Consider the following 115,343-nt stretch of genomic DNA (forward strand, 5'->3'; position numbering starts at 1 on the left):
TCTGCAATAACCGGGTAATTTGACGGGTGGAAAGATTTAGGATTTCAGCAGCACGGACCTGGGTAATACGATGATCTCGAACGTCTTGCAGAACTGCAAGCCGTTGAATTTCTTTGTCAGACATAGTGATCAGCATCTATATTTATATCCAGTCCATGGTGATAAAAACCATCATAAACTAGACATTTTTATTGGTGAGAATATAGACACTTTAGATGGGTTCTAACAGAAGCATTTCGTATAATGTATATTATGTTAAATAAGGTAATATGCAAACTTAAACACGATACTGACCTATTGTCTGGCTTACGTAATTCTCTGATTCTTTAATTGGCACAAAAACTATTCTTATTTTCTCACATTGATCACTTGTTTAATGCTTTGATTCCAAAAAATTATCACATGACGTTTTTCTTAGGATTTACTAATGACCCTATTTTCCCAGAGTCATCTTGTTATCCGTCATATTAACGCCAAGCAATCCTCCCAGCATATTTGAAAAATTTGATAACATTTTAAAATATGCTTTGACACATATTTGGCATTTTGATCAATTCCTAAGAAACACAAAGAGCCCATGTATATAACCATGGTAAACCAATGATGCTTAGTCTAATTTTTACTGTAACATCGACTGAAAAGTAAATAAGAGTGATCTTTAGAATCACCAAAACGTCCAAGCAACTGCATGCTTTTTAAAGCAAATTAACGCAAGTCGATATCACAGCATGACTATGTAAAGTCGCAATCTGCTCGTAAGAAATTCCGTCTTGGGCTTGAAATTATAAAATTTTGGGCGCTGTGGAGAAGTTAAAGTCGCAACAGGTATTTTGTTTATAGATAATCACAATGCTGATCTTGCTATGCGGTGTAAGGATACTTTTGAACCGCTAAATTGAGCCATGAATCATCATAGTATCTCCTTATACTAAGGCCCTAGTGATTACTCGGACCTGCCCTGACCTTTAATACAACCGACATCCCTCCTTCCCATTTCAGTCCATTGCACTGCAATTCACTTAATAATTCAACTGCTTAGATGTTGTTTAAACTCGTATAGTGTTGTTGAAAAAGTTACATTTATTTTCTCTTTAAATTTACAAACGTGTATTGTGTTATGCATCTTCATGCTGATTTTTCAAAACCAATTATCATCACTCCGCAAGATTACCATTGGGTCAAATCTCCAGGCGGTCAAGTCAATCGTATGATGCTTGACCGAATTGGTGCAGAAAAAGCGCGCGCAACCAGTGTGGTTGAATTTTCGCCACAGACTCCATTCACTGAACATATGCACCCCCTTGGTGAAGAGGTTTTGGTCTTAACTGGAACATTTACTGAAAATGAGGATCAACACTATCTTGCAGGATGGTATATGCGTAATCCACATCAATCTAGCCATCGGGTATCGAGTGAAATGGGTTGCCAAATTTTTGTCAAACTCATACAAATGACAGAACATGAAGTGACTCCAACACGCATTAATACTCATGACCCAAAGCATTGACGTATTCAGCAAGGCCGAAAAATCTGCTCCTTATTTAAATCAAATATTGAACAGACTTTTTTGGAAAAATTAAAACCCAATCAATGCATGGCTAAAATTGCTGAACACGGCATTGAAATTTTTATACTTACAGGTGCGCTTAGTTCAGCACACCATGTATATCCGGGAACAACCTGGATGCGCTTCCCTTCAGATTATGATATTGATCTAAACGCTACCGAATTAGGTGCAACGCTGTATATCAAAAGCGGACATTTGCAACATGCATGCTAGAGACGTTTGGACAGCTGAATTAAATATGTGAAGAGCTTAAATCTGTTGCTTTAAGACATGATCTGCCTGAAAATTTTTATAGGTTAAACGTTCCTCTGTGTCATGGGGTAATGGCTTCACTTCTTGCATACTGTTGAGACAACGCTCGGTTAACTCAATGTACTGCGCCGTACCATGACGTTTCCAAGCAATTTCTTGATCGGTTAAGGCTCTCACCACCCGTGCAGGACTGCCCAATACCAGCATATTATTAGGAATCTCTGCTTTTGCCTTAACTGTACTGTTGGCACCTATAATCACATTTTCCCCAATCACAGCTTCATCGAGAATCACACTATTCATGCCAATGAGGGCATTCTTGCGTACCACACAGCCATGCAAAATAGCACCATGCCCCACATGACCATACTCTTCCACCAAGGTCACACTGTTTGGAAAGCCATGAATGGTACAAGAATCTTGTACATTGGCATTTTTTTGAATATGAATACGGCCAAAATCAGCACGTAAGGCAGCAAAAGGTCCAATATAAACCCCTGCCTCAATAATCACATCGCCAATCAACACGGCGTTTGGGTGTACAAAAGCCTGAGGATCGACCACTGGAATCACGCCATCAATGGCATAGCACGGCATTGTTATATCCTTATTGTTAATTTTAAATTAGACGCTAATTTAATAGCTCAAATCTGGCTGTTTTAAACCACCAAAACGTTTATAAAACTGTGGGTGTGCAGGCGGCATACTGCCTTCAGCCGTACGTGCAACATTTAAGAAAAACTCATCGCCTGCCATAAATACCGCCTGATACAAATTGGTACTTAAATTACGTGCAATTAACGACAGCCAGTCCGTCGGTAACAACTCAAATGGTAAATTTGGATCTTTGAGTAAAATACGACGGAACTGATGAATCAATAAGATACGAATTTGAAAGGCTTGGACAGCATCTATGTCTCCATCTTGCTCGACAAAATAGAAAAACTCACGAAAATCACTAATGAATTTTTCATAGCGTTGATGTAATTCTTGAATGGGCCAATTCACAACCACCATACGTTTAATGGTGGGATAAGATTCTTGCCAAAGTTCTAGGGTTTCGGCACGAAACACCACCACTTGATCGGTCATTTGATGACTGAGTAATAAATTTTGCAGCTTTTGTTGATCACAGCCCGGATACGCCATGACATTGGTCGCTATATTGGCAAAACCTAACCATTCAAGCTCTTTCTTTAAGACCAATTTATTTTCAAGTTCAACTGAGCTAAGGAGCACTAAGTCCCACTTTTTATCCCAATCTTTATGACTAAAACCATAAATTTTCTGATCAGCCATGATAAAACGCTGACGACTACTTTCCGTAATACGGTAATAACTGGTGCGCCCAATTTTCTCTGAACTGAGCCAGCCATTTTGTACCAAACGAAAGACCGCCGTACGCACTGAACGTTCATTCAAGCCAAATACGTCCATTAGCTGAATTAAGCTCGCAAGACTGATGACACCGCCACGGTGATAAATGCTATCACCAAAAATGGTCATGACCAATGAAGTCCCACTGAGCGCTTCACGTTGAATAAACTCATCAATAATTTGTTTTAATTTAGGATTCATTGCGTTTTCATTTACCTATTGAATTGCCTGACGACCTTTATCGTCAGGCATGTTCATTTAAGCGGATTGTCGAATATCAAAAACGCGCTGCGCTTTGCCTTCAGAGCGAGGTAAACTCCCTTCATTCAGCACTTCAACACTCACACTAATCCCCACCATGGTTTTAATCTGTGATTTTAATTGGTTTGCAAGCTGCGTCGCCAATTGAGGACTGCTATCTTGACGCATTTCAGTGCGAATATGCAATGTATCCAAGTGACCTTGCTTACAAATATGAATCTGATAATTGGCAATTAATTGTGGAATTTGCAAAATTTGCTCTTCAATTTGCGATGGGAACACATTCACACCACGAATAATCATCATGTCATCACTGCGACCTACAATTTTATCCATACGACGCATGGTACGTGATGTGCCTGGCAGTAAACGTGTCAAGTCACGGGTACGATAACGAATCACCGGCATGCCTTCTTTGGTAATTGTCGTGAATACCAATTCACCCAGCTCACCATCTTGCACCACTTCACCTGTTTCTGGATTAATAATTTCAGGATAGAAATGATCTTCCCAAATGGTTGGGCCATCTTTGGACTCTAAACATTCCATTGCCACCCCAGGACCCATGACCTCAGATAAGCCATAAATGTCTAAGGCATCAATACCTAAACGCGTTTCAATTTCTTTACGCATTTCATTGGTCCAAGGTTCAGCACCAAATACACCGGTTTTAATAGAACAGTCTTTGGCTGAACCAAACTTTTTCTCAAGGGCTTCAATGATATTCAAGCAATACGATGGTGTCACCATGAGTGCTGTTGGTTTAAAATCGTGAATTAACTGCGCTTGTTTGTCTGTTTGCCCGCCTGACATTGGAATGACAGTAGCACCCAAACGCTCTACGCCATAATGTGCACCTAAGCCACCGGTAAATAAACCATAACCATACGACACTTGAATGGTGTCTTTACTGCTTAGCCCTGCAGCACGCAGCGATCGTGCGACTACGTCCGACCAGATATTGATGTCATGTTCGGTATAGCCAACCACCGTCGGTTGACCTGTGGTTCCCGATGAAGCATGTACGCGCACAATTTGCTCTTGAGGCACCGCAAACATGCCAAATGGATAATTGTCACGTAAATCTTTTTTGGTGGTAAAAGGAAATTTTGCTAAGTCCTCAAGATGTTTAAAATCATCCGGATGTACACCTGCTTCATCAAACTTTTGCTTATACACCGTGCTGTTATGATAAGCATGATTGAGCGTCTTTTTTAAACGCTCAACTTGCAGTTGACGTAATTCATCTACAGATGCGGTTTCGATGTGTTCCATTGCATTTTTATTCATTGTCTTACTCCTTACGCAGTCATCGCGACAGCTTGTTTTATGTCAATCAATTACGTCCTGAATTGATATTTTCGAGTATTAAGGCAACACCTTGCCCAACGCCCACACACATGGTGCAAAGCGCATATTTCCCTTGTTGAATTTTGAGTTGATGCATTGCGGTAAGGACTAAACGTGTACCACTCATGCCAAGTGGATGGCCCAAAGCAATGGCACCACCATTTGGATTGATACGTGCATCATCATCCGCTAAACCCAGTTCACGAATCACAGCTAAAGCTTGTGCTGCAAAGGCTTCATTGAGTTCAATCACATCCATTTGCTCTAAAGTTAAGCCCGTTTGTGCTAAAACTTTACGCACTGCAGGTACAGGCCCAATACCCATATAACGCGCTTCTACACCAGCACTTGCAATCCCTAAAACTTTCACTTGGGGAGTTAAACCATGCTGCTCAGCAAAGGCATTATTACCTAAGAGTAAACATGCAGCACCATCATTGACACCTGATGCATTGCCTGCTGTGACCGAACCTCCTTCTTTACGAAATGGTGCTTTAAGTGCATTTAAAGCCTCTAGTGTGGTTTCTGCACGTGGATGTTCATCGAGAACAACATGCACTACACCTTTTTTGCTTTTAATCTCAACTGGTAGAATCTCACGCTCAAAGCGACCTTCAGCCTGTGCTTTTGCGACTTTTTGCTGACTGTTGTAGGCAAATTGGTCTTGATCGGCACGGCTGATATTGTATTTTTCTGCCACGTTCTCAGCGGTTTCTGGCATGCTGTCCACACCAAAATTGGCTTTAAATGCAGGATTGATAAAACGCCAACCAATCGTGGTATCAAAAATTTCAGGTGTACGGCTAAATGCACTCGTCGGTTTAGACTGAACAAATGGCGCACGAGACATGCTTTCCACACCACCTGCCAAGACAAACTGCGCTTCACCTGATTTAATAGCACGCGAAGCAAGACCAACTGCATCAAGACCTGAAGCACATAAACGGTTTACGGTAATAGCAGGTACACTGTCAGGTAAACCGGCAAGCAAGCTTGCCATCCGTGCCACGTTACGATTGTCTTCACCCGCTTGGTTGGCACAGCCGAGAATCACTTCATCGACCTCCGTCCAAGGCAAATTTGGATGTTGTTGCTTCAAATACTGAATCGGCAATGCAGCCAAATCATCGGTACGAATACTACTTAAACCACCGGCATAGCGCCCAATTGGGGTACGAATCCCATCAAAAATAAATACGTCTTGCATCATTTTATCCTTAACTGGCAGCGCGTAATGGCTGCTGCGTTGACACATGTCCTTGTGCCGCTTTTTTTAATAAATATAGATTAGGACGATAACGCTCTTCACCATAAATACGATACAGATTTTGCAAAGTCTGTAAAATAATGTTGTATCCTAATTCTTGTGCCCATTGGAATGGTCCTTTAGGATAATTCACAGCAAATTTCATGGCTGCATCAATGTCTTGTTCAGACGCAATTTGATGTAAAACGGCCTCGCATCCTTCATTGACCAACATGGCAATAGTGCGCAGTACATATAATCCTGGATGATCCTGTGACCAAATCGGAATAATATTTAGACCGATAAACAACTGTTCAATCGTTTTTTGATCTATCGCTGTACACGCTGGTGAAGCTGTAACTGCAATGGCTTTGGCTTGTGACCAATCGCCATGCCAATCCATCAGTACCACTTTTTGTGATGCATAATCAATTTCGGCAGATTGCCCCATTGATAAACGTAAAGACACATCACCGATGAGAATTTCAGCCGTAGGCGCCGCTTCAATACGCAGATGAATATGTGCAGATTGTTGCAATAGCTCGATCAAACCCTGTGAATGCGACCACTCACCTTTGACCACCACCTCAATTTTTTCAGGTGATTTACTGTAAATCACAGGGAGTTGATACATTTTTTTAGAATGTTCCGTTCGATAGTCATAAAAACCCTGTTGAGTTTTGCGACCGAAACAACCTGCATCAACTAATTCTTTTTGAATCAATGATGGACGGTAACGCGGTTCATCAAAAAAGGCATCATAGACACTCTGCGTGACAGAAAAATTAATATCTTGGCCAATTAAATCGGTCAGCTCACACGGCCCCATCGAAAAGCGTCCACATTCACGCATGATAAAATCAAGCTGCTCAGGTGTGGTGGCATTTTCCTGCAGGGCACGAAATCCTTCCGCATAATAAGGACGTGCAATACGATTGACGATAAACCCTGGGGTGGATTTGGCACGTACTGGCACTTTTTTCCATGCTGTCATCAAGCTGACTAAAGCATCAGAAATTGCTGGGTCTGTTTTTAAGCCTGCAATCACTTCCACTAACTTCATCACTGGTGCTGGGTTAAAGAAATGCAAACCAACCACGCGTTCTGGATGTGGAATATTGGCAGCAATCGCAGTAATCGAGATTGAAGATGTATTGGATGCAAAGATCGTCTCAGGCGAGCATATATCAGCAAGCTGTTGAAATAGCTTTTGTTTAACGTCTTTGTTTTCTACAATCGCTTCTACAATCAGTTGGCTGTCTGCTAATTCGTGTAAATCCGCTGCCACGTTTAAATTGGACAAGGTCAGTTGCAAGAGATCAGCCGCCATTTTTCCGGCATCTACACGTTTTTGTAATTGCTGTTTTAGTGCAGCAAAAGCACTTTCTACACGTTGTGGATCGACATCATACACATGGGTCGGATGGCCATGCATGGCCGCCAATTGTGCAATGCCGATGCCCATGGTACCGGCACCAATCACTGCCACAGGGGCATGCTGTAAGTGAAGTTCTGCCATGATTTAGCATCCTGTATATTGTGGTGTACGTTTTTGCATAAAGGCTTGTACGCCTTCACGATAGTCACTGCTACGCCCTGCTAAACGCTGTAAATCACGTTCTAAAATCAATTGCTCATCGAGGCTATTAGCTGCTGCAGCATGAATGGCTTTTTTAATCAATGACAAACCATAAGTGGGTTGTGTCGCTAAATGTTCTGCCAATTTGCTGGCTTCGGCTTTCAGTTTTTCGTCTTCAACCACTTGCCAAATCATGCCCAATTGTTGTGCTTGCTCAGCAGGAATCTTATCGCCAAGCATAGCCAAAGCCATTGCTTGTGCACGACCAACCAAACGTGGCAAAAACCATGTTCCACCCGAATCTGGAACTAAACCTAAACGACAAAAGGCTTGAATAAAGGATGCTGATTTTGCAGCCAGTACAATGTCACACGCCAAAGCAATGTTGGCACCTGCACCCGCTGCTACACCATTCACTGCACACAGCACTGGTTTCGGCATTTCAGTAATCAGTTTGATCAGTGGGTTATAATACATTTCAATCGAGCGGCCTAAATCAGGTGCATCGGCATTTGGATCAACCACGCGGTCACTTAAATCTTGTCCCGCACAAAAACCTCGACCTTCCGCAGAAATCACCACTGCACGAATCTCAGCATTTTTTGCCCATGCTTTGAGAACTCCTGAGACTTCTTTGTGCATAGTTTCATTAAAGCTATTAAGTTGCTTTGGACGGTTAAAGGTTAAATAACCGACTGCATTTTTTTCTTCGACAATAATTGTTTGGTAATCCATTACACACCTCTAAATGCGGGTTGTCTTTTTTCTAAGAAAGCTTGAATGCCTTCCTGACGATCTTGGGTTGCTGCCAACCACACAAAATGTTGACGCTCGAGTTTTAAACCCTGGCTTAGGGTCACTTCATGAATACTTTTTAGCGACTGTTTAATCACACGAATCGCTAAGGGTGCTTGCTTGGCAATTTTTTCTGCCAATTCAACGGCATATTGCACCGTTAAAGCTGTTGGGCAAATTTGACTGCTGATCCCGTGTTGCAATGCGGTCTGGGCGCTGATCATTTCACCTGTCATTGCCCAACGCATACACAGTTGCTGACCGACGAGACGTGCCAAACGCTGTGTTCCACCTGCCCCGGGCAACATGCCTAAACCAATTTCTGGTAAAGCAAATTGTGCATTTTCACCACTCAACACAATGTCACCATGCAATGCCAATTCAAAACCTGCACCTAAGGCATAACCGTTGACGGCCATAATTAAAGGCTTTGAAAACTCATCAATCCGCTTCCACAACTGTGGTCGTTGATCCTGTTGAATGCTGACCACATCAAGTTGGGCAAGCTCATTCAAATCCGCACCTGCAGCAAAGCATTGTGAATGACCTGTAATCACGACTGCACGCACTTCACGGTCTGTATCTAAGGTTGTTAGATAATCCGCGAGCTCTTGCAATGTGGCATTGTTTAAGGCATTGCGTTTTTCAGGACGATTCAGTTCAATGAGCACCACACCGGTTTTTGGAGAACTACTTTTTAGATATTGCATGTCCATACTTTCATTCCACACGGCGTTATTCATCAAAACTTAAGCGTACATTGGCAGTGGTTGGACGGGCTTGGCAGCTCAAGACATAACCTCTTGCAACTTCATCCTCTTCAAGACTGTAGTTGATGGCCATCTCGACTTCACCTTCAAGCACCTTACACTTACAGGTGGCACACACCCCACCTTTACAGGCATAAGGTAAATCTGCACCTGCACGTAATGCGGCATCGAGGATGCTGTCATCTTGTTTTGATACCTCAATGATCAACTCACGACCATCTAAAATAATGTTGACCTTTTCTTCACTACGTTGCGCAACTTGTTGTGCTGATGCTTTTGTAGTCGTACCTGTATTAAAACGTTCTGTATGAATCTTGCTGCGCTCAATCCCTAGCGTTGGCAAAATTTCCTCAACGGCCGTCATCATCTCTTCTGGACCACAGGCAAAGCAGTGATCAGTATCTGTACGAATCAAACCGGCTTTGGCCAACTGCTGGAGCTTTTCAGTATCAATACGACCGTTAAAGATCTCGCTGTCATTCAATTCACGTGAAAAAATATTCACCAATTGCAAACGCTGATGAAAGCGATCTTTAAGATCCATGATTTGTTCAGCAAACATGGTTTGTTTCCATGAACGATTGCCATAAACCAGTGTAAATGTGGCATCTTGCTGACGATTCAGCACTGATTTCACGATGGATAAAATTGGCGTAATTCCACTGCCTGCAGCAAAGCCTAAATAATGTTGTCCACCGACTTTTGCTGCTTTTTGGAAAAAAAAACCTTGAGGTGGCATCACCTCTAACACATCCCCTGCTTTGAGGTTTTCATTTGCCCATGTTGAAAATTGACCTTGATCAATTTTTTTAATGGCAATACTCATATCTTCTTGCACATCGCTACAAATCGAATAGCAACGACGAATTTCACCTTGCTCTGTGAGATGGCGAATAGTCAGGTGTTGACCTGGTTGATATTGAAACGCTGAGGTTTGTTCATCTTGCACAGCAAAAGAAATACAAATGGCATTTTCCGTTTGCGGCTGGATTGATTTAATGGTTAAGGGAATAAATTGACTCATTGTTAAAATCCTTCTTTTATTTTATTGCTGTGCTGTTCAGCGCACATCGATGTCCATTAGATTAAATACATTTAAAGTAATCAAAGGGTTCTAAGCAGTCTTGGCAGCGGTATAAGGCTTTACATGCAGTAGAACTAAACTCGCTTAACAGCTGTGTATGTGCACTGCCACAATGTGGGCAAGCCACGCCATCCGTCAGCGCCACATGCGTACCACACAGATGAGATGAACCTTGTGGTGGTGCAATACCATATGTACGTAGCTTTTCTTTACCTGATTCACTCATCCAATCCGTGGTCCATGCCTCAGATAAATCCACCACTACTTTGACAGGGTGAATGTCATGCGCCAACAACGCTGTTTTGATTTCGTCTTTGAGTAAATCAGTGGCAGGACAACCGCTATAAGTTGGGGTCAAACGCACCACAATCTCTTGGCTTGCATTGAGTTCTACACCACGAATCATGCCCAAATCCAAGACCGATAACACCGGAATTTCTGGGTCAGACACCTGTTGTAAAATCTCCCAACATTGCTGCTCAACGTGTTGAATTCGGTTCATGTCACTCACTCCCTGTGAACGCTGTGATTACCACACCATCTCTGGATAGCTGCGTTGTAAATATTGCAACTCGGCAAGGACATAACCTAAATGTTCAGTATGCAAACCTTGCTTGGCTCCGCTACGGTAGGCTCCCTCTTGTGGTAGTTGTAGCTCGAAACGCGTTAATTCCGATTGAATCAGTTCTAACCATTTCGCAGGTAATATTGTTAAGTCAGGAACAATGCCGGCTTCTACCAATTGTTTTTCATCGTTAGTCAGTGCAAATAGCTCTTCGGTGAAACGCCACAATTGATTTAAACCATGTTGCACCTTGTCATGTGCTTCTTGCGTACCCAGACTTAAGCGCTCCATCCAAGCTGTTGAAAAACGTTGGTGATATTTCACTTCTTTGAGAGACTTAATCGCAAAGGCAGACAGTTCGGCATTGTTGCTATTGCTTAACGCGGCAAATAACAAGGCATGATAATGATCCATTAACCATTGACGTACGATGGTCTGTGCAAAGTCGCCATTGGGTTGTTCACAGAGCAGTAAATTGCGATATTCACGCTCAGTTCGGAAGTACGCTAAACGATCTTCATCACGTCCTAAACCTTCAATACTCCCTGCCAGTGAAAGCGCAGTACGTGCCTGACCTAATAAGTCCAAGCCAATATTCGCAAGTGCGATATCAAGCTCAAGTTCAGGTGCATGCCCACACCACTCTGCTAAACGATGTGACAAAATCAGTTGGCTGTCACCAATGTGTAATAGAAATTCGGATAAAACTTTATTGGTCATGCTGTGATCCTCCAATTACATATGCTCAATGCCGTGTGGAATGTTGTAAAAGGTTGGATGACGGTAAACCTTATCCAAATGTGGTTCAAAAAACTCCGCTTTTTCATCTGGTTGTGAACAAGTAATTAACTCAGATTTGACCACCCAAATACTGATACCTTCGTTGCGACGGGTATACACGTCACGCGCATTTTGTAAGGCTATTTCATCATCCGGTGCGCGTAAGCTACCCACATGTCGATGGCTTAAACCTTGTTTGCTACGTACGAAGACTTCGTATAAAGACCAATTGTTTTTGTTATCCATGATTAAACTTCCTGTATGTCATTGATGACTTAAATGCTTATGCAATTTTGCGCGTATCATTGAATTGCTGTTGTTTTTTGGCATAGCTTGCTGCTGCATCACGAACCCATTTGCCGCCTTTCCATGCTTTACGACGTGCTTCAATACGTTCATGGTTGCATGGACCTTTACCTGCGATCACATTAAAGAATTCAGTCCAATTCACTTCACCAAACTCATAATGACCGGTCTCTTCATTCCACTTCAGGTCTGGATCTGGCACAGTTAAACCAAGCTGTAAAACTTGTGGCACGGTGTTATCCACGAATTTTTGACGTAAGGCATCATTACTAAACAGCTTAATTTTCCAATTCATGCTTTGTTCACTGTTCGGTGAATTGTCATCACTTGGACCAAACATCATGAGTGCAGGCCACCAAAAACGATTGACTGCATCTTGCGCCATTTGTTTTTGTTCAGGTGTGCCTTCTGCTAAACGCATCATGGCTTCAAAGCCTTGACGTTGATGGAAACTTTCTTCTTTACAAATACGCACCATGGCACGTGCATAAGGACCATACGAGGTACGGCATAAAGCAACCTGATTGACAATCGCCGCGCCATCGACCAACCAACCAATGGCTGCGACATCTGCCCAACTTAAGGTTGGATAATTAAAGATTGATGAATACTTCATGCGACCTGCAATCAGTTTATCCATCATATCGTCACGATCTGCGCCTAAGGTCTCAGCTGCGCTATAGAGATATAACGCGTGACCTGCTTCGTCTTGTACTTTGGCAAGTAATACCGCTTTACGTTTTAAGGTGGGCGCACGGGTAATCCAATTGCCTTCTGGCAACATACCAATCACTTCAGAATGTGCATGTTGTCCAATTTGGCGAATTAAAGTTTTACGATAAGCGTCTGGCATCCAATCCTTTGGCTCAATCGATACATTATTGACAATGTTGTCATCAAATCTTTGTTGTTGCGTGTTCATGTTGTCTCACTTATCCCAAGTGTCGTTAGATTTAAATTAATACGATACAAAAAATAATTCAATTGCTTTTTATTGGTATCATATAAATATTTTTAACATCTATTAATAAGATATTGTTTTTATTTAATTAATATTTTTTTCATACTAAAAAATAATTTTTTTAACAGGGAATTTGATTGACAATCTGTTTTTTTGAATGCAATTTATGAAACACATATTATAAATTTAATATTAACAACGTATCATAAATGGAGTTATATCGATGTTGGATCTTGAGCAAAATTCACAAGACAATACCATTTCAGTGGATGGTAAATATGAGCCATCGGAATCTTTACTGCGCTTAAGTTCATTGGTTCTTGGACAAGAACACGTTGCATCAGCAGACTTACGTACAGTATTTCACGCCATTTCAGGTCAAGCCATTTACCAAGTCAGTAGTCATGGCATTGACACTCAAGCCGTGGTGCAATATGCCAAAACGCATGGTTCAAGTGTTGCCAATTGGACCTTTCATCAACGTGCCAATGCATTAAAGCAAATTGCACAGTACTTATTGGAACGTAAAGAAGACTACTATGCGCTTGCCACAGCAACGGGCTGTACCCGTAAAGATGCATGGATTGATATCGAAGGCGGTATCGGCACATTATTTGCCTATTCAAGCTTAGTACGCCGCGAACTCAGCGATGAAAAAGTTTGGATTGAAGATGACTTCATTCAACTGTCTAAACATGGTTCATTTGGTGCTAAGCATTTACTGAGTCCCAAAGCTGGCGTGGCAGTGCATATCAATGCCTTTAACTTCCCGATTTGGGGCATGCTGGAAAAAATTGCACCGACTTTATTGGCGGGTGTGCCGTGTATTGTTAAACCTGCAACAGAAGGTGCTCAGTTGACCCATGCAGTGGTGAAGGCCATTCATGAAAGTGGTTTCTTACCTGAAGGTGCATTACAGCTGATCTGCGGTCAAACCTACGATCTCTTTGAGCATTTAAATGAACAGGACACTGTGACATTTACTGGTTCTGCCTCAACGGGACAAAAATTACGTGCACATCCGCATTTAAATGCCTATTCCATTCCATTTAGCATGGAAGCCGATTCAGTCAACAGTGCCATCCTGACAACCCAAGCCTCAGATGAAAGCATTAATTTGTTTGTCCGTGAAATTTTCCGTGAAATGACCACCAAAGCCGGACAAAAATGTACCGCGATTCGCCGAGCATTTGTCCCTACGGCTTTATTAGAGACGGTGCAACAGCGTTTGATTGAGAAGCTGAAAAAAGTCGTGTTGGGTGATCCAAGCCAAGAAGGTGTGACGATGGGTGCTTTGGCGAGCTATAAACAAAAGCTCGATGTTGCAGAAAAAGTCGAAATATTGGCACAAGATGCTGACATTATTTTTGGCAGTCATTTACGCCAAGATATCACTACAAATGGTTCATATTCTGAAAAATCAGCCTTATATCCACCTGCAGTTTTGCTTTGCCGTCAACCGCTTGATGCACAGTACGTCCATCAGGTTGAAGCGTTTGGCCCGGTGGTGACACTGATGCCGTATAGCACAGAAAGCGAGTTGGCAACCTTAGTCGCAAAAGGTGAAGGCAGTCTTGTGGCGTCCATTGTACGCAATGCGGATGAAAATATTGAAAGCTTAGTCGCAAAAATTGCACCATGGCACGGTCGCCTGCATATTCTAGATACCGAAAGTTCACGTGAAAGTACAGGTCATGGTTCACCCCTACCACTTTTAGTCCATGGTGGACCTGGGCGTGCGGGTGGTGGTGAAGAATTAGGAGGCTTACGTGCAGTCAAACATTATATGCAACGTACAGCATTACAAGGCTCACCAAATGTGTTAACCCAAATTGGTCATCGCTGGACAGCAGGTGCACAAGTCTTTGAAGATCGCGTGCATCCATTTAAAAAGTCATTTGATGAACTGCGTATTGGTGAGCGTTTACTAACAGCACGACGCACCATTACCGAAGCAGATATCGTTAATTTTGGTGGTTTGAGTGGCGACTATTTCTATGCACATATGGATAAAATTGCCGCTGCAGAATCATTATTTGGTGAACGCGTTGCGCATGGTTACTTTATTGTGTCTGCCGCAGCGGGTTTATTTGTAGATGCTGCAGCAGGCCCAGTCATTGCCAACTATGGTATGGATAATTTACGTTTTGTTGAGCCGGTCAAAATTGGTGACACCATTCAAGTGGAACTGACCTGCAAGCAAAAAACACCAAAAACCTTGCGTGATCCTGAACAAAAACCACACGGCGTGGTGGTTTGGGACATTAAAGTGAAAAACCAACGCGGTGAATTGGTGGCAACCTATGACATCTTAACGCTTGTCGAGCGTGATGTATAATTTCGACTCAACCAAAAAAGGAATCAATATGATTCCTTTTTTTTATTTCATAGATATATCTGTATCTTTTTTTTGTAAATAGCATTGACGAATAATGAATTTCAACCTAAATTCGATTAATGATACTTTTTAAAATTAAAATAAATAATAAATGTATCAAATATATTTCAATAATAGCTTTGCACAGGAAGTTGCAAAATGAATGACAAAACAATGGTTATAGAAACAGTTGGTTGCATCAAGCAACCTGCCATTTTAATCAAAGTAGGTAGTTATATGGACATGAATAAAAGGAATTTCGCATGAATAATTCGCAAATAGAAATGAATACACCAGAACTTGCACTGGATATCCCCGAACAATCGAGTACACAGAAAATTGCTTTAGCAACCATCATTGGTACCACCATCGAGTGGTATGATTATTTTATTTATGCTGCTGTTGCAGGTTTAGTTTTTAACCAACTTTTTTTTACACCTGCCGGACCTGCTTTCGGAACCCTATTAGTCTTCGCTTCGATTGGTATTAGTTTTATTTTCAGACCCTTTGGTGCCTTTATTGCAGGTTACTTTGGCGATAAATTAGGACGTAAAGCTGTACTCGCTATGACTTTGCTTTTGATGGGTGGGACGACGACCATGATTGGTTTACTTCCAACCTATGAGAATATTGGTATCGCAGCTCCGATCATTTTAATTTTATTGCGTATTTTACAAGGTATTTCTGCAGGTGGTGAATGGGGTGGAGCTGTATTAATGGCTGTTGAACACGCTCCTACCAAAAAACGTGGCTTATTTAGTTCATTTCCACAGTTAGGTGTACCACTAGGTTTGTTACTTGCATCCTTTGTTCTGGTGATTATGACCGCTTATGTTTCTCCTGGTGACGCATTTTTAGAATGGGGATGGCGCGTACCATTTTTACTCAGTATTATTTTATTTGGTTTAGGCTATTGGATTCGTCGCTCAGTTGAAGAAAGTCCAGTGTTCGAACAATTAAAAGAGCGTAAAAGCACAGCAAAAAAACCAATACGGGAACTATTTTCTGAGTATAAAAAACTTATTTTAACAGCTTCCCTTCTTACTGCTGGTACAACTTCACTTGGTTATATGACAGCAGGCGGTTTCATTCAAAGTTTTACTACTAATCCAAATGGCATGGCGTTAGATCGACCAACAATTTTGAGTTTAGTCTGTACTTCTGCAGTCATTTGGACATTCTTTACTTGGCTTTCAGCAGTCATGTCCGATAAATTTGGTCGAAAACCTATTTATATTTTAGGTTCAATCATCCAAATTTTAACTGCACTATTCTTATTCCCATTGGTTAGCACTGGTGAATATGTATACATTATGCTTGGTTTAGCAATACTCGCTATGGGAATTGGAATCACCTATGGTGTGCAAGCTGTTTATTATTCTGAACTCTTTCCTGCATCTATTCGATTCTCTGGTATTTCGATTACTTATGCACTGGGTTCAATCATTGGTGGTGCATTTGCTCCCCTGATTGCTGCAGCTTTAATCACTAAAGCTAACGGCATTTTCTTGGTAAGCACCTATCTGACGGTTATGGCTGTTATTGCTTTCATTGCAATCTGTGTACTTAAAGACCGCACAGGTATTACACTGGAACCAACCGATGAAGCTGAGAATGCACAAAAGAAATCGCCATTTGTTTGGAAATAATCTTAGCGTTTAGATTTTTAAAATGACTTGCACATGATGTCATTAAAAATAAGACTTGACTCGGACTTTTCAATCCGAGTTTTTTCTTGACTGATGCTTATAAATTTCTGCATATACTAACAGTCAAAAGAAGTATAGGCTGACTAACTAAAAATGAATTGTTTAAATTAATTATTTTATGAATTTTAATTCTTCTTTTATTAATTTTACGCTTATAAATCTCATACCCAAGATCTTATCTAGAGTGTTTCTTTGTTTTTAAGCAATCTTAGTCTTGCAAAATGGCTTCGGAAATATGTTAAATATTGAATATGAATCACATTTCAGTTCAAACTCCCACTTTTTTCAACTCGCTCAGGTTATAATGATCGTCTCCCAAAATACGATTGATCTAATATGAGCACCTCCAATGACCCTTTACACGGCAAAAAACTTGCTGACATCTTGGATGAATTATTGGATTACTACGGCGGTTTTGAGGGCTTAAGCCGTAAAATTGAAATTAGATGTTTTTGCATAGATCCAAGCGTTAAATCATCACTACGATTCTTACGTACTACACCTTGGGCACGTGAAAAAGTAGAAAGCTTATATTTGTATGTCTTACGCCAAAAAGCCAAACAGAAAGCATAACGATTAATACCTAAGCTCAAATAATCTTGTATAGCAGTTTGTGTTTTAAGATAAAATGAAACTGCTGAATCCTTCTAGCTATTCCTTGCACGCAGTATTTTCGCCTCAGATTTAATTCGATCCCTATTATGAGCAATCCTTTTTCCCAGCATCCTCAAATTGGTGTAGTTACTACATTTTCTGAATTGATTCACAGTCATTTCGAAGGTCAAATGAATGCGCTTTGCTGGCAACGTAGCTTACAAGGTGACTTTAAAGAAGTAGTCAAAAAACTCGAACTGATTGAAAATATTACTGAAGTTTCTATATATGATCTGATGGAATTAAAGCTTTCAGCGCAAGGTCATTTAGCTAGAGAAATCATTTTAAATGACATGCAACAATTAACAGCATTTGGTGCATCACCCTCGCTGAATTTGCTTAAATGTTATGAACGCGATGATGAATTCGATTTCATCTCAACCGATGTTTATTCTTTTCATGTTGATCGATCACCCATCGCTACCGATACCTTTTTATGTACGTATTATGGTGCTTCTAGTGATATTGTGCCAAATGATCAAGTCACACAAAAAATCTTAATTCCTGAAATACGAGAGCAACTCAAAGCTTTATACGATGGCCATGACTCAGAGTTTGATGACTTTTTAAAGGAATATTTTTTTGATTTACATTATCAACTCAAAGACAATGCTGTGCCTGTAAATTTAGGCAATGGTCATCTATGGCGTTTAGCGGTGGATCATCCTACACAGCCAGTTTTACCTTGTGTGCACCGCGCACCTGTTGAAAATGCAGGTGAATATCGGCTTATGCTGATTTGCTGATTTGCTGATTTGCTGATTTGCTGATTTGCTGATTTGCTGATTTTAAATATTGATAAATCCTGAGTCCATACGATCCATTCTGTCTAATGAATGAACCGTATGGGTTAATGCAATATCGTTTTAATTTTGATTGATTAGTCTAGTTTATTTAGATCGAGCTGTATTAAGCCAGCGGTAAAGCACAGGCAATAGCACCAAGGTCAGCAAGGTGGAAGAAAGAATACCGCCAATCACCACAGTCGCTAAAGGCCGTTGTACTTCGGCACCTGTACCTGTTGCTAAAGCCATTGGCACAAACCCTAAAGAGGCAACACAGGCGGTCATGAGTACTGGGCGTAATCGAAGTACAGCGCCCTGCCATACGGCTTCATGTAATGGATATTTTTCCCTCAGTTCTTTAATAAAGGTCAGCATGACTAGACCATTCAGCACAGCAACACCTGAGAGCGCAATAAAACCAATACCCGCCGACATCGAAAGTGGAATATCCCTAAACCAAAGAAGCAGTACACCGCCGGTTAAAGCAAAGGGTACGCCAGTAAAGACCAGCAGACTTTCTTTCACATTATGAAATACTGCCATTAATAAAATAAAGATGGTCAGCAGTGCTAAAGGAATGACAATTTGCATTCTTGCTTTGGCAGATGCAAGGTTCTCAAATTGACCGCCATATTCAATCCAATAACCGCTTGGTAATGCATATTGTTTCAGCTGAGCCTGCATATCCGCCACAAAAGAACCTAAATCACGGCCTTCAACATTGGCAGTTACTACAATACGGCGTTTACCATTCTCACGGCTGACTTGATTGATCCCATCTACATTAGACACTGTGGCAACATTTGAAAGTACAATACTGCCACCATTTGGCAACTTTAACGGGAGTTGTGAAATCGTGCTTACATTACGATCTTGATCATTTAAACGAATAACAAAATCAAAACGGCGATCGCCTTCTAAAATATCCCCTACACTTTGTCCACCGACACTGGCTGCCACAGTATCCTGTATAGATTTAACGCTTAAACCATATTGCGCAGCCAAAGCCTTATCTATTTCAATATTTAATAAAGGCAAACCTGAAGTTTGTTCAACTTTTACGGCGCTGCTCCCCGCAACTTGCTGCATAATTTTGGCAATTTTAGTGGCTTCTGTGTTAAGCACTTGCATATCATCGCCAAATATTTTAACGCCCACATCACTACGCACACCTGAGATCAGCTCATTAAAGCGCAGTTCAATAGGTTGGGAAAACTCACTGTTATTGCCAGGAATCGTAGCCACATAAGCCACCATACGGCCACGCAGTTCATCCACACTTTCTTTAGGGTTCGGCCATTCATTACGTGGTTTGAGCATAATATAACCATCGGAAATGTTCGGAGGCATTACATCGGTTGCCACTTCTGCTGTACCTGTACGAGCAAATACAGCCTGAATCTCTGGAAATTTTTTCAGCAGCAATTTCTCAGCGTTCTCCTGCATTTTTAATGATTCTTCTAGGCCTGTGCTTGGTGAGCGCATCAACTGAACTGCAAAATCACCCTCACTCAGCTGTGGTGCAAACTCACTGCCAATTTTGGTGCTTAAAAGCCCAGTAATGAGCAGTAAACACAGTGCAAAAGTCATCACTACAGCCTTGTAATGAAAGGCTTTATTTAAAATTTGAAGATACTGCTTTTTCAGCCAATTCATCCAACGGCTTTCTGTTTCTTTAATTTCACCTTTCACCCAAAGCGCTACAGCAGCAGGTACAAATGTAATAGACAGAATGATCGCCGCCACAAGTGCCAATACCACAGTTAATGCCATCGGATGGAACATTTTTGCTTCTACACCACTTAAAGCAAAAATTGGCAAATAGACCACTAAAATAATTAACTGACCGAATATCAGCGGACGGCGCGCCTGACGTGCAGCCAAAAAGACTTCTTTAAAACGTTCATTTTGCGTTAATGGACGCTTTAATGTTTGCTGTGCATGCGCCAAGCGGCGGATACAGTTTTCAACAATGACCACAGCACCATCAACAATAATCCCGAAATCCAGCGCACCTAAGCTCATCAAATTCGCGCTGATATTCTTTTGTGCCATGCCGGTTAAGGTAAACAGCATTGACAGCGGAATAACACAGGCCGTAATGAGTGCTGCACGGATATTGCCTAAAAAGATAAATAAAATGATGATGACTAGAATTGCGCCTTCAACCAAGTTCTTTTGAACGGTTTTAATCGCTTTCTCTACCAATGTGGTACGGTCATACACTGTTTCAATTTTTACCCCTTTGGGTAAGCTGGCTTGAATGTCTTTAATTTTGGAATCTACAGCTTTCGAGACAGTTCGGCTATTTTGTCCCATAGCCATCATGGCAATACCTAAAACCGTTTCTTCTCCGTTATAGGTTGCACCACCTGTGCGCAAATCATGCCCAATGGAGACTTGCGCAATATCACCCACCCGAATTGGACTGCCATTTGGGCTGTCAATCATGGTGTTTTCAATATCTGAAATGGTGTTTAAGGTTCCCGGCACTCGAACTGTTAACTGCTGACCATTTTCCTCAATAAATCCTGCACCACGGTTTTCATTATTTTCTGTAAGCGCTTGCTGTAATTGTTCTAATGACAGGTTCAGCTGTTGCATGCGGTTTAAATCAGGTGAAACCACGTAGGTTTTATTAAAACCACCAATACTGTTGACCTCGGCAACACCTTGTACACGCTGTAATTGCGGACGCACAATCCAATCTTGAATTTCACGCAAATCCATCGCGCTATATGCCGTGCCATCTGCTTTTTTTGCATTGGGTTCAGCTTTCAGCACCCACTGATAAATTTCGCCCAAACCTGTTGAAACGGGCGACATCGTTGGAGAAACTTGGGCAGGCAATGTCGACTGAACTTCTTGTACCCGCTGATTAATTTGCTGACGCGCCCAATAAATATCCGTACCGTCTTTAAAGACAATCGTGACTTGTGACAGGCCATAACGGGAAATAGAACGGGTCAATTCCAAATCTGGAATACCAGCCATCGCATTTTCAATCGGATAGGTAATCCGCTGTTCCACTTCAAGCGCTGTAAAGCCACTGGCCTGTGTATTAATTTGCACTTGGCTATTGGTAATATCAGGGACTGCATCAATCGGCAGTTTTTGATAACTGTAAATCCCGACGGCAATCCATGTGCAGACAAACAGCATCACCCAAATTGCATTTTGAATTGAAAACTGAATAATGCGTTCGAATAGACCTGCTGGCTTTGGCAAATTAATGTTCGTGTTCTCTGAATTAGTGTTCATGGCCAGCCTCATCTTTTTCCAGTTCAGATTTCAGTAAAAAACTGCCTTGGGAAATATACTTTTGCCCTGCCTCAAGACCCGAAATCACTTCTAGCCATTGCCCATCACTGGATGCTTGTCCAAGTTTTAGCGCTTGTGCTTTTAAATGCACTTGGCCTTTTAGCTCAGATTCAACAATAAAAATACTGTCTTTACTCTCTATGCTTTGTACGGCGGACTTTTGCACCCGTAATGCTTTTTTAGTACCTGAATCAGCCAATAGCACGTTGACCATCACATTCGGGCGAAGCTCAGCAGATTGTTGTTTTAATTTGGCACGTACCACCAAGCGTCCCGTTTGCACATCTGCCTTTGACGTCAGGCTTTGTACCTCTGCGCTATAGAGCTGATCTGAGCCATTGATTTTGAAAGAGACGTTTTGACCCGTTTGTAATTGTGCGGAATATTGATGAGTTAAGTTAAATTCTAGCCACAAATCTTTTAGCTGCTCAATGGTGAACAATTGATCTGCCAATTGCACATTTTCACCTACAACAATATCTTTTTGACTGATTACACCTGCAATAGGCGCACGAATGATAAATCGTCCGTTTTGACCGCTATTCGCGCCCAAAGCTTGCAAGCGCGATTGTGTCGACTGTACGCTAATTTGAGCCTGACGATAGGCATTTTCAGCACGCTGAAAGTCCTGTTTGGCAGAAATCCCTTGAGACCATAGCTTTTGCTCACGCTGATAATCTTGACGGGCTAAATCTAAATTGGCTTCTGCCATACGCAAATTAGCTTGCTGATCAATTAATTCAGGCACAGAAAGCACAGCTAGAGTTTGCCCTTTTTGTACGGTTTGACCGAGTGCCACACTGACTTGCTCGACATGTCCGCTAAAATTTGGGGAAATATGTGCCTGCTGATCTGTATTGACGGCCAATTTACCCGGCAATTGAATAATATTTTCGACCAGACCATTTTCCGCAGTCGCAATTTTAATTCCTTGTTCTATCATTTGCTGAGCACTAAGCTGCAGTTCACCTTCTTCTGCATGTTCTGCTTCAGTATCACTCTTTTTGGCTTCGCTATTTTCACCTTCCGACTCAGTTTTATCCGCATCGGATTTATTTGTACTTAACCAAATAGCAGTACACAGCATCAGCGTTAGGCCAATCAAAACTGCAATCATCAAAGGCTGTGAAATTTTTCCATCTTGTTTAATTTTCATGTGATTAACTGCCTTATTGTGCTGATGCGCTGTTGATGAGATTTTGGGATGCTTCAATGGCTTTTTTATTGAGTTGGCTATAAGCATCTGAACGACTGATTTCTTCATAACTAGTGCCAATACTTAAAGCTTCAGCACTGAGTGCGCTTTGCCAAGCCTGCGCCAAAATTTGCATTTGGCTAAGTCGAAGGTCTTGGAGTTGTTTTGTGGTTTGCTGTACGTCTGTAATGGCAAATTTCCCTGCCTGAAAACCTTGCAAAGTTCGGTTTTGAACCTTTTCAGCCAAACCAATCTGACTGCCTGTGGCATTAAACTGCGTACGCAGACCCTTTAGCTGGTGAATGCTGTTGGCAATGTCCAAAACTTGCTGTTTTAACTCTCGCTGTTGCTGATGATTTAATAAAATTTGCTGTTTTTGCGCCATTGGAATGGCATATTGCTGGCGGTTAAAAATATTCAGCGGAATATCCACACCAAGTACCAAGGCCGTATCATTGGCGTCAGTTGGAGACTTGGTACGTGACATGCCCATATTTAGGGTTGGGTTTGGACGTGCTTGTACTTTTAAATGTTCAATTTGCTGATTTGCCTGCTGAATATTCAAGGCATACAATTTTTGTAACCAGCCTTCCGATAAATTACGCTCAACTAAACTTTGGCTCTGTTCAGGCCACGGTGTAACACTGTTATTCAACGCGATTTGCGAGGTGGTTTCACCCCATAAATTAGAAAGCTGACGCGCCGCAGTTTGCTGTTTTAAAACTGCCTGTTGATATAGACGTTGTATTTCCAAAGCTTCAATTTGAGCACGCTCCACATCCACCAAAGCTATACTGCCTGCTTGATAACGTTTTTGTGCACTGTCCAAATTAGATTTGCTGAGTTTGAGCTGTGTAGCGTAAATCGATTGCTCATTTTGAGCGATGGCTAGCTGTGACCATGCAAACTTCACAATCAACTGACTTTGTGCATTCCAAATTTGCTGTTGCAACTGTATTTGCTGTGCAGAGGTACTTGCGAGTGCTTGATTGATTTTACGCTGACCGAATACATCCAGTGGTTGGCTGATTGCGATACTGAGTTCTTGATCTTGATTTTTACCAAAACCATTTTGTTCAATCGATAGGCTTGGGTTCTGCCAGAGCTTGCTTTGGCGCACATTAAAATCAGAGATTTGCTGTTGTTGTTGCCAAATATCTGTTTGTGCTTGGTAATTTTGTACTTTGGCAAATGCCAATTCAAAACTACTAACATTTTGCGCAAAAGTACTTTGTAAGACCGTCGAAATACCGACAGCTAAGCCTAGACCTATAAACGTCGTAAAATATAAAGACATGATTTTTCCCACTCATTTATTAAAAAAAGTGGCGGGAATGTTTTAGGCTACCCCGCCATTAGCGGGGCATAAACAGGAGGAGGTGTTTGCAGTAAGAGATCAGGTGCTTGATAAAGATTCTTCCAAACAAATTTTGGCGAATATTCAAAGGCCTGATGTGCAATAAAAAGAATCGATTGTTGATTTTGTACAATCAAATGCGTCATAGACGGCAAATGGTCTTGATGATCTTCACCAAGTTGCAGATCGTTAGCGATATTTTTGACTGGTTTGCTACTAGATTCATCAGATGCTTGATGCAACGAATGCTGTGGATTGGTTTCACTGCTGACGCATAAGGTATTTTGATGATGACCAAAATGATAGCTTTGAACAACTTGAGTTTGCTCTTCATGCACACAGAAAGCGGCTGCCACGTTCCAAAGGCTTTGGAACATGAACAATCCAACTAAGACTGTTATCCATGTCGCAGAACGCATATTCCATCAATCAAGAAAATTTTAATGATTATAAAGCTTGGAGTCGGTCGAAGGTCAAGTGAATCTTTGAATTTGTCTTAAAAATGGATTGCCATAGAGATATAACGTAAGGCATTCGCTTTAATCTCCTGACACGGCACATGCTAAAGACAATCCATTGGTTCATGATTACGATTTTTATCAGCGAAACTTTTTTAATTTAGTTCGGAATCATTCTTCAACTTAGCTTTTCTTGTCACCACTATGCCGCAGAGAACTACCAATGTCGTAACACCTAAAGATAATGAAGTCTCATAACTGTAGGCTGGAGATAAAAACATATAGATCAGCACACTTAAAATCACAATAATGACAGCCCATGTCAGCCATGGAAATAGCCACATTTTAAACGCAACCTCAGTTCCATTTTTTTCGATTTGTGTTCTCAATTTAAGCTGTGAAAATGCAATCACTAAATAAACCAATAAGGCAATTGAACCTGTTGTAGACAGTAAAAATCCAAATACTTGGCCTGGAAATAAATAATTGACTGCACAGCAAATTAAGCCCACTACAGACGATGCCAATACTGCAATTGCAGGCACACCAGAGGCATTAATAGATGTGACCCATTGAGGTGCTTCTTTGCGTGTCCCCAATGAAAATAACATCCTTGATGAACTATAAAGTGCAGCATTCATACAACTTGCAACCGCAATAAAGACCACACTATCAATAATCAATTTTGATTGAGGGACATTTAAACTGACCAAGACATATTGGAAGGTGCCTAATTGTTGTAATTGCGGTGAACGCCAATCGACCAATGCAACCGTTATAAAAATTGAAACCACAAAAAATAAGATGACCCGATACAACACTAAATTGGTTGCGCGTTTAATTTTTTGCTCAGGATCTTTTGATTCTGCTGCAGCGATCGATAAGATTTCAACACCAAAGAATGAAAATGCTGAAATCAATATTGCTGAAAGTACACCACCCAGGCCATTTGGCATAAATCCATAATTTTTAAACAGATTTTCTACACCACTTACATTTGGTGCTAAGGGCCAAAACCCCAATATGGCGGTGAGTCCAATGGCGATAAAAATTACAATAGCCAAGACTTTTATCAGAGAAAACCAAAATTCAAACTCACCAAAACTCCGAGTACTAAAAAAGTTCGCTAAACTGAGGAAAATAATAAAAATAGTTGCAAAGACAGCGCTGGATATTGATGGAAACCACGCATGCAAAATTTCTGCACCGGCAATTGCTTCAATAGGAATAACTAATACCCAAAACCACCAATATAACCATCCGATGGTAAAGCCAGCCCATGGCCCTATGGCTTTTCTCGCATAGGTTGAAAATGAGCCTGTGTCAGGTTGAGCTACTGCCATCTCCCCCAACATTCGCATGACTAAAAAAACCAATATACTGGTAATAATATAAGCAAGAACAGCGGCAGGCCCAGCTTTTGCAATCGCAGCAGATGATCCAACAAACAGTCCAGCACCAATTACACCACCGATACTGATCATCGTGATATGCCGATTAGATAGCCCTGCACCCAGTTTTGCAGTTGAATTATGTGTGGCTAAGCTATCATCATGCATCGATTAGATTCCCTGTCTGCACGTTCAGTCGTACAAATCATTATTTCCAAGATCATTAGGAATAAAAAAGGGAAAACGCTGTGTTCTCCCTTGTTTTGTAACAATTTAATCTAGAAAATGAGTTTTTCATAGTTCTAATCAAAACTTTAAGATGCAACTTAATGCCATTTTTTCATCTAATTCACTGTTATTACTTATATAATTTATATTTATTTAAAAACTTATTTGACCATTTTCTAGATACAAAATATGGGCTTTTAAATAATCTAACTCATCGCCATGATGCGTAACATATATCATCGGCAGCGCCAACTGTTCTTTCACCGTGTTTAAAAATGGCAATATTTGATCTTTCAGCCTGCGGTCCAGTCCTGTCAGCGGTTCATCTAACAGCAGTAAGTCAGGCTGTGACAGCAATGCGCGTCCTATGGAAACGCGCTGCGCCTCACCGCCTGAAAGTTCATGCGCCCGCCGTTTGAGCAGTGGCTGTAACTCAAGCAGATTAGTCACTTGCTCAAATTTAAATTTCGCATTTTCCTGAGCGCCTAAGTTCTCCGCATATTGCAGATTTTGCTGCACATTCATATGCGGAAAAAGCCATGCTTTTTGAAAAATCAGCGCAATACTGCGTTGATGCATCGGCACGTTAATCTTCTGCGCCGTATCGAACACTTCACGCGTATTCAGCGATATATAACCTTGCTGCGGCTGCAGCAAACCAACCAAATTTTTCAGCAGCGTAGACTTGCCGCTGCCTGATGGCCCCATAATGCCAAGCAGCTGTTCTTGCATCTGCAGCCGAGCCTGCAATTGAAAATCTGCATATTGAAACTGAAAATCACACTGAAGCATGACCGACTCCGAGTTTTCGCTGATAGCGCTGTAAAATATAATAATTGGCAATCAATGCGCCCAAAGCCGCCAGCAGTGAAAGGATCACTAAACGCATTGCGGATTCTTCGCCATTGGGCTGCTGTATCAGCGAATAGATAGCAATTGGAATGGTTCGGGTTTCATCAGGAATATTACCCACAAAGGTAATGGTTGCGCCAAATTCGCCTAAACTTCGGCTAAATCCTAAAATGCTCCCGATTAAAATGCCCGGCAATGCCAGCGGCAGGCTAATTGATGCAAATACCCGTAACGGATGCGCGCCTAGTGAGCCTGCAACCTGCTCCAGCTGCTGATTAATCATTTGAAAAGACAAACGGATCGGCTGCACAATCAGCGGAAATGACACAATCATGGATGCTAAAACGGCGCCTTTCCAATTAAAAGCCAGTTGAATGCCCCATTCATTGAGCAGCTTGCCGATCCAGCCATTTGAACCAAACAGCACCAATAGCAGATAACCTAAAACCACCGGCGGCAGCACCATCGGCATTTGTAACAGCGCTTCGACTAAAAATTTCAAATGAAACTCATAGCGCGCCAGCACCCAAGCCAGCCCAATAGCAAATGGCAAGCAAAATACAGTGGCGCAAACGGCAACCTTAGCCGACAGAAACAAGGCGCTCCACTCTTCTGGGCTGAGCATGCTTTAGCCTTTCACACCAAAGCCATAATGCTTAAAAAGCATTTTGCTTTGCGCATGGTCTTTAAGATAACGGTAAAACTTCACGGCCTCAGGTTTAGCTGCGCCTTGATGTGTTAAAGCCAATGGATAAATGATCGGTTGATGAGTATGATTTGGAAAAATCCCGGCTATTTTAACTTTAGAACTGATCAGCGCATCGGTACGGTAAACAATCCCCGCTTGGCACTCACCGCGTTCAACAAAAGCCAAAGCCGATCGTACATCATCTGTCCCGACAATCCTTCCATTCAAACTTGATAGCCAGCCCAACTTGGTTAGGCTTTGTTTGGCATATTTTCCAGCAGGTACAGACTCCATTTGCCCTGTACATAAGTGACCTTTGAATGCCTTGGCAAAATTAAACTGCGGCACGACCTTAAATTGCATATTCACCGCTTTAGGCATAATCAGCACCAAATCATTGCTTAGCATGTTGAATACTTGCTTTGCAGGTATTTTCTGTTTTTGCACCAAATAATTCATCCAGTCCACATCTGCTGAAAAATACAAATCACTTGGCGCACCGGCTTCAATCTGTTTGGCTAAAGCAGATGACGCGCCAAATACCGGTACAATTTTGATGTCTGGATTCTGTGCCTGATATTGCTTTGCAATATCGCTGATAGCATTGCTTAAACTGGCTGCAGCATAAATTTTGACTGTTTCCGCCTGAGATGCGCCAGCAATGAAGCTCAGTCCTACTGCTAAAATAAATTTGAATCGCATAGCAAACTCCTAATGCTGAATAAATACGCCTTGAAGAATTTGTCCTGCTTGCACAGACTGCCCTGCAGGAATCCGAACAATGCAATTGGCTTGCATTAAATTGCTCAACATATGCGACTGCTGTTTAGACAGGCTGGTTAGTTGAAGCTTGCCTTGCTTATCAAAGTGCGCCGACATTCTTAAAAACCGCTCACGTGCATCTGCTTTTAGGTCATGTGTCATGACTGCGCTGAACCAGTCCAGCGCAGGTGTTTGACCTTGTAGGGCTTTCAATAATCTATCTGTATAAATTTGCATGCCGACATAGACTGCAGCGGGGTTGCCCGGCAGTCCGAGTAAATAACAGGAACTGCTGTCAGGACGTCGATATTGTGCAAACAGCATCGGTTTGCCGGGTTTTTGTTTCACTTTCCAGAAAATTTGCTGAAAACCGATGTCCAAGGCTGCCGGCCGAACAAAATCATAATCACCGACAGATACGCCGCCAGTCGTTAAAATTAAATCAAAGCTGTCTTTTAAACGGTTGAATAAATCTAAAACCGCCTGTTTTTCATCTGCAATATGAATCACTTCAACTTGGACGTGCTGCGACTGAAACCATACTAAAATCAGCGGCGCATTGGCATCAAATATTTTACCAGCACGGTAATCTTCTATATTTTGCGCAACTTCATCACCTGTAATTACGACCGCAATTTTCGGATAGGCAAAAACTTCGCAGTGTGAAATACCAGCCATACTGAGCGCTGCAATTGATCCAACCGTCAGCTTTTGACCACGCGCTGCTAAACATTGTCCAAATGAAATTTCCTCACCTGCATCTCGAATATCTGCATGCGGGCTTAAGGCTGCAGTCAGTTCAATCTGCTGTCTATCCGCCTTCACTATTTCTTGCCGCGCCACAGTTGCCGTGCCTTCAGGAATCGGCGCGCCGGTAAATATCCGGACAGCTTGGCCTGCTTTTAAAATAGTTTCAGCTGTTTGCCCTGCACGGATTTCTCCAATGAGCTCAAATTGCGCGCCGGGTTTAATTTCACCCGCTGCGCAAATGGCATAACCATCCACTGCGCTTTGCGCAAATAAAGGCAGCTGAATTGGTGAATGCACATCTGCCGCCAAATAACGGCCTAAAGCGTGCTGAAGCGCCAAAGTTTCATGCGCTAAACTTTGCGTATGTGTCTGAATCAGCGTAAGCGCTTCGTCCACTGAAATCAGTCCAGCCTCGGCCCCGCAGCCTGCGTGCAATACGGCTTGGTTCATTGGTAGCCTCCTGCATGCGGAATATTCTTCTGCACATCAAATAGATGCACCAAGGCAGGTAAAATGGCAATCAATGATTCTTTTGCGCCTTGTCTGCTGCCCGGCAGTGTAATGACTAAACTGTCATCAATATAGCCGGCAACACCGCGGCTGAGGGCCGCATAAGGGGTGCGTTTCTGCCCAAAACTGCGGGATGCTTCCATCAGCCCTGGAATTTCCCGTTTTAACAGCGGCTGAATGGTTTCAACGGTTAAATCTTTCTGGCCTAGACCTGTACCGCCCACGGTCAAAATCAGCGGATATTGCGTCTTATGCTGTTCAATAAGAGTCAAAAGCTGTTCAGGACTGTCCGGTATCACTTGATAGCTGATGTTGCTGAAGTTTGCTTCTTCTAAAATTTCGAGGACATTTTGCCCTGCAGTATCTGATTTTTTACCGGCAGCAACCGTATCTGAAAGCACAATAATCGACGCCGATAAGCTTTCTTTCAATACACGGGTAAAATGTGATTTACCGCCTTTTTTCTTTTGCAGTTTCACCTGATCTAGGCATAAATCTTCAGGCTCACAGTGCGGTTTCAGCATGTCATACAGCGTTAAACCGGCAAGACTGACCGCAGTTAATGCTTCCATTTCCACACCCGTTGGGCCAATGGTTTCGACCACAGCACTGATTTCGACATGCGCCTCAAATAATTCATATTCGACATCTGCACGGTAGATCGGCAGCGGATGACACAGCGGAATGAGTTCATCCGTGCGTTTTGCGCCCAATATACCTGCAATCCGTGCGGTTTTCAGCGCATCGCCTTTTTCTGTATTGCCATTACGCAGCAGTTCAATGCAATGTGGCGGCGCATGCAGAATTCCAGTTGCAATGGCTGTACGGTAACTTTCCGCTTTCATGCCCACATTTTTCATTGCTTTGTCCTTATCTTATTCATTTGCATGTGCAGTATTAAATTTGGAGTTTTATAGGTGCCATTGGTAAATATTGGCGTTCAAATGCATGGTCTGATGGCTGTTTTGATGTGCATGTTCACATGACTCGCCATGAATATGAGCATGCTGCGCTGCATGACTTGTCGCCTTGGGCACATGATCTTTACGAATACAGCAGCCCTCTACATATTGGCTGCTGCCGTCCATATAAAACTCTTCTTTCCAGACCGGAACTTCATGCTTAACCCGCTCAACCGCTTCTTCGCAGGCAGCAAAAGCCTCACGTCGGTGCGGCGCATAGGCCATGGCGATAATGGCGGTATCACCGACCTGCAGCGCGCCAATACGGTGTACAACCCGTACATATGACACGCCGTATTTGGCTTGAACTTCCTGTTCAATTTGACGGATCATTTTTTCAGCCACAGGCGCATAAGCGGTATATTTCAAAGCTTTTACCGCTTTGCCTTCATGGTGATTACGCACCGCGCCTATAAATACACCTATACCGCCGCATTCAGGAAATGCCTTAATGCTGTCAAAATCGGCTTGGCTGAATACCGTGTCTTGTATGCGTGAAATATGCTTGAGCTCCATATTCAGCCTCCCGCCACAGGTGACAACAGCACAACGGTACTGTCCTGCATCAATGCGGTTTGCCTTGGCACAATGTCTTCTCCCATAGCGCAGGCGCAGCGTTCAAGCATGTCGAATGACTGCGGAAATTGATCTGCGACCTGCAGCAAAACCTCTGCGATTGACTGCTGTTCGAAGCAAGTCAGACTCAAATTCTCTGGCAGCAGGCGTTCAATAGCGCCAAAAGATTCTATTTTGATGGTGATCTGACTCATCATTAACCTCCAATCATATGCATGCTGATTTTTCTAGATGGGCTGGATTGGGCAGTTATGGCATGAAAGCCTTGCTCCTTCTGCCAAATATAACTGCCTAATTTTTGCTGCAAAGCCATTGCATCGAGCGGCATTAACTCTGTTGTTTTACTGCTTTTCAGCTGTTGAATTTCATGGCTGAGATTTAAACCTTTTCGGGCAAACAGGCAGTTAAAAAACTCGCCTTGCGCATTCAGTCTCAAACGGTCGCAGCTGCCGCAAAAAGAATTGCTGATGGTTGAAATAATGCCTATAGGCAAGCCGTTGATTAAGTATGATCTGGCTGGCGATGTGCCTTGACCGTGCAGTGTTTGCACTTCAAAAACAGTATTGAGTTTATCCAGTATGTTTTGTTCGGTAACGACCGCAGCTTTAGACCAGTTTTGATCGCCATCCAGCGGCATAAACTCGATAAACCGTAGTTCGAAACCTTTTTGCAGCGCCCATTTTGCTAATGGAATGATTTGCTGTTCATTCAAGCCTTTGATTAACACAGCATTGATTTTGATTTCAAAGCCCGCTTGCTGAGCTGCTTCAATCCCATCTAATACAGGCTGTAATTGTTTTTGTGTCAGCTGGAAAAATTGCGCTTCATCCAAACTGTCTAAGCTGATATTTATGCCATCTAGGCCAGCTTGTTTTAGGGCCTGTGCATATTGCTTCAGATAATGTCCATTGGTTGTCATGGAAATACGTTTAAGGCCTAGCTTTCTGAGGTGCTGCAGCTGTTCAATAAAATGTACAACGCCTTGACGCATAAGAGGTTCACCGCCGGTGATCCGGATTTGATCAATCCCGCGCAGCACCATAAACTCACAAAAATTGTAAAGTGATTCAAAACTAAGAAGATTATGTTTTTTCATCCATTCAGGATGTTCAGGCATACAATAGACACATTTAAAATTACAGCGGTCTGTCACTGAAATGCGCAACTTGCGTTTTTCACGGCCAAACTGATCCTTAAAAATGGTCGCTGGCTGTAATTGTGTCATGCTGTTCATGTTTATCTTCCATGGTGCTGTCATTTGCCCTGTCTTAGCTCAGTACAAATTTTGCGCCCTCTTTTCTTGCAGTAAAAATTGCAATAAGTGTTCCAACTTTGCGCTTTTTTGAATATTTATTTCAGAGGATTTGGTTTGTTTTTTTTGACACACAAAATCAATAACTTATAAATAACCAATAGCAATTAAAAATATAAATTGCCGTTAAGCCCATTATCTAAGGTATAAAAGCAGTCTGTTTTATCTCTAGATATCATGCTCAAAAGCTTCATATTGGCTGTAGATTTTCTCTCTGGGTTCAAAAACAGCACATTAGGCTCATTATTTGAAAGGAAAGCTCCGCAAAAGGTACAGCTTTTAGAGAAAATTCAGCTGACGGTGCTGCTGCAGCTCATCTAGAGAGTTAATGCTGTGAAAAAAGAGTGCATTATTTTGAAAACGTGCAACTTGCATGTGCATTTTACTAAAACACCCCTTCAAACTGCGCTGTTTTTGATCAAGATGCACCTGCAGCATTGTGAGACTGCTTCGTTTCAGCAAACAAAATGGATACAGCGCTTTGCCATTAATTTCCACTACAGCTACTTCACACAAGGGATCCCGCTGCATGGCCTGATGCAATCTCGAAAGCACTTTCTTCGGGATATAGGTCACATCGCACGGGACAAACAAAACATAATCAGACTCAACATGTGACCACGCGCTTTTCATCCCCATCAATGGCCCTAAAAATCCGGCTTCATCATCTTGATAAAAGCGGATCGAGGGAATGAGCCGTTTATAAATCGAATGATCGCGATGGCTGTTGATCCAGACATTTTCAGCCCGTGATTTCAACTGCTGATGGATCTTAATCAGCTGAATTTCATTATCAAATTTTTGCAGCACTTTATTCATGCCGTTCATTCTGCGGGCCTGACCGCCCGCCAAAATAACCAAGTCTGTTTCTGGATAGCCTATTGATTTGGTGATTTTCTTCATCATTCTGCGTACTCCGTCTGACAGGCTTTAATTAAGCCTCGAATTTCTGATAAGCACGAACCGCAATTGCCGCCAGCCTTTAAACATGCAGTAACTTGTTTTTCATGGGTAATATTCTTTTCTTTAATGGTTTCGATAATGGTATTTTTACCGACTTTAAAGCAGCTACACACCAGCGGACCTGCACTGTTGGTCATGTTCATCGGCTGACCTGCAAGCAGCGCTTTGCGGTGCATTGCGCTTAGTCGTTCACGCTTAAACATGCCAGCAATCCAATCACGGTCTGGCAGCATAGAGCGTTGCGCAATATATAGACTAGCAATTAAATGCCCATCTTGCAGCACCACGGTATGACTCAAATCGGCAGTTTGATCTTCCAAATTCAGCCATTCAAAGCTTTCATCGGTAAATGGCAGTAATGTTTTCAGCTGCTGAACTGTGTTTCTAAATTTTTTACGATCTGCCAACTCAAAACGTGTCGCTTTCGCTGTTTTAATTTTGGTCCACCACACCGTGTTTTGAATGGTGTTTTGCACCATTTGCTCAAAGCCGTCACGTACATACAGTACACCTTGCCACTGTGTATAAAACGGCTGTACAAATACAGGTGTATGTTTAAATTCAGGCTCACCAGATAGTGCATCGACCACAGGATTCACCACTTTGCCAATACGCGCATCCGATGCGACTTGGTCATTCCAATGAATTGGCGCAAAGATTTGACCGCGTCGAATTTTACTGCTGACCTGTGCACGTAAAATACATAAGCCCCAGTTAGATTTCACCTCAACCAGTTCACCATCTTTAACACCAAACTTCAGTGCATCTTGCGGGTGTATTTCACAAAATGGTTCGGCGATATGTGTACTCAAGTTTGCAGATAAACCCGTACGGCTCATGGTGTGCCATTGATCACGGATACGGCCAGTATTTAAAACCAGCGGATATTCGCCGCAAATCTTGTTCAAAGGGTCAATAGCGGTTATTGCTACAAACTTAGCTTTGGCATCGGCATGGCTGAATTGGCCTGCTGCAAACAAACGGCTGACTGCATCAGCGCTCTGATCTAACTGCCAAACTGGCCATTGCACGGGCTTTAATTCAGCATAATCTTGTGCAGATAACTTACTTAAACCCTGCAAGTTAAAGTAGCGAAAAGACTCAGTGGTATCACGTTGATCTAAAGGCGCATTTTGATAAGCAGATAATTTTGCATGTTCAATAAATATGTCATAGCTGCTGCTGTAGTCAAAACCGCTATAACCCATCTTTTTCGCAACTTGTGCAATAGACCACCAGTCTGCTCTGGCTTCACCCGGCGCATCTAAAAAAGCAGTTTGACGTGAAATACGGCGTTCAGAATTGGTAACGGTTCCGTCTTTTTCACCCCAGCCCAATGCAGGTAAAAGCACATCTGCATATATTGCTGTGTCTGTGTCTTTGCAAATATCCGACACCACTACAAACTCGCATTGCTCTAAGGCACGTTTGACTTGATCTGCATCTGGCAAGCTCACAACAGGATTAGTAGCCATAATCCAGATGACTTTTATTTTGCCGCTTTCAACCGCCTGAAACAGATCAACCGCTTTTAATCCCGCTTTATTGGCAATAAATGGACTTTGCCAAAACTCTTGTACTAATGCCTGATGCGCCGTGTTATCGACATCTAAGTGCGCAGCCAGCATATTGGCTAAGCCGCCAACCTCGCGGCCACCCATTGCATTGGGCTGACCTGTCATAGAAAAAGGCGCTGCACCTAATTTTCCGATTTTGCCAGTCAGCAAATGGCAGTTAATAATACTGTTGGCTTTGTCTACACCGCGCGAAGACTGATTAACCCCCATCGAAAATAGCGACATAACTTTGTCAGTTTGCGCAAATTTTTCAAAGAATAGCTGTAATTTTTCTAAAGAAATACCTGTACGCTCAGCAACTGCTGTCATAGAAGCTTCTGTTTTACTTTGCTCCAGCGCTTGCGCCAAACCTTGAGTATGTTTGGTGATAAAATCTACATCACTATGATTATTTTGTACTAAATACTGCAGCAAACCGTTGAACAGTGCGACATCTTGCCCCGGTAAAATTGGTAAATGCAAATCTGCAGCCTCACAGGTACTGGTAAAGCGCGGATCAATGACCACCACGAACAAATCACGTTCTTCTTTGGCTTTCATAATGCGCTGATACAGCACGGGATGGCACCATGCTGTATTGGATCCGACCAGCACCACCATATCTGTATGCTCAAAGTCTTCATAGCTTGCTGGTACAAGGTCTTCACCAAATGCACGCTTATGTGCCGCCACAGCCGATGACATGCAAAGCCGTGAATTGGTGTCAATATTTGCAGTACCTAAATAGCCTTTGACAAATTTGTTAACGGCATAGTAATCCTCCGTCAGCAGTTGGCCCGACACATAAAAAGCGATGCTTTCACGTCCGTAAAGATCTATACATTGCTGAAATTTTTCGGCAATCAGTGCTGTTGCTGTGTTCCAATCTGTAGCCTGACGAGTATGAAATGGTGATGTTTGACGCCCAAGCATCGGCTGTAAAACACGTGTTTCTAATCCAATCGTATCGGCTAAGTTACTGCCTTTAATGCACAGCTTGCCATAGTTTGATGGATGGTTCGCATCGCCAGTCACGCTCACTTTTTGCCCTAAAGCTGTCTGTTCAACTGTTGCGCTCACGCCGCAGCCGACACCGCAATATGGACAAGTGGTTTGCGTTGTTTTAATTTTATTTTCTGTGGAGCTATGCAGTTCCACTATCGGGATGCTATTCACTTCTGCTGGCTCCTTTTCCAAACTTTTTTAAACACTTAACACGCTCAAATCGGTGTCTTTTCATTTACGTTTATATTTAAAGGTCAACATTCGGTTCGACCTACTTTTCTTTCGGGAAAAGTAGGCAAAACCATTGTCATCCGCTGAACTCGTCCACTACCGGCTTCTAACAGATGTATTGCAAATACATGACTATTCATCTGCAATCCTGCCTTAAACAACAGCGGATGACGTTATCGCGTATCCAATGACGATTTAAATCTTGTATCTTTTTTTATCAGGGCGATTCCGTTACCCTGCTTTCTTTAATGCAAAATCCTTACCAAACAGCAATTTGTTTCGGATACTTGAAATTGGAGTTTGATCTGAAATCAATTCTGCATACCATGCCCCGTCTTCAGTATCGCCAAACAGCACAGCACCAATCACTCTATCTTTTTGAATAATAATGCGTTTATAGATTTGGCGTTTTTCATCATTCAAAATAATGTCTTCAAAATCATCCAACGGTTCAAAGTTGCCTGCAGAAAAAACATCACAGCCGCTGACTTTTAACTGCGTCGGAACCGTAGGCGCTTTGAAGGTTAAGCTGCCATGTTCGGCCAAATGCGATGCACAAATGAATGCCTGTCCCCAAAGCGGTTCAACTAAACCGAAAGTTTGGCTTCGGTGTTCAATACATTCACCCACCGCATAAATACTCGGATCAAAAGTTTGCATGGTGTCATTCACCATGACACCGCGGCCGCAGCGCAGTCCTGCACTTTGCGCCAATGCAATATTTGGGCGAATACCGACTGCAAAAACTACAAGATCTGCATCTAAAACAGTATCGTCCTGCAAACGCAGCTGCTTCACATGGCCATCTTCACCCATCAATTCTTGGGTATTTGCTACGGTCATGATTTTTATACCTTTTTGTTCAATCGCATGATTGAGCATTAAGCTGGCTTTTTCATCCAGCTGGCGGTCCATAATACGGTCCATCAAATGCAGTACTGTGACATTCATGCCACGCTGTTTCAGGCCATACGCAGCCTCTAGGCCAAGTAAACCGCCGCCAATCACCACTGCATTTTGCTTAGATTTACAGTAATCCAGCATGCGGTTTACATCATAAATATCACGGAAGCTGAGAACACCTTTTAAGTCAGTTCCCGGTATAGGCGGAATAAATGGCTTAGAACCTGTCGCTAAAATCAGACGGTCATAATCGATGACCAAGCCTTTTTCTGTGTATACCTGCTTGCGCGGACGGTCTATGCGTACCGCCGCATCACCTGCTACAAAACGGATATTTTTGTCTTTATACCAAGCATGTGAATGCAGCATGATATCTTCAATGGTTTTATCACCTGAAAGCACAGGTGAAAGCATAATTCGGTTGTAATTACCCCAAGGTTCTTCACCAATGACCGTAATTTCATAACGCTCTGGCGCCATATCCAGCAGATCTTCTAAGCAACGCATACCTGCTAAGCCATTGCCGACCAAAACAAGTTTCATCAACTCAGACGATGGCGCGTTATTGGTAATATAGGTTTTTTGAGCAGTTGGACTAATAAGCACACGGCCATTTTCAATTTTGCTTGGAAAAACCAAGAGTTTTTGGTCTTTATCTTCTAAGCAGCGTCCAGTAGCAAGGCTGAAATGCTGTTTATAAATGGGTGATGCCACAACACGCTCACCCTGCAAGTCACCAATAATACCGCGGGACATAACATAGGCTTGACTAAACGGATCTTGATTGCTCAGTGCATAAACCCGCTTTTCTTCACCGACACGGAATATCGCAATTTGCTGATTTTCAATCAGTGCGCCCACACCTGTATTTGGCGTAATATCATCTAATGCACAAACATCAAACCAGTCTAAATCATTCATTTCTTTTAAAATTGTCATATTCTTGATCCTTTTTAAACTTCTTTTAGATCACCATCTTTCGTTTCCGCTTTAACGAGAAACCGAATAAGGATGTAAATCAAATAAAAGAAGTTTTAAATTCGTTATTCTCTTAAGCTTCAACCACTGGAATGCGTGACGAATCGCGTTCAGCTTCTGTTTTGGGTCTGATTTGACCGCGAACGGATGCAAACTGAATATGCGGATCATTTTGCTGTTCTGCTTTTGCATTCACGAAAGTCACAAAGCGTTTACGTACTTCAGGATCTTCTACAGCAGTACGCCATTCATCTTGATACGTACCCACAACATGGCTCATACGGCGTTCAAGTTCACCCGCTACGCCAAGCGAATCATTCACAACGACATCTTTCAGGTAATCTAAACCGCCTTCCATGTTGTCGCGCCATACAGAAGTACGCTGCAAACGGTCTGCTGTTTGAATGTAGAACATAAAGAAACGGTCAATGTATTTGATCAATGTTTGCGTATCTAAGTCTGATGCCAAAAGCTCTGCGTGACGTGGCTTCATACCGCCATTGCCGCATACATAAAGGTTCCAGCCCTTTTCTGTCGCAATCACGCCCACATCTTTACTTTGCGCCTCAGCACATTCACGGGTACAGCCCGACACAGCCATTTTCAGTTTGTGCGGTGAGCGAAGGCCTTTGTAGCGGTTCTCTAAATAAATCGCCAAGCCGACTGAATCGTCCACGCCATAACGGCACCAAGTACTGCCGACACAAGATTTCACCGTACGCAGTGATTTGCCGTAGGCATGGCCAGACTCAAAACCAGCAGCAATCAATTTTTCCCAGATTTCAGGCAGTTGATGCACTTGTGCACCAAACATATCAACACGCTGACCGCCTGTAAGTTTGGTATATAGACCATATTCTTTGGCAATTTGACCCACGGCAATTAATCCGTCCGGAGTAACTTCACCGCCAGCCATACGCGGTACAACCGAATATGAACCGTCTTTTTGAATATTGCCGAGGTAGTAGTCATTACTGTCTTGCAAGCCCGCATGGCTTGGTTTAAGTACAAAGTCATTCCAGCATGACGCTAGGATATTGGCTGCCGTCGGTTTACAGATATCACAGCCTAAACCATGGCCATGCTGTTGAATCAGGTCATCAAAGGTTTTGATTTCGTTCACACGTACCAAGTGATAGAGCTCTTGGCGTGAATAAGCAAAGTGTTCACATAAATGGTTATTTACAGTTACACCTTGACGCTGAAGCTCCGATTTAAGTACTTGAGTGACTAATGGCGCACAGCCGCCGCAAGCTGTTGCAGCTTTAGTACATTTTTTCAATGCGCCTAAAGAGGTCGATCCGTCTGCAATGGCTGAACAAATATCTGCTTTAGAGACGTTGTTACATGAACAAATCGTTGCGCTGTCTGGCAGCAGATCGACACCGCTTCCGCCCGATTTACCTGCAGATTGTGCATAACCAGGCATGATTAGGCTTTCTGGGCTTTCTGGAACTTCTAAGCCATTCAGCATCATTTGCAGCAGGTCATTGTATTCTTTAGCACAGCCCACCAATACTGCACCTAGCAGCTTAGTTTTCTCTGCATTCACGACAATTTTTTTATAAACCTGAGCTGCTTCATCTGCATAGAAATAACTTAAAGAATTTGGTGTCATTGCATGCGCATCGCCAACAGATGCAACATCAACACCCATCAGTTTCAGCTTGGTGCTCATATCTGCACCAGCGAAAAGCGTGCAGTTTTGTTCCATCACATGCTTTGCTGCAATACGCGCCATGTCATAGCCCGGTGCAACTAAGCCATAAATTTTATTCTGCCAAAGCGCACATTCACCAATGGCATAAATGTCAGGGTTTGAAGTTTGGCAATAATCGTTAATCGCAATACCGCCACGTTCACCAATCGCTAGACCGCTTTGGCGCGCTAATTCATCGCGCGGGCGGATACCTGCAGAGAATAAGATGATATCGGTTTCCAGTTCAGAACCATCACCAAACTTCATCACGTGCTTCGCATTTGCACCATCTTCGATGCAAGATGTTGCTTTTTGCGTATGGACTTTAACACCTAGATTTTCAATTTTCGAGCGTAAAACTTTACCGCCTAGATCATCAATCTGAACTGCCATTAAGCGTGGTGCAAATTCAACAACATGGGTTTCTAAGTTTAAATCACGCAGCGCTTTTGCTGCTTCTAAACCCAATAAACCGCCGCCGATCACCACACCTGTTTTAGCATTGAAGCTTGCGGCACGGATGGCATCCAAGTCTTCAATGGTACGGTACACAAAGCAGTTTTCACGCTCATTTCCTGGAATTGGCGGCACAAATGCATATGAACCTGTTGCGAGCACCAGCTTGTCAAAAGAAAGAATATCACCGTGATTGGTCGTGACCGTTTTATTGCACTGATCAATTTCAACTGCTTTGGTGCTCAGGCGTAAATCTATACCGTATGCATCAGCAAAGTCGCTGCGGCACAGGGTTAAGTCTTTCGCTGACTTGCCGCTGAAGTATTCAGTTAAGTGCACACGGTCGTAAGCTAGACGCGGCTCTTCAGCTAAAATGGTTAATTCAACATCATCACCTGCGTGTTCCAGTACAGATTCGATAAACTTGTGGCCAACCATGCCATGTCCAATCATGATGATTTTCATATTCTTTCTCCGCAATATTTTCTTTTGCACAGCCTAAGCCTCTATACGCTTAGGCTGCTATTTGTATTAGTTTTGAACTTCAGCTAGATTTCTTTCATTCACAGCTTGTTCAAATAAGCGCTGTTCTTTTTCTTTATGCTCTACAGAGAAGCGGATCATCAGCACACAGCTTGCAGCAATCACCACCAAACCGCCAAGCACCATCAGCGTGGTTTGAATATCCAACATGCCTTTAAGCAAGAATCCTGCAGCTACCGCACCAACGTTACCGCCTGCGCCGATAATGCCTGCCACGCCGCCTAAAGCATCACGGTCAATGAATGGCACCAAGGCATAGGTTGCGCCGCACGCCATATGGGTGAAGAGCGCAAAGACTGTCATGGCAAGAATGGCGAAGATTGGCGTGCTCATTTGCGAGAACAGTATTAAAAACAGTCCTTCTAGCAGAATCATCGCAAACAGAACTTTGGTACGGCCATCCAAGCCTTTGGTAGTCGCGACTTTGTCTGAAACAATGCCGCCGAGCGCGCGGGCAAACAGTGCCAATAGACCGAAGATCCCTGCTGCCATACCCGCTTCTTTTAATCCAAATTGGAAGTTGTCGACGTAATACAGCGCAATAATGTTGTGAATAAAGATTTCAATGCCGAAGCAAGCTGCATAAGCGCCAAATAAAATCCATACGCGATAGTTACGTGCAGCGTGCATGAGAATGGCTACACCGCCTTTTTTATCTGAACCGACTGCAACGCCTTGTTCACGCAGTTCTTTAAAGTTGCCTTGCGGGCAGTCTTGGGTAAATTTCCAATACAGCGCGCCTACGATCAGCATCATTACACCCGGTACAATCAGCGCAATGCGCCAGCCCATCGCTTGCTCTACACCAAACATAACGAGTGCGCTAAGCAATAAAGGCATGAGGGCTTGAGTTGCACCGCCGCCTGCATTACCCCAGCCTGCGGTTGCCGCATTGGCTGTACCCACCACATTAGGCGCAAACATAATGCTAGTGTGGTATTGCGTGATGACAAAGCTTGCGCCGATCGCACCGATCAGCAAGCGGAAGAAAAGAAAAGATTCATAGCTATTCGCAGATGCAACCCCAAAGACTGGGATGCTGCCGACAATTAATAATGCTGTATATGTTTTACGCGGGCCGTATTTATCACATAAAGGCCCAACGATCAGACGAACTAAAATGGTGATTGCAACCGCAGCAATATTAATATTAGCGATTTGGTCTTTTGTTAGATTAAATTCACCTGCAATCACTGGCATCAACGGCGCACAGGCAAACCATGCAAAGAAGCAAACAAAGAATGCGAGCCAACTCATGTGGAAGGCCCGCATTGCTGCTGAAGAAAAATTAAATAGACTTATTTTTGTGGCTTTTTTGGCATTTAAATTTGAAGACATAACCTTCTCCTGACTGAACTGAACGCATGAATTACTCGGTTATGTCGCTAACACATAACAGAGTCGATCAGAACGGACGTCGTTGGCCGTCTAACAAATTTTTAGAGTCTTCATTGACTCAACAAGTATTAAGCACGAGCCATGCCAAGTTTTTATTTTCGACTTCAATTCATCTTTACATTGCGGCTTTGAACGCCGACTTGTCAGAAATTAAGCGAATTAAGGTAAATAGATAGTCAATGTGCCTATAGAGATGCAGCTAAATGTTCAAGCGTGGTTCAGCCCTGCACAAGATCAGTGCATGGAAATGGTTCAATTTAAAAATGCGCACATAACTATGCTCAAACATAGAAGCAGATTTATATTTTGTATTGCCTTTAGATTTGGCATTTAATTTGCTTAGCAAACTCAATACGTATCTGTTTGGCTCTGTCTGAGTGTTTGCATGCCAAAACTAAAAATAGCCCTGATTGATGATGATCAAGAACGCGCTGAATTTATTCAAGCCTCATTAATTCAGCATGACTTTGATGTGGTCGCCAGTTTTATAATTGATCATTTAAATATGTCATATCTGCAAAATATTCAGGCAGATGTGATTTTATTAGATATGGATCACCCGCATCGCGATGTCATTGAAAGCTGTGTCAGTCAATTTGACTTACCGACTGTTCTGTTCACTAAAAATTCGAGTCGAGAAATTATCCGAAGCGCGATTGATGCAGGTGTCACGGCTTATATTGTCGATGGCATTGACCCTGCACGTTTGAATAGCATTTTAGAAATTTCAATTGAACAATATAAAAAGCATAAAAAACTGCTGAATGATTTGGCTGAAACCAAGTGCAAATTGGCCGATCGAAAAGATATTGAAAAAGCCAAAGTGCTTTTAATACAAATGCATGGATTAACCGAAGATCAAGCATTCAATTTGCTGAGAAAAAATGCCATGAGTCACCGTATGACAATGGGTGAAATGGCGCGCCGACTGCTTGATGCGCAAGCACTGTTACAGTCTCAATTTAAGGAATAAACCATGCAAAAGCTTGAAAAAACAGATATTCAATTGGGGTATATTCCTTTACTCGACTGTGTTGCTTTGCTCTGGGCAGAACATCAAGGATATTTTGCTGAACAAGGGTTAAATGTCACACTGACTCAAGAACCATCTTGGGCAAGTTTACGCGACCGTCTAGCTTTTGGTTTTTTAGATGCTGCCCATTGCTTATCGGCCATGCTGCCTGCGTCTGTGACGGGCAAAGACCATCTCGGCATTCCCTTACAAACCTCTCTTACACTCAGTACTAATTGTGCTTATATTAGTTTGAGTCAAAAGCTGTGCTATGAATTAAATATCCATGCTTTGGATCTACCAAAAAATTCAGCAGAGAAAATCGTATCTGCGGTAAAACAGAATCAAACGATTCAGTTGGCGCATGTTTTTCAGCATTCGATTCATCATTATATTCTAAGAGAATGGCTGGCACTTGCAGACACAGAAATTGCTCAAACGCAAACGTTTTCAACTTTACCACCGCCTTATATGGTCGAAGCAATATCAACGCAACGAATTAATGGATTTTGTGTCGGAGAGCCGTGGAACACGCAAGCTGAAATACAAGGCTATAGTCGTATTATCGTCAATAGCCAAGATATTATTGATCATATTCCAGATAAAGTTTTGGCTTTTACCCATGATTGGGCAGAAAAACATCCTAATACCTTAAACGCAATCAATCTTGCCATCCAAAAAGCGCAAAACGATCTGCTTCAACAAACGTATTTCTCAGAAATATTTTCTTTGTTAAAGCAATATCACATCATCCGTTTTGATTGTTCTGAGCAGATTCACGTCGAGGCTTTTCATCGGATCAAAAGCATTATTCAGAATTTTGGCAAGACCCAAGCACCACAAACGTCAGACTTTGAATGGATGATTCAAAAAATGCAGCAATATGATCAATTGAATATTGAAGATGAAAAGGTTTTTGAAATAGCTCAGTCTTGTATTTATCAGGATGCTTTGGGCTGAAGTGATTGATATTCCATAAGACCCTATCATCTGAATAATGGATCTTGTGTTACATCGACCATGAAACCTTGACTTAGTTATGCATCTGCATCGATGGCGCGCAGATCGATATTTTCTTCAACAAAGACTTCACGAATGCAATCCAGTATCTTTGGAATGTAATTACTATGATCCATATTGCGCACCGACAAAGAGATTGGACTATAGGCTTCCAAATCTAAGATTGGGATATACATCAAATTTTTCATGCCAATATCACTGGCACTTTCAGGGATCAGAGAAATACCCTCTCCCGACGCCACCAAGCCCAAAGCCATATGAATTTCACGCACTTCGGTTAAATGTTTAGGCACAAGTCCTAATTCGGTAAAAATGGATTGGATGAGGGTGGAAAAATTCGGTTTAGGTGTCGTAGGGTAGGCAAAAATTGGTTCATCTAAAATTTGAGAAAGATAAATGCCTTTGTCTTTAAATTCAGCCAAATGATGATTTTTATGTATAGCTAAACGTAGCGCTTCTTTTCTTAATAAAATACGTTTAATAGACGGATCTGTTAATCGCAGTCGTCCAAAACCAATATCAATTCGACCGGTTTTTAAGGCTTCAATCTGATCGCGTGTACCACATTCTATGAGTTCAACATGAATATCTGGGTTACGTTGTCGAAATAAATAAATAATTTGTGGCAATAATGCGTATAAAAGCGAACTGACATAACCAATGCGGACAGTTTTATCGACGGCATTAATTCGCTGTGCCATGGTTGTGGCCTGGGCGGTATGCGTCAATATCTGTACAGCATGCTCATAAAAGAACATACCTGCTTCTGTGGTTTTCACGGGTCTAGAACCACGCTCAAACAAGGTAATCCCCAGTTCTTCTTCAAGTTTTTGAATTTGGCGGCTCAAAGGCGGCTGAGCAATACATAATTTTTCTGCTGCCTTGGTAATACTTTGCTCTTCAACCACGGTGACAAAGTAACGTAAGTGCCTTAATTCCATTTATATACCTTTTAAGTATCTAAAAATACCAAAATCGCTCTAGTTAAAGATATTACATTAAATTAGGGTATATAAATAGTTGGATAGATAAGAAATACGCAAGATGTATAAGTCGATTGAAACCCTGCTCGTGGAAATCCCAACAATCCGTCCGCACAAGATGGCTGTTGCAACCATGCAAACGCAAACCCTTGTTTTGATTAAAATCACCACCGAAGATGGTTATATCGGTTGGGGTGAAGCGACGACGATTGGCGGTCTAGGCTATGGTGAAGAAAGCCCTGAAAGCATTCGAATCAATATTGAAACTTATTTTAGTCCTTTACTGAAAACCCTCACTGGTTTGAATGTAGCTCAAACCATGCAAGCCATTAAACGTAATATTAACGGCAATCGCTTTGCTAAATGTGCCATTCAAACGGCGCTACTCGATATTTTGGCGCAGCGTTTAAATCTGCCTTTGAGTGAAGTATTGGGCGGTCGCTTACGTGACAGCTTACCAGTTCTTTGGGTACTTGCATCTGGCAATACGGAAAAAGACATTGCCGAAGCACAAAAAATGATTGCGGCAAAACGACATAATATTTTCAAACTTAAAATCGGTTCACGCCCCGTTGAAGCTGATGTTGAGCATGTATTAGCCATAAAAAAAGCGTTAGGTTCGGACATTTCTATTCGTGTGGATGTTAACCGTGCATGGTCTGAACTAGATGCCATTAAAGGCATTCAATTGTTACAAGATGGTGGTGTTGATCTGATTGAGCAGCCTTGCGCGATCGATAACATTGACGCGATGCGCCGTTTAACTCGTCGTTTTGATATAGCCATTATGGCAGATGAATCACTGATGGGCCCGCAAACGGCATATCAACTTGCGCGGCACAATTCTGCATCTGTTTTTGCAGTCAAAGTTGCGCAGTCTGGCGGTTTAATCGAAGGCTGTGAGGTTTCTAAAATCGCCAAACTTGCGGGTATCGATTTATATGGTGGAACTATGCTTGAAGGCCCTGTGGGCACTATTGCATCGGCACATGCATTTTCAACTTTTGACAATTTAGCTTATGGCACAGAGCTTTTTGGTCCATTGCTGCTAACTGAAGAAATTTTAAAAACCCCACTTCAATATCAAGATTTCGAACTCAAGATTCCGACCACAGCTGGTTTAGGGATTGAAATTGATGAAAACAAAATTGATGACTTACGTCGCAAATAACATTTAGCTAGGAGTGAGAAATGCTTTTCCAAGTACGCATGGATGTCAATATTCCATTAGATATGCCAGTCGAAAAAGCCAATGAAATTAAAGCTGTAGAAAAAGCTTATTCACAAGATCTACAACGTCAAGGCAAATGGCGTCATATCTGGCGCATCACTGGTCAATATTCAAATATCAGTATTTTTGATGTTGAAAGCAATGAAGAGCTACACAACATTTTACAAGGGTTGCCCCTTTACCCGTATATGAATATTGAAGTTATGGCTTTAAATCGTCATCCCTCTTCTGTTCGTAGTGATGATAGCTGATGCGATTGGATTCCAATTGTGTAGCACATGATTTGAGTCCATTGATCTGCATTTTTAAGTTTGTAAATATTTGAAATAAAAGATTATCTGCCTTACATGACTGAAGTGGTTAGTCAGGTAAATAGTTTTATCGTTCTTGATGAAGGATCGTAGCATGATTGATAAAAGTACCGCTTCCTTAACAGAAGCACTTTCTCAAATTAAGGATGGATCTACCATTATGATTGGCGGCTTCGGTACGGCTGGTCAGCCTGCTGAACTGATTGATGGACTGATTGAACTTGGCATCAAAGATCTCATCATCGTCAACAACAATGCAGGTAATGGTGACTATGGATTGGCTAAATTACTCAAAGCTGGTGCTGTCCGTAAGATGATTTGTTCTTTCCCTCGCCAATCCGACTCTTGGGTGTTCGATGAGCTATACCGTGCAGGAAAAATAGAACTTGAGCTTGTACCACAAGGTAATTTGGCTTGCCGTATTCAGGCGGCAGGCATGGGTTTGGGTCCAATTTATACACCAACTGGTTTCGGTACGTTGCTGGCAGAAGGCAAACCTACACTCAATTATGAAGGCAAAGATTTTGTTCTCGAAAATCCAATTAAAGCTGATTTTGCTTTAATCAAAGCACATCAGGGCGACCGCTGGGGCAACTTGGTTTACAACAAATCAGCGCGTAACTTTGGTCCCATTATGGCTATGGCGGCAGATGTGACAATTGCTCAAGTCTCAGAAGTGGTTGAACTTGGTGCATTGGACCCAGAGCACATTATTACCCCTGGCATTTTTGTACAACATGTTGTGGCTGTTCAACCTGCACAGCTTGAGCAATCTGCATAAATCACGTGAGGAAAGAACCATGAGCTATACCAAATTAACCCGTGATCAAATTGCAGAACGTGTTGCACAAGATATTCCAGATGGCGCTTATGTCAATTTAGGCATTGGCTTGCCCACTAAAATTTCAAATTATTTACCAACAGACAAAGATGTTTTTCTACATTCAGAAAATGGCCTTTTGGCTTTTGGTCCTCCTCCGGCTAAAGGCGAAGAAGACCCTGAATTAATTAATGCAGGAAAAGAGTTTGTCACTATGCAAACGGGCGGCTGCTTTTTTCACCATGGTGACTCTTTTGCCATGATGCGTGGCGGGCATTTAGATATTGCAGTATTAGGCGCTTTTCAGGTTGCCCAAAATGGTGATTTAGCAAATTGGCATACTGGTGCGCCAGATGCAATTCCTGCTGTAGGTGGTGCAATGGATTTGGCTGTTGGGGCGAAAAAAGTCTTTATTACTACAGACCATGTGACTAAAAAAGGTGAACCGAAAATTGTCGCTGAATTGTCATACCCTGCGACAGGCCTGCAATGTGTCGATCGTATTTACACAGATCTGTGCGTCATTGATGTGACGGTTGAAGGCATGAAAGTGATTGAAAAAGTTGAGGGCTTGAGCTTTGACGAATTACAGTCAATGACCGGTGCAAAGCTGATAGATACGACAGCATAAAGCAAAAAGTCCCTCCTTGATTAAAGGAGGGATTTTGGGAGGATTAATTTAAAAAATTAACTTCCTGTAAATCCCTCCCAACCTCCCGTTAAAAGGGAGGAGCTGAGTTTTTAGGATTTATAAAATGAAAAATGCCTATATTATTGATGCAATCCGCACCCCTTTCGGTCGCTATGCGGGCGGTTTAGCAGCAATGCGTACCGACGACCTAGGTGCTTTACCCATTAAGGCACTGATGCAGCGAAATCCAAGTATTGCTTGGGAGTCTGTTGATGACGTGATTTACGGCTGTGCGAATCAAGCCGGTGAAGATAACCGTAATGTTGCACGAATGTCGTCGCTACTCGCAGGTGTACCTTTTCAAGTTCCTGCTACAACTGTGAACCGACTTTGTGGTTCATCACTTGATGCAATTGCGATGGCAGCCCGTGCAATTAAGGCAAATGAAGCAGACTTAATTATTGCCGGCGGTGTTGAGAGTATGTCCCGTGCACCCTTTGTTATGGGTAAATCGGAAAGTGCTTATGGACGCAGCCAAAAGATTGAAGACACCACCATGGGCTGGCGTTTTATCAATCCAATCCTTAAGCAAATGTATGGCGTGGAAACCATGCCTCAAACCGCTGAAAATGTGGCAGAACAATTCAACATTAACCGTGAAGATCAAGATGCTTTTGCCTTAGAAAGTCAGCGCCGTACAGCCGCTGCACAAGCCAATGGTTTTTTTGAGAAAGAAATCATCCCTGTCGTCATTCCACAGCGTAAAGGCGACCCACTGATAGTTGATACAGATGAGCATCCACGCGGATCGACGACAGCAGAAGGTTTGGCAAAACTCAAACCTGTGGTGAAAGCAGATGGGACGGTAACAGCGGGCAATGCTTCAGGGATCAATGATGGTGCGGCTGCACTACTGATTGCTTCAGATGATGCTGTTAACAGATTTAAGTTAAAGCCACGAGCCAAAATTATTGCAGCAACGGTGGTGGGTGTTGAACCCAAAATCATGGGTTTTGGTCCTGCGCCTGCCATCAAAAAGCTGTTAGCTCAAACAGGTCTAAGCCTTGAACAAATGGATGTGATCGAGCTGAATGAAGCTTTTGCGGCTCAAGCCTTAGCGGTTACCCGTGAACTAGGTTTGGAAGATGGTGCTAAACATGTCAATCCAAACGGTGGCGCTATTGCTTTGGGGCATCCTTTAGGTGCATCTGGAGCCCGTTTAGTGACGACTGCGTTAAATCAACTTGAGGCAATTTCAGGTCAATATGCCCTCTGTTCGATGTGCATTGGTGTCGGTCAAGGCATCGCTTTGATTATTGAACGTGTTTAATCCTCAATAAAAGTCCTCCTTCTTATAGGGGGATTTAGGGGATTTATAAAATTAAGGATTCAAAATATGCCTACATTCATATCCAATGATGCAACGATTAATTACGCAACTTTTGGTGACCACACACAACCTGCGATTGTCTTTTCTAATTCTTTAGGCACAAAGTTCAGCATGTGGAAGCCTCAGATAGAGGCGCTGCAGCAGGATTATTTTGTCATTTGTTATGATACACGTGGTCATGGTGCATCTACTGCCCCTCAAGGGCCTTATAGCCTTGATAAATTGGGTACAGATGTCATCCATTTATTGGATCATTTAAATATTCAACAGGCTACATTTTGTGGAATATCGATGGGTGGTTTAACAGGCCAATGGCTTGCAATACATCATCCTAAACGCTTTAACCATGTCATTATATGCAATACCGCTGCAAAAATTGGGCAAGAATCAGCTTGGAATGAACGTGCGCAGTTAGTCCGTCAACAAGGTTTGAAACCAATTGCAGAAACGGCAGCATCACGATGGTTTACAGAACCCTTTATCCAAAGTAACACGGCAACTGTACAATCTTTGAGTAACGAACTCGGAGCTGGCAGCCCAGAAGGTTATGCAAGTTGTTGTGAAGCTTTGGCTAAAGCGGATTTACGCAATGAAATCTCGTCTATTCACATCCCAGTATTGATTATTGCAGGTCAACAAGACCCTGTAACTACAGTTGCAGATGGTCAATTCATGCAAGAACGCATTGCAAATAGCCAATTATTTGAAATTAATGCATCGCATATTTCAAACATCGAACAGCCAGATGCATTTAATCAGGCTTTGCAGAATTTTATACAGCAATAATAAGCAGCTGAACAAATTCAATGTAATGTTATTAAAATAGAGCCTTGCCATTGTGCAGGGCTTTATTTCGTTTGAAGGCTTATACTCTCATCAATGGAGGTGGTATCGATGATCTTGCTGTGCAATTAGTAGACTTGAAAAATAGGCATATAAATGCTTATTGCGTGCAGCATTGCGGAAATTGGTTTGTGTTTAATCCAGAATTTGAATGTTATAGCTTTAAGAAAAAATATCAAGGCGCAAAAGTATGGACATCTCTTTCATACAAAAAAATAAAGACCGTATTGCAGGCCCAAGCTTTGATGAATAATTATACTTTATCTAGAAAATTAACATTAAAAGCACTCCGTAAATGAATATTGATATTGAAAAAGACCGAAGTATTGGAGTCCTTCGGTCTAAAATTTTAACTTCACTTATTCCTCATATGTGTTTAAGACCAGATATTGAAGAATAGTTTGAAGAATAATCTCTGGGAATTTTAAGCTGCAGGATGATTGAGTTGATCAATGATGCCTTGTGCAGCCAATTCATTTAATTCAGCTTCAGTTTTAAATTGGGACAAAATTTCGATTGTGTGCTGCCCTAACTGCGGCGGTGCATGACGGTATTCTACAGGCGTATCAGATAATTTCATCGGTGATCCAATCACTTTAAAATCATGATTTAAAGCATGTGGAATATTCACCACCATTTGACGATGTTGAATTTGCGGTTCATTTAATGCGTCTTCTACAGAGTTGATTACACCCACAGGCACTTTTACCGCATGAATCGCATCGACCCAAACTTGAGCATCTTGAGTCAGAAAATAGGCACTCAATAATGGAATTAATTCCTCACGGTGCTTCACTCGATCTTGATTACTTAAATAGTTTGGTTGATCTAACAGTTCTGTATAGCCAATCGCAATACACAAGTCTTTAAATTGCTTATCATTACCACAGGCAATAATAAATTCCTTATCTTTGGCTTTAAAGGTTTGATACGGCACAATATTCGGGTGATTATTTCCCATGCGCTTGGGTGCTTTGCCCGAGGTCAAATAGTTCATACCTTGATTGGCCAAAGCCGCTACCTGTACATCGAGTAATGACATATCAATATATTGACCCCGTCCAGTATGTTGCCGTGCTAACAATGCCGCCTGAATTGCAATCGTTGAGTACAGTCCGGTCTGAATATCGACCACAGCGACCCCCACCTTTTGTGCGCCACCACCGATTACATCATCAGATTCACCAGTAATACTCATCAGACCTGACATGCCTTGAATAATAAAGTCATAGCCTGGTTCTTCCGCACGTGGACCATCCTGACCAAAACCTGTAATTGAGCAATATACGATATTGGGATTTAGTGCACTGAGCGATGCATAATCCAAACCATATTTTGCAAGTGAACCTGCTTTGTAGTTTTCAATCACGACATCTGCAGTTTGGGCAATTTCACGGACTAGGGCTTGCCCTTCTTCACTGGCAATATCAATGGCTACAGAATATTTATTGCGGTTCGCACATTGGTAATAGCCTGATTCTTTCGTCGCTTGACCTTGCTGATTTGGCATCCAAGGTGGTCCCCACATGCGGGTATCATCCCCGACTTTAGGACGCTCAATTTTGATTACCTCTGCACCTAAATCAGCCAATATTTGACCGCACCAAGGACCTGCCAAAACACGGCTTAAGTCCAATACACGAATTCCTTTTAATGCACCCATAGTTCACTCCAGATGTGCCATAGTATTGAGCTATGGCACAGATCTTTTAATTATTTTACTGTTGCAGTTTTTGCAGATGCTTTTTGTTCTGCATCATCAACATATGTATCTACACTTGCCAGTTTTTCTTTTTCCGCATCTGAAGAAAGTGATGCTTGCTGGGGATCATATTGACGTTCACGAATGAACAAGCCCGGAATAACACCTGCAATAAAGTACGCAGCACCCATTACAATAAAGGCCATGGTGAATGATCCGCCAGCGGCAATCATACCAATGGTTGCTGGTGCTATGGCTGCGCCTAAACGTCCCATATTGTAAGCACCGCCAATAGCCGTACCGCGTACATCCGTAGAGAAACTTTCTGCCATATACGTTGCATTTACACCGTATGGAATACCGTATAGGAAACCGAAAGTTACGAGTAAATAGGCGATGTTGGTTGGTGTGTTATAGAAAATGATGATCGGTAAGAATGCTGCCGTAGCTACCGTACCAAACACAAAGGTAATACGACGTCCGAACTTGTCAGCGGCATAGCCTGCTAAAATTTTACCCAGAATCATGGCGGTATATGCGCCTACCATATAGCCTGTCATGGCTTTAAAGTTCATGCTGAGTTCGGTTTCTAGATACGTTGGCATCCAGTTGTTGACACCGTAGTAACCGAATTGTAGAAATGCAGCGGTCGACATCCAAAAGAAGAACATTTTACGATGATTGGTATGCCCAAAAATACGTTTATAAATACTTTCAGAAGGTGCATTTTGATTGACTGCAGCATGTTGCTGTACAGGTTCAAGTTTTAATTCACGGCGTTTTAGCTGCTCAATTTTTGCTTCCTGCCAAGATTTTGGTTCAGGAACAAAACGCATAAAGATCAGGGCAAAAGCAGCAGGAATAATGGTGACATAAAATAGCATCCGCCAGCCGTGATCTGGAATAATGGCACCCGCCAGCAGCGTTGCAACGATATAACCCACGGTTTGACCGGTTTGCAAAGTCCCTAGTACCGTTGTGCGGTATTTGGTTGGTACATATTCTGCCATCAGCGTATTACACGCCATGTAAAGAGAACCCAGTCCAAAAGCGCCAATAAAACGTAAAATTAAAAATTGTTCATAGCTTTGTGTAAAGCCTAAGATACAGGTCATGATTGAGAAAAATACGACCGACCAAGCAATAGTTTTCACACGACCGAATTTATCGCACGCCCATCCACCCGAAATACCACCCAGCGCCATCCCTGCTAAAGAAGAACTACCGAGCATTCCGGCTTGAAATGTACTTAAACCAAATTCAGCCTTTAAACTGGTCAGGCTGAATGACAGCAACATGATGTCTACACCATCAATCACCAAGGAAATAAAGGCAAAAATAAAAGCCATTTTCCAAGTGTTGCTTGTAATACGATGCATCGTGCCCACGTTAGAAGGCAATTTGAGCGTTCCTGCTCCGTTTTGCATTTCGTTATTCATTTCCTTGTTCCTCATTTTCCCAAATGAGTCATCGGCATTCCTATGTCTGCACATTTGCCTTTTTTATTCTTTTTATTTCATCACTGCTCAGGCTATTGCACAGAGTTACAAGAGTGTTTCACGATGAATCCTTTATTGATTAAGTTTATTTTTGCATAAAAAGTCTCTAAGGCACTCTATGTAGAGCACCTTATCGATATATAATTCAATTAGTTACCAAAAGCCGCGATGCCTGTTTGCGCACGACCTAAGATCAGTGCATGTACATCATGCGTTCCTTCATACGTGTTGACGACTTCGAGATTGACCAGATGGCGGGCAACACCAAACTCATCAGAAATGCCGTTACCACCCATCATGTCACGCGCAACACGGGCAATATCTAAAGCCTTGCCACAGTTGTTACGTTTAATGAGTGATGTGCCTTCTACAGCAGCAATGCCTTCATCTTTCATACGTCCAAATCGAAGCGCAGCTTGTAAACCCAAGGCAATCTCAGTTTGCATATCTGCCAGTTTCTTTTGAATCAGCTGATTCGCTGCCAATGGTCGGCCAAACTGTTTACGGTCCATAGTATATTGGTGCGCTGTATGCCAGCAGAATTCTGCGGCGCCCATTGCGCCCCAAGCGATACCATAACGAGCACTATTTAGACAGGTAAATGGACCTTTTAAACCACGTACTTCTGGAAAAGCATTCTCTTCAGGGACAAAGACATTGTCCATCACAATTTCACCGGTAATCGATGCACGTAAGCCAACTTTACCGTGAATTGCAGGAGCGGATAGACCTTCCCAGCCTTTTTCTAAAATAAAACCACGAATGTCACCAACATTACCTTCAGGCGATACTTCTTTCGCCCAAACAACAAACACGTCGGCAATTGGGCTGTTGGTAATCCACATTTTTGCACCCGTGAGACGATAGCCACCTTCGACTTTTTTTGCACGAGTAATCATGCTACCTGGGTCAGAGCCATGATCTGGTTCAGTTAAACCAAAACAGCCAATGTATTCGCCTGTTGCCAGTTTTGGTAGGTATTTCTGTTTTTGCTCTTCAGAGCCAAATTCATTAATGGGCACCATCACCAAAGAACTTTGAACGCTGGCCATTGAGCGGTAGCCCGAATCAACATATTCAATTTCACGCGCAACGAGACCATAACTAACATAGTTTAGACCTGCTCCGCCGTATTGCTCTGGAATCGTTGGGCCAAGCAAGCCAAGTTCGCCCATTTCTCGGAAAATAGATGCATCGGTTTTTTCATGGCGGAATTGTTCGAGTACACGTGGCTGTAAACGCTCTTGACAGTATGCATGCGCAGTATCGCGAATCATGCGTTCTTCTTCAGTTAATTGCTGTTCCAAAAGAAACGGATCTTGCCAGTTAAATTGTACTTTTGGTTTTTTTACATTGACCATTTGATTCATAGCATCCTCTGCTTTTTCGGGCTTTCTTTGTTTTATTTGATGCTATGTGTGAAAAGTGATTCATTCAAACGATTAATTTGCATGTAGATATGCGCCTTTCGCATACCTGAGCTTTGTTCACAGCGTGTTAAGCACTTTAGCCACTGATTTAAGCGATGGATTGCTTTATTTATAGACTATAGTGGTATATGAAAATCATTCTTATATGCCATTTTGTGATACCTCTCGATAAAAAGGACTTTATCTATGCGGCGTAATATTCCATCATTGCAAAGCTTAATTTGCTTTGAATCTGCTGCAAAACACGCAAGTTATACGCATGCTTCTCAAGAGTTATTTATTACTCAAAGTGCTGTGTCACGCCAAATTCAACAGCTTGAAGAGTACTTAGGTGTAATGCTATTTAGCCGAACACGTCACGGTGTCGATCTCACAGAAGCAGGCAAACAATATGCAAAAAGTATTAAACCCTTTTTGCAAGGCATCGAAAAAAGCACCTCAGATATCATGACGCACAAAGGCTTAGGCGGTACTTTAAAGCTGGGCGTTGTGCCAACGTTTGCCACACGTTGGCTGTTGCCAAAATTAAATAAATTAAATGCACAGCATCCTGAAATTACCGTGCATTTGGAAACCAGTACCAAACCTTTTTTGTTTAATGAAAATGTCTTTGACGCAGCTATTTTTGCAGGAACGCAACAGCAAATTGAGCATTGGCCTGGCATTCAAGCGCATTATTTAATGGATGAAGAAGTGGTTCCCGTTTGTTCCCCCAAATTGATTGAAAACAATTCTCCCCATGCGGAAATGACGGATGATCATAGTTTTAATTTAAGTGATGAAGAATTGCTTCGATTACCCTTATTACAGCAAACAACCCGTCCAAGTATTTGGCAAGAATGGTTTCAAGCCCATCAAATTCAGCATCCCAAGCCTTTCGATGGGCAGAGGCATGAATTATTTTCTATGCTTTCTGTTGCAGCCAGTCATGGCATGGGAATGGCACTGATTCCACAAATGCTGATCGAAGCAGAACTGAGAAAAAAAGAATTGGTGATTGCATCAAATAAAAAACTGCACGGTAGCAGAAAGTATTATTTGGTCCACTCGAGTCAAGACAGCTCACCGCAAATACAAAAATTTGTCGATTGGGTGCTACAAGAATTGCATCAGCTGAGTTGAAGTAGTCGCTATATTTTGAGTACAGTAAATTCGCTGCATTATTCGTTCAATACATGTAACCGTACCTAATGGACGCATCAATTAAAATATAAGGCTATAATCTATGCAAAAAATTGTGGTGTTTTCAGGTGCCGGCATGAGCGCAGAAAGCGGCATCAATACCTTCCGTGACAGTAATGGTCTTTGGGAGCAGCATCGTATTGAAGATGTGGCCACACCTGAAGCTTGGGCACGTGACCCTGCTTTAGTACAGCGTTTTTATAATGAACGCCGTAAACATATTTTAGCCGCAGAGCCAAATGCAGCGCATAAATTGATTGCAGAACTCGATGATTTTTTTGATGTACAAGTCATCACACAAAATATTGATGATCTACATGAACGTGCAGGCAGTCAAAATGTACTGCATCTGCATGGCAATATTCGTTACGCAAAAAGCTCTGGCCCTCAGGCGCAATATACGCAAGAATTTTTCCCCATTGAAGGTGCAGATTTAAACTTAGACACCGACAAATGCCCTGAAGGATATCCTTTACGGCCACATGTAGTCTGGTTTGGCGAAGCAGTTCCTGCCTATGAAGATGCCAGTTTAAGTGTACAAACGGCAGATATTTTTATTGTGATTGGCACGAGTCTGGCTGTCTATCCTGTGGCTGGATTGATTCACGAAATCCCTGCCAACTGCCGTGCATTTTATATCGACCCGAAAGCAGATTATCAGCGTGTACCTGAGCAGTATCAATTGATTAAAGCGGGTGCGAGTGAAGGAATGAAAAAACTTTTTTTGCAATTGGTTGCGCCATAAAAGCACATTTTGGCATCAGTATCGATCAAAAAAACTAATATTGCCTGCTTCTTTTGCAGGCTTTTTGCTGTTTATAGCCTATCTAACTTTGCATAAGGCCAATAAAACACGGCATACAAGCGTTTGGCATTCAAATTGCTTAATAGTATTACGTTTTATTAAAAAAGTAATATTGGGGCTTGGTCAGTATGGGTTATGTCGCAAGAGAGCTCAGTCCGAGAAGCAAGCTATTGCTCGGCTTCGGATCATTTTTAATTCCTGTGCTTATTTGGTGTACAGTGAGTTATTTGCCATTTTTATGGCATCCACAGGTGCAAATTACGCAGTCAGGCAGTGTGTTGTATTTTCAGGTCGATAGCCGTGTAGACAAAGCGGTGTTTTATGCCGAAGCGCAATCTGCGGTCAATGCAGGTTTAGCACCACCTCAAGGTAAACTGGTCAATCCAATCTATTTACCTGCACCGCATGAAGTGGCAAAAGCGCTGGTTACAGCCTTTATTACCCCGCCTGCCCAACCTGATGCCCCTTGGTTTCATCAAAGCTTATGGCACAGTATTAAAATTGTGTTCAGCGCTTTTTTTATTGCCTCTCTCATCGGTATTCCGCTGGGTATTCTTTGCGGTTTTTCTCAAAAAATATCACAACTGACCGAACCCTTTGTTGAGTTTTTCCGCTACTTGCCCGCTCCTGCTTTTGGTGCATTAGCCGTTGCGATTTTAGGCATTAATGATGCACCTAAAATCGCCATTATTGTGATTGGTACGCTGTTTCAGCAAATTCTGATTATTGCGAATACCACACGGATGGTTGACCGAGGCCTGATCGAAGCAGGTTTTACGCTGGGCACCAATAAAATGAAAAGCTTATTTCATGTGGTGATTCCAGCGGCGCTTCCCGACATTTACCGCGACTTACGTGTATTGCTGGGCTGGGCTTGGACTTATCTGATCGTATCTGAACTGATTGGCACAACCTCTGGGATTACGTGGTTTATTACCCAACAAGCGCGTTATCAAAACTTTGACAATGTTTATGCCGCGATCCTCATCATTGGGGTGATTGGTTTGGTATGCGATGTGGCGCTCATGAAACTCGGTCAACGTCTATTTAAATGGAAAGCAGGAGCAAAATAATGAACAGCACAGAATTTAATGCCACCACTTATTTCGATGCAATTTATGCACGCCCTGTCATTTTAGAAGCAAAAAAAACTTACACAAAGTTTTAAGCACGGCAAAACTGAACGCACTATTTTAAATCAGTTGGATTTAAAGATTCATAAACGTGAATTTATCTGCGTGATTGGCCCATCGGGTTGCGGTAAATCGACCTTTAGCCGAATTGTGGCTGGGCTTGATCCTTACAGTAGCGGTGAATTGCTGGTCGATGGCCAAGTCATTGAAGGCCCAAGCCCTGAGCGTGGCATGGTTTTTCAAGGCTACACGCTTTTTCCATGGAAAACGGTCAAAGAAAATGTGATGTTTGGCCCTTTAATGAAAGGTGCCAGCAATGCCTCGGCTGAATCCAGCGCCCGCGAATGGATTGATATTATTGGTCTAGAAAAATACCAAGATCAGTACCCGCATCAGCTGTCTGGCGGAATGAAACAGCGCGTTGCTATTGCCCGCGCATTGGTCAATGAACCCAAAATATTATTGATGGATGAGCCGTTTGGCGCGCTTGACCCGCATACCCGCCAAAAAATGCAAAAACATTTAATGGATCTTTGGCAAAACATTGATATCACTATTATTTTTGTGACACATGATATGGATGAAGCCATTTTATTGGCGGATCGTATTGTGGCGCTCAAAGCCAATCCTGGTGAAATTAAAGAAATAATTGAGGTCGATTTACCCCGTCCTCGTAATCCTGAACTCATGCTGAGTCCTGAATTTAAACAACTGCGCGAACGGGTAGATTTCTTGGTGCATGCGCAGGAAGACGAGCTCGACCCAGCGATGGAAAACCTACCGAAAATTCCGCGTATGACCCAAGTCAGTACGCAAAAATAACTGGATTAATCCCTCTTCATCTTTAGGACGGCCTAAATGATGTACTACAGCGTTGGACGGCCAACATTATAGGAATTGAAGATGAATGAATCTTATGTTTTGCCACTTGTTGATATATCGAAAATACAAAGCACGCTACTGTCAGAACGCTTAGAAGTAGCCTCTGCATTGGATCAAGCCTGTAAAGATGTTGGTTTTCTTTATTTAAAAGGTGATCAGTTCAATTTTGATTTTGCGACATCACTGATTCAGGTTGCAAAGTGTTATTTTCAACAAGATACCGCCAGTAAAATGCAACACTATATTGGGCTGTCGAAAAATCATAGTGGCTATGTGCCAATTGGTGAAGAACAATTTGCAGGCAACAGCTACGACTTAAAAGAAGCCTATGACGTCAATTATGATTACCACGGTGAAACTACGGCATTTCCTTTGCTTGGCCCTACTTTATGGCCAAATAATGCCACATTTAAAAGTACCGTCAGTGATTATTACTGCCATTTACGCAGTATTAGTGAGCAGATTTTTCAGGCCTTTGCTTTAGCTTTGAATGTAGATGAGCATTTTTTTGATCGTAAAATTACCCATCCGACCAGCCAATTGCGTCTAATCCATTATCCGTATAACCCTGAAGTGAAAGATGCCGAAGGTATTGGCGCGCATACAGATTATGAGTGCTTTACACTGCTCTTACCGACTGCACCAGGTTTGCAGGTACTCAATAAACAAGGTGAATGGATGGATATTCCATTGATTGAAAATACCTTGGTGATGAATATTGGCGACATGATGGAAATTTTGTCGAATGGCAAATATTTGGCCACCAAACACCGTGTTAAAAAAGTCTCTGAAGAACGCTACTCTTTCCCTCTGTTCTGCGCCTGCAATTACGACACGATCATTGAGCCAGTACATTCAACTGAAGCACCTAAATATCAGCCCTTAATTGGTGGCGAACATTTATTTAATCAAACCGCGCAAACCTTTAGTTATCTCAAAAAACGTATCGCTTCAGGAGAGCTAAGTCTTAGAAATGCTGTGCCTTTGTCATCATTTGGTATGGATGAAAATACAGAAGTACAAGGAGCAAGCGCATGATTCTATTTCAGGCTTTAGCACAGCTTCCAGCAAGCCAAGAGGTTTCAGGCCCTATTCCAGACTATTTGTATGGTGCTTTTCGCCGTAAAACCATTAGTTTTTCGAATGGATTAACGGATGAAAAAACCATTGTGTATTGGTTTCAGTCACGTAGTTTTACCATCGATCTACGTTTAAAAAGCCAAGAAAATACGCCAGTGAATGAGCGTCAAGGCTGGATTGGAAATACTCTTTGGGATGCCGATCAGCAATTATTGTCTTGGGATGTTAAAGCACACTCAAATTATCAAAATCATGTGCAATGGCCAGAGCCTGCCAAGTTGCATGCGATTGGCAATTGTATTTTAGAATTCTCTCCAAGCAATGTGTATGTCGAAGACTGGCGTCAACAAGTGCATGAAGGGCTATTTTTAGGCCTGCGGTTGAAGTCAGCTTTAGATGTAGAAAGCCATCAGCCATTGCAGATGGATGGCGGTTTAATTATTTGTGATAAGCATGTGGCCTTTGCACTGAGTCGTTTACCTACAGATCAGCAAACTGTTGCCAGCATTGATATATCATCTGCACCTACTATGTATGAAACGGTGATTGAAAGCTTTGAAGTATCCATCGCTATAGATGGTCTGCATAAATACTATACAACGACCTCATCTCAACAAGATCAAGCACTTAATTTTGATGATTTTAAAGTTATTGATGAAACACATTTGATGCAAAACGTCATTATTAATGGTCAAGCAGTACAGCTGATGTACGAGGTGGATATTTATGTTCCACATTATGCATTTCAGCGTCGCACTGATACCACGACAGAAAGTACAGATTGGTTACGAAATGAAAAACAGCACCTCTTGCACCATGCAATAGAATGTTTATAGGAAATCAATGTCGTTTATATATTTGCTCATCGCAATCATTGCTGAAGTGATTGCTACATCCGCCTTAAAAGCCAGTAATGGCTTTACCGAACTAGTACCGATTATTTTTACCGTGTTGGGCTATGCCATTGCGCTCTTTTTTTTAGGTTTGACCTTTAAATCGATTCCCATGGGCTTAGCCTACGCCATGTGGTCCGCTGCAGGCATTGTGCTTATTTCATGTGTGGGCTGGGTTGTGTTTAAACAAAATTTAGACCTGTCTGCCATGATTGGTTTGGCCTTTATTTTATTAGGCATTGTGATTATCAATGTTTTTTCTAAAAGCACAGAGCTTTGAAATGTCAGTTTTGAAATGTAGTTTTTAAATAATATTTCTGAAATTTTAAAGACTTAAATTGCTATAGATAAAAATGCTCTAGCTAGCTGTTGCACACTAGAGCATACTTTTCGAATGAATTAACTGTGATCTGTCGGCTTCTATAAAATGCCTTTCACTAGAAAAAAACATCCAACAATACATAACAGCACAGCAAAACATTTTTTCAGTACTGCTGGTGAAAGCGCATGCGCAGTTTTTGCGCCATATTTAGCCGTAAAGAAACTCATCACACTAATGCCCAAAAAGGCATAAATATGAATAAAGCCAATGGTATTTGGAATTTCAACTTGCTGTTGCATACCAAAAAACATAAAGCCTAATGCACCAGCAATGGCAATAGGTAAACCGCAAGCGGCAGACGTCCCGACCGCTTTTTGCATCACCACGCCATTTGCCGTTAAATACGGCACTGTAATACTGCCACCACCAATACCGAAGATGGCAGATGCAACGCCAATACCCGAACCCGCCACAATTTGCTTGCCTGTAGATGGCAGTGTTTTGTTGGGATCGACTGGCTTTTTTGCACCCATAAACATGTTATAAGCCACCCAAAGTAAAAACACACCGACAATCATTTGCAGATGCAAACCTGACAGCCAGCCTGCAATGCCCGCGCCTGCAAAACAGCCAATCGCCATTGGCGGAGCTAAATTTTTAAATACAGGCCAAATCACAGCGCCATTTTTATTGTGCGCCATTAAGGAGCTGATCGATGTCACCACAATCGTAGCCAAAGATGTGCCGAGCGCCAAATGCATAATCACATCGGGACTATAACCCATTTGGCTAAAAACAATATAGAGCAATGGCACAATGATAGTACCGCCGCCAACGCCAAACAGCCCCGCAGCAAAACCTGCAAATGCGCCAATAATTAAGAAAGTAATGAGTTCCACGAAATAGATACTTTTAAAGTGATGTATTGAAGAAGTCTGACTGGTTTAAGCCAACTCCACTTGCCCCACAGCATGATAAGCACGGTTGAAATATACCAAGCTTTCTTCCTGCAGACTTTGCTTGATTGCAACCACACGGCACATAAACACACTGTGCGTACCCACTTCTTGAATCTGTTCAATCTGACAGTCAAAACTGACCAAAGCATCTTTTAATATTGGTGAACCTGTTTCTAATACAGTCCAAGAACCCAATTTAAAACGCTCTTCCGAATTAAATTTGCTTGAAGCAAAAGCATTGGAAATGTGTTCATGCTGTGCGCCTAAAACATTGACAGACAGAACTTTATTTTCAAGAAAATGCGCATGAGAACGAGATGATTGATTCATACAAACCAGCAAAGTTGGCGGTGTATCTGTCACACTGCATACGGCTGATGCTGTAAATCCATGCATGCCTGTTTCACCCTCAGTCGTAATCACGTTGACTGCAGTCGTCAATAAAGACATTGCATTTCTAAAATCAGTTGCTTCAATCATCTCTTCAATCTCAATGGTCTATATGGCTTATCTCTTTCTCAGGTTTGGGCAATAGCAAATTTAATTTCCTTATTGCCCTTACATGAAATTGAGTCAGCTCGAATTTATGCGGTCAATTCTTGGCGAATAATGGCAGCGCCTGCGCTTAGCGCATTTAGTTTGCCTTGCGCCACTTGGCGAGGTAAAGGTGCCATACCGCAGTTCGTTGAAGGATATAGCTTATCGGCATCTACAAACTGAAGCGCTTTGCGTAATGTATTGGCTACTTCTTCTGCTGTTTCAACCTGATTGGTTGCTACATCAATTGCGCCAACCATGACTTTTTTGCCGCGGATGAGTTCAATCAAATCCATAGGTACACGAGAGTTTTGGCATTCAAGCGAGATAATATCGAGCTTCGATTGCTGAAGTTTTGGGAATGATTCTTCGTATTGGCGCCATTCATTACCCAAAGTTTGTTTCCAATCGGTATTGGCTTTAATGCCATAACCATAGCAAATGTGAACTGCTGTTTCGCATTTCAAACCTTCAAGCGCACGCTCTAATGTCGCAATACCCCAGTCATTGACTTCATCAAAAAATACGTTAAACGCAGGCTCATCAAATTGAATAATGTCCACGCCTGCCGCTTCAAGCTCTAAAGCTTCTTGATTCAGGATTTTAGCAAATTCCCAAGCCAATTTTTCACGACTCTTGTAATGACCATCATACAAAGTATCAATCATCGTCATCGGGCCTGGCAAAGCCCATTTAATCGGCTGATTGGTTTGGCTGCGTAAGAATTTCGCATCATCAACAAACACTGCTTTCTTACGCGATACTTCACCCACCACAGACGGTACACTTGCATCGTAACGATTACGAATACGCATCGTTTCACGCTTTTCGAAATCTACACCTTCAAGATGTTCAATAAATGTGGTCACAAAATGCTGACGGGTTTGTTCACCATCACTGACAATATCAATGCCTGCATGGATTTGTTCATGCAAAGATAATTTCAACGCATCACGTTTTGCATCTAATAATTCTTCGCCTTCAAGTTTCCATGCTGACCACAATTTTTCAGGTTCAGCCAGCCAAGATGGTTTAGGTAAGCTGCCAGCAGTTGAAGTTGGGAGTAAAATAGCCATATTCGATCTTCTATCTCTATATTCTAAATTTTGCAAAAACCAAAAAGTTATCAATTGATTATTAAATTCATATTGAAAGTCCCTTCTCCCTATGGGATGAGGAGCATGCTCCGCAAGAGGATGAGGGAGCATTTCATATAAATCCTCTCCCTAACCCTCTCCTTAAAAGGAGAGGGAAATTTCTTTACGAAATAAATATTGATCACAAATTAACTGATGCATGAAACATATTCTTTAAAACAGCTGCTTTAAATCACAAGTGATTTAAAATTAAGCTGCGGCTGCATTTTCAATGCTAAAATTAGCAGCCCACTCATTCAGAATGTCTTTATATGGCTGAATAAAGTTCTCTTCCGTCCATTTGCCCTGTTTAACTGCCAACTGACCACGTTCAACACGGTCATACACAATACGGGTTAATGAGTAATCGCCAAAGCTTAAGCTTGGTTGATACACTAAACCTGCTGCCGCATTGGTATTGTAAATTTCAGGACGGTAGATTTTTTGGAAGCTTTCCATGGTGCTGATCGCGCTGATCAGTTCGAAATCTGTATAGTCGCTGAGCAAGTTATTTGCTGAATAGAATGCCAATGGTGCAGTCGCATTTTCAGGTTTAAAGTAACGAACGCTTAAGCCCATTTTTGCAAAATAGTCATCGGTACGTGAATAGTCATCATTAGTGTATTCCACACCTAAGATCGGATGCACATTTGCAGTACGGTAATAGGTTTTTGTCGTTGAAACACTTAAACAGATGACAGGTTGTTTCTTAAATTCAGCTTTAAATACCTCTGAATTGATCAAGTGTTGATATAGCTTGCCGTGTAAATCACCAAAATCTTCAGGTTTTTCATTGAACTTACAGCCGAGTGCTGGTAATACCACGCTGAAGTCATAGTCACGTACATACGATGAAAAACTGTTGCCGATCATGCCTTCAATGCGTTCATTGGTTTTATGGTCGATGATGGTGCTCTTTAAAGTTTCAATAAATGGGAAAGTTTGACCATTGCCTTCCACATCGAGTTCAGCCGAAATGATGTCAATTTCAAGTGAATAACGATCTGCATTTGGGTTGTCACAAGTAGCTAAACTATTGAAACGGTTATTAATCATTGCCAAAGTACGGCGCAGATTCTCTTCACGGTGTTCACCACGTGCCAAATTGGCAAAGTTCGTTGTTAGACGCGTATTGTCAGCTGGTTTATAGTTTTCATCAAAGCGGATACGTTTGATTGAACATGCAAATTTATGACTCATGGAGATTCACTACCCTAAAATTAAAAATAATCAAAATTTCTGTATGGAGTAATTTATACGTGAAACTTAAGATGAATAAAAATGATTTAACCTCAACTCAAAGTGAGATAAATTCATGTTTAAGATTTAAATACAATGAATTTTCTTCAACTATGCATCATTCAACTGGCGATAAAAAAACTGCCACTCAGGTAGCATTTAAATTTTGTTTAATATAAATAAGGGCTTAAAAAAAATTCAATGAAAATTTTTTCATTCAAACACACATCTGAAATGTGTCGAATCGTACAGATTGGCTCAATATCTCCACTCTCAAAATTCAGCGATTTATTCATTCGGGTGAATTTTTCTAACTTTAAAATGAAAAAAGATCAAATCACTAATTGTTTTAATATTGAATCTGTAACACTAATATACTTTTGTCCTGAGCTATAAAGTTCTTAATCCTTGCCATAAATAGATAAACCAAATATGAAATAAGCATATATTCATGTCGTTTCAGCTTTTTAGTCAATATACTGAATATGACTCAACTTATACTTAGAAAAAATCAGCATATTCGAACTTTGGTATGTTAAGGAATCGCTAAAATATTCGGTTTATACCTATACCTTCTTAAAATCATGTCTAATAAATTAGAACGTCAGACACTGACTCTCCCAGTAGGTCGTGACAAGCTTTTATTGCATTCTTGCTGTGCGCCCTGTTCTGGCGAAGTCATGGAAACTTTAATTGAATCTGGTATTGATTTTTCGATCTTTTTTTAAAATCCCAATATTCATCCAGTAAAAGAATATGAAATCCGTAAAGAGGAAAATATCCGCTTTGCAGAAAAACACAATATTCCGTTTATCGACTGTGATTACGACACAGACAACTGGTTTGAACGCGCCAAAGGCATGGAAAATGAGCCTGAAAAAGGTATCCGCTGTACCATGTGTTTTGATATGCGCTTTGAACGTACGGCATTATATGCAGCAGAACATGGCTTTAGCTTAATTAGTAGCTCACTGGGAATTTCACGCTGGAAAAATATAAAGCAGATTAATGACTGTGGTCATCGCTCCGCTTCACATTATGAAGGCATAAGTTATTGGGACATTAAATTGATATTGTTAGCCCTGAAGCATTTATACTATTCAGGGCTTATTTTTATTTACGTTTCAACTTATTTTAGTTCTTCAACCAAAGCTGGATAGATTGATCCATCGACATCCATTTCAGTTTTATAAATGCCATTAGCAACATTAAATTTATTTACGTGGTAGCTAGAACCATAAATCGAGTCAAAACCAGTTCCTTTTTTAAAGACTTGTTTGTTGGCAGCTAAATCCAGCAAATGTGTGCCTCCAATAAACTGTTCATACTGTGCAGGATCAACGCCGACACGAGTAGACATGATTTTCACTGCATCGGCATGCGTTGCAGGGTCATTGATGTATTTAACAGTTTTATCCCAAACCTGTATGATTTTTTTCCATTCTTCTTTGTTGGCAGATAAATGCGTCATATTGACGGTTAACGTGTCGTAAATCAGACCGGGTTTATCTTTCGATGTATAAATGATTTTAGAGCCAGCAACTGCTTTCAGCGCTTGATTTGCAACCGGTTGCCACACGGCAATCGCTGCAATATCAGGACTTGCAAATACTTGTGGTAGCTCATTAGTCATGGTGTTGACCAACTTTACTTCAGAGGCTTGAATTTTTGCATCATCCAACGCCGTCGTCAAAAGCAAATGATCAACCAAACCTTTTTCAGTCGCGACACTTTTTCCTTTTAAATCAGTTAAGCTATTGATGCCATCTTTAGCAATGATGACATCATTACCCGCAGAATAGTCCGTCGCCATAATCATGACGCCTTTTGTGCCGCCAGAACCTGTGACTAAGTTGTCACCATTGGTGACTAGAACAGCATCCAACTGATTAGCCGCAAATGCAGATAGTGAAGCTGAATAATCAAACCATTTAAAGTCTACATTGACGCCGGCTTCTTTCAACCAGCCTTTTTCAATAGCAACCTGCCATGCGACAAAACCAGGCCAGTCGCTATAGCCGATCGTAATGGCTTTTGTATTGACTGTGCCTTCTGCTTGCGCGTTTGGTTCAGGTGTTTTGGCCGTATTGTCACAGCCACTCAGTAAGATGGCAGTCACAACGGATGCAGATAAGCAGGCTTTTTTGATCATAGTGCGATTTCCCCGATGGCATTACAGTTAAATTTGGTATTGGTATACAAAAACGATGGTGTATTCGGCTTACTGACAGATTGAGTATTACGCTTTGCACGATTTGGTCTATGGTTGCCTGCATTGGCATGTGCTTGCTGTTTATCTGTGATTTGGTCTTTAAACTGACCTTGTGATCGATATAATTGGCCCATTTTAAAACTCCTTAATTCTTTGCATTTTGCGGAATTGGCGGCATTACAGCGTCCATCAACTCCAAATGTCCTTTAATCACACCTTTAAGTGCTGAAAAATGCTGACTAATAACTTTGAGCTCTGAACTGACGCCTTGCAGAATCATGACTTCTAAAATTTTGTGGTCATCGAGTTGAATATGCAGCGAGCTCACCACTTGTTCTAAAAACTGCTGCTGTAAATCTAAAAGCTGAATACGTAGTGCCGTACTACTTGCGTCATACAGTAAGGTAAATGTGCCGACCATTACTTCGTTACGCTGCTCCTGATCGGCAATCAGATGCTTATTGATCATGTCGACAATGGCCTGAGAACGGCTTTCATAATGCTGATCGACAATTTTTTGGTCCAATGCATCGACTGTTTTTTCAGGCACGGTAATACTGATACGCGCCAGCTTTTGTTTAGGCACTGTTTTTCCTTATTTTTTTGGATGAATATAGAAACCCGCGCGGGCGCTCAGTAGCTCAATAAAAAACTGCTTTAATTGATGCAGAAATGTTGCGGATTGATAGCGTTTCATATGCATCTCCTGTTTGAGTAATACAAAATATTTATTTCGTAATATCTATAGAAATGCAGAAACTGTGCCAAGTGAGGAATATGAAAAATGATCGATTATTTTCTTCTTTTAACTTTCTTATAGATTTTATTGTTCGTTATTTGTGCAATAAATGCACTCATCGAGACCCCTTTGCACTATTGCTGCGATGGGTGATTTTATGATGGACTATTTCTAAAACTTATTAGACTTATTAACCAAGAGCATTGACCGATATGCAACAAACTCGAAGTTCAACTTATTTCATCAACATTGAACATCATTTATACTGATTAAACTTTCTATTCATCACTCAACGCCTATGAAGTATTTCAGCTGCGCGGTCTGTTCTAACCAAATCTTTTTTGCCAATTCACACTGTGTCAATTGTCAGACTGCGCTGGGTTATATTGCCTCTGAAAAGCAAATGGGCTGTTTTGAGAAGCATAGCAGTACGTTATGGCTTGCGTTTAATCCTGAAATAAAGGGAAAACGCTTTAAACCTTGTCATAATTATCAACATCATCAGGTTTGCAACTGGATGGTACCTGCCGACAGTGAGGAAATTTATTGTGAATCTTGCTTGCTCACGCACATCATCCCCAACCTAGATAATCCAGACCATATTGTGTACTGGGCACGATTGGAACATGCCAAACGGCGTTTTTTGTATTTAATGCAGCAACTGAATACCATGCCGCGTCCTAAACGCAGTCAAGATGACCGTTTTGGGCTGCGTTTTGATTTTCTCATGCCAACAGAAAATACACCTGTCATGACCGGTCATGCCAATGGCATTATTACCTTAAATGCCAGTGAAGCAGATGTGATTTACCGCGAAACAACGCGTATAAAAATGGGTGAAAACTACCGTACACTTCTAGGTCATTTTAGACATGAAAGCGGTCATTATTATTTTGATTTGATCAAACATTTACACCCTGAACTGATTGAGGAATTTCGAGAACTGTTTGGTGATGAACGACAGGATTATAGTGAAGCTTTGAAACGTCATTATAATGACGGTGCGCCACAAAATTGGGCGGATTACTATGTCAGTTCATATGCCAGTACGCATCCTTGGGAAGATTGGGCGGAAACATGGGCGCATTATTTGCATATGATGGACACCCTAGAAACAGCCTACTATGCAGGATTAGTGGTCAAAACCAATAAGTCAGATTTGAATAATTTAGAACTGAAAGAAAACCCGATTGGCGCTCAGGATTTTGACCTATTGCTGCAACATTGGATGACCTTGACCTTTAATTTAAATGCGTTGAACCGCAGCATGGGCTTAGATGATGCATATCCATTTACATTGTCGAATCCAGTATTGGATAAATTGCGGTTTATTCACCACAAACTGCTCAACATGACCTTAAAAAACCAGCAGCACAATTAGATTAAATTTAATACGTGATATTGTTTGAACCTCAGATCAACTTTTCTGTATTACAGCATTCGTACATTAGCTTATAGAAAGGATGTATACGTAGTAATTTTCTTGGATTGAGCACTGTAACACCTGCCCTATTTTTACTATTTTATAAAGGTTAAAATAACAAAAAATAGATGCCTGTGACCTTTCCAATGATGCCTTTCACGCATTTACCCGCTCGTTTTATGTGTATCATCAGCCTGAGTTTGCTCAGTGGATGCCAATTGGTCAAATTACAAGAAAATCAACTCAGTGCGTCACTAAATAATAAAACAGATAGCATATTAACCCATCAGAAGCTCAGTACATTTAGCCATCAAATCCTGTTAATGGTGAATGAAAGCGACCAATCTTGTTTAAATGCGCTTGAAAGCTGTATTCACAAAATGCGTAATAATGAAACTTTAGATATTGCTCAAGTCTATGCAGCAGCAAGTGAGCTGTACATGGCACGTGCTTTAAGAGCCGATCAAAATCCACAATGCAAAAAAAGCTTAAAACAACACAGCGGAAAATTAGCTTCAAGCAAAATAAAAATGTGTATGGATCAACAGCTTGCAGACTTTGATTTCAGTCTGCGCTACAGCTATGTCTATCTATTTAAATCCGCTCAAGCCCCTGAAGAACGCTTATTTGATTTGCGTCAGGGACAAGTCCGTACCTTTTATAATGTGGCTTTATCACGTTTAATCACCTCATCATTCAGCCGTTTTGACTATCAGCAAATGCCTGAAAGTTTAATGTTGGGTTCATCGCTTTATCATTTTAACTATGAACATTATCCTGAAATCAAAAATGCGGACATTGATAAATTACTGTCGAGCTATAATTTTAATTTTTCAGGCTTAAAAACCATTAACCGTCAGGAAGGAATTGGTTCTGAATTTGTCTTAGTCAAAAAAGCCACGGATCTGTCTGCTGCGCAGCCTTTTGTACTAGACCCTGAACAATATTATTCAAATAAATCCAACCCCAATATCCATACAGCACGCTATTTATCTGTCAGTGCGATAGCAGAGCCTGCCAAGACCAATAGCAGCATTAGTGAAATTTTGTCGCCGCAATCAGACTTTAAGGTTGAATTATTTAATCCCTATCAATTTAAAAAGGCAAAAATTGAATCTCAGTCCTATACGCTAACAGCCAATTATTCTGTGCCTTATGGTCTTTGGTTAGCCGAAAATAAATTAGGACAATCTGGCTATTGGACACTCCTGAATAAGGAAGAACATTTGCGCATGCCACATGTGTTTATGTTAGAGCCGTATCAACCTAATAAAAAGATTATTGTCATGGTTCACGGATTAGCCAGCAGTCCTGAAACGTGGATTGGTTTGACCAATAACATCATGGGTGATCAAAAACTACGTGATCATTACCAAGTTTGGCAAGTGTTTTACTCAACCAATATGCCAATATTTGAGAGTCGTTTTCAAATCAATGCTTTACTCAAACAGGCATTTGCAACTGTTCAGCCCAATACGCCATCGGCTCAGGATGCTGTCATTATCGGGCATAGTATGGGCGGCATCATTAGTCGTTTATTGGTTAGTGATGCAGATATTTCCGCTCAAGCTATTCCACTCATGAACTATGAACAAAATACACAGTTACAACGTCATCCAATTATCCGCGATCGTTTTGTCTTTAAAGCATTGAAGCCAGTTAGTCGTGCAATTTTCATTGCCGCACCGCATCATGGTACTGACTATGCAGACCGCTGGTTTACCAATTTGGCGAAAAAAATCGTGGTATTGCCTTTAAGTTTTTTAAATGATGTCAATGTTGAAATCCCGAATGCAAAAAATTCAACGATGGGCCTGATTAAGTCTGGGCCAGCAGATTTAAGTCAAAAATCACGTTTTATGCTGTTGTCTGCTGACATCATGCCAAATAAAGATATTCCTTATCATTCTATTATTGGGAATCAGACGCAAAGTAATGAACCGAGCAAAATGTCGGATGGCATTGTTCCCTATACAAGTTCTCATCTAGATGGCGCGGTGTCTGAAAAGATATTCAATGGTGGACATTCCATCCATGAGTCTCCAGATGCCATTTTAGAGTTGCGACGCATTTTGAGAGAGCATTTGGATAATGAAGCGTTGAATCAATAACGATTAAATTGCTTTATGTATTTATAAATTATCTTTTAAAAGCAGTGTTTTATTGCTAAATTAGCTCTATATTTTGGGGGCTATATGACAGAAAAATTATATTATTGGGCAGAAAATTTAGAAAACTACACATCAGATAATGATAAAGAGACGAATAATTATGAAGTTATAGAAATAAAACGCTTAAATTTCTTTATTGGGAAAAATAATGCAGGCAAAAGTCGATTTTTAAGAAATCTTTTTCAAAATACTCAAGGTCAACAAATCTATAATTCTCTTCAATTTAGAAAATTACAAGCTTTTACAAACCATTTAATTCACAGTAACCAATATAATAATCACACCTACTTTACACATTTTATAAATACCGTAGAGCAAATTAAGCCATCAAATATAGGCTCTGCTAATTCTAATTTTTCAAATTCACTCAATTACTTATCAAGATTTGGTCAACTATCTAGTCTTTACACAAATAATAATAAATCACAAGCTGAAACTACTTTTAGTCAAGAAATTGAGCAAAACTTAAACCCTATATTTACTAATCCTAAATTTTATATCCCTATCTTACGTGGTATGCGCCCTGTAACCGATTTAGACGAAAAATATCCTTATATAGAGCGTGCACAAAAAGACTATTTCAAGAATCAGAATAAATTTAATCATGAAAATATAATTACAGGAGAACGCCTATATCATGAATTAAAAGTTCATTTATTAGGTAAACCGCAACAGCGCGAGCTAATAAAACAATATGAAGAAAAGTTAAGTCAGTATTTTTTTGATAATGAAACCGTCACTCTAATTCCATATATTGGTAAAGATGATAATGGTCATGACAACGATGTTGTACATATTAAAATTGGTGAGGATGATCAGTTTCCAATTCATAAATTAGGTGATGGCTTGCAACAAGCCATAATCTTAACTTATGAAGCTTATATAAAAAGTAAAGACAAAGAAGGAAATACAGAAACACATGCATTTTTTATAGAAGAGCCTGAATTGCACATGCATGCAGGTATGGTTCGTCAATTGATGAACTTTTATCTCAATGAAACACCACATTATTATTTTTTTACTACTCACTCAAATCACTTACTTGATATGGCAGATGAATCAGATCAAGTCATGATTCAAAAATTTGTAAAACAACCTAAAAAAGAAGATCGCAGGAAATTTGATTTCAAAATTTATCGCTGTGACCGGGATCGTGACTTACTTGCTTCATTAGGTGTGCGTCCGTCTTCTGTCTATTTGGCAAACTGTACGATTTGGGTGGAAGGCATTACAGATCGGCTTTATATCACCAAATATATGGAAAAATATTTGGATGAATTAAAAGTATCTGATCAGGAAGTTTATAAAAAATACCGTAGATTTATGCCGAACTATCACTATACATTCGTGGAATATGCTGGCAGTAATTTAGTACATTGGTCTTTTAGCGATGATTATACTGACCAATTAGAAGATAAGGGATTGAGCGCTAAAGCTGTTGCAAGTGAAATGTTACTCATTGCTGATGGTGATATTCAAAGTAAGGCTGATCGTGTTCAAGTCTTAAAAAGTGAATTAAAGAAAGGCAATTATCTGATTTTAGAGTGTAAAGAAACAGAGAATACTCTACCTAAGGATTCCATTATTAGAGTCGCGACTCAAAGATTCAAGCGTATGAAATCTAAAACTAAAGATAGCTATGATATTTCTTTAACTAACAATATAACGAGTGAAAATTACTTTGATCACAAAGAATATGGTATTGGTAAACTCCTAGATATTAAATTAAAAAAACCTTCATCAAAAACCACACAATCTTTGTTTGCCGATGGTCAAGGTGTCGGTACTATTAAATACAAATTAGATTTTTGCCGTGAAATTATTAAAGATTTTGATGAAAACTCTGGTTGGAAACTGACACCAAAAGCGAAAGCATTGTGTGAGCGGATTTATAAACATATCGAAAAATGTAATTCTTAAATTCCCCTAACCCCTCTTTAATAAAGAGGGGAAATTCCCTCCTTTTTCAAAGGAGGGTTAGGGAGGATTTTTTATGCCACAGGCGCTAACGTAAACAACACCTGCCCCGTTTTCACCGTCTGCCCTTTTTCAATGGTAATTTCAGAAACCTTCATACGTTCAGGTGCAATAATCGGGATCTCAATTTTCATCGCTTCAATTACAGCAAGCGTTGCACCTTCTTCCACAATATCACCTGACTTGCATTCAATTTTCCAAATACTGCCCGGCATGTGAGACTCTACCGCACAGCCACCTTCTGGAATTTGAATATCACTATCATCGGTTACAGCATCTAAACTTTCAGACACATATTCTGCAAGCCCTGCTTCATGCCAACGACGACGTTCTTCATCAAAATTGGCTTGTTGGACGGATTTAAATGCTGAAATAGATTCTGCATTTTCAGTCAGGAATTCGTTGTATTCTTTCAGGTTCAGTACACCTTCTTCTACACGCAGTTTTAAGCGACCCGCTTTGAAGTCCTCACGCATCTGCATCAGTTCAGCTTCTGAAACTTCATAAAACTTAATTTGGTCAAAGAACCGTAATAACCACGGCATACCTTGCTCAAAGTCAGGGTTTTTACGGTAACGAGACCACATTTGCGTAGTACGACCCACGAACTGATAGCCTCCCGGACCTTCCATACCGTACACGCACATATACGCGCCGCCAATACCGACAGCATTTTCAGGTGTCCATGTCCGTGCAGGGTTGTATTTGGTGGTCACTAAACGCTGACGTGGATCAAGTGGCGTTGCCACAGGTGCTCCAAGGTAAACATCGCCCAAGCCCATGACCAAATAACTCGCGTCATAAACCACATCTTTGACCGCTTGTTTGTCTTTTAAACCATTAATACGACGGATAAACTCAATATTGTCAGGACACCATGGTGCATCTGGACGTACCGTTTGCATATAACGCTCTGTCGCTAGCTGGGTTTGTGAATCCTCCCAAGCGAGTGGTAAATACACAGTCCGTGACGGTACTTGCATTTGGGTCACATCAGGCAGTTCAGCTTCAGCAACTTGTAATAAACGCAGTAAATCAATTTGATCAAGCTTGATCGAATCAAAATGGATTTGTAGCGAACGAATCCCCGGTGTCAGGTCAATAATCCCTGTGATATTTTGCTTTTGAACCCATTGCATGAGTGCATGAATACGGAAGCGTAAGTTTAGATCAAGCACCAACTCACCATATTCCACCAACATGTAGTTATTGCCCGCAGGACGATACACCACATCAGGCGCACCATCTTTACCTTTTAAGGTATCCAGAACTGCATTTTTTAAGGTTGCAAGCTCAGGATAGAAGGATTCATTAAATGCCACCGTTTGCGTATCTGATGCTTCTAATTGCGCATGATATTTTTCATTCAGCAGTTTGGCTTGGTGATAGCTCACAGGCACAAATCTAACTTTGTCTCCTGCTTTCAATTGACCTAGTTTCCAAAGCTCAGAATTAATCACCACGGCAGGACAAACAAAGCCTCCTAAACTTGGACCATCTGGACCCAAGATAATCGGCATATCACCAGTGAAATCAATCGCACCAATGGCATAAGCATTGTCATGAATATTTGATGGATGCAGACCTGCTTCACCACCATCCTCACGTGCCCATTCCGGTTTTGGACCAATGAGACGAATACCGGTACGGCTTGAGTTAAAGTGAATCTCAAAGGTATTGGAAAAGAAAGTATCAATATCATTTTTGGTGAAGAAATCAGGCGCACCATGTGGGCCGTACATCACCGCAATTTCCCACTCATGGCTAAATGACGGCACTTGTTCAGGTGCAAGCGCTGTGACTTGTTCAGATGTAAATGCCGTGATTGGTAACATATCGCCAATCAATAAGTTACGACCTGCATGACCACCAAACTGACCTAAGGTAAAGGTCGCTTGTGAGCCGAGATATTCAGGCACATTCAGACCGCCTTTAATCCCAATATACGTACGGCAACCTGTGGCGATTTTGCCACATTTGAGCACCTGACCTTTACGCACATTGACGGTCTGCCACATCGGAACTTGAGCGCCATCTAGTGTTGATGGCATATCACCACCCGCCAATACAATTTGGCTATCACAGTGGAATTTTAAGCTTGGTCCTTGCAAAGTACATTCAAGCCCTGCCGTGTTATATGCATTACCTAACAATTGATTCGCAACATTAAGTGACAGCGGATCAATCGCACCTGATGGTGGTACACCCACATCCCAATAGCCCAAACGACCTGTGACATCTTGCACAGAAGTTTGAATGCCTGATTGCAACACTTCAATTTTTTGGGTTTTCCAGTCAAAAGTATTGAGGAAACGTGTGGTTTGCGTACCGGCTTTAAATACATCACAGTCGATAATATTTTGTAGATATTCAAGGTTGGTTTCGATGCCTGCAACCGAAGTTTTGGCGAGTGTTTCGGTCATTGCAGCAATTGCAGAGTCACGATCATCAGCAGTTACAATGATTTTCGCAATCATCGGGTCATAGAATGACGATACATTTGAGCCTGTTTCTACCCATGTTTCATTGCGTGCATTGGCATCAAAATCAACGTGCGTTAAAAGCCCTGCACTCGGTTGGAAGTTTTTGATTGGGTCTTCAGCATATAAACGTACTTGAATCGAATGACCTCTCGATTCAAGTTGTGCTGTTGGTGCAATCCAATCACCGCTGCCTAAGGTCACCATCCATTCCACAAGGTCTACACCAAAAACTTGCTCTGTCACGCCGTGTTCAACTTGCAGACGTGTATTCACTTCCAAGAAATAGAATTCTTGCGTGTCGGTATCCATGACAAATTCAACTGTGCCTGCCGAACGGTAATTCACCGACTGCATCAGCCCAATCGCAACCGATTGAATATAGGCACGTTGCTCATCATTAATATGTGGTGCTGGGGTTTCTTCCACGACTTTTTGGTTACGGCGCTGCACAGAACAATCACGCTCACCGAGTGCTAAAACTAAGCCTTTACCATCACCAAAAATTTGTACTTCGATATGACGGGCATTCTGTACAAATTTCTCTAAATATAAGCCTGCATCTTTAAAGTTAGCTTGGGCAAGATATGAAACCGTAGAATAAGCATCTTTCAGCTCTTCTTCATTCCACACCAAACGCATGCCAATACCGCCACCGCCTGCGGTACTTTTCAGCATGACAGGATAACCAATACGATTGGCTTCAAGCAGTGCTTCGGCTTCATCTGCCAATAATTGACTACCCGGCAGTAAAGGTACATTGGCTTGAATCGCAAGTTCACGTGCCGTATGTTTTAAGCCAAAGGATTTCATTTGCGCCGAATTTGGCCCTAAAAATACAATGCCTTGCGCTTCACACAGATCACAAAATTCAGCATTTTCAGATAAGAAACCATAACCCGGATGAATCGCTTCTGCACCTGTTTGTTTTGCGACTTCTAAAATTTTATCGACATTTAAATAACTTTGGCTGGCAGGACTATCACCAATAAATACGGCTTCATCCGCCAAGGTCACATGCAATGAATCACGATCTGCTTCTGAATACACCGCAACAGATTGAATGCCTAATTTTTTGAGTGTACGGATCACACGACAAGCAATTGCACCACGGTTGGCAATGAGGACTTTATTAAACATGGTATTACTCCTCGCCTTCACGAATGATCAATTGAATTTTTGTTGGGTTATAGGCATTACATGGGTTATTCAGTTGTGGGCAGTTTGAGATCAATACGATCAAATCCATTTCGGCTTTAATCTCTACATATTTTCCCGGTGCAGAAATACCGTCATCAAATTTCAAATGTCCCTCAGCGGTCACAGGCACATTCATAAAGAAGTTAATATTTGGGCCGATATGGCGCACGTTTAAGCCATGTTTTTTTGCAATCGGATGTTGTGACAACGCTATCATGAAATTATTACGGCAACTGTGCATTGGAAATTTGTCATGTGCATAGCGAACAGTGTTGCTTTCACATGAACATGCACCGCCTAAGGTGTCATGACGGCCACAGTTATCGTCATGGATGGTGGCAATTTTGTTGCCAAAGTTAGTGTATAGCGCTGTGCCTTTTTCTAAATAAATCTGTTGGTTAATGGCTAAGGTATCCGTAGCGCTATAGCGTTCTTCAGGGTTTTGGCTCGAGATAAACAAGGTATCCACCGCTTGATTGCCTTCGAGGTCAACGATCCGGAAATATTGCTCTTTTTTCACTTCGCACATCCAAGCTTCGCCAGCCGGACATACCTGATCTAATACTGTTTTTTCTAATGTATGAAATACAGACATTTTAATTCTCCCCAAAATTAAAGTGCGCTAAGTGCGTAGTAACGATTGTTGTTTTGGAACGCACGCTGATTTTGCGGACATGAATCTCGGCAAATGTCGCTGTCGCCTAAAGATAGTGCTTTAAACAGTGAAAGCTGAACATCGGCAGGTGCATATTCAGTGCTGTTATCTAGAGCATGTGGTGCAGCAGATAAAAAGACCAAACAATCCATTTCAAAGCGAAGCTCAATGATTTGATTTGTCTTGTCCGTAGCAACATAGCTTAAGTTGCCGTTGTCATCAGGTTGAACTTTAGAGAATAAATTTAAGGTACTGCTCAGGTCAGTTGCAGATAAACCAAACTTGGTCATTTCAAGCAGTAAGCTATCCTTACCACTGCGGTACATATCGTTACGGGCATCTTGGAAAGTTTTTGAACCAAATTGTTGTTCGATTTGTTGTGCTGTACTTGGTGCACAAAATGCATCGTTCCAAGCGTGATCGTCTTTGACTATCGAGATCATGGCACGACCTAAATCCGATGCCAAAATATGACCTGTACTTAAATATGCTGTGTGTTGACCTTTGAGACTATCTGGCATGTTGTAGCGTTCAAGCTTATCTTCACTATTTACACAGTACAGCGCCACATTGGCATTTTTTCCAAGGGATTTAAGCTGTAATACTGCCCCACGCTGAATACGCGCTGACCAGTGGTGTCCGCCCGGTAAACGTTCAGTCCACAATGTTTGGTTGTTATGATATTCCGTTCTGTTTGAGCCCATTTTCTTCACCTCATGAAGGTTTAAAGACAATCTCCCGGGCTTTTATCCCTCCGTGTAGCTCTGTTTCTTGCAAAACTAAGCCGTGAACTCTCGGTCTCAGACATATGTGATATTTCACATATCGGAACCCTAGATCACTTTATGATGTATGTAGAAAAGCAAAGGCTATGCCAATTTGGTATTACGGTTTTAAAAAATAGTAATACCGATCTTTTGACTGTATAGCGCTGCATGTAAATTCTTGGGCTAACACTTTTTTGCTCTATTATTGAACCTATGTGCATTTGAACGATGCATCATCCTTGTGCATTAACTGAATATTTTTGGGCTGTTTCTAAAAATTTATCTTTCAAAAAAGTAAAAGCCCAATATGGGCATTGGGCTTTTGCTGATTATTCAGGACTTTTTATTGCATTAACTGACTGCTTTATAAAATGGTACCGAGCCATTCACAGTTGCACGATGCATAATGCGGTGCGCATCACCATAGTCAAACAGCGCTTTGTGCTGCGTGCAGCGGTTGTCCCAAATAGCGACATCACCTTCTTGCCATTTCCAGCGCAAGTGAAATTCTTCCTTCACTGCATGTTCAAACAAGAATGTCAGCAATGCATCGCTCTCTTGTGCATTTAATTCATTAATTTGTGTTGTAAATCCCTCATTCACAAACAATACTTCAGCACCAGTTTCGGGGTGTGTACGTACGACCGGATGCACTACTGGCGGATTTTTACGGAAACTATTTTCAAGCCTTTCGCGGTCTGCTGCTGTTGTGCCAAAGCGCTCTAATGGAAAAGACTTACGTATATCATGTGTCGCTGTCAAACCGCGTAGTCGCTGTTTTAAATCTTTACTGAGCGCATTAAAAGCAGCTGTACCGCTGGCCCAGAGCGTATCCCCACCAAACTCAGGGATTTTAATCGCTTGCAGCACACAGCCCAACGGTGGTGTTTGACTAAAAGTCACATCGGTATGCCAAAGATCATTATCTCTTAAATCTTGTCTGTGGCTATCCAGTACAATCACTTCTGGTGCATCATCCATCGCAGGGTAAATCGGATGAATATGCAAAGTACCAAAGGTTTTTGCCAACCTCACTTGCGACTGTGCGCTAAGCGCCTGCTTTCTAAAAAAGATCACTTGATGCTGCAATAGTGCCTGTTTTATTTCCAGCAGCAACGGTGTATCGGCATGGTTTAAATCGATACCTTCAATAACAGCGCCAATATTTGGATTAATTTGCTTTGCTTGCAATGACATAATCAAATCTTATTCAATCTCTAAATCTATTTACAGCTGTTGGCCATACCAAGGCGCCAACTGCTTTTGCAGCCAACGTAAAAATAGCTCAAAACTTACTGCGACAATCGCGATCACAATAATCCCAAGAATCACGGTATCAGTAATTAGGAACTGAGCAGCTGACTGCACCATAAAACCAATACCGCGATCAGCAGCAACCAGCTCTGCAGCCACCAGTGTTGACCAGCCCACACCCAAGCCAATACGCACACCCGTTAATATGTGCGGCAAAGCTGTTGGTAAAATCACATATTGCAAAACCTGCAAGCGCGTTGCGCCTAAAGATAATGCTGCACGTTCGCGGTTTTTTTGATGGCTGATCACGCCATGGGCACTGCTGATAATAATTGGTGCCAAAATCGAAAAGAAAATCAGCAGCACTTTGGTGGTTTCACCAATACCAAACCAAATCACCAAAAGCGGTAAATACGCAAGTGGTGGAATGGGACGAAGCAGCTCGACCAAAGGATCAAATACAGCACGTACCCATTTGTTGAGTCCCATCCATAAACCTAAAGGCACACCAATCACAATAGCAGCAATGAGTGCGCTAAACACACGGCCAATACTTTCAGCCAAATGCTGCCAAAGCGTGGCTTTCATAAAACCTTGCTGGCTAACTTCAATAAACTTCTGCCATACCGCTGCTGGACTTGGTAAAAAAAGCTCAGGAATAATTTTCAAAGTGGTTACGACAAACCAAAGTACTAAAATGCTCAGCACGCTGCCGATGCTTACAATAAGTGGTAAATTTTTTCTAAATATAGAAGTAGAGGAACTTCTGTTTAATGTTGCTGCTTCTGCACGATTTTCGCTTAGATGAGCCTTATTTAATTTTTGAATTTGCGTATTCATATTAAGACTCCATCACATGTAATTTTTGCGCTTTTAAGCGTTCAAACAACATTTCACGCAGCTGAATAAACTGCGGATCAGACTTAATCGCTCGTATAGATTCGCCTTTACGGTAGCGCTCAGCAAAATCCAGCTTGAGCGTTTCAACAATCGTCCCCGGGCGCGCTGTCATCAGCACCAATTGATTGCTTAATAAAAGCGCCTCTTCAATATCATGGGTAATGAGGAAGAAACCTTTTTTCTCTTTAATCCATAAATTCAGCACAAACTCCTGCATGCTTTCTCGGGTAAATGCATCGAGTGCGGCAAAAGGTTCATCCAGCAAAATAAACGGTGCATGACTAATCAAGGCACGTGCAATACCGACGCGCTGTTTCATACCGCCTGAAAGTTCCCAAATATTGGCATTTGCCACATGCGACAAGCCCACAGTCCCTAAAATTGATGTGACTTGTGACTTTATCTCTGCACTTTTTAAGCCTTTTAATTTCAAGGAAAATGCTACGTTATCTGACACGTTGAGCCAAGGCAGTAAGGCATGTTCTTGAAAGACTACAGCACGTCTAGCATCTGAGCCAGTTAAAACTTCATCATCAATTTTGACTTGGCCTGCGCTCACCTGCTGAAAACCCGCCAAAATATTTAAAAGCGTCGTTTTGCCGCAGCCAGACTCGCCAAGTACAACCGTTAAAGTCGATTCAGGCACGTCCAAATTGATATTTTTTAGTACAGCCACCTCTTTTTCTGGATAGGTCAGGCTAATATTTTCCGCTTTTAAGATACTCATTTTCACATCCTTAAGGCTGAACAAATAATGCTGTCACATTGCTCTTGTAATCGGCTTTGACTTTATCTACTTTGCCTTGGGCTTTTAAAAAGGTTGCTGTATCTAAAATATTCTTGGCAAAATCTGTGCTGAAACTTTGAGCTTGCTGCTGCTGGTTCAAATAAATATTGCCTGATAGCAGTAATGGAATATCTTTCGCATCAGAACCGGTTAATTGCGCAATGCTATTGATATAAGCTGTATTCGCTTCAAACGCTTTCGGATCTTGATTGTATTCATCTATTTTCTTTAAAGAAGTTTGAACAAAGGACTTTAAAAACTCAGGATTTTTCTCTGCAAAGTCTTTACGAACCACCCAAACATCAAATGTTGGTGCGCCCCATTCTGCAACTTGCTTAGAATCGGTCAGAACTTTACCTGTGGCACTCGCCTTGCTTAAAGCAGGTTCCCATACATAAGTCGCGTCAATATCGCCACGTTCCCACGCCGCAGAAATTTCAGGTGGGCGTAAGTTAATAATTTTGACGTTAGACTCTGACAGATTCCAATGCTTCAATGCAGAAAGCAGGCTGTAATGTGCTGTAGAAACAAAAGGGACAGCAATGGTTTTGCCCTTTAAGTCTTCAGGTTTTTCAATGCCTGATTTATTGCTCACCACTAAGGCTTCTGAAGCACCCAGTTTTGCTGCGATAAAAAACACTTCAATAGGTAAATCACGGCTGGCGGCAGCAGCTAAAGGACTGGTACCAATATTGCCAATACTGACATCACCTGATGCCAAAGCATTTACAACGTCTGCGCCCGTATCAAATTTTTTCCATTCTATGGGCTGTTGGCTGTCTTTTTCATAGTCGCCATTGGCCTGCGCCACTTTGCTCGGATCAACACCCGTTTGATAGGCAATGACTACCGCTTTCTGATCTTTTTGCGCAATTGCAGCCGTTGAAGTGTCAGGAGTAGATTTTTTAGCTTGGAAATATACGAAAGCAGCGATCGCCACAATGACGATCGCCGTAATAATTAAAGGTTTTGATTTGCCGCTCATATTTTTTTCATAAAAAGTGATAACTAATTCACATACTAATCAGTCAGCTTTATGATGAAAAATAAGTTAATTGACAATATTTATCACAAAATTGCATTTATCGATTAGTGGAATGCTTATGCTTTTATTCACTAAACGTCTCGCAATCAATTTTTCTACACGAGATCTTTTAATGGTATTTTTTACTTCACTAAGATTTCATGGAACATATGACGCAGCCATTGATGGCTGGTTTTATGATGACACGACATATGCCAATATTGCTTCACGCCATAGGTTGGAAATGCAATCGGCGCATCAAATATTTTTAAGTTACCACGTGAAAGCAATACTTCACTCAAGTAGTACGGCACAGTTGCAATCGCATCAGTGTCTTGCACAACCAAGCCCACACCTAAATAACTAGGTAACCGCATCAAAATATCACGTTTTAAATCAAGGTTAAGCAGCTCATTTTCAATATGGTAGTGCCCCATCCCTGCATCAATATCAATGTGCGACTCTGATAAATATTGCTCAGTTGTAATGGTGTCACCCGTTAATCGTGGATGATCCTTAGCTGCAATCACCACATAATATTGCTCAAACAGTTTTTGTTGATAAAAACCGCTTTCCAAATGTGGTAAAAACCCCAATGCTAAATCAATTTCACCATTCGCCATTTGATAACTGGTTTCAGTGGTAATCGGGCGTACATTCAGACGTATTTGTGGCGCGTGTTTTTTTAGATATTGGCTGATTTTAGGCAATAAAACCAAATGCGAAACATCGGTCATGGCCAAAGTAAATTGTTGATCTGAAATGGCTTGATCAAAATTAATCGTAAAATTATTAATGGCTTCGACTTTACTCAAGGCTTCGCTAACTAAAGGAAATAATTGACGCGATAACTCCGTAGGCACCATTTCATTGCCGATACGTAAAAATAAGGGGTCGTTATAATGCTGTCGTATTTTATTTAAAATATTACTGACTGTAGGCTGACTCATCTGCAAGTGTTCAGCAGCTTGTGACACATTTTTGTACTTATAAACATGAAAAAAAATGCTAAGAAGTTTACAGTCCAATTCAAACACGAAAGATTTAATCCCTAATTAAATATTGCAAGTTATGCTGTGCATCATCTGCTGAATTATACAAAAAGCCAATAACGAAATATTACTTTTATTGCAGATGAAACGCCAGTTTAGCCTGCTCAGTTGCATTTGGCTTTTCAACACTCCAATCCGTCCGCATAATAGACACAGCTCGAATTTGGATATCAACATGCTTCAAGGAAAAAAACTGGTTTGTTTTGATTTAGATGGCACACTTATCGACTCTGTTGGCGTGTGGAATCAGGTCGACGCAGATTTGATTCAACAGTTAACTGGACAAACCATCCAACTGGGTTTCATTCAACGTGAACGTGACATTCAGCTGCAATTATTTAAAAATACACCAGACCCTTACTTAATGTACTGTAACTATCTAAAAGATACTTATAAGATTGAACAACACACAGCAGATCAAATCAAACAGCAGCGATATGCCATTTCACAGCATTTTTTAGAACATATCATCTTGCTTAAACCACATGCAGCGTTATTTGTTCAACAGCTCATTCAGCAAGGCATTCAGGTGGCAATTACCACCACGACCAGCCTGCAAAATATTTATCGATATCAAAAAAATATTAACATCTATCCAATGCTGCATTTTGAAAATAGCTTTGATCTGATCCTGACCCGTGAAAGTGTCAAAAATATTAAGCCGCATCCTGAAGTCTATTTACAGGCGATTGAACATTTTGCAGTTCGACCTGAAGAATGTTTAATTTTTGAAGATTCACTCATTGGTGTAGAAGCTGCAAATGCAGCAGGCATTGAAGTGGTTGCCGTGTATGATGCATATTCAGAGCACGAAATTGAGCAAATCAAAAATAAAGCGGATTATTTTATCCATGATTTCTCTTCGGTTCTGAACTAAGTTAAAGTAAATAAGCGTTCGCTTAAAAGTTAAAAAGCAGCCCAACTTAGAGGCTGCTTTTGATATTTTTGCATCTATAGATAATTGATCTATTTTACTTTTTTATAAATTGATCCAGACCCGACTAAATTTCCAGTTTTTTCGTCAATCGCAAATTCAACAGCACCTGTACCAGAGTTTACAGCCAGTAACCCAGATTCAGCGACAGATGCAGGTACAGGATTTTTCTTTTCAGATTTACCAGTTTGTTTATCTTTTAAAGTATTGGTAATGAAATAGTTTTCACCATTTTTACTAATAATCAGCGCATTTTCAAGTTGCGGATCTACTGCGGTATTTTGCCATGTTCCTGCATAATCAGGCGCTGGACTTTCTTTACATGCAGTGAGGAAAACTGCGAACAACATCGCAGAAAATAATTGAATCTTTTTCAAAATACTGACCTTCTTTGTCAATGAGTTTTGCATTATAGAAAGCCTTGAAGAGAACTTAAGACCGTTCATGTTGTGCAAAAGTTGCAAACCAAGTCCTGCTGTTTTTCTTTTGTCATGTTTTGAAACATTTGTAGTCTTTCATAATAAATAAACCCACTTGATTGTGGGCTTATTTAAATATTTTCAATCTTTAGGTTTATACGATTTGACGCATTGAACCGGTTTCTTCAAATGTGGCATGCCAAGACAAAGCCTCTTTTAAAATATGCGGCGTTTGACCACCAAGCTCACATGCGCGTTCAAAGTAGCTCAACAATGCTGCGCGATAATCTGGATGTGCACAGATTTCAATGACTTTACGTGCACGCTCACGTGGTGAAAGACCACGTAAATCTGCCAAGCCCTGCTCTGTAACCACGATGTCAACGTCGTGGTCAGTATGGTCGGTATGACTCACCATTGGCACCACAGATGAAATCGCACCACCTTTTGCAATCGACTTGGTTACGAAAATGGCAATGTGCGCATGACGAGTAAAGTCTCCTGAACCGCCAATACCGTTCATCATTTTCGTACCCGTCACATGGGTCGAATTTACGTTTCCGTAAATATCAAACTCAAGCGCAGTATTAATCGCAATAATGCCTAAACGTCGAATGATTTCAGGGTTATTGGATAGCTCTTGTGGACGTAACACAATTTTGTCTTTGTACTGATCAAAATTGTTCATCACATGCTGTGCACAAGGCTCAGACAGCGTCATTGAACAGCCTGAGGCAAATTTCATTTTTCCAGAATCAATTAGCTGGAAAGTACAGTCTTGTAGTACTTCTGAATACATTTCCAAATCATGGAAATTAGAATGCTCAAAACCTGCGAATACAGCATTGGCAATCGAACCCACACCTGACTGTAGCGGGCCCAAATTTTCAGGCAAACGCCCTGCTGCCACTTCACCTTCAAAGAAATCAATCAGATGCTGAGCAATCGCTAGGGTTTCAGCATCAGGTTCATCCATTTTAAACTGGGTATCTGGCAGATCATTCAACACAATAGCTGAAATCTTATCGGGGCTGACATTTATCCCAATCGTACCAATACGTTCACCAACCTGAGTCAGTGGAATTGGCCCACGGTTTGGTCGCGCTTTAGGCACATAAATATCATGTACACCTTCGAGCACTGGGTTAATCGTATTATCAATTTCAATAATCACATGATCTGCCATTTCAATGAAATTGGCTGAGTTACCACATGAACCTGTCGGAATAACTTGACCATCTTCTGTAATTGCAGTCGCTGCAATAACGGCCACATTAATGCGCGGCAAATTATGATGACGAATATTATCGGCCATTTCAGACAAGTGTTGGTCGATATACATGACCTCGCCAGCGTTGATGGCTTTACGTAAACCTGGATCTGCCTGATACGGATAACGACGTTCTATCGCATGCGCCGCATTGAGGCGACCATCGATACTATTTCCTAAACTAGCACCCGTTGCCAAAGTGATACGAAGAGGATGTGAAATTGCATGATCTGCAAGTGCCAATGGAACCGTCTTTGCCTCACCTGCACCACCAAAACCACTTAAACCAACCACTGAACCATCTTGAATTAACTCAATCGCTTTTTCAGCAGACATTACTTTGTCGCGAAGGGAGAGTAAGCGAATGCGATCTAAACCATTCATAATTAAATCTCAAAAAATAAATATCTCAAAATAAACATCTTTTTTCGCCATCCCAGCGAACTGAGATAGCGTTTGTTATTGCTTATCTAAAAACGTACTTATCTAAAAGCTTACTTATATAAATTGAGGCAAATTAAATCAGTTCAACCGCAATTGCAGTTGCTTCACCGCCACCAATACACAGTGCTGCGACACCTTTTTTACCGCCAGTGCGTTTTAAGGCATGAATCAGCGTCACAATAATACGTGAACCTGATGAACCTAGTGGGTGACCAAGTGAGCAAGCACCACCATGAATGTTCACTTTTGCTTCATCTAAGTTAAATCCATCAATCGCCAGCATTGTAACCATGGCAAATGCTTCATTGACTTCCCACAGGTCAACTTCTTGTGCATCCCAACCGGCTTGTGCAAGTACTTTCTCAATAGCACCGACTGGAGCAATCGTGAACTCTGACGGATGCTGTGAATTTGTAGCATAAGCAACGACTTTTGCCAGTGGTGTTAAACCACGTGCTTGGGCCGTTTCTTCTGATGTAACCACCAAAGCAGATGCACCGTCAGAAATTGAGCTGGCATTGGCAGCTGTGATCGTGCCGTCTTTTTTGAATGCAGGACGCAGTGTAGGGATTTTTTCAGGCTTAGCACTTAAAGGCTGTTCATCTGTGTCAACAACGACGTCACCTTTACGGCTTTTAACGGTAACCGGCACGATTTCATTTTTAAAGAAACCACCTTGAATCGCTGCAACGGCTTTATTGAGTGAGTTGATGGCAAAAGCATCTTGCTGTTCACGGGTATAGCCTTTTTTATCTGCCATATCTTGTGCAAGGATGCCCATCGACAAACCTGTCTCAGCATCTTCTAGGCCTTCTTGAAACATGTGGTCTGTGGTTTTACCATGACCCATACGATAGCCTGAACGCGCTTTTTCAAGTAAATATGGCGCATTTGACATCGACTCCATACCACCAGCAACCACAATATTGGCCGAACCGGCTTTAATCGCATCAGCTGCTTGCATCACTGCCTTCATGCCTGAACCACAAATTTTATTAATCGTGGTGGCACCCGTTGTATCTGGTAAGCCTGCTTGACGCATCGCTTGGCGTGCAGGACCTTGTTTAAGACCAGCCGGTAATACACAGCCAAAAATAACTTCGTCAATATCTGTAGGTTCTAAACCTGCACGTGCAACAACAGCCTGAATCGCTGCAGCACCTAAGTCTGGGGCTGTACAAGATGAAAGTGAACCCTGAAAACCACCCATCGCTGTACGTACGCCATCTACAATTACAATCATTTCTTATTTCATCCTGTTTTAAATCTTTTAACCCCAAGGAACCATGACTGGTTCCTCAGATTTTCCATCTTAATGTTTTTCACAGTGGTTTCGATGAAACTTTAAGATTGAGCGGTGAAGTATTCTTCAGATAGCTGCATGATAAGTTCAGAACCTGCTTTAATGCGTTGAGCACGGGCAGCAAGGTCAGGTAGAACTTTCTCAACATAGAAATCTGCGAGTACCAGTTTGTTTTGGAAGAAGCTCTCTGGTTTTGCAGCCGCAGCTTTGCTAATACGTGCAAACATATAAACAAAGCTGAGTAAACCAACTGCATGCAGATAATCGACTGCAACCGAACTGCTAAAGTCTGGTGTAGTTTTAGATTGTTCAATAATGAATTGCGTTAATGCTTCAACTTCGTCAGAAACTTGCAATGCTGCAGATTTAACTTTTGAATCTGCCATGGTTGCAGCAAAATCACGAATTTCAGTAATGTATTCGGCAATAAATGCACCATTACATTTCGTGGTTTTACGTCCAATTAAATCAATCGCTTGTACGCCATTTGTGCCTTCGTAAATCTGTGAAATACGTAAGTCACGAATGCATTGCTCCATACCCCATTCACGGATATAGCCATGACCACCAAAGCACATTTGCGCTTCTAAAGTAGCTTGTAGGGCTGTATCTGTTAGGTAGGCTTTTGCAATAGGTGTCAATAAAGCCACGCGGTCATTGGCTTTTTTCACAGCAGCTTCGTCAGTTGAATATTTTGTAATATCCAGTTGCTGGCCAACATACACAGCAAATGCACGAGATGCTTCGTTGTTGGCGCGTACATTCAACAACATACGACGTACATCACCATGTACTAAAATAGAGTCTGCTGGTTTTTCAGGAGATTTTACACCTGTCGCAGAACGACCTTGTAGACGATCAGTCGCATACTGTGCAGCATTTTGGTAAGCAAATTCTGCTGCGCCAATCCCTTGGATACCCATCGATAAACGTTCGTAGTTCATCATGACAAACATCGCCGCAAGACCTTCGTTTTCTTTACCAACGATATAACCTTTGGCACCATCAAAGTTCATAACACACGTTGCAGAACCTTTAATACCCATCTTGTGTTCAATTGAACCCGCTGATACGGCATTACGTTCACCGACTGAGCCATCGGCATTGACATGGAATTTTGGAACGATAAACAATGAAATACCACGTGAACCCGCAGGTGCATTTGGCGTTTTTGCTAACACAAGATGGATGATGTTTTCACACAGATCATGTTCACCACTGGTGATGAAAATTTTCGTGCCTGTAATGTTAAATGAACCATCTTCATTCGGCTCTGCTTTGGTTTTAATGATCCCCAAATCAGTCCCTGAATGTGGTTCAGTTAAACACATAGTGCCTGACCATTCACCCGTATAAAATTTTGGAAGATAGGTTTCTTTTTGCTCTTGCGAAGCACGGTCATTAATCGCCATACCTGCACCCACAGTCAGTAGTGGATACAACATAAATGATGGATTGGTACTCCAAATCATTTCGTCAGCAAGTACCGTCAACATTTTCGGCATGTTTTGGCCGCCCCATTCTTCAGAAGCGCCTAAACCAACCCAACCACCTTCAGCGAATTGTTTAAAAGCGTCTTTAAACCCTGTAGGCGTAGTAACAACACCATTACTAAACTGCGCACCACCTTCTTCATCTGCAGTACGGTTCAAGTCTAGAATAACGTTTTTAGAAAACTTAGCCATTTCTTCTAAAATGGCATTTGCAGTCGCCATATCAATATGAGCTAAGTTTTCATTTGACTGCCAGAACTCATCTGCATTGAATACATCATTTAAGATGAAGTCCATGTCCTTTAACGGCGCATTGTATATTGGCATTGTACTTTCCTTTTCTACAGGCTTTGTCAGCGTCTTTGACAAAGTACTTTTTTAAAGTTGCACGCTCCCGCACAAAATCATCAAATCAATTTTGTGTGGATTTTTTAAAGATCTGTTTTTTCAGATAGATATCTAAAATGGATATAGATAATGTGTTTTTACCGACAAGTGGAAAATAACCACCTGATATTTTGAGCAGCATTATTTTATTACAATTAAATAAATTTATTGAATTGAATAAATTTATAATTGGTAATTGATTAAAACCAAACATAATAGTACCTATAATCATGTTTAATTTAGGGTGTATTAATAACATAACAACCAAGACCGTTTTGTTAAATGCTGCTTTTGTTGTAAAAGCGAAAAGACAATAAATTAAAAAAAATAAAAATGGAATTTTATTTCAAAAAAATGACCTCAAGGGTTCAGTTTTATTGACATTAATTTTATGCTATGAATTCTATATGTTTTACGCACTCTACTAATGTGTTTATTTTTAAACCAATTTATGTAATATTTGAGACCATAGTGGAATGTAAGATTCACAAGATTTAGCTTAAGCTAGGCTTGTTCACCCTCAAGATGTTTATGGAACAGTTATCATGAGTTCAGTACGCCAACAAAATTTTATCCTTCGCAAGGAAAAAATTTTAGCCATGGCAGAAACCCTGCTATTAGATAATAATCAAGACATCACCTTAAGTGAGTTAGCTTGTGAACTAGATATTGCCAAAGGCACGATTTATAAACATTTTAAAAGTAAAAACCAATTATATTTAGAACTGATTATCTTAAATGAAAAACGATTATTAGAAATTTCAAAAAAATATAATCATGATATTAAAACTTATGTTTCACAATATATGCTTTATAATATGTTGAATTCTAATAGAACTATATTATTACATGTCATTGAAGAACGCTTAACGAATAATGAACGTAAATTAAAAGAGTTATTTGAAGAGCTCTATCGTGTTCGTGAAGAACGTATTATTGAAATTAAGGATATGACCAGTGATTATCTAAAATCACTTGAAAGCGCAATGTCGATACGTGATTATTTATCTTATATTTGGACGGTCACTTATGGTGCATCCCTACTCCTCAATTCAACGCATTATCAAAAATCAATCGGTTCACGTGAACGCTTAATCAAGCTATATATTAATCAGGCGCTGATGACGCCAGATAAAATTTCAGCCGTATAGAATTGATTTATAAATAAAAAAGCCGAACAATTGTTCGGCTTTTTTTTCATTAAACAATATCTAGGTTATGCAATCACAGGTGGGAAGCCATCTTCGGTTAAAGCGCTAATCAATTGCTCTGCACTGGCACTAGATTCAACGTCAACTAATTTTGTAGCTACATCAATAGTGACCGTTGCATTTTCGTCTAAGTCTTTAATCGTTGCTGTTACGCTACGGGCACAACCACCGCATGTCATATTATCAATACGAAATTTCATGATATTCATCCTTCTTTTCTAATAACAACACTATAAACCTTGCCACGATTGTAAGGTCAAGCGGATTTAAATCTTTGCTGTATGGCAGCACTCAGCCATGCCCGTTTCGATTTGATTTAAAATCGTACAATCGGCTTGATCATTACCGGCACAGCCATCTACAGATTGTTGCAAGATCTCAACCATGGCCTGTAAGTCTGCGATTTTTTGATTTAAGGTCTGGATATGTTTTAACGCCAATGCTTTAACTTCTACACTTTGCCGACTTTGATTTTTCCAAAGCTCAAGTAAATCTTTCATTTGTTCAGAAGAAAAACCTAAATCACGCGCATGTCTTAAGAAACTCAAGGTTTTAATATCGGCTTCCGAGTAAACTCGATAGCCGGCATCGGTGCGCTGCGCATTATTTAACAGCCCAATCGATTCATAATAGCGGATCATTTTTGCAGAAATGCCCGATGCTTTCGCTGCTTGTCCAATATTCATCTCAAGACTCCTGAAAAACTGGCCCTTTAAATGCTTTTAAACGCAAGGCATTTGACACAACAAACACCGATGAAAGTGCCATTGCACCTGCGGCGAACATAGGTGAAAGCAATATGCCAAAGAATGGATATAACACACCTGCAGCGACGGGAATCAATGCTGCATTGTAAATAAATGCCCAAAATAGATTTTGGCGAATATTATTCATCGTCGCAGTACTCAGTGCGATTGCTGTCGGTACCATTTGTAAATTACCCGACATAAGCACAACGTCCGCAGCCTCTATCGCCACATCTGTCCCTGTACCAATCGCCATGCCCACATCTGCTTGCGCAAGTGCAGGCGCATCATTAATGCCATCGCCGACAAAACAAACAACACCATGTTCTTTTTGCAATTGTTGTACAGATTGCACTTTTTGGTCTGGCATTACTTCAGCGATTACATGATCAATCTTCAACTGTCGTGCTATCGCAGTGGCAGTGTGTCGGTTGTCACCTGTAATCATGGCCACTTTCAGTCCTAAATCATGCAAAGCTTGAATGGCTGTAAAGGTTGTGGCTTTGATCGGGTCGGCTACAGCAACAATGGCAGCAAGCTGTTGATCGATCGATACATAGAGCGGGGTTTTCCCTTCATTGCCCATGCGTTCCGCCAGTGATGAAAAGATTTGTGTATCTAAACCAAGTTTATGCATCAAATGATCTGCACCGATAAAAATGCTTTGTCCTTCAACAACGGCCTGAATCCCAGCACCAGTCACGGAATCAAAATGCTCAACCTCTAAAAGTTGCACTTGCATCTCTTTTGCAGCTTGAACAATGGCATATGCAATCGGATGCTCAGATTTCTGCTCTACAGAGACCAATAACTGAAATACGCGATCTTTATCAAAAGCTTCAGTGACTTCAAAATCTGTCAGTTTCGGTTTACCTTCCGTCAATGTCCCTGTTTTATCGACTGCAACCACTTGAGTATTTTTGAGTTGTTGTAAGGCTTCACCTTTACGGAACAATACTCCAAGCTCTGCACCTCGCCCTGTACCGACCATAATAGACGTTGGTGTTGCCAAACCCATTGCACATGGACATGCGATGATCAGTACTGCTACAGCATTGACTAAGGCATAGGTTAAACTCGGTTCAGGTCCTACAACATACCAAACTAAAAAGGTGATCAAGGCCAACGCCATCACCACCGGTACAAACAATAACGTGACTTTATCCACCAAAGCTTGAATCGGTAATTTTGAACCCTGAGCCTGTTCAACCATATGGATAATTTGTGCCAAAACAGTATCTTGACCTACCGCAGTGGCTTGTATTTTCAAGGCCCCATTTTGGTTAATCGTTCCACCGACAACTTGATCACCGGCTTTTTTCTCGACAGGAATTGGCTCGCCACTGATCATGGATTCATCAATATAACTGTTCCCAGACACTACAGCACCATCGACTGGGCAACGTTCACCAGGCCGAATTTCAATCAACATACCTGTTTTAACATCACTAATCGGCAAATCTATAAAGGTACCAGATTGCTCTACACGTGCTGTTTTGGGTTGCATGCCGACTAAGTATTGAATAGCTTGCGATGTTTTACCTTTGGCTTTCGCCTCCATAAAACGACCCAAAAGAATCAACGCCACAATTACTGCGGCTGCTTCAAAGTACACATGAACCGTACCTTGCGGTAATAATTGCGGAGCAAATGTTGCAACACAAGAAAAACTATAAGCAGATAAAGTCCCGACTGCGACCAAAGAATTCATATCTGGGGCAAGTCGCGCAAGTGCTGGTATGCCGTGCTGATAAAAGCGTCTTCCGGGTAGGATTAACACCAAAGTGGTTAATATAAACTGAATATACCAACTATTTTGTGTCCCTAAATTATGTGCAATAAAATGATGAAAAGCTGGAATCATATGTGATCCCATCTCCAAGATAAAAACAGGAACAGCGAGTACCAATGCGATGATTAAATCACGTTTGAGTAACCGAGCTTCATCGGCTTTTTTTTCTGCCATTGTCGGTTGTAGTTGTGTAGCAACGGTCGCACTGTATCCCGCTTTTTTAACTGCCGCGATCAATTCTTGTGTTTTTGAAGCGGGAGCCTGAACAAAGGCTTTTTCACTGGCTAAATTTACCGTTGCTTTATTGACACCGTCTACAGCGTTTAAGGCTTTTTCAACCCGTGCCACACATGAAGCACAGGTCATTCCATCAATATTTAATTCAATATTGGGCTGTGCAATATGAAAACCTGCTTTTTCTACAGACTTCGCCAATGCAGAATTTTCAACAGATGCCAATGCCGTAATCGTGGCTTTTTCAGTTGCCAAATTCACTTTTGCATCGATGACTTCTGGAACTGTCTTTAATGCTTTTTCAACACGTGCAACACACGATGCGCAAGTCATCCCTTCAATTTCAAGCTCAATCTGCTTCTGTGCAACACCAAAACCTGCCTTTTCAACGGCCTGAATTACAGCAGAATAATCCACATTTTTATCACTCTGAACATGTGCTGTTTCAGTGGCTAAATTCACTTGAGCATCAGTGATGCCATCGACTTTTTTTAAGGCTTTTTCCACCCGTGCCACACAAGAAGCACAGGTCATCCCTTCAATAGCAAGTGTGCCGTCAAAAAGTTTGCGTTCTGTCGAATCTGTCATGGCAACATCCCAATCATATGTGCTTGTTTTAGGCTATAGCTTAAACTTTACCATAATGGGAAGGTCAAGTTTTTCTGACTCACAGCAAGGCTTTTCTTTAAGGTATAAAGAATTGCGAAGATTTAAAAACATAATCAATAATATTGAATAATGATTATTCAATTAGTTTATTTTTCTGATATTAAAACTACACCTTTCCTCATTATTCAGTAAGATAGAGATTCGTGACCACCAAACGAATTACTCTCTTTCGCATGTACAAACTGTCGAACATTTGCTTTAACTGCGCATATTTGTGTGCTTTTTTATTTTTAATTTTAAGTTGGAGTCTAGATCATATTGATGTTTGGCTCACTCAAGTGGTTATCCCTGCTGTCACGATATGCATACTCTTAGGCTTCCTGTTTAAATACATCGCTCGAAAGTTAGGACATGAACCACCTAAACGAAAAATTAAAAAACAAAATCCCAAAAACGATGATCAAGACGCTTCTTAAGACACGTACAAATAGCAAAATCATCAATAAAAAAGCCCATTCAAATGAATGGGCTTTTTTTCATGTCAGAATTATTAGTCAGCACTAATATCTTCAAATAAAACTGAAGAAAGGTAACGTTCACCACCATCCGGTAAAATGACCACAATGGTTTTGCCTGCATTCTCAGGACGTGCAGCAAGTTTTGCCGCAGCTGCCATTGCCGCGCCACTAGAGATACCCACTAAAATACCGTCATGAGTAGCCGTTTTACGCGCCCACTCAATTGCTTCAGCACTTTCAATACCGATCACTTCATCAACAAGGTCTAGATCTAAGTTACCCGGAATAAAGTTAGCTCCAATCCCCTGAATTTTATGCGGCCCAGGAGTCAGTGTTTCGCCTTTTTTCGCTTGGGCGATAATCGGAGATTCAGCCGGTTCTACCGCAACAGAATAAAGCGGCTGATTTTTCACTTTTTCAAAATAACTTGAAATGCCAGAAATCGTACCACCTGTACCTACACCCGATACTAAAATATCCACTTTACCACCGGTCGCTTCCCAAATTTCTGGGCCAGTGGTCAATTCATGAATTTTAGGGTTTGCAGGGTTTTCAAACTGTTGTGGTAAATAATACGTTTCAGGATGTTCGGCAACGAGGCGCTGTGCTTCTTCGACCGCACCTTTCATGCCTTTAGCAGGTTCAGTCAATACGAGATTTGCACCAAAAGACTTCAACACCTTACGGCGTTCTATACTCATACTTGCTGGCATGGTTAATGTAATTGCATAACCTTTCGCTGCTGCAACAAATGCCAAAGCAATCCCTGTATTACCACTCGTTGGTTCTACAATATGCATACCCGGTTTTAATAAACCTTTTTCTTCTGCATCTGCAATGAGAGCTGCGCCCACACGACATTTCACAGAAAATGCTGGGTTACGGCTTTCAACTTTAGCCAAGACCGTTGCATCTGACTGAATCGCACGATTAATACGAACTAAAGGTGTATTACCAATCGCTTCAGCATTATTACTATATACCGCGATACCTAAATTACTCGTTGCTGGAAAAGCTGAATCTGTTGTCATGACTATTTATCCCTTGTGTATTTATTGAATACGATCTTTAGATGATACAATTATTTTCAAAGTGTGCATGATTTTTTAAGCTAATGTCTTATATTTATGTGCATTTTGTGAAAGCTTGCACTAAAATCAAGCAATAAATTTAACTGATTAACTAAATTTAAACTTATAAAAATTAATGATATTTGATTTCATAAAAAACCATAGAAATTGTCTTATTTATTCAATGTATTAAGCCGTGATATCCGTATACTTGAGCTGTTGTTAATCGTATGGACATATCCAATGAATACCGATCTGGAAATCACTACTATGCGTGATTCTGCCGAATTAGTCGTGGGCGTTTTAAAGTCGCTGGCAAATACGGATCGTCTACTAATTTTATGTCATCTAGCACAGCAAGAATTGAATGTGTCTCAGATTGAAGAAATCACTGATATTAAACAGCCAACCCTCTCACAACAACTGATGATGTTACGCAAAAGTGATGTTGTGACCACGCGTCGTGATGGAAAGCAAATTTATTATTCAATTAAAGATGCAAATTTAGTTCAAGTTCTCAATACTCTTTACCAATTGTATTGCAACCAATCTTATAAATAACATTCAGTTATTTTAAAATTTCAAGCCAGACATGCTGTTCTTGCACCACTATAGATGAATCATCGCAATGGACAGCAATTCAATACCTTAATTTACCCTCCAAACTTCTTCAAAATATCTATATTTATATCGAATATCCAAAGCTTTAAATCAGCTCATACTTTTCATTAATTCATTTAAAATGATGGCTTCTTAAATATCCCCTTAAATTTCCTGCAATATTGTAAGGTCAAAATTTATTGAACAAGACTTCTTAGCATTTTTTATGCATAATATATATGAAATTGTGATTTAGATAAGTTTATGTCAGATTTAAAACCTCATTTCTTACAGAAATTTCCTGCTTGGCAGTGGTTACAGCACTACAGCACTGTGAAATTTAAATCTGATGTACTTGCTTCGCTGATCGTGATTGCCATGTTAGTCCCTCAAGGTATGGCGTATTCCATGCTGGCAGGTTTACCCCCAATCATGGGTTTATATGCCAGTATTTTACCGATGATTGTCTACGCACTCATTGGTGGAAGCTCAACCTTATCGATTGGCCCTGTGGCAATCATTTCGATGATGACTTTCGCCACGCTCAATCCGCTATTTGAAGTTGGTTCGCCTGTTTATATTGAAGCCGCTACACTTTTGGCCTTAATGGTCGGCCTGATTTCTCTGATGCTAGGTGTACTACGTTTTGGTTTTTTAATTCAGCTGATCAGTCATCCTGTCATTAAAAGCTTCATTATTGCTTCGGCTCTGCTCATTGCACTAGGTCAGTTTAAGTTTCTCGTCGATGTCCCGCTAAAAGCCAACAACATCCCTGAGTTTGTTTTAAGTCTGTGGGAATACCTGAGTTTAACTCACTTTGCTTCACTCATCTTTGGTGTGCTGGCCATACTGTTTTTAATCTATGTACCAAAAATGTTGGCCACTCAATCAATTCAATCTCGATTCGGCTCTACTGCCTTTCTAAGTAAAGCACTTCCATTGATACTAGTGGTGATCTCAATTGCATCGGTGATGTTATTTGACCTGCAAAATGTCGGCATTAAAACCGTCGGTGAAATTCCTTCAGGATTTCCACCCTTAAGCTTTCCACATTGGAACTGGGAACTGGTACAAACCTTACTGCCCGGTGCAACAATGATTGCCATGATCAGTTTTGTTGAGTCACTGTCTATTGCCCAAGCCACTGCCTTACAACAACGAAGCCAACTCAACAGTAACCAAGAGTTGGTCGCTCTAGGTTTAGCCAATCTAAGCGCTGGGGTTAGCTCTGCCTTTCCAGTGACGGGTAGCTTATCTCGTACAGTGGTTAATGCAGATGCAGGTGCAAAAACCCCGATGGCAGGTGTGTTGTCGTCATTGCTGATTATCGTTGTCAGTCTCTACTTCACTGGTTTTTTCCAAGACTTACCTTTAGTGATCTTGGCGGCCACAATTATTGTTTCCATTTGGAAATTAGTCGACTTTAAACCTTTTGTGGATACATGGCGTTATTCAAAAGCTGATGGTATAGCGATGTGGGTGACCTTTTTCGGTGTGGTGTGTATCGATATTTCTACAGGTCTCATTATTGGTATTATTTCTACCTTTATTCTGTTGTTATGGCGCATTAGTCGTCCACATATTGCGGTGATCGGCTTGGTTGAGGGCACACAGCACTTCCGCAATGTACAGCGCCATCATGTCTATACCGCACCACATATACTCTCGCTCCGTATAGATGAAAATATCTCGTTTTTAAATGCCAATACGCTTAAAGGTTTCTTGATCAATGAAGTCAGTGAAAATATTGATCTAGAGCATGTTGTTATCAACTGCTCAAGCGTCAGTTCAATTGACCTCAGTGCCTTAGAAATGTTGGAAGATTTAAATGCTGAATTATCAAAATTAGATATTCGACTGCATTTTTCCGAGGTCAAAGGTCCTGTCATGGACAAATTGCAGCACTCAAAATTACTCACGCATTTGAGTGGTCAAATTTTTCTCACCCACTATCAAGCCGTTACAGAGCTTGCGACAGCCAGTTCTGAGTACCAAATTTAAAGGCCTATTAGCTCACTGTTTAATCAATGCGAATTTGATAAACAGTGAGTTTTGAAGGGTTTACATTTTAATACACAAAAATAGATTATAAAAAACAAAGGTTTATTTTTAAATTAAATTATTTTTTAAGCATGCGACATTTTCGTATAAAATACAGGGCTAATTTTCATCATTTTGTCATTGTAATTCTGACAAGGCTCTCCTATGTTTTCAGCATTTACACGCTTGAGTTTAGTAACCCGAATTATTATCGCCATTATTTTAGGTGTATTGGTTGCTGTTGTTGCTCCAGGCGTTGCACCCTATTTAAGTTTGCTTGGTGATTTATTCATTAAGGCATTGAAATCCGTAGCACCGATACTGGTCTTTGTACTTGTGCTGTCATCCATTGCAAATTTCAAAGTGGGTAGCAGTAATGCATATATTAAACCAATTATATTGATGTACGCTATTGGTATGTTCCTTGCTGCTTTAAGTTCAGTAGTAGCAAGCCTTTTATTCCCTAGTACATTAATTCTTGATGTTGCTGCAGAAAACCTTGTGCCGCCAGGCAGTCTTGCTGAAATATTGAAAAACTTATTATTAAGTTTTGTCGCAAACCCTGTTACAGCAATTTCTGAAGCAAATTTCATTGGTATTTTGGCTTGGGCTGTTGCCTTAGGTATTGCATTTCGTCATGCATCAGAGAACACCAAAGTCTTTTTATCTGACGCTGCTGATGCAGTGAATAAAGTGATCCGTTTAGTGATTAACTTTGCACCTATTGGTATCTTCGGTTTGGTTGCTGTTACATTTGCCGACTCAGGTCTAAAAACGCTTGTTAGTTATGCGCACTTACTTGCGGTATTACTCGGTACCATGTTCTTTGTAGCTTTGGTCATTAACCCACTAATGGTGGCATTTATGACTCGCTCAAACCCGTTCCCATTGGTTTTCCAATGTCTACGTGAAAGTGGTATCACTGCATTCTTTACACGTAGTTCCGCTGCAAACATTCCAGTTAACTTAGACCTTGCAAAGCGTCTTGGTGTACCAGAGTCAACTGCAAGCGTAGCGATTCCTTTAGGTGCAACTGTCAATATGGCAGGTGCATCGGTCACAATTACAGTCCTCACACTAGCAGCAGTTCATACTTTGGGCATTTCTGTTGATTTCAGCACAATGTTGATTTTATCAGTCGTTGCTACCGTTTCTGCATGTGGTGCTTCAGGTGTTGCTGGTGGTTCATTGCTGCTTATTCCAGTGGCTTGTGGCCTGTTTGGTATTTCAAGTGATATCGCGATGCAAGTTGTAGCCATTGGTATGGTTATTAGCGTACTCCAAGATTCAACTGAAACCGCTTTAAACTCTTCGACTGACGTATTATTTACAGCTGCAGTAGACCGTGGTTTAAGATAATATCCTGATATTGGATGCTTTTTAAGGCGAGGCCATGCCTTTACAGACTTTACCGCTTTGGATACAACTGGGTGCTTTTTTCCTCGCAGTGAATGCAGGAATGATTAATGTACTTGGACTGGTGACCATCTTGCACCAGTCAGTATCTCACATGACCGGTAATGTCAGTATGTTAGCCATGGCCTTCATTGCATGGCAGCCAAATACGATTATTTATTTGATTTTAGTCTTACTCTGTTATGTGATTGGCTCATTTTATAGTGGGCTTATTCTTGGAAATAGTCACTTTAGCTTAACCAGACGTTATGGCGTCCCATTAAGCTTGGTGGCTTTTTTTATTGTCCTGTGTTGGCTACTATTGCCCTATTTTCCACGTTACGCTTTGCTTTGGGCATGTGTGGCTATGGGTGTACAAAATGCAATGGTTAGCCACTATAAAGGTACCATTATTCGTACCACACACCTTTCTGGTGTTTTGACGGACTTAGGTTTGGCTTTGGGTTATAAAGCCCGTGGACTTCCGGTTGAGTCTAAACGTGTGGTCTTACATTTATTAATTTTGGCGGGATTTATCGTTGGTGGCATACTTGCCAGTTGGCTTTATCCTTATTTAAAATTAAACGCATTCCTGATTCCTGCCGCACTCAGTTTAGTCATGAGCGCAGTATATTGGATCATCTATTTTCATTATCGACATATACACGATTAGTTGGAACGTATTATGGTTAAAAATGCATTACAGGCGCAACTGCTTAAAGCAGGTCTGGTCGATAATAAAAAGGCAAAAAAATTGTCTAAACAAGCCATACATGAAAAACGTACTGGTGAAAGTAAAGATGCTGAAATCAAGGCGAAAATTGAGCAAGATCAGCAGCAGAAAATGGCCAAAGATCATGCTTTAGAGCAAGATCGTAAAGCAGTTTTGCAAGAAAAAGAATTAAAAGCTGCCATCATGCAAATGATTAATCAGCATAAAATTCGTGATACCGATGGCGAATCGACCTATCAATTTATCGATGATGCCAAGATCAAAAAGCTTTATATCAATCAGCAAATTTATAATGCCCTCGTTGCCGGCAGTCTTGTTATTGCACGTGAAAATAGCAACTATGCTTTTTTACCAAAAGAATTAGCCGACCGTATTAATGCGAAAATGGAAGGCTTTATTATTGTGAATAATTCTGAAGTGAATGAGCAAACCACGGATGAAGAAGATCCATATGCAGCTTATGTAATTCCTGATGATTTAATGTGGTAAGCATTTCATATCACTAATGAAGCTCCCAATTAGGGAGCTTTTTTTAGCTCAACATTTATTTATTTTAGTTCATCAATTAGGTTATACCTTCAAAAAATCATTTTTAGCACAAAATAAGTAACATTATGGACTATACATGTCGTAACTCCGTAAAGTTTACGAGTATAAAATTGCTTATATAATCATCATAATTACAATAGTTTGATCATTAAGCCTTTCATTTACTTCAATAAGAGTAGGATAATTTTGGAAAAATTTCAGTTCATTAAAAATATTCAAGATTGGTCAGATCAATACCCTTGGTTAGAAATGCTGACATCGCTCAGTCTCATTATTGTTTTTGCCATTATTGCAAATTTTATCGCCAAGCAAATTGTGGTACGTGGTATTCGAAAGCTCGTATCTAAAATGGCCTTTAGCCATAGTCAAATTTTGTCAGAACATAGTGTGATTAAACGCTTTGCTAACATTGTTCCAGCAATTGTGATCTTAAATGGCATAACTACAGTCCCACATTTATCTGTGAAATTTACTTCAATCGTGCAGATGGCTTGTCAGGCTTTTATCTTCTTGACCATTGCTTTGGCAATTTCTGAATTACTGAATATTTTTAATCTGATTTACCAACGTAATCCAAAATCTAGAAACAAACCAATTAAAGGTTATTTGCAACTGGTCAAATTGATCATTTTTTTGGTGTGTGGCCTGATGATTTTAGGTACCTTCCTGAAAAAAGATGTATTTACATTACTCGCAGGCTTTGGTGCTATGGCGGCCGTGCTCATGTTGGTTTTTCAGAACACCATTTTGTCACTGGTTGCTTCGGTACAAATTTCTTCTTATGACATGGTGCGAATTGGTGACTGGATTGAGATGCCTTCGCTCAATGCGGATGGCGATGTCATTGATATGTCATTACATACCATTACCGTGCAGAACTTTGATAAGACCTTTACCACGATTCCAACCAATAAATTGGTGACTGATACCTTTAAAAACTGGCGTGGTATGGCTCAGTCAGGTGTTCGTCGTATCAAACGCTCACTTTATATTGATCAAAGCTCTATTCATTTCATGACACAGGATGAGCAAAACAAACTCAAAGAATTTTTATTATTAGATCAATATCTTGATCATAAGCATGAAGAGCTTGCTCAGTTTAATCAGCAACTTTCAAATCAATCGAAATATAATCAGCGCCGTTTAACCAATCTTGGGACCTTTCGTGCCTATGTAGAATTCTACTTACAACAGCATTCAGGCATTGCCCAACACCAAACGATTTTGGTGCGTCAGTTACAGCCCACGAGTGAAGGCATACCTTTAGAGATTTATGCTTTTAGTAAAACAATTGCATGGAAAGATTATGAAGCGATTCAATCGGATATCTTTGACCATCTGATTGCAATCACACCTGAGTTTGGTCTTAAAATCTATCAAGCTCCTTCTAGTGCCGATTTTAAAGACCTCGTTCAACCAAATGTCGATAAAAGTTAAGAGCTAAACTTTCCTCTCCCCATGTATATTCAAAGAAGAAATTCTGCAAATTAAAAAAGTCACAATGGCTTTTGAATATACATGGGGCTATCGCTTACCCCCCTCTACTTCCGCAATTACTTTAGATCATGCGATATAAGGAATAAAAGCGAATCAGATAAATGCGCTAATCGCTCGATTCCTTAAAAATATAATTCATCCGAAACAACTAAATATAATTAAAAAATCAGAACAAATACTATACAAATGTAGACATTTTTAGATACTATTTGTTAACAGTTGCATAAAAACGCTTCTAAAATAGGAACTTGATCATGGAAGGCCCCAATCAACCTTCTCGGAAATCAGTTAAAAACGAATCACAATTACTCATAGAATCGATGAATCGCACTTCTGCCCAACATACGCTCATACAGGCAGAAGCATGTGACCTAGAGAATCGTGTCCGTATTGAGCGTGCTTTATCCGACCCGATTGCACGTATCCCGGCACAGTTTAAAAATGCTTATTACAAGTTTTTGTACTATAACCAGAAAGATTATTTAAAACAGGTCAACTATTTCGCTCAATTGGCATTTTTAATCTATTTTTGGGCAGATCGCTATGTGCTGCCAGACGTAGAAATGCTTTCAGGTGTGATTCGTATCATTGCCATTATTGGTGCATTTAGCCTGAACTATGTTCTGTTTAAATATATCAAACAGATTAAATTGCTCGATTTGATTTTGCCACTCGCCACTTGCCTTTCAGCGATTCTCTGGTTTGAGATATTACTTCAGTCGCAAAATGAACTGGTTCATAGCTATCAATATGCCGCCATTATTTTGATTGTATTGGGTAATTTAAGTATTCATGTGCATTTTCGCCCTTCGATCATGACCTCTGCCATGATCTCGGCAGCGATACTTTTTGGCGCATGGCGCATTAATGATTTTGGTGATTTTACAATATTTTTATTGGTGTACGTTCCTGTGCTGCTGTTCAGTATGTATATCTGCTGGAACTCTACGCTCAACTCTCGTAAAACGTTTCTAAGAGCGCTGCTAGATGACTGGAACTTTCATACCCTGCGCAAAATTGCCCATACGGATGAATTAACCCAGTTAAGCAATCGTCGCCAATTTGTACATGCTGCAAATAAAAAAATCCAAGAAACCCCAATGACGGTCTGTACCAGTCTTTTGATTTTTGATGTCGATCATTTTAAAGCGATTAATGATCAATACGGACATGATGTCGGCGATCAAGTGTTATGCCAAATTGCTGAAATTGCACGGAAAGAAATGCGTTTTTACGATATATTGGCGCGTTTCGGGGGTGAAGAATTTATTGTACTTTTGCCTTATACCGTCCCAGAAGATGCATTAAAAATTGCTGAACGGTTAAGACATAAAATGGAACAATACCAGTTTTATATAGATGGTCAATTGCTGAAATTTTCGATCTCCATTGGTGTTTCCAAAATTGACCCTGACCACGCCAAACTTGATCAGTTAATTAAACAGGCCGATATTGCTCTATACGAAGCAAAACGCCAAGGTCGTAATCGGGTTGTACATTTTAATTCTATAAACTTTTGCAGCCAAGCTTTTAAGTAAATAAACAAATCAAAATGGAGAAAAACCAGCGAATCCATTACACTCAGAGCTGAAGAAAGAAAGATTAATTACAGCAAAATTCTCAGGTTATCTGCATGCTTAAATGGTTTGAAAATTTAGTTGACGCTTATCCTGAACAGGACTTGAATAAACCATTGCCGACAAAATTTTTCCCCTTTGTATGGCAAGCTGCGACGGGTGTAAAAAAATACCTATTGTTATTGGTACTCTGTACAGCAGGTGTAGCGAGTTTTGAAGCACTGCTTTATTCCAAAATTGGCGAATTAGTTAATTGGATCAGTAAGTCTCAACCTGAAACCTTTTTACAGCAGCACCAGACCAATCTGACCATTTTGAGCTTTATTTTATTGGCAAATATCTTCTTTTCTTGCCTTCAAACCATTATTAAACATCAGATTCTATATAGCACCTTTCCAATGCGCCTACGTTGGAGATTTCATAACTTATTACTGAAACAAAGTTTAGATTTCTTCCACAACGACTTTGCAGGTCGTTTATCTGCCAAAGTCATGCAAACTTCACTGGCTGTACGTGAGTTTTGGATTATTCTTGGTGACATGTTGGCCTATGTCTTCATTTACCTGATTTCGATCACCGTGATTTTAGGTGCTATATCGCCACTGTTGATTGTTCCATTATTACTTTGGCTGGCTTTATTTATTGGTTCTGCATGCTATTTCATCCCAAAATTGAGCAAAATTTCGAATGAGCAAGCCAATGCACGCGCAGTAATGACTGGTCGTGTCACCGATGCCTACACCAATATTCAAACGGTGAAATTGTTTGCCCATGCAGGCCGTGAAAGCCAATATGCCAAAGCCTCAATGAAAGAATTTATGGTGACGGTGTATAAGCAAATGCGACTTGCTGCAAAATACAACATCGCGACGAATTTGCTGATCATTGTTTTATATGGTGGCGTACTTGGAACAGCCGTTTGGCTCTGGATGGATGGTCAAGCTGAGCTTGGGGTCATTGCAGCAGCGACCGCCATGATTTTAAAACTCAGTAGTATTTCCGAGTTTATGATGTGGCAAACATCTGCCCTATTTGAAAATGTCGGGACCATTCAAGATGGGATGAAAACCATGGGCCGCCCAATTCATATTCAAGATAAAGCTGATGCAACCGACTTAAAAGTACAGCAAGGCGAAATTAAATTTGAAGATGTCAGTTTTGCTTATAATGATAAAAAGGTCATCAATCAATTTAATTTAACCATTCGACCAGGTGAAAAAATCGGTATAGTCGGGCGTTCAGGTGCCGGAAAATCGACATTAATTCAACTTTTACTCCACTTTTACGATATCAACCATGGTCGTATTTCGATTGATGGCCAAAATATAGAAGATATTACCCAAGATAGCTTAAGAAAAAATATTGCTTTGGTGACCCAAGACACCTCGTTATTGCATCGCACGGTTGAAGAAAATATTAAATATGGCCGCCCGAATGCAACAGATGAAGAAATGTATGATGCAGTGCGTAAAGCGAAAGCTGATGAATTCATTCCTCAATTGATCGATTTACGTGGTCAACGTGGCTATGACGCATTTGTCGGTGAACGTGGCGTAAAATTATCAGGTGGTCAGCGTCAACGTATTGCGATTGCTCGGGTATTTTTAAAAGACGCACCGATTTTAATTTTAGATGAAGCCACAAGTGCGCTCGATTCAGAAGTCGAAGCTGCGATTCAATCGAGTTTAGATGATTTGATGCAAGGCAAAACTGTGATTGCCATTGCGCATCGACTGTCAACAATTGCGCAAATGGATCGATTGATTGTCTTGGATCAAGGACGTATTGCTGAGCAAGGCACCCATGAAGAGCTTGTCGCTTTGAATGGTATTTATGCACACTTGTGGCAGCGTCAAACCGGTGGCTTTTTAATAGAACAACATAAAGTAGAATCAAAGGAAGATGAAAATGCTGTATCTGGAAGACCTTAAAGTTGGTGATCACTTTAGCAGTCGTGAATATGAAATGACTGTTGAAGAAATCAAGCAATTCGCCAACGCTTTTGATCCTCAGGAATTTCATATAGATGAAGTCAAAGCCCAACAGCACCCGATCTTTCAAGGGCTAGCGGCAAGTGGTTGGCATACTGCTGCTGTAACAATGCGCTTATGGACTGAATGTTTCCCTGTGGCTTATGGCTTAATTGGCTCTGAATCAAGTCTGCGTTGGCCGCGCCCAACGCGTCCGGGGGATAAAATTCGTGTAGAAGTTGAAATATCAGCAATTACTCCATCGAAAAGTAAGACAGACCGCGGCATTGTGACCTATGTTACGCAAGCGCTCAATCAGCACAATGACGTTCTGTATATGTCTACGACCAAAATTGTGGTCTTTTCCAAAGATTTTAAACCGAATTAATCCTTAACGGCCTACTTTACAACGCTAAGGTAGGCCGCTATAAATAGTTGAGCCTAGTCAGTTTGTCCAACAATTTTTGTGGGATACAACACAGAATCATGCCAATATAAGCTTGAACAGAAGAAAAACCCGCATTGCAACGGAACGCTATGAAAACAATTAATTCCCGTCAGGATCAGGGTATTCCCGGAGTATATGGATTGCTCCTTTTAGATGTGGTCTCTCGATGGGGCTACACTGCAGAGACATTATTTAGTCCCTTCGGATTAAACAGCGAACAATTGGCTGAACCAGATTTCCGTATTCCAACACCCATCGCCAATCAATTGGTAGAGCACGCACTACGTTTAACTGGTGAGCCAACATTAGGTTTTCATTTAGGCAACCAAATGCGCATCTCGATTCATGGTTTTATTGGCTATGCCATCATGACGGCGAAGGACATAACCGATGCCTTAGTCTTGGCAAACCGTTTTATTCAGTTACGCATGCCCTTTTTACAGCTTTTTTTCTCGACATTTGGAACCAAAGCTACTGTTCAACTACAAACCGACGTTACGATTGAGCCTTTACGTACCGAAATTTCAATTGCCTTAATTTTTGGCATGATCAGCATGGGCAAAGCAATTACCGGTGTGGATTATTCTGCTGGTGAAATTGATTTTGATTTTCCTCAACCTGAAGGTTTTGAGCGGTTTATTGCCAAATATCCAAGGCACCAATTTAGATTTGATCAGCCACATCTCTTACTTAGTTTTGATAAGCAATATTTAACCAATAAATTGGTCCATGCAGACCCGATTGCTAGTCAAATTGCGATTAACCAATGTGAAGCTGAACTCTCAGCTTTGGGCGAACGTCACCGTATTGCCATGCGCGTTCGTGACATTTTAACCAACTCCGAACAGCACTATTTAAGTATCGAAAGTGTTGCTGAACGGCTACACATGTCCGATCGAACCCTTAAACGCCAACTTGCTGCCGAAGGGACTTCATTTTCAACATTGGTCGACGAAGTTCGCTACCGTCATGCTACTTCGCTCCTGTCACGAACTGATTTTACCTTAGAGCAAATTGCTGATGAATTGGGCTATAGCGATGTCGCCAATTTTAGCCGTGCTTTTAAGCGTTGGAGTGGTCGTAGCCCAAGCAATTGGCGTAAAGATCCGTACTTATAAGTCTTTTGTTTTAAGTAAAAAGCATGTATAACTCATGCCAAAAATGAATTTAATGGATTTAAGGAGTTATCAATGAATCATCCTTCAGATTTAAAGTACGCAAGTACACATGAATGGGTGCGAATTGAAGGTGACCTTGTTGTTACAGGCATTTCTGATCATGCACAAGACGCATTGGGTGATTTAGTTTATGTTGAAGCACCAGATGTTGGTCAACATATCACTGCTGGCGAACAAGCGGGTGTGGTTGAGTCGGTAAAAACCGCTTCTGATATTCATGCACCGGTTTCTGGTGTGGTTGTTGAAGTCAATCCAGACCTTGAAGATGATCCAGATTTTGTAAACGATGCGCCTTATAGCAAAGGTTGGATTTATAAAATTAAACCAGACAATATGGCTGATGTAGATGCTTTATTGACCAGCGAACAATATGAAGCTGGTCTGTAAATATTTCTAATATCTAAAAAAATCAGCCCTGAGGCTGATTTTTTATTTCAATATGATGGCTGAATTGGCTTATATACTATTTGCATGAATATGCAGCTTATATTTCTTCAGAAGCTTCGGTACTTTCAGGTTCTTCTTTCTTTTCTTCAACCATACTAAACGATTGCGCAGCCGATGAAGTACCATTTGCACGTGAACTTTTCAGTTTAATTTGCAAACGTAATTCATTGGTTGAATCGGCATTTCTTAAGGCCTCTTCATAAGAAATTGCGCCGTCATTATATAAATCAAATAAAGCTTGGTCGAAAGTTTGCATCCCAAGTTCACGAGATTTAGCCATGATCGCTTTTAATTCATGAAACTCACCTTTCAAAATCAAATCTGAAATAAGCGGCGTGTTTAACATGATTTCAACGGCTGCACGGCGTCCTTTACCATCTTTAGTCTGGATTAAACGCTGCGAAACAATCGCTTTCATATTGCTCGATAAATCTATAAGCAATTGATTTCTTCGTTCCTCTGGGAAGAAGTTAATGATCCGATCTAGGGTTTGATTGGCGTTATTTGAATGTAGCGTACCTAAACATAAATGCCCAGTTTCAGCAAAGGCAATCGCATGTTCCATCGTCTCGGTGTCTCGAATTTCACCGATTAAAATCACATCTGGTGCTTGTCGCAGGGTATTTTTTAAGGCGTTATGCCACGAATGACTATCTACACCAACTTCACGATGCGTAATCATGGATTTTTTATGTTTATGAACATATTCCACTGGGTCTTCAACAGTGATGATATGGCCTGCACTATTTTCATTTCGATAATCAATCAGCGCCGCTAAAGAGGTTGATTTCCCTGAACCTGTACCACCAACCACTAAAACCAAACCACGTTTTTCCATAATCACGTGCTTAAGCGAAGCCGGTAATTTAAGCTTTTCAAAATTTGGAATTTCTGCGGTAATGGTACGAATGACCATACCTACATGTAACTGTTGCTGAAATACATTAACACGAAAACGCGAAACGTTTGGCACACTAATCGCAAAGTTACATTCTAATTCTGTTTCAAACTCTTTGCGCTGCTTCTCATTCATCAGACTATAGGCGAAAAGCTTTGTTTTCTCAGCATCAAGCTCTTGCTGCCCAAAGGGTTTCATCATGCCTTGATGTTTAATACTTGGTGGAAAATCTGCCGTAATAAATAAATCAGAACCACCATATTCAACCACTTTGGTTAACATGTGGAACATAAAACGGCGTGCTTCTTCCAGCAATTCAGCAGTGTACATCAACTTCCCCAATATAAAATTTCAAACACCCAAGCACAGATTGTCATTATTTCAGGCGCTGTATTGGGCTTAGACATTATTGTGCATAAAAAATTTGATTCACTCAAACATAAAATACTGAATTATCAGTATATATTTTAAAATATAGGCCATATTTCAATTTTTATATTGAAGTAAGCAACAAAGGATTTTTCAAAATAAAAGCCTTAGAACAATCAATATTCTAAGGCTTTGGGCTACATTAATTCAGACTGAGTATGCTCTGGATTGTTAAGCACTACGTTTGATTTGTGATGCACGAAGTTCATTCGCAACCTGTTGAATCAAATCAATGGTTTTGTCCCAACCTAAGCATCCATCTGTTACAGATTGACCATAAGTCATTTCACAACTAATTTTTTGATTACCATCCACTAAATGACTTTCTAACATCACACCACGCACTTGGGTATGCTCACGCTCCGCAACAATTGTGCGTAATACTTCAGGTTGCTTCATTGGGTCTTTATGGCTATTGCCATGACTACAATCGATGACTAAAGCCGGTAAATCGCCTTTTACTTTGCTGCGAATTTTGTCTATTTCAGCCAAACTATAATTTGGACCTGTATTAGAACCACGTAAAATCAAATGTGCTTGCAGGTTGCCAACGGATTCTAAAATACACGGTAAGCCGGCTTGGCTCATACCTAAGAACTGGTGTGGATGCGAAGCAGATTGAATGGCATCTAGTGCAATTTGGATTGATCCATCTGTTCCATTTTTGAAACCGATGCTGTATGGCATATGACTTGAGATTTCACGATGAATTTGTGATTCGCTGGTACGCGCACCGATTGCACCCCAAGCCAAAAGGTCATCAAAATAACCCGTCGCCATTGGGCTTAAAATTTCAGAGGCAATTGGCAAACCCATTTCAATAATTTGTAAGTACAGCTCACGTGATTTTTCTAAGCCCAACTGCATATTAGATGAACCATCTAAACTTGGGTCATACATATAGCCTTTCCAGCCCACTGTAGTACGTGGTTTCTCAATGTATGCACGCATCACAAGAAAAATTTGATCTGAAACCTGTGCCTGTAATTGTTTTAATTTTTCAGCATATTCCAACGCAGCAATCGGATCATGGATTGAACATGGACCTGTAATAATCATTAGACGCGGGTCTTGACCCGTCAAAATATTTTGAATAGTTGCACGATGTGCAGCAATTTGTTCTGCAGCATGAACTGATAAAGGTAATTGTTGTTTCAGTTGATGTGGCAAGCTCAAAAGCGTTTCTTTTGGCCGTGTAGATTTCTGAATTTCTGAATTTTGAGTTTTTTGTAAAGCTGTATTTAGCGCATTCATTGGTTCTATTCCTTTGGACTGTACGTATAAACAGTCCGATCTTTTATCTGAGCGTTATGGGACTTTGGGACTTCAAGGCTTTAGACATAGAATGACTAAAGTAAAACCAATAACCGTTGCTAAAATATGAATTATTTACTGTAAACATGAGATTTCTCCAAAAATATTATAAAAATCAAGACATAAAAAAACCTGATCAGGGTTGCCGATCAGGTATAAACTTGGTGGGCAACCTTTTTCATGCCCGAACGCGTTCAGGCAATTATCTAAACTGCCAGAAGTAATAATATGCGTTTGAGATTAAGGGTTGCTTTAACATCTTGATTTCATCAAAAAGTATCTGTCTGAAAATTAAAATACGCTGTATTCATCGGTTTGACAATAGTTTTTTGCTATTTTGTTGTATTAAATAACGCTGCTGTCAATTATTGCGACCTATTTTTAAAATTTGATGTATTGATTAATAAATAAACATTTATTAGACTGCACAACATTAGGCTGTCTAAAGCTTTTTCCATTTATTTTTAATTCGAGTATTTGCCAATGAAGTAAGCCCTGTTTTTTTCATCATCAAATCCATTTTTTGATGTGCAAACACATGGCTAATGACTTCGACTGCATTTTCTCAAATATTGTCTTTTTTATAGAATAAAATTAGTTATTTGTATTGCGCATCTTTGCTATCGCAAGGTGCATCTATGACTCAAACGGCTTGTACAATTTCCAAATTTAGCTTGGAATTTCCATCCAAAACACTTTTTAAAAACCTGAAATTTAACCTCAATCAACAACAACTTTCGGCATGTGTTGGTCGCAATGGTTTAGGAAAATCCTGCATCCTTAAAATCTTACATGCGCAAAATCTGAAAGATCTCCCCTATGAAGGTGAAATTTCATGGAATGTACCACATGCCTATTTATCACAATTTTCTCGACTAGAAGCTGACACGATTGCTTCTGCACTAGGTGTGGAAGATTTATATGACGCATTTCAACGTATCGAAATAGGCAATGCCAGTTTTGAAGACTTTGAACTGACTGAAAACCAGTGGCACCGTCCTACACTTTGGCCGCAACAACTTAAGCAGGCGTCACTTCCGACAGATTTAAATTTCCCAGTCGCTCAGCTGAGTGAAGGTCAAAAAACCAAATTGGCTTTGTGTGCATTATTTTTAAAAACCGACCATTATTTACTTTTGGATGAACCAAGTAACCATTTAGATGCATCCTCACGCTTATGGCTCATCGATCGCTTAAAAAACCATCCTGCGGGTGCATTCGTCGTCAGTCATGATCGAGAATTGCTGCAACATGTAGAGCATATCTATGCTTTAAATGAGTTTGGACTCAGTCATGTTACTGGAAGCTATGAAGACTACGTTCAACAAAATGATCTGCAAAATAAAGCCTTACAGCGTAATGCTTTACAGCAGCAGCGTGAGTTAAAACAACTCAAATTACAACAACACGAAACACAGATGAAAGCGCAAAAACGAGAACAACAAGGGCGTGTCCTACGCAAGTCAAGCACCCAAGCCAAAGTGTTACTCGATTTTAAAAAGGAACAAGCCGGTCAAAGCCTCGCTTCAGTTCAAACGCAACAGCAGAAGCAATTGGAAGAAAAGAGATCTCAACTGATTCAGTCACAGCAACAACTTGAGCATGTCAAAGAGCAGCTATTCGTTTTTCAACATCACGCTGAAAAAACAGGAGAAATCTTAAGAGTTAAACATTTTCATCGCAAAACATCTCAGCACCAGCCTTTCGACTTGGCCTTACAGGCAGGTGAAAAAATTCATTTAAAAGGAAAAAATGGTATTGGTAAATCTACATTTCTAAAGTATTTGAGTCAGACCACATCACAGTCTAGCCATGAAACGTTTTTGTCTGTGCATACCCTGTATTTAGACCAAAACTTGAGTGATTTATCACCAGAACTGAGTGTTTTGGACAATTTGGCAAAGTTTAATCCTGAGGTTTCGTCAACGGAATGGCGTAATCAACTCGGTCAACTTAGAATCCGTGGTCAAAAAGCGGAACTGCCATTTCACTGTTTAAGTGGTGGTGAGCGTTTAAAAGTGACCTTGTTGGGCTTAAATTATTTAACACCGAATATTGAGCTTTTATTGTTAGATGAACCTGAAAATCACTTAGATATAGAGTCTAGAATGTTATTGGCTCAAGCTATTCAGCATTATACAGGTGCGGTGATCCTCGTTTCACATGATGCATATTTTGTAGAATCTTGTGGCATTCAGAATAGCGTGCAATTAGTTGAATAACTCTTGCTCGCTAGATATGTCTAAAAAGCCAAAGTAGATGAACGCTACTTTGGCGAATTTACAGCTTTAAAAATCATCCATTCGATACTGTGTTTTAATGCCCGATTTTCTTTATGATTTTTTGTTTTAGGCGCTGCTGAAGTGATGCTGAGCGTTCCTTGAGCTCGGCTCTCCAGTCATTTGGCACTGAACATTTCGCGAGTCGAACCCAAACGCTGGCAAACTGTTTGATAAAACTGGCTTCGTTGTAGTGAATACCATATTCCTCACAGAGTGCTTTAATTTTAGGTGCGGCTTCTGCATAGCGGTTTGCAGGCATATCTGGGAATAAATGGTGTTCAATTTGGTGACTCAAATTACCACTGAGTATATGCAACCATTGTGTTCCACTAAAATTACTTGAGCCACGAATTTGACGGAGATACCACTCTGCTCGAGTTTCATTTTCAGTATTGTCCATCTCGAAGTTTTCCGCATCTTCAGTAAAATGACCATTAAAGATGACAGCGGAAGCCCATAAACTACGAATCACGTTGGCTACCGCATTTCCTGCAAATACCGGAATCGCATTGGGGACCTGCAATAAGCGGGAAAAATACATAATCTTTAATCACTTGGCGCTTAATTTTCTGACGTACATCGGCCGCTTCATGCCATACATCTTTCCAATTTTTGGTTTTATACGCAATAACATCTTCTAAATGTAAACGTTGAATGCCGACATACCACTCAAAGAAAACCATGAGTTGGGCAGCCAGTGGAATATTAAAAAGGAAACGTGGCTCCCACTTTTGCGATTCACTTACACGGATTAAGCCATAGCCGACATCATGGTCCATACCGACAATATTGGTATAGGTATGATGCACATAGTTATGGGTATATTTCCAGTCTTGACCTGTGGCAATGGTATCCCAATCATAATTAGCACCATTTAAACTCGGGTCATTTAACCAATCAAACTGACCATGCATCACATTATGACCGAGTTCCATGTTCTCTACGATTTTAGAAATACCCAATAAACCCGTACCCATTAACCAAACTGGTGGAATCCAACCTACAAACATCAACATGCCACGAGATGCGATCTCGCTATAACGGACAAAATTGCGAATTTTATAAATATACGCTGCATCTTTTTCACCTACACTCTGCATGATTTCACGGCGAATTTGCTCAACTTTTTCGCCAAATTCAGCAGTTTGTTCTGGAGATAAATAACGTGACTTACTATTCGGACGAATATATATCGATTGATTCATGTTAATGCCCCTGATTTGTTTTTATGCGGCTTGGGTTAGAGTTGAATACGTACAGGTGAAATTGCCTGAGAGACACATAATTTGATTTGTGTGTTATTCGCATGATCGATTTCGCCAGTAAGTAAGTTTTTCACTGAACCCTGCAATTTCGTACACGA

General features: G+C 41.0%; 96 protein-coding genes, 6 pseudogenes and 1 riboswitch (1 of these 103 running past the window's edge). Of the genes and pseudogenes, 39 read left to right on the forward strand and 63 right to left on the reverse strand.

The genetic code is table 11. The annotated features are described in order from the left end of the window. A pseudogene (locus B1201_RS16820) lies at positions 1–136 on the reverse strand (helix-turn-helix domain-containing protein); the annotation flags it as partial. A gap of 981 nt (positions 137–1,117) precedes the next feature. Between B1201_RS16820 and B1201_RS11930 the strand changes: the two are divergent. Then, positions 1,118–1,780: pseudogene (locus tag B1201_RS11930) on the forward strand (cupin domain-containing protein). Positions 1,781–1,816: 36 nt separating this feature from the next. On the opposite strand, the gene B1201_RS11935 reads toward B1201_RS11930, so the two are convergent. From B1201_RS11935 to paaA, 12 genes are all read right to left on the reverse strand, one after another. Next, complete coding sequence (locus tag B1201_RS11935; RefSeq protein WP_078193728.1) at positions 1,817–2,416, reverse strand: gamma carbonic anhydrase family protein; 600 nt, start codon at positions 2,414–2,416, stop codon at positions 1,817–1,819. A 39-nt stretch (positions 2,417–2,455) separates the two neighbouring features. Next, the gene (locus B1201_RS11940; RefSeq protein ID WP_078193729.1) at positions 2,456–3,397 is read right to left on the reverse strand and encodes a PaaX family transcriptional regulator C-terminal domain-containing protein; all 942 of its coding nucleotides are present in this window, start codon (positions 3,395–3,397) and stop codon (positions 2,456–2,458) included. A 57-nt stretch (positions 3,398–3,454) separates the two neighbouring features. Continuing rightward, complete coding sequence (gene paaK, locus B1201_RS11945; RefSeq protein ID WP_078193730.1) at positions 3,455–4,747, reverse strand: phenylacetate--CoA ligase PaaK; 1,293 nt, start codon at positions 4,745–4,747, stop codon at positions 3,455–3,457. Between the two features lie 46 nt (positions 4,748–4,793). Then, a complete protein-coding gene (gene pcaF / locus B1201_RS11950) occupies positions 4,794–6,014 on the reverse strand; it encodes a 3-oxoadipyl-CoA thiolase (RefSeq protein ID WP_078193731.1) in 1,221 nt (406 codons plus the stop codon). 10 nt (positions 6,015–6,024) lie between these two features. Beyond that, positions 6,025–7,572 (reverse strand): 3-hydroxyacyl-CoA dehydrogenase, encoded by a 1,548-nt coding sequence (locus tag B1201_RS11955; protein ID WP_078193732.1) that lies wholly within the window; start codon positions 7,570–7,572, stop codon positions 6,025–6,027. 3 nt (positions 7,573–7,575) lie between these two features. Continuing rightward, positions 7,576–8,367, reverse strand: a complete 792-nt coding sequence (paaG, locus tag B1201_RS11960; protein ID WP_078193733.1) for a 2-(1,2-epoxy-1,2-dihydrophenyl)acetyl-CoA isomerase PaaG — start codon at positions 8,365–8,367, stop codon at positions 7,576–7,578. Then, the gene (locus B1201_RS11965; protein WP_078193882.1) at positions 8,367–9,137 is read right to left on the reverse strand and encodes an enoyl-CoA hydratase-related protein; all 771 of its coding nucleotides are present in this window, start codon (positions 9,135–9,137) and stop codon (positions 8,367–8,369) included. The genes paaG and B1201_RS11965 overlap by 1 nt, the downstream gene beginning before the upstream one ends. 25 nt (positions 9,138–9,162) lie before the next feature. Next, the gene (paaE, locus tag B1201_RS11970) at positions 9,163–10,221 is read right to left on the reverse strand and encodes a 1,2-phenylacetyl-CoA epoxidase subunit PaaE (RefSeq protein WP_078193734.1); all 1,059 of its coding nucleotides are present in this window, start codon (positions 10,219–10,221) and stop codon (positions 9,163–9,165) included. 61 nt (positions 10,222–10,282) lie between these two features. Beyond that, the gene (gene paaD / locus B1201_RS11975) at positions 10,283–10,783 is read right to left on the reverse strand and encodes a 1,2-phenylacetyl-CoA epoxidase subunit PaaD (protein ID WP_078193735.1); all 501 of its coding nucleotides are present in this window, start codon (positions 10,781–10,783) and stop codon (positions 10,283–10,285) included. A 27-nt stretch (positions 10,784–10,810) separates the two neighbouring features. After that, positions 10,811–11,566 (reverse strand): 1,2-phenylacetyl-CoA epoxidase subunit PaaC, encoded by a 756-nt coding sequence (paaC, locus tag B1201_RS11980; protein ID WP_078193736.1) that lies wholly within the window; start codon positions 11,564–11,566, stop codon positions 10,811–10,813. A gap of 15 nt (positions 11,567–11,581) precedes the next feature. Continuing rightward, positions 11,582–11,872, reverse strand: a complete 291-nt coding sequence (gene paaB, locus B1201_RS11985) for a 1,2-phenylacetyl-CoA epoxidase subunit PaaB (protein WP_078193737.1) — start codon at positions 11,870–11,872, stop codon at positions 11,582–11,584. 37 nt (positions 11,873–11,909) lie between these two features. Continuing rightward, positions 11,910–12,854, reverse strand: coding sequence for a 1,2-phenylacetyl-CoA epoxidase subunit PaaA (gene paaA, locus B1201_RS11990; RefSeq protein ID WP_078193738.1), 945 nt, complete (start codon positions 12,852–12,854; stop codon positions 11,910–11,912). 262 nt (positions 12,855–13,116) lie between these two features. Between paaA and paaZ the strand changes: the two genes are divergently transcribed. The 4 genes from paaZ to B1201_RS12010 all read left to right on the forward strand — a co-directional run bounded on the left by paaZ (position 13,117) and on the right by B1201_RS12010 (position 18,379). Beyond that, positions 13,117–15,231, forward strand: a complete 2,115-nt coding sequence (gene paaZ / locus B1201_RS11995) for a phenylacetic acid degradation bifunctional protein PaaZ (protein ID WP_078193739.1) — start codon at positions 13,117–13,119, stop codon at positions 15,229–15,231. Between the two features lie 302 nt (positions 15,232–15,533). Then, positions 15,534–16,919: an MFS transporter gene (locus B1201_RS12000; protein WP_078193740.1), complete on the forward strand. Its 1,386-nt coding sequence runs from the start codon at positions 15,534–15,536 to the stop codon at positions 16,917–16,919. Between the two features lie 396 nt (positions 16,920–17,315). Continuing rightward, complete coding sequence (locus B1201_RS12005; RefSeq protein WP_078193741.1) at positions 17,316–17,552, forward strand: VF530 family DNA-binding protein; 237 nt, start codon at positions 17,316–17,318, stop codon at positions 17,550–17,552. A 128-nt stretch (positions 17,553–17,680) separates the two neighbouring features. Beyond that, on the forward strand, positions 17,681–18,379 hold the full coding sequence (locus B1201_RS12010; protein ID WP_078193742.1) for a DUF1826 domain-containing protein: 699 nt from the start codon (positions 17,681–17,683) through the stop codon (positions 18,377–18,379). Positions 18,380–18,523: 144 nt separating this feature from the next. On the opposite strand, the gene B1201_RS12015 is transcribed toward B1201_RS12010, so the two are convergent. The 18 genes from B1201_RS12015 to B1201_RS12100 all read right to left on the reverse strand — a co-directional run bounded on the left by B1201_RS12015 (position 18,524) and on the right by B1201_RS12100 (position 42,452). Beyond that, on the reverse strand, positions 18,524–21,679 hold the full coding sequence (locus tag B1201_RS12015) for an efflux RND transporter permease subunit (RefSeq protein ID WP_078193743.1): 3,156 nt from the start codon (positions 21,677–21,679) through the stop codon (positions 18,524–18,526). Continuing rightward, complete coding sequence (locus B1201_RS12020; RefSeq protein ID WP_078193744.1) at positions 21,669–22,895, reverse strand: efflux RND transporter periplasmic adaptor subunit; 1,227 nt, start codon at positions 22,893–22,895, stop codon at positions 21,669–21,671. The genes B1201_RS12015 and B1201_RS12020 overlap by 11 nt, the downstream gene beginning before the upstream one ends. A 13-nt stretch (positions 22,896–22,908) precedes the next feature. Then, positions 22,909–24,231 carry a TolC family protein gene (locus B1201_RS12025; RefSeq protein WP_078193745.1) on the reverse strand — a complete coding sequence of 441 codons (1,323 nt, stop codon included), beginning with the start codon at positions 24,229–24,231 and terminating at the stop codon, positions 22,909–22,911. 47 nt (positions 24,232–24,278) lie between these two features. Then, positions 24,279–24,710, reverse strand: a complete 432-nt coding sequence (locus B1201_RS12030; protein ID WP_213032935.1) for a cation efflux protein, CzcI-like — start codon at positions 24,708–24,710, stop codon at positions 24,279–24,281. A 194-nt stretch (positions 24,711–24,904) separates the two neighbouring features. Then, the gene (locus tag B1201_RS12035) at positions 24,905–26,308 is read right to left on the reverse strand and encodes an amino acid permease (protein WP_078193747.1); all 1,404 of its coding nucleotides are present in this window, start codon (positions 26,306–26,308) and stop codon (positions 24,905–24,907) included. Between the two features lie 213 nt (positions 26,309–26,521). Then, positions 26,522–27,160 carry an ATP-binding cassette domain-containing protein gene (locus B1201_RS12040; RefSeq protein ID WP_078193748.1) on the reverse strand — a complete coding sequence of 213 codons (639 nt, stop codon included), beginning with the start codon at positions 27,158–27,160 and terminating at the stop codon, positions 26,522–26,524. Further along, positions 27,147–27,845 (reverse strand): molybdate ABC transporter permease subunit, encoded by a 699-nt coding sequence (gene modB, locus B1201_RS12045; RefSeq protein ID WP_078193749.1) that lies wholly within the window; start codon positions 27,843–27,845, stop codon positions 27,147–27,149. The genes B1201_RS12040 and modB overlap by 14 nt, the downstream gene beginning before the upstream one ends. Before the next feature lie 3 nt (positions 27,846–27,848). Beyond that, positions 27,849–28,610 (reverse strand): molybdate ABC transporter substrate-binding protein, encoded by a 762-nt coding sequence (gene modA, locus B1201_RS12050; protein ID WP_078193750.1) that lies wholly within the window; start codon positions 28,608–28,610, stop codon positions 27,849–27,851. Between the two features lie 9 nt (positions 28,611–28,619). Next, entirely contained in the window at positions 28,620–29,870 is a 1,251-nt protein-coding gene (locus B1201_RS12055; protein WP_078193751.1) for a molybdopterin molybdotransferase MoeA, read from the reverse strand. Next, positions 29,867–30,790: a bifunctional molybdenum cofactor biosynthesis protein MoaC/MoaB gene (gene moaCB, locus B1201_RS12060; RefSeq protein ID WP_078193752.1), complete on the reverse strand. Its 924-nt coding sequence runs from the start codon at positions 30,788–30,790 to the stop codon at positions 29,867–29,869. The genes B1201_RS12055 and moaCB overlap by 4 nt, the downstream gene beginning before the upstream one ends. 51 nt (positions 30,791–30,841) lie before the next feature. Continuing rightward, the gene (locus B1201_RS12065; RefSeq protein ID WP_078193753.1) at positions 30,842–31,408 is read right to left on the reverse strand and encodes a molybdenum cofactor biosynthesis protein MoaE; all 567 of its coding nucleotides are present in this window, start codon (positions 31,406–31,408) and stop codon (positions 30,842–30,844) included. 2 nt (positions 31,409–31,410) lie between these two features. Next, positions 31,411–31,662 carry a MoaD/ThiS family protein gene (locus tag B1201_RS12070; protein WP_078193754.1) on the reverse strand — a complete coding sequence of 84 codons (252 nt, stop codon included), beginning with the start codon at positions 31,660–31,662 and terminating at the stop codon, positions 31,411–31,413. 2 nt (positions 31,663–31,664) lie between these two features. Further along, positions 31,665–32,702 (reverse strand): GTP 3',8-cyclase MoaA, encoded by a 1,038-nt coding sequence (gene moaA / locus B1201_RS12075; protein ID WP_078193755.1) that lies wholly within the window; start codon positions 32,700–32,702, stop codon positions 31,665–31,667. 357 nt (positions 32,703–33,059) lie between these two features. Next, positions 33,060–33,683 (reverse strand): molybdenum cofactor guanylyltransferase, encoded by a 624-nt coding sequence (gene mobA / locus B1201_RS12080; RefSeq protein ID WP_143221703.1) that lies wholly within the window; start codon positions 33,681–33,683, stop codon positions 33,060–33,062. After that, positions 33,683–36,475, reverse strand: coding sequence for a nitrate reductase (locus B1201_RS12085; protein WP_078193757.1), 2,793 nt, complete (start codon positions 36,473–36,475; stop codon positions 33,683–33,685). Before B1201_RS12085 ends, mobA begins: the two co-directional genes overlap by 1 nt. Before the next feature lie 291 nt (positions 36,476–36,766). Beyond that, the gene (gene nirD, locus B1201_RS12090; RefSeq protein ID WP_078193758.1) at positions 36,767–38,377 is read right to left on the reverse strand and encodes a nitrite reductase small subunit NirD; all 1,611 of its coding nucleotides are present in this window, start codon (positions 38,375–38,377) and stop codon (positions 36,767–36,769) included. Positions 38,378–38,489: 112 nt separating this feature from the next. Continuing rightward, positions 38,490–41,036: a nitrite reductase large subunit NirB gene (gene nirB / locus B1201_RS12095; RefSeq protein ID WP_078193759.1), complete on the reverse strand. Its 2,547-nt coding sequence runs from the start codon at positions 41,034–41,036 to the stop codon at positions 38,490–38,492. Between the two features lie 66 nt (positions 41,037–41,102). Next, positions 41,103–42,452 carry an MFS transporter gene (locus tag B1201_RS12100; RefSeq protein WP_078193760.1) on the reverse strand — a complete coding sequence of 450 codons (1,350 nt, stop codon included), beginning with the start codon at positions 42,450–42,452 and terminating at the stop codon, positions 41,103–41,105. Between the two features lie 445 nt (positions 42,453–42,897). Here B1201_RS12100 and B1201_RS12105 point away from each other — a divergent pair, with 445 nt between their 5' ends. Next, a complete protein-coding gene (locus B1201_RS12105) occupies positions 42,898–43,485 on the forward strand; it encodes an ANTAR domain-containing response regulator (protein ID WP_078193761.1) in 588 nt (195 codons plus the stop codon). A 3-nt stretch (positions 43,486–43,488) separates the two neighbouring features. Beyond that, a complete protein-coding gene (locus B1201_RS12110) occupies positions 43,489–44,484 on the forward strand; it encodes an ABC transporter substrate-binding protein (protein WP_078193762.1) in 996 nt (331 codons plus the stop codon). Positions 44,485–44,561: 77 nt separating this feature from the next. On the opposite strand, the gene catM is transcribed toward B1201_RS12110, so the two are convergent. Continuing rightward, on the reverse strand, positions 44,562–45,485 hold the full coding sequence (gene catM, locus B1201_RS12115; RefSeq protein ID WP_078193763.1) for a cis,cis-muconate-binding transcription regulator CatM: 924 nt from the start codon (positions 45,483–45,485) through the stop codon (positions 44,562–44,564). Positions 45,486–45,588: 103 nt separating this feature from the next. Between catM and B1201_RS12120 the strand changes: the two genes are divergently transcribed. The 7 genes from B1201_RS12120 (at position 45,589) to B1201_RS12150 (ending at position 51,052) form a co-directional block, all read left to right on the forward strand. Continuing rightward, complete coding sequence (locus tag B1201_RS12120; RefSeq protein WP_078193764.1) at positions 45,589–46,698, forward strand: muconate/chloromuconate family cycloisomerase; 1,110 nt, start codon at positions 45,589–45,591, stop codon at positions 46,696–46,698. 20 nt (positions 46,699–46,718) lie between these two features. Next, complete coding sequence (gene catC / locus B1201_RS12125; protein WP_078190886.1) at positions 46,719–47,009, forward strand: muconolactone Delta-isomerase; 291 nt, start codon at positions 46,719–46,721, stop codon at positions 47,007–47,009. Between the two features lie 154 nt (positions 47,010–47,163). After that, positions 47,164–47,850, forward strand: a complete 687-nt coding sequence (locus B1201_RS12130; protein ID WP_078193765.1) for a 3-oxoacid CoA-transferase subunit A — start codon at positions 47,164–47,166, stop codon at positions 47,848–47,850. A 19-nt stretch (positions 47,851–47,869) separates the two neighbouring features. Beyond that, positions 47,870–48,520, forward strand: a complete 651-nt coding sequence (locus B1201_RS12135; protein WP_078193766.1) for a 3-oxoacid CoA-transferase subunit B — start codon at positions 47,870–47,872, stop codon at positions 48,518–48,520. A 124-nt stretch (positions 48,521–48,644) separates the two neighbouring features. Beyond that, positions 48,645–49,850 (forward strand): 3-oxoadipyl-CoA thiolase, encoded by a 1,206-nt coding sequence (gene pcaF, locus B1201_RS12140; RefSeq protein WP_078193767.1) that lies wholly within the window; start codon positions 48,645–48,647, stop codon positions 49,848–49,850. Between the two features lie 66 nt (positions 49,851–49,916). Then, positions 49,917–50,696, forward strand: a complete 780-nt coding sequence (gene pcaD, locus B1201_RS12145; protein ID WP_078193768.1) for a 3-oxoadipate enol-lactonase — start codon at positions 49,917–49,919, stop codon at positions 50,694–50,696. Between the two features lie 71 nt (positions 50,697–50,767). Continuing rightward, positions 50,768–51,052, forward strand: a complete 285-nt coding sequence (locus B1201_RS12150) for a hypothetical protein (RefSeq protein WP_228144783.1) — start codon at positions 50,768–50,770, stop codon at positions 51,050–51,052. Positions 51,053–51,177: 125 nt separating this feature from the next. On the opposite strand, the gene B1201_RS12155 is transcribed toward B1201_RS12150, so the two are convergent. From B1201_RS12155 to B1201_RS12165, 3 genes are all read right to left on the reverse strand, one after another. Then, positions 51,178–52,416 (reverse strand): CaiB/BaiF CoA transferase family protein, encoded by a 1,239-nt coding sequence (locus B1201_RS12155; protein WP_078193769.1) that lies wholly within the window; start codon positions 52,414–52,416, stop codon positions 51,178–51,180. Positions 52,417–52,466: 50 nt separating this feature from the next. Then, the gene (locus tag B1201_RS12160; protein ID WP_078193770.1) at positions 52,467–53,894 is read right to left on the reverse strand and encodes an MFS transporter; all 1,428 of its coding nucleotides are present in this window, start codon (positions 53,892–53,894) and stop codon (positions 52,467–52,469) included. Positions 53,895–54,103: 209 nt separating this feature from the next. Then, the gene (locus tag B1201_RS12165) at positions 54,104–55,324 is read right to left on the reverse strand and encodes an acyl-CoA dehydrogenase (RefSeq protein ID WP_078193771.1); all 1,221 of its coding nucleotides are present in this window, start codon (positions 55,322–55,324) and stop codon (positions 54,104–54,106) included. A 246-nt stretch (positions 55,325–55,570) separates the two neighbouring features. On the opposite strand from B1201_RS12165, the gene B1201_RS12170 reads away from it, so the two are divergent. The 7 genes and pseudogenes from B1201_RS12170 to B1201_RS12200 all read left to right on the forward strand — a co-directional run bounded on the left by B1201_RS12170 (position 55,571) and on the right by B1201_RS12200 (position 61,639). Continuing rightward, on the forward strand, positions 55,571–56,506 hold the full coding sequence (locus B1201_RS12170; RefSeq protein WP_078193772.1) for a LysR substrate-binding domain-containing protein: 936 nt from the start codon (positions 55,571–55,573) through the stop codon (positions 56,504–56,506). A gap of 103 nt (positions 56,507–56,609) precedes the next feature. Further along, positions 56,610–57,311: an SIR2 family NAD-dependent protein deacylase gene (locus B1201_RS12175; protein WP_078193773.1), complete on the forward strand. Its 702-nt coding sequence runs from the start codon at positions 56,610–56,612 to the stop codon at positions 57,309–57,311. Positions 57,312–57,499: 188 nt separating this feature from the next. Continuing rightward, positions 57,500–58,444: an ABC transporter permease gene (locus B1201_RS12180; protein ID WP_078193774.1), complete on the forward strand. Its 945-nt coding sequence runs from the start codon at positions 57,500–57,502 to the stop codon at positions 58,442–58,444. Next, positions 58,444–59,326, forward strand: a pseudogene (locus B1201_RS12185) (ABC transporter ATP-binding protein). Before B1201_RS12180 ends, B1201_RS12185 begins: the two are co-directional and overlap by 1 nt. Positions 59,327–59,407: 81 nt before the next feature. Further along, the gene (locus tag B1201_RS12190) at positions 59,408–60,424 is read left to right on the forward strand and encodes an isopenicillin N synthase family dioxygenase (protein WP_078193775.1); all 1,017 of its coding nucleotides are present in this window, start codon (positions 59,408–59,410) and stop codon (positions 60,422–60,424) included. Beyond that, the gene (locus tag B1201_RS12195; RefSeq protein WP_078193776.1) at positions 60,421–61,302 is read left to right on the forward strand and encodes a hypothetical protein; all 882 of its coding nucleotides are present in this window, start codon (positions 60,421–60,423) and stop codon (positions 61,300–61,302) included. The genes B1201_RS12190 and B1201_RS12195 overlap by 4 nt, the downstream gene beginning before the upstream one ends. A gap of 7 nt (positions 61,303–61,309) precedes the next feature. Next, positions 61,310–61,639, forward strand: coding sequence for a DMT family transporter (locus B1201_RS12200; RefSeq protein WP_078193777.1), 330 nt, complete (start codon positions 61,310–61,312; stop codon positions 61,637–61,639). Between the two features lie 140 nt (positions 61,640–61,779). Here the strand turns inward: B1201_RS12200 and B1201_RS12205 are convergent, their stop codons facing one another. The 4 genes from B1201_RS12205 to B1201_RS12220 all read right to left on the reverse strand — a co-directional run bounded on the left by B1201_RS12205 (position 61,780) and on the right by B1201_RS12220 (position 65,513). After that, positions 61,780–62,580, reverse strand: coding sequence for a sulfite exporter TauE/SafE family protein (locus B1201_RS12205; protein ID WP_078193778.1), 801 nt, complete (start codon positions 62,578–62,580; stop codon positions 61,780–61,782). A 45-nt stretch (positions 62,581–62,625) separates the two neighbouring features. Beyond that, the gene (locus B1201_RS12210; RefSeq protein WP_078193779.1) at positions 62,626–63,120 is read right to left on the reverse strand and encodes a flavin reductase; all 495 of its coding nucleotides are present in this window, start codon (positions 63,118–63,120) and stop codon (positions 62,626–62,628) included. A gap of 104 nt (positions 63,121–63,224) precedes the next feature. Beyond that, positions 63,225–64,253, reverse strand: a complete 1,029-nt coding sequence (locus B1201_RS12215) for a methionine synthase (protein WP_078193780.1) — start codon at positions 64,251–64,253, stop codon at positions 63,225–63,227. Positions 64,254–64,523: 270 nt separating this feature from the next. After that, entirely contained in the window at positions 64,524–65,513 is a 990-nt protein-coding gene (locus B1201_RS12220; RefSeq protein WP_078193781.1) for a putative oxygenase MesX, read from the reverse strand. Between the two features lie 623 nt (positions 65,514–66,136). Here B1201_RS12220 and B1201_RS12225 point away from each other — a divergent pair. Then, positions 66,137–66,613 (forward strand): annotated as a pseudogene (locus tag B1201_RS12225) (epoxyqueuosine reductase QueH); the annotation flags it as partial. 68 nt (positions 66,614–66,681) lie between these two features. Here the strand turns inward: B1201_RS12225 and B1201_RS12230 are convergent. Genes B1201_RS12230 through B1201_RS12240 form a run of 3 tightly spaced genes read right to left on the reverse strand, consistent with a single transcriptional unit; the run spans position 66,682 to position 68,350 of the window. Then, entirely contained in the window at positions 66,682–67,704 is a 1,023-nt protein-coding gene (locus B1201_RS12230) for an ABC transporter substrate-binding protein (RefSeq protein ID WP_078193782.1), read from the reverse strand. Beyond that, entirely contained in the window at positions 67,701–67,898 is a 198-nt protein-coding gene (locus tag B1201_RS12235; protein WP_078193783.1) for a hypothetical protein, read from the reverse strand. The genes B1201_RS12230 and B1201_RS12235 overlap by 4 nt, the downstream gene beginning before the upstream one ends. An 11-nt stretch (positions 67,899–67,909) precedes the next feature. Continuing rightward, on the reverse strand, positions 67,910–68,350 hold the full coding sequence (locus B1201_RS12240; RefSeq protein ID WP_078190923.1) for a CopG family ribbon-helix-helix protein: 441 nt from the start codon (positions 68,348–68,350) through the stop codon (positions 67,910–67,912). Positions 68,351–68,801: 451 nt separating this feature from the next. Here B1201_RS12240 and B1201_RS12245 point away from each other — a divergent pair, with 451 nt between their 5' ends. The 3 genes from B1201_RS12245 (at position 68,802) to B1201_RS12255 (ending at position 74,017) form a co-directional block, all read left to right on the forward strand. Then, positions 68,802–69,884, forward strand: a complete 1,083-nt coding sequence (locus tag B1201_RS12245) for a zinc-binding metallopeptidase family protein (protein ID WP_078193784.1) — start codon at positions 68,802–68,804, stop codon at positions 69,882–69,884. Between the two features lie 170 nt (positions 69,885–70,054). Next, the gene (locus tag B1201_RS12250; RefSeq protein WP_416202469.1) at positions 70,055–72,037 is read left to right on the forward strand and encodes an esterase/lipase family protein; all 1,983 of its coding nucleotides are present in this window, start codon (positions 70,055–70,057) and stop codon (positions 72,035–72,037) included. Positions 72,038–72,121: 84 nt separating this feature from the next. Next, complete coding sequence (locus B1201_RS12255) at positions 72,122–74,017, forward strand: AAA family ATPase (protein WP_078193785.1); 1,896 nt, start codon at positions 72,122–72,124, stop codon at positions 74,015–74,017. Between the two features lie 71 nt (positions 74,018–74,088). Here the strand turns inward: B1201_RS12255 and uca are convergent, their stop codons facing one another. The 8 genes from uca to B1201_RS12295 form a co-directional block, all read right to left on the reverse strand. Beyond that, positions 74,089–77,694 carry an urea carboxylase gene (uca, locus tag B1201_RS12260; RefSeq protein ID WP_078193786.1) on the reverse strand — a complete coding sequence of 1,202 codons (3,606 nt, stop codon included), beginning with the start codon at positions 77,692–77,694 and terminating at the stop codon, positions 74,089–74,091. A 4-nt stretch (positions 77,695–77,698) separates the two neighbouring features. Then, positions 77,699–78,349 (reverse strand): urea amidolyase associated protein UAAP2, encoded by a 651-nt coding sequence (locus B1201_RS12265; protein ID WP_078193787.1) that lies wholly within the window; start codon positions 78,347–78,349, stop codon positions 77,699–77,701. Positions 78,350–78,366: 17 nt separating this feature from the next. After that, the gene (locus B1201_RS12270) at positions 78,367–79,113 is read right to left on the reverse strand and encodes an urea amidolyase associated protein UAAP1 (protein WP_078193788.1); all 747 of its coding nucleotides are present in this window, start codon (positions 79,111–79,113) and stop codon (positions 78,367–78,369) included. 29 nt (positions 79,114–79,142) lie between these two features. Further along, a riboswitch (guanidine-I (ykkC/yxkD leader) is annotated at positions 79,143–79,257 on the reverse strand. Positions 79,258–79,527: 270 nt separating this feature from the next. Next, positions 79,528–80,373, reverse strand: a complete 846-nt coding sequence (tauD, locus tag B1201_RS12275) for a taurine dioxygenase (protein ID WP_078193789.1) — start codon at positions 80,371–80,373, stop codon at positions 79,528–79,530. Between the two features lie 30 nt (positions 80,374–80,403). Then, positions 80,404–81,270 (reverse strand): taurine ABC transporter permease TauC, encoded by an 867-nt coding sequence (gene tauC / locus B1201_RS12280; RefSeq protein ID WP_078193790.1) that lies wholly within the window; start codon positions 81,268–81,270, stop codon positions 80,404–80,406. 1 nt (position 81,271) lies between these two features. Then, a complete protein-coding gene (locus B1201_RS12285) occupies positions 81,272–82,057 on the reverse strand; it encodes a taurine ABC transporter ATP-binding protein (protein ID WP_078193791.1) in 786 nt (261 codons plus the stop codon). 10 nt (positions 82,058–82,067) lie between these two features. Further along, on the reverse strand, positions 82,068–83,102 hold the full coding sequence (tauA, locus tag B1201_RS12290; protein WP_078193792.1) for a taurine ABC transporter substrate-binding protein: 1,035 nt from the start codon (positions 83,100–83,102) through the stop codon (positions 82,068–82,070). A gap of 182 nt (positions 83,103–83,284) precedes the next feature. Then, positions 83,285–84,178: a LysR substrate-binding domain-containing protein gene (locus B1201_RS12295; RefSeq protein ID WP_078190935.1), complete on the reverse strand. Its 894-nt coding sequence runs from the start codon at positions 84,176–84,178 to the stop codon at positions 83,285–83,287. A gap of 190 nt (positions 84,179–84,368) precedes the next feature. Between B1201_RS12295 and B1201_RS12300 the strand changes: the two genes are divergently transcribed. Next, the gene (locus B1201_RS12300) at positions 84,369–85,070 is read left to right on the forward strand and encodes an HAD family hydrolase (RefSeq protein ID WP_078193793.1); all 702 of its coding nucleotides are present in this window, start codon (positions 84,369–84,371) and stop codon (positions 85,068–85,070) included. Between the two features lie 89 nt (positions 85,071–85,159). Here the strand turns inward: B1201_RS12300 and B1201_RS12305 are convergent, their stop codons facing one another. The 4 genes from B1201_RS12305 to B1201_RS12320 all read right to left on the reverse strand — a co-directional run bounded on the left by B1201_RS12305 (position 85,160) and on the right by B1201_RS12320 (position 90,383). Further along, complete coding sequence (locus tag B1201_RS12305) at positions 85,160–85,477, reverse strand: hypothetical protein (protein ID WP_373684752.1); 318 nt, start codon at positions 85,475–85,477, stop codon at positions 85,160–85,162. Between the two features lie 223 nt (positions 85,478–85,700). Further along, complete coding sequence (locus tag B1201_RS12310) at positions 85,701–87,200, reverse strand: succinate CoA transferase (protein ID WP_171263795.1); 1,500 nt, start codon at positions 87,198–87,200, stop codon at positions 85,701–85,703. Between the two features lie 133 nt (positions 87,201–87,333). Continuing rightward, a complete protein-coding gene (locus tag B1201_RS12315) occupies positions 87,334–88,503 on the reverse strand; it encodes a thiolase family protein (protein ID WP_078193795.1) in 1,170 nt (389 codons plus the stop codon). 101 nt (positions 88,504–88,604) lie between these two features. Then, entirely contained in the window at positions 88,605–90,383 is a 1,779-nt protein-coding gene (locus B1201_RS12320) for an acyl-CoA dehydrogenase C-terminal domain-containing protein (protein WP_078193796.1), read from the reverse strand. 605 nt (positions 90,384–90,988) lie between these two features. Here B1201_RS12320 and B1201_RS12330 point away from each other — a divergent pair. Beyond that, positions 90,989–91,594, forward strand: coding sequence for a TetR/AcrR family transcriptional regulator (locus B1201_RS12330; protein ID WP_078190941.1), 606 nt, complete (start codon positions 90,989–90,991; stop codon positions 91,592–91,594). Positions 91,595–91,659: 65 nt separating this feature from the next. Here B1201_RS12330 and B1201_RS12335 read toward each other — a convergent pair whose 3' ends face one another. From B1201_RS12335 to cysK, 5 genes and pseudogenes are all read right to left on the reverse strand, one after another. After that, positions 91,660–91,854: a heavy-metal-associated domain-containing protein gene (locus B1201_RS12335; protein WP_078190942.1), complete on the reverse strand. Its 195-nt coding sequence runs from the start codon at positions 91,852–91,854 to the stop codon at positions 91,660–91,662. Between the two features lie 66 nt (positions 91,855–91,920). Further along, positions 91,921–92,340, reverse strand: coding sequence for a Cu(I)-responsive transcriptional regulator (gene cueR / locus B1201_RS12340; protein ID WP_078193798.1), 420 nt, complete (start codon positions 92,338–92,340; stop codon positions 91,921–91,923). A gap of 1 nt (position 92,341) precedes the next feature. Beyond that, positions 92,342–94,780: a heavy metal translocating P-type ATPase gene (locus tag B1201_RS12345; RefSeq protein ID WP_373684751.1), complete on the reverse strand. Its 2,439-nt coding sequence runs from the start codon at positions 94,778–94,780 to the stop codon at positions 92,342–92,344. 72 nt (positions 94,781–94,852) lie between these two features. Further along, positions 94,853–95,014, reverse strand: a pseudogene (locus B1201_RS17310) (cation transporter); the annotation flags it as partial. 571 nt (positions 95,015–95,585) lie between these two features. After that, positions 95,586–96,584 carry a cysteine synthase A gene (gene cysK / locus B1201_RS12350; protein WP_078193800.1) on the reverse strand — a complete coding sequence of 333 codons (999 nt, stop codon included), beginning with the start codon at positions 96,582–96,584 and terminating at the stop codon, positions 95,586–95,588. Between the two features lie 282 nt (positions 96,585–96,866). On the opposite strand from cysK, the gene B1201_RS12355 reads away from it, so the two are divergent. The 11 genes from B1201_RS12355 to gcvH all read left to right on the forward strand — a co-directional run bounded on the left by B1201_RS12355 (position 96,867) and on the right by gcvH (position 108,997). Continuing rightward, a complete protein-coding gene (locus tag B1201_RS12355) occupies positions 96,867–97,184 on the forward strand; it encodes an ArsR/SmtB family transcription factor (protein ID WP_078193801.1) in 318 nt (105 codons plus the stop codon). 303 nt (positions 97,185–97,487) lie between these two features. Continuing rightward, entirely contained in the window at positions 97,488–99,224 is a 1,737-nt protein-coding gene (locus tag B1201_RS12360) for a SulP family inorganic anion transporter (RefSeq protein WP_078193802.1), read from the forward strand. 204 nt (positions 99,225–99,428) lie between these two features. Continuing rightward, positions 99,429–100,622 (forward strand): serine/threonine transporter SstT, encoded by a 1,194-nt coding sequence (sstT, locus tag B1201_RS12365; RefSeq protein WP_078193803.1) that lies wholly within the window; start codon positions 99,429–99,431, stop codon positions 100,620–100,622. A 34-nt stretch (positions 100,623–100,656) separates the two neighbouring features. Further along, the gene (locus tag B1201_RS12370) at positions 100,657–101,331 is read left to right on the forward strand and encodes a YoaK family protein (protein WP_078193804.1); all 675 of its coding nucleotides are present in this window, start codon (positions 100,657–100,659) and stop codon (positions 101,329–101,331) included. Between the two features lie 12 nt (positions 101,332–101,343). Continuing rightward, a complete protein-coding gene (locus tag B1201_RS12375) occupies positions 101,344–101,880 on the forward strand; it encodes a DUF2058 domain-containing protein (protein ID WP_078193805.1) in 537 nt (178 codons plus the stop codon). A gap of 246 nt (positions 101,881–102,126) precedes the next feature. After that, on the forward strand, positions 102,127–103,377 hold the full coding sequence (locus B1201_RS12380) for a mechanosensitive ion channel family protein (protein WP_078193806.1): 1,251 nt from the start codon (positions 102,127–102,129) through the stop codon (positions 103,375–103,377). A gap of 314 nt (positions 103,378–103,691) precedes the next feature. Beyond that, positions 103,692–104,975: a GGDEF domain-containing protein gene (locus B1201_RS12385; protein WP_078193807.1), complete on the forward strand. Its 1,284-nt coding sequence runs from the start codon at positions 103,692–103,694 to the stop codon at positions 104,973–104,975. Positions 104,976–105,070: 95 nt separating this feature from the next. Then, entirely contained in the window at positions 105,071–106,945 is a 1,875-nt protein-coding gene (locus tag B1201_RS12390) for an ABC transporter ATP-binding protein (protein WP_078193808.1), read from the forward strand. Continuing rightward, on the forward strand, positions 106,923–107,372 hold the full coding sequence (locus B1201_RS12395; RefSeq protein WP_078193809.1) for a MaoC family dehydratase: 450 nt from the start codon (positions 106,923–106,925) through the stop codon (positions 107,370–107,372). Before B1201_RS12390 ends, B1201_RS12395 begins: the two co-directional genes overlap by 23 nt. 149 nt (positions 107,373–107,521) lie before the next feature. Then, on the forward strand, positions 107,522–108,550 hold the full coding sequence (locus tag B1201_RS12400; RefSeq protein ID WP_078190954.1) for an AraC family transcriptional regulator: 1,029 nt from the start codon (positions 107,522–107,524) through the stop codon (positions 108,548–108,550). A gap of 72 nt (positions 108,551–108,622) precedes the next feature. Beyond that, the gene (gene gcvH, locus B1201_RS12405) at positions 108,623–108,997 is read left to right on the forward strand and encodes a glycine cleavage system protein GcvH (protein WP_078193810.1); all 375 of its coding nucleotides are present in this window, start codon (positions 108,623–108,625) and stop codon (positions 108,995–108,997) included. A 97-nt stretch (positions 108,998–109,094) separates the two neighbouring features. Here the strand turns inward: gcvH and B1201_RS12410 are convergent, their stop codons facing one another. Next, the gene (locus B1201_RS12410) at positions 109,095–110,285 is read right to left on the reverse strand and encodes a PilT/PilU family type 4a pilus ATPase (RefSeq protein ID WP_078193811.1); all 1,191 of its coding nucleotides are present in this window, start codon (positions 110,283–110,285) and stop codon (positions 109,095–109,097) included. A 270-nt stretch (positions 110,286–110,555) separates the two neighbouring features. Then, positions 110,556–111,638 carry a 3-deoxy-7-phosphoheptulonate synthase gene (locus B1201_RS12415; protein ID WP_078193812.1) on the reverse strand — a complete coding sequence of 361 codons (1,083 nt, stop codon included), beginning with the start codon at positions 111,636–111,638 and terminating at the stop codon, positions 110,556–110,558. A gap of 698 nt (positions 111,639–112,336) precedes the next feature. On the opposite strand from B1201_RS12415, the gene B1201_RS12420 reads away from it, so the two are divergent. Then, on the forward strand, positions 112,337–113,920 hold the full coding sequence (locus B1201_RS12420) for an ATP-binding cassette domain-containing protein (protein ID WP_078193813.1): 1,584 nt from the start codon (positions 112,337–112,339) through the stop codon (positions 113,918–113,920). 94 nt (positions 113,921–114,014) lie between these two features. On the opposite strand, the pseudogene B1201_RS12425 reads toward B1201_RS12420, so the two are convergent. Beyond that, a pseudogene (locus B1201_RS12425) lies at positions 114,015–115,185 on the reverse strand (fatty acid desaturase family protein). 35 nt (positions 115,186–115,220) lie between these two features. Continuing rightward, positions 115,221–115,343 carry the final stretch of a flavin reductase family protein gene (locus B1201_RS12430; protein ID WP_078193814.1) on the reverse strand. The gene runs 897 nt beyond the window's last position, so 123 of the gene's 1,020 nt are visible here — the last part of the coding sequence; its start codon lies beyond the right edge, outside the window; the stop codon is at positions 115,221–115,223.

This window comes from Acinetobacter sp. ANC 5600 (genome assembly GCF_002018395.1).
Classification (GTDB): domain Bacteria; phylum Pseudomonadota; class Gammaproteobacteria; order Pseudomonadales; family Moraxellaceae; genus Acinetobacter; species Acinetobacter amyesii.

Coding starts and splice junctions, on each gene's coding strand:
- B1201_RS11935 (WP_078193728.1), bottom strand. CDS start 2,416: ATGCCGTGCTATGCCATTGATGGCGTGATTCCAGTGGTCGATCCTCAG.
- B1201_RS11940 (WP_078193729.1), bottom strand. CDS start 3,397: ATGAATCCTAAATTAAAACAAATTATTGATGAGTTTATTCAACGTGAA.
- paaK (WP_078193730.1), bottom strand. CDS start 4,747: ATGAATAAAAATGCAATGGAACACATCGAAACCGCATCTGTAGATGAA.
- pcaF (WP_078193731.1), bottom strand. CDS start 6,014: ATGCAAGACGTATTTATTTTTGATGGGATTCGTACCCCAATTGGGCGC.
- B1201_RS11955 (WP_078193732.1), bottom strand. CDS start 7,572: ATGGCAGAACTTCACTTACAGCATGCCCCTGTGGCAGTGATTGGTGCC.
- paaG (WP_078193733.1), bottom strand. CDS start 8,367: ATGGATTACCAAACAATTATTGTCGAAGAAAAAAATGCAGTCGGTTAT.
- B1201_RS11965 (WP_078193882.1), bottom strand. CDS start 9,137: ATGCAATATCTAAAAAGTAGTTCTCCAAAAACCGGTGTGGTGCTCATT.
- paaE (WP_078193734.1), bottom strand. CDS start 10,221: ATGAGTCAATTTATTCCCTTAACCATTAAATCAATCCAGCCGCAAACG.
- paaD (WP_078193735.1), bottom strand. CDS start 10,783: ATGAACCGAATTCAACACGTTGAGCAGCAATGTTGGGAGATTTTACAA.
- paaC (WP_078193736.1), bottom strand. CDS start 11,566: ATGACCAATAAAGTTTTATCCGAATTTCTATTACACATTGGTGACAGC.
- paaB (WP_078193737.1), bottom strand. CDS start 11,872: ATGGATAACAAAAACAATTGGTCTTTATACGAAGTCTTCGTACGTAGC.
- paaA (WP_078193738.1), bottom strand. CDS start 12,854: ATGAACACGCAACAACAAAGATTTGATGACAACATTGTCAATAATGTA.
- paaZ (WP_078193739.1), top strand. CDS start 13,117: ATGTTGGATCTTGAGCAAAATTCACAAGACAATACCATTTCAGTGGAT.
- B1201_RS12000 (WP_078193740.1), top strand. CDS start 15,534: ATGAATAATTCGCAAATAGAAATGAATACACCAGAACTTGCACTGGAT.
- B1201_RS12005 (WP_078193741.1), top strand. CDS start 17,316: ATGAGCACCTCCAATGACCCTTTACACGGCAAAAAACTTGCTGACATC.
- B1201_RS12010 (WP_078193742.1), top strand. CDS start 17,681: ATGAGCAATCCTTTTTCCCAGCATCCTCAAATTGGTGTAGTTACTACA.
- B1201_RS12015 (WP_078193743.1), bottom strand. CDS start 21,679: ATGAACACTAATTCAGAGAACACGAACATTAATTTGCCAAAGCCAGCA.
- B1201_RS12020 (WP_078193744.1), bottom strand. CDS start 22,895: ATGAAAATTAAACAAGATGGAAAAATTTCACAGCCTTTGATGATTGCA.
- B1201_RS12025 (WP_078193745.1), bottom strand. CDS start 24,231: ATGTCTTTATATTTTACGACGTTTATAGGTCTAGGCTTAGCTGTCGGT.
- B1201_RS12030 (WP_213032935.1), bottom strand. CDS start 24,710: ATGCGTTCTGCGACATGGATAACAGTCTTAGTTGGATTGTTCATGTTC.
- B1201_RS12035 (WP_078193747.1), bottom strand. CDS start 26,308: ATGCATGATGATAGCTTAGCCACACATAATTCAACTGCAAAACTGGGT.
- B1201_RS12040 (WP_078193748.1), bottom strand. CDS start 27,160: ATGCTTCAGTGTGATTTTCAGTTTCAATATGCAGATTTTCAATTGCAG.
- modB (WP_078193749.1), bottom strand. CDS start 27,845: ATGCTCAGCCCAGAAGAGTGGAGCGCCTTGTTTCTGTCGGCTAAGGTT.
- modA (WP_078193750.1), bottom strand. CDS start 28,610: ATGCGATTCAAATTTATTTTAGCAGTAGGACTGAGCTTCATTGCTGGC.
- B1201_RS12055 (WP_078193751.1), bottom strand. CDS start 29,870: ATGAACCAAGCCGTATTGCACGCAGGCTGCGGGGCCGAGGCTGGACTG.
- moaCB (WP_078193752.1), bottom strand. CDS start 30,790: ATGAAAAATGTGGGCATGAAAGCGGAAAGTTACCGTACAGCCATTGCA.
- B1201_RS12065 (WP_078193753.1), bottom strand. CDS start 31,408: ATGGAGCTCAAGCATATTTCACGCATACAAGACACGGTATTCAGCCAA.
- B1201_RS12070 (WP_078193754.1), bottom strand. CDS start 31,662: ATGAGTCAGATCACCATCAAAATAGAATCTTTTGGCGCTATTGAACGC.
- moaA (WP_078193755.1), bottom strand. CDS start 32,702: ATGAACAGCATGACACAATTACAGCCAGCGACCATTTTTAAGGATCAG.
- mobA (WP_143221703.1), bottom strand. CDS start 33,683: ATGAAGAAAATCACCAAATCAATAGGCTATCCAGAAACAGACTTGGTT.
- nirD (WP_078193758.1), bottom strand. CDS start 38,377: ATGACAATTTTAAAAGAAATGAATGATTTAGACTGGTTTGATGTTTGT.
- nirB (WP_078193759.1), bottom strand. CDS start 41,036: ATGAAAATCATCATGATTGGACATGGCATGGTTGGCCACAAGTTTATC.
- B1201_RS12100 (WP_078193760.1), bottom strand. CDS start 42,452: ATGTCTTCAAATTTAAATGCCAAAAAAGCCACAAAAATAAGTCTATTT.
- B1201_RS12105 (WP_078193761.1), top strand. CDS start 42,898: ATGCCAAAACTAAAAATAGCCCTGATTGATGATGATCAAGAACGCGCT.
- B1201_RS12110 (WP_078193762.1), top strand. CDS start 43,489: ATGCAAAAGCTTGAAAAAACAGATATTCAATTGGGGTATATTCCTTTA.
- catM (WP_078193763.1), bottom strand. CDS start 45,485: ATGGAATTAAGGCACTTACGTTACTTTGTCACCGTGGTTGAAGAGCAA.
- B1201_RS12120 (WP_078193764.1), top strand. CDS start 45,589: ATGTATAAGTCGATTGAAACCCTGCTCGTGGAAATCCCAACAATCCGT.
- catC (WP_078190886.1), top strand. CDS start 46,719: ATGCTTTTCCAAGTACGCATGGATGTCAATATTCCATTAGATATGCCA.
- B1201_RS12130 (WP_078193765.1), top strand. CDS start 47,164: ATGATTGATAAAAGTACCGCTTCCTTAACAGAAGCACTTTCTCAAATT.
- B1201_RS12135 (WP_078193766.1), top strand. CDS start 47,870: ATGAGCTATACCAAATTAACCCGTGATCAAATTGCAGAACGTGTTGCA.
- pcaF (WP_078193767.1), top strand. CDS start 48,645: ATGAAAAATGCCTATATTATTGATGCAATCCGCACCCCTTTCGGTCGC.
- pcaD (WP_078193768.1), top strand. CDS start 49,917: ATGCCTACATTCATATCCAATGATGCAACGATTAATTACGCAACTTTT.
- B1201_RS12155 (WP_078193769.1), bottom strand. CDS start 52,416: ATGGGTGCATTAAAAGGAATTCGTGTATTGGACTTAAGCCGTGTTTTG.
- B1201_RS12160 (WP_078193770.1), bottom strand. CDS start 53,894: ATGAATAACGAAATGCAAAACGGAGCAGGAACGCTCAAATTGCCTTCT.
- B1201_RS12165 (WP_078193771.1), bottom strand. CDS start 55,324: ATGAATCAAATGGTCAATGTAAAAAAACCAAAAGTACAATTTAACTGG.
- B1201_RS12170 (WP_078193772.1), top strand. CDS start 55,571: ATGCGGCGTAATATTCCATCATTGCAAAGCTTAATTTGCTTTGAATCT.
- B1201_RS12175 (WP_078193773.1), top strand. CDS start 56,610: ATGCAAAAAATTGTGGTGTTTTCAGGTGCCGGCATGAGCGCAGAAAGC.
- B1201_RS12180 (WP_078193774.1), top strand. CDS start 57,500: ATGGGTTATGTCGCAAGAGAGCTCAGTCCGAGAAGCAAGCTATTGCTC.
- B1201_RS12190 (WP_078193775.1), top strand. CDS start 59,408: ATGAATGAATCTTATGTTTTGCCACTTGTTGATATATCGAAAATACAA.
- B1201_RS12195 (WP_078193776.1), top strand. CDS start 60,421: ATGATTCTATTTCAGGCTTTAGCACAGCTTCCAGCAAGCCAAGAGGTT.
- B1201_RS12200 (WP_078193777.1), top strand. CDS start 61,310: ATGTCGTTTATATATTTGCTCATCGCAATCATTGCTGAAGTGATTGCT.
- B1201_RS12210 (WP_078193779.1), bottom strand. CDS start 63,120: ATGATTGAAGCAACTGATTTTAGAAATGCAATGTCTTTATTGACGACT.
- B1201_RS12215 (WP_078193780.1), bottom strand. CDS start 64,253: ATGGCTATTTTACTCCCAACTTCAACTGCTGGCAGCTTACCTAAACCA.
- B1201_RS12220 (WP_078193781.1), bottom strand. CDS start 65,513: ATGAGTCATAAATTTGCATGTTCAATCAAACGTATCCGCTTTGATGAA.
- B1201_RS12230 (WP_078193782.1), bottom strand. CDS start 67,704: ATGATCAAAAAAGCCTGCTTATCTGCATCCGTTGTGACTGCCATCTTA.
- B1201_RS12235 (WP_078193783.1), bottom strand. CDS start 67,898: ATGGGCCAATTATATCGATCACAAGGTCAGTTTAAAGACCAAATCACA.
- B1201_RS12245 (WP_078193784.1), top strand. CDS start 68,802: ATGAAGTATTTCAGCTGCGCGGTCTGTTCTAACCAAATCTTTTTTGCC.
- B1201_RS12250 (WP_416202469.1), top strand. CDS start 70,055: ATGCCTGTGACCTTTCCAATGATGCCTTTCACGCATTTACCCGCTCGT.
- B1201_RS12255 (WP_078193785.1), top strand. CDS start 72,122: ATGACAGAAAAATTATATTATTGGGCAGAAAATTTAGAAAACTACACA.
- uca (WP_078193786.1), bottom strand. CDS start 77,694: ATGTTTAATAAAGTCCTCATTGCCAACCGTGGTGCAATTGCTTGTCGT.
- B1201_RS12265 (WP_078193787.1), bottom strand. CDS start 78,349: ATGTCTGTATTTCATACATTAGAAAAAACAGTATTAGATCAGGTATGT.
- B1201_RS12270 (WP_078193788.1), bottom strand. CDS start 79,113: ATGGGCTCAAACAGAACGGAATATCATAACAACCAAACATTGTGGACT.
- tauD (WP_078193789.1), bottom strand. CDS start 80,373: ATGTCATTGCAAGCAAAGCAAATTAATCCAAATATTGGCGCTGTTATT.
- tauC (WP_078193790.1), bottom strand. CDS start 81,270: ATGAATACGCAAATTCAAAAATTAAATAAGGCTCATCTAAGCGAAAAT.
- B1201_RS12285 (WP_078193791.1), bottom strand. CDS start 82,057: ATGAGTATCTTAAAAGCGGAAAATATTAGCCTGACCTATCCAGAAAAA.
- tauA (WP_078193792.1), bottom strand. CDS start 83,102: ATGAGCGGCAAATCAAAACCTTTAATTATTACGGCGATCGTCATTGTG.
- B1201_RS12300 (WP_078193793.1), top strand. CDS start 84,369: ATGCTTCAAGGAAAAAAACTGGTTTGTTTTGATTTAGATGGCACACTT.
- B1201_RS12305 (WP_373684752.1), bottom strand. CDS start 85,477: ATGTTGTTCGCAGTTTTCCTCACTGCATGTAAAGAAAGTCCAGCGCCT.
- B1201_RS12310 (WP_171263795.1), bottom strand. CDS start 87,200: ATGAATGGTTTAGATCGCATTCGCTTACTCTCCCTTCGCGACAAAGTA.
- B1201_RS12315 (WP_078193795.1), bottom strand. CDS start 88,503: ATGATTGTAATTGTAGATGGCGTACGTACAGCGATGGGTGGTTTTCAG.
- B1201_RS12320 (WP_078193796.1), bottom strand. CDS start 90,383: ATGCCAATATACAATGCGCCGTTAAAGGACATGGACTTCATCTTAAAT.
- B1201_RS12330 (WP_078190941.1), top strand. CDS start 90,989: ATGAGTTCAGTACGCCAACAAAATTTTATCCTTCGCAAGGAAAAAATT.
- B1201_RS12335 (WP_078190942.1), bottom strand. CDS start 91,854: ATGAAATTTCGTATTGATAATATGACATGCGGTGGTTGTGCCCGTAGC.
- cueR (WP_078193798.1), bottom strand. CDS start 92,340: ATGAATATTGGACAAGCAGCGAAAGCATCGGGCATTTCTGCAAAAATG.
- cysK (WP_078193800.1), bottom strand. CDS start 96,584: ATGACAACAGATTCAGCTTTTCCAGCAACGAGTAATTTAGGTATCGCG.
- B1201_RS12355 (WP_078193801.1), top strand. CDS start 96,867: ATGAATACCGATCTGGAAATCACTACTATGCGTGATTCTGCCGAATTA.
- B1201_RS12360 (WP_078193802.1), top strand. CDS start 97,488: ATGTCAGATTTAAAACCTCATTTCTTACAGAAATTTCCTGCTTGGCAG.
- sstT (WP_078193803.1), top strand. CDS start 99,429: ATGTTTTCAGCATTTACACGCTTGAGTTTAGTAACCCGAATTATTATC.
- B1201_RS12370 (WP_078193804.1), top strand. CDS start 100,657: ATGCCTTTACAGACTTTACCGCTTTGGATACAACTGGGTGCTTTTTTC.
- B1201_RS12375 (WP_078193805.1), top strand. CDS start 101,344: ATGGTTAAAAATGCATTACAGGCGCAACTGCTTAAAGCAGGTCTGGTC.
- B1201_RS12385 (WP_078193807.1), top strand. CDS start 103,692: ATGGAAGGCCCCAATCAACCTTCTCGGAAATCAGTTAAAAACGAATCA.
- B1201_RS12390 (WP_078193808.1), top strand. CDS start 105,071: ATGCTTAAATGGTTTGAAAATTTAGTTGACGCTTATCCTGAACAGGAC.
- B1201_RS12395 (WP_078193809.1), top strand. CDS start 106,923: ATGCTGTATCTGGAAGACCTTAAAGTTGGTGATCACTTTAGCAGTCGT.
- B1201_RS12400 (WP_078190954.1), top strand. CDS start 107,522: ATGAAAACAATTAATTCCCGTCAGGATCAGGGTATTCCCGGAGTATAT.
- gcvH (WP_078193810.1), top strand. CDS start 108,623: ATGAATCATCCTTCAGATTTAAAGTACGCAAGTACACATGAATGGGTG.
- B1201_RS12410 (WP_078193811.1), bottom strand. CDS start 110,285: ATGTACACTGCTGAATTGCTGGAAGAAGCACGCCGTTTTATGTTCCAC.
- B1201_RS12415 (WP_078193812.1), bottom strand. CDS start 111,638: ATGAATGCGCTAAATACAGCTTTACAAAAAACTCAAAATTCAGAAATT.
- B1201_RS12420 (WP_078193813.1), top strand. CDS start 112,337: ATGACTCAAACGGCTTGTACAATTTCCAAATTTAGCTTGGAATTTCCA.